The sequence below is a fragment of the Streptomyces sp. NPDC056144 genome (genome assembly GCF_042264145.1).
Classification (GTDB): Bacteria; Actinomycetota; Actinomycetes; order Streptomycetales; family Streptomycetaceae; genus Streptomyces.
In genome coordinates this window covers 114146-229488 of the sequence record NZ_JBHJVF010000005.1, presented here as the reverse complement: position 1 = coordinate 229488, position 115343 = coordinate 114146, and the positions used below count along the sequence as shown (strand labels likewise).

At 72.6% G+C, this 115343-nt stretch carries 87 protein-coding genes and 3 tRNA genes (1 of these 90 cut by a window edge); 41 read left to right on the top strand and 49 right to left on the bottom strand.

Annotated elements, in window-relative coordinates; all coding sequences use genetic code 11:
* From ACFC0Z_RS17705 to ACFC0Z_RS17690, 4 genes are all read right to left on the bottom strand, one after another.
* Positions 1-753: the start of a ribonuclease E/G gene (locus tag ACFC0Z_RS17705; RefSeq protein ID WP_376438369.1), read on the bottom strand. The gene continues 3090 nt to the left of window position 1, outside the view; only the first 753 of its 3843 coding nucleotides appear in the window; it begins with the start codon at positions 751-753; its stop codon lies beyond the left edge, outside the window.
* A gap of 232 nt (positions 754-985) precedes the next feature.
* On the bottom strand, positions 986-1777 hold the full coding sequence (locus tag ACFC0Z_RS17700; RefSeq protein ID WP_376438366.1) for a TIGR03936 family radical SAM-associated protein: 792 nt from the start codon (positions 1775-1777) through the stop codon (positions 986-988).
* A 255-nt stretch (positions 1778-2032) separates the two neighbouring features.
* The gene (locus ACFC0Z_RS17695) at positions 2033-2683 is read right to left on the bottom strand and encodes a hypothetical protein (protein WP_376438363.1); all 651 of its coding nucleotides are present in this window, start codon (positions 2681-2683) and stop codon (positions 2033-2035) included.
* Positions 2684-2889: 206 nt separating this feature from the next.
* Positions 2890-6483 carry a CDP-glycerol glycerophosphotransferase family protein gene (locus ACFC0Z_RS17690; protein WP_376438361.1) on the bottom strand — a complete coding sequence of 1198 codons (3594 nt, stop codon included), beginning with the start codon at positions 6481-6483 and terminating at the stop codon, positions 2890-2892.
* Positions 6484-6917: 434 nt separating this feature from the next.
* Between ACFC0Z_RS17690 and ACFC0Z_RS17685 the strand changes: the two genes are divergently transcribed.
* Positions 6918-9215 (top strand): CDP-glycerol glycerophosphotransferase family protein, encoded by a 2298-nt coding sequence (locus tag ACFC0Z_RS17685; RefSeq protein ID WP_376438358.1) that lies wholly within the window; start codon positions 6918-6920, stop codon positions 9213-9215.
* Positions 9216-9295: 80 nt separating this feature from the next.
* Here ACFC0Z_RS17685 and ACFC0Z_RS17680 read toward each other — a convergent pair whose 3' ends face one another.
* From ACFC0Z_RS17680 to ACFC0Z_RS17635, 10 genes are all read right to left on the bottom strand, one after another.
* Positions 9296-11224, bottom strand: coding sequence for a TIGR03960 family B12-binding radical SAM protein (locus ACFC0Z_RS17680; RefSeq protein WP_376438355.1), 1929 nt, complete (start codon positions 11222-11224; stop codon positions 9296-9298).
* A 52-nt stretch (positions 11225-11276) separates the two neighbouring features.
* Entirely contained in the window at positions 11277-12803 is a 1527-nt protein-coding gene (locus tag ACFC0Z_RS17675) for a CHAD domain-containing protein (RefSeq protein ID WP_376438352.1), read from the bottom strand.
* A 19-nt stretch (positions 12804-12822) separates the two neighbouring features.
* The gene (gene rodA, locus ACFC0Z_RS17670; RefSeq protein ID WP_376438350.1) at positions 12823-14019 is read right to left on the bottom strand and encodes a rod shape-determining protein RodA; all 1197 of its coding nucleotides are present in this window, start codon (positions 14017-14019) and stop codon (positions 12823-12825) included.
* 19 nt (positions 14020-14038) lie between these two features.
* A complete protein-coding gene (gene mrdA, locus ACFC0Z_RS17665; protein WP_376438347.1) occupies positions 14039-16228 on the bottom strand; it encodes a penicillin-binding protein 2 in 2190 nt (729 codons plus the stop codon).
* A 19-nt stretch (positions 16229-16247) separates the two neighbouring features.
* Positions 16248-16916, bottom strand: a complete 669-nt coding sequence (gene mreD / locus ACFC0Z_RS17660; RefSeq protein WP_376438344.1) for a rod shape-determining protein MreD — start codon at positions 16914-16916, stop codon at positions 16248-16250.
* On the bottom strand, positions 16913-17914 hold the full coding sequence (mreC, locus tag ACFC0Z_RS17655) for a rod shape-determining protein MreC (protein ID WP_376438341.1): 1002 nt from the start codon (positions 17912-17914) through the stop codon (positions 16913-16915). Before mreC ends, mreD begins: the two co-directional genes overlap by 4 nt.
* 113 nt (positions 17915-18027) lie before the next feature.
* Entirely contained in the window at positions 18028-19047 is a 1020-nt protein-coding gene (locus ACFC0Z_RS17650; RefSeq protein WP_046905593.1) for a rod shape-determining protein, read from the bottom strand.
* 224 nt (positions 19048-19271) lie between these two features.
* Positions 19272-19685 carry a nucleoside-diphosphate kinase gene (gene ndk / locus ACFC0Z_RS17645; RefSeq protein WP_376438338.1) on the bottom strand — a complete coding sequence of 138 codons (414 nt, stop codon included), beginning with the start codon at positions 19683-19685 and terminating at the stop codon, positions 19272-19274.
* A 103-nt stretch (positions 19686-19788) separates the two neighbouring features.
* Positions 19789-20160, bottom strand: coding sequence for a DUF4233 domain-containing protein (locus tag ACFC0Z_RS17640; protein WP_376438335.1), 372 nt, complete (start codon positions 20158-20160; stop codon positions 19789-19791).
* Between the two features lie 4 nt (positions 20161-20164).
* A complete protein-coding gene (locus ACFC0Z_RS17635; protein ID WP_376438333.1) occupies positions 20165-21685 on the bottom strand; it encodes a bifunctional folylpolyglutamate synthase/dihydrofolate synthase in 1521 nt (506 codons plus the stop codon).
* A 100-nt stretch (positions 21686-21785) separates the two neighbouring features.
* Between ACFC0Z_RS17635 and ACFC0Z_RS17630 the strand changes: the two genes are divergently transcribed.
* Positions 21786-22808, top strand: a complete 1023-nt coding sequence (locus ACFC0Z_RS17630) for a rod shape-determining protein (protein ID WP_376438330.1) — start codon at positions 21786-21788, stop codon at positions 22806-22808.
* A gap of 77 nt (positions 22809-22885) precedes the next feature.
* Here ACFC0Z_RS17630 and ACFC0Z_RS17625 read toward each other — a convergent pair whose 3' ends face one another.
* Positions 22886-24025, bottom strand: a complete 1140-nt coding sequence (locus tag ACFC0Z_RS17625) for a sensor histidine kinase (RefSeq protein WP_376438327.1) — start codon at positions 24023-24025, stop codon at positions 22886-22888.
* 102 nt (positions 24026-24127) lie between these two features.
* Between ACFC0Z_RS17625 and ACFC0Z_RS17620 the strand changes: the two genes are divergently transcribed.
* The 4 genes from ACFC0Z_RS17620 (at position 24128) to ACFC0Z_RS17605 (ending at position 28630) form a co-directional block, all read left to right on the top strand.
* A complete protein-coding gene (locus ACFC0Z_RS17620) occupies positions 24128-25312 on the top strand; it encodes an ATP-binding protein (protein ID WP_376438324.1) in 1185 nt (394 codons plus the stop codon).
* Positions 25309-26010, top strand: coding sequence for a response regulator transcription factor (locus ACFC0Z_RS17615; RefSeq protein WP_376438321.1), 702 nt, complete (start codon positions 25309-25311; stop codon positions 26008-26010). The genes ACFC0Z_RS17620 and ACFC0Z_RS17615 overlap by 4 nt, the downstream gene beginning before the upstream one ends.
* A 108-nt stretch (positions 26011-26118) precedes the next feature.
* Positions 26119-27264: a non-hydrolyzing UDP-N-acetylglucosamine 2-epimerase gene (wecB, locus tag ACFC0Z_RS17610; RefSeq protein ID WP_376438318.1), complete on the top strand. Its 1146-nt coding sequence runs from the start codon at positions 26119-26121 to the stop codon at positions 27262-27264.
* Positions 27265-27283: 19 nt separating this feature from the next.
* Entirely contained in the window at positions 27284-28630 is a 1347-nt protein-coding gene (locus ACFC0Z_RS17605) for a glycosyltransferase (protein ID WP_376438315.1), read from the top strand.
* 54 nt (positions 28631-28684) lie between these two features.
* On the opposite strand, the gene ACFC0Z_RS17600 is transcribed toward ACFC0Z_RS17605, so the two are convergent.
* Positions 28685-31312, bottom strand: a complete 2628-nt coding sequence (locus ACFC0Z_RS17600; protein WP_376438312.1) for a valine--tRNA ligase — start codon at positions 31310-31312, stop codon at positions 28685-28687.
* Positions 31313-31450: 138 nt separating this feature from the next.
* On the opposite strand from ACFC0Z_RS17600, the gene ACFC0Z_RS17595 reads away from it, so the two are divergent.
* Positions 31451-32413 (top strand): hypothetical protein, encoded by a 963-nt coding sequence (locus ACFC0Z_RS17595; RefSeq protein WP_376438309.1) that lies wholly within the window; start codon positions 31451-31453, stop codon positions 32411-32413.
* A gap of 77 nt (positions 32414-32490) precedes the next feature.
* Here the strand turns inward: ACFC0Z_RS17595 and clpX are convergent, their stop codons facing one another.
* The 5 genes from clpX to ACFC0Z_RS17570 all read right to left on the bottom strand — a co-directional run bounded on the left by clpX (position 32491) and on the right by ACFC0Z_RS17570 (position 37143).
* Entirely contained in the window at positions 32491-33774 is a 1284-nt protein-coding gene (gene clpX, locus ACFC0Z_RS17590) for an ATP-dependent Clp protease ATP-binding subunit ClpX (protein ID WP_015033605.1), read from the bottom strand.
* Positions 33775-33930: 156 nt separating this feature from the next.
* Complete coding sequence (locus tag ACFC0Z_RS17585) at positions 33931-34590, bottom strand: ATP-dependent Clp protease proteolytic subunit (RefSeq protein ID WP_376438305.1); 660 nt, start codon at positions 34588-34590, stop codon at positions 33931-33933.
* A gap of 62 nt (positions 34591-34652) precedes the next feature.
* Positions 34653-35270: an ATP-dependent Clp protease proteolytic subunit gene (locus ACFC0Z_RS17580; protein WP_360801450.1), complete on the bottom strand. Its 618-nt coding sequence runs from the start codon at positions 35268-35270 to the stop codon at positions 34653-34655.
* 238 nt (positions 35271-35508) lie between these two features.
* On the bottom strand, positions 35509-36894 hold the full coding sequence (gene tig / locus ACFC0Z_RS17575; protein ID WP_376438302.1) for a trigger factor: 1386 nt from the start codon (positions 36892-36894) through the stop codon (positions 35509-35511).
* Between the two features lie 172 nt (positions 36895-37066).
* Positions 37067-37143: transfer RNA gene (locus ACFC0Z_RS17570), tRNA-Pro, on the bottom strand.
* A 133-nt stretch (positions 37144-37276) separates the two neighbouring features.
* Between ACFC0Z_RS17570 and ACFC0Z_RS17565 the strand changes: the two genes are divergently transcribed.
* Positions 37277-37350 (top strand) — tRNA-Gly (locus ACFC0Z_RS17565).
* A gap of 124 nt (positions 37351-37474) precedes the next feature.
* Entirely contained in the window at positions 37475-37987 is a 513-nt protein-coding gene (locus ACFC0Z_RS17560; protein WP_376438299.1) for an amphi-Trp domain-containing protein, read from the top strand.
* 68 nt (positions 37988-38055) lie between these two features.
* Here the strand turns inward: ACFC0Z_RS17560 and ACFC0Z_RS17555 are convergent, their stop codons facing one another.
* Positions 38056-38250: a hypothetical protein gene (locus ACFC0Z_RS17555; RefSeq protein ID WP_360801388.1), complete on the bottom strand. Its 195-nt coding sequence runs from the start codon at positions 38248-38250 to the stop codon at positions 38056-38058.
* A gap of 178 nt (positions 38251-38428) precedes the next feature.
* Between ACFC0Z_RS17555 and ACFC0Z_RS17550 the strand changes: the two genes are divergently transcribed.
* A complete protein-coding gene (locus tag ACFC0Z_RS17550; RefSeq protein ID WP_376438296.1) occupies positions 38429-39508 on the top strand; it encodes an acyltransferase family protein in 1080 nt (359 codons plus the stop codon).
* Here ACFC0Z_RS17550 and ACFC0Z_RS17545 read toward each other — a convergent pair.
* Positions 39489-40634, bottom strand: coding sequence for a PP2C family protein-serine/threonine phosphatase (locus ACFC0Z_RS17545; protein ID WP_376438293.1), 1146 nt, complete (start codon positions 40632-40634; stop codon positions 39489-39491). The two genes, ACFC0Z_RS17550 and ACFC0Z_RS17545, sit on opposite strands and share 20 nt — an antisense overlap.
* Positions 40635-40740: 106 nt before the next feature.
* Between ACFC0Z_RS17545 and ACFC0Z_RS17540 the strand changes: the two genes are divergently transcribed.
* Positions 40741-41970: a GNAT family N-acetyltransferase gene (locus tag ACFC0Z_RS17540; RefSeq protein ID WP_376438290.1), complete on the top strand. Its 1230-nt coding sequence runs from the start codon at positions 40741-40743 to the stop codon at positions 41968-41970.
* 10 nt (positions 41971-41980) lie between these two features.
* On the opposite strand, the gene ACFC0Z_RS17535 is transcribed toward ACFC0Z_RS17540, so the two are convergent.
* Positions 41981-42790, bottom strand: a complete 810-nt coding sequence (locus tag ACFC0Z_RS17535) for an Fpg/Nei family DNA glycosylase (protein WP_376438288.1) — start codon at positions 42788-42790, stop codon at positions 41981-41983.
* Positions 42790-43284: a ribose-5-phosphate isomerase gene (locus tag ACFC0Z_RS17530; RefSeq protein ID WP_376438285.1), complete on the bottom strand. Its 495-nt coding sequence runs from the start codon at positions 43282-43284 to the stop codon at positions 42790-42792. Before ACFC0Z_RS17530 ends, ACFC0Z_RS17535 begins: the two co-directional genes overlap by 1 nt.
* A gap of 169 nt (positions 43285-43453) precedes the next feature.
* Here ACFC0Z_RS17530 and ACFC0Z_RS17525 point away from each other — a divergent pair, with 169 nt between their 5' ends.
* Positions 43454-44890, top strand: a complete 1437-nt coding sequence (locus ACFC0Z_RS17525; protein WP_376438282.1) for an amino acid permease — start codon at positions 43454-43456, stop codon at positions 44888-44890.
* Positions 44891-44964: 74 nt separating this feature from the next.
* Here ACFC0Z_RS17525 and ACFC0Z_RS17520 read toward each other — a convergent pair whose 3' ends face one another.
* Positions 44965-45558, bottom strand: coding sequence for a biotin transporter BioY (locus ACFC0Z_RS17520; protein WP_376438279.1), 594 nt, complete (start codon positions 45556-45558; stop codon positions 44965-44967).
* 255 nt (positions 45559-45813) lie between these two features.
* Between ACFC0Z_RS17520 and ACFC0Z_RS17515 the strand changes: the two genes are divergently transcribed.
* The 3 genes from ACFC0Z_RS17515 (at position 45814) to ACFC0Z_RS17505 (ending at position 49518) form a co-directional block, all read left to right on the top strand.
* Positions 45814-47202: an amino acid permease gene (locus ACFC0Z_RS17515; RefSeq protein ID WP_376438276.1), complete on the top strand. Its 1389-nt coding sequence runs from the start codon at positions 45814-45816 to the stop codon at positions 47200-47202.
* A 114-nt stretch (positions 47203-47316) separates the two neighbouring features.
* A complete protein-coding gene (locus ACFC0Z_RS17510) occupies positions 47317-48741 on the top strand; it encodes an amino acid permease (RefSeq protein ID WP_376438273.1) in 1425 nt (474 codons plus the stop codon).
* Between the two features lie 132 nt (positions 48742-48873).
* Positions 48874-49518, top strand: coding sequence for a superoxide dismutase (locus tag ACFC0Z_RS17505; RefSeq protein ID WP_376438271.1), 645 nt, complete (start codon positions 48874-48876; stop codon positions 49516-49518).
* A gap of 122 nt (positions 49519-49640) precedes the next feature.
* Here ACFC0Z_RS17505 and ACFC0Z_RS17500 read toward each other — a convergent pair whose 3' ends face one another.
* A complete protein-coding gene (locus ACFC0Z_RS17500) occupies positions 49641-50276 on the bottom strand; it encodes a DsbA family protein (protein ID WP_376438268.1) in 636 nt (211 codons plus the stop codon).
* A 143-nt stretch (positions 50277-50419) separates the two neighbouring features.
* Here ACFC0Z_RS17500 and pepN (ACFC0Z_RS17495) point away from each other — a divergent pair, with 143 nt between their 5' ends.
* Together pepN (ACFC0Z_RS17495) and ACFC0Z_RS17490 are read left to right on the top strand one after the other, a co-directional pair.
* The gene (gene pepN / locus ACFC0Z_RS17495; RefSeq protein WP_376438265.1) at positions 50420-52969 is read left to right on the top strand and encodes an aminopeptidase N; all 2550 of its coding nucleotides are present in this window, start codon (positions 50420-50422) and stop codon (positions 52967-52969) included.
* A gap of 231 nt (positions 52970-53200) precedes the next feature.
* Positions 53201-54205 carry a hypothetical protein gene (locus ACFC0Z_RS17490; RefSeq protein ID WP_376438262.1) on the top strand — a complete coding sequence of 335 codons (1005 nt, stop codon included), beginning with the start codon at positions 53201-53203 and terminating at the stop codon, positions 54203-54205.
* A 22-nt stretch (positions 54206-54227) separates the two neighbouring features.
* On the opposite strand, the gene ACFC0Z_RS17485 is transcribed toward ACFC0Z_RS17490, so the two are convergent.
* The 3 genes from ACFC0Z_RS17485 to ACFC0Z_RS17475 all read right to left on the bottom strand — a co-directional run bounded on the left by ACFC0Z_RS17485 (position 54228) and on the right by ACFC0Z_RS17475 (position 56568).
* Positions 54228-55394, bottom strand: a complete 1167-nt coding sequence (locus ACFC0Z_RS17485) for a serine hydrolase domain-containing protein (protein ID WP_376438259.1) — start codon at positions 55392-55394, stop codon at positions 54228-54230.
* A gap of 124 nt (positions 55395-55518) precedes the next feature.
* Positions 55519-55986, bottom strand: a complete 468-nt coding sequence (locus ACFC0Z_RS17480; protein WP_376438256.1) for an NUDIX hydrolase — start codon at positions 55984-55986, stop codon at positions 55519-55521.
* A gap of 9 nt (positions 55987-55995) precedes the next feature.
* The gene (locus ACFC0Z_RS17475; RefSeq protein WP_376438254.1) at positions 55996-56568 is read right to left on the bottom strand and encodes an HPP family protein; all 573 of its coding nucleotides are present in this window, start codon (positions 56566-56568) and stop codon (positions 55996-55998) included.
* A 311-nt stretch (positions 56569-56879) separates the two neighbouring features.
* Between ACFC0Z_RS17475 and ACFC0Z_RS17470 the strand changes: the two genes are divergently transcribed.
* The 3 genes from ACFC0Z_RS17470 to pepN (ACFC0Z_RS17460) all read left to right on the top strand — a co-directional run bounded on the left by ACFC0Z_RS17470 (position 56880) and on the right by pepN (ACFC0Z_RS17460) (position 64128).
* Positions 56880-60200 (top strand): S8 family serine peptidase, encoded by a 3321-nt coding sequence (locus tag ACFC0Z_RS17470; RefSeq protein WP_376438253.1) that lies wholly within the window; start codon positions 56880-56882, stop codon positions 60198-60200.
* 175 nt (positions 60201-60375) lie between these two features.
* Positions 60376-61392, top strand: a complete 1017-nt coding sequence (locus ACFC0Z_RS17465; protein WP_376438251.1) for an aspartate-semialdehyde dehydrogenase — start codon at positions 60376-60378, stop codon at positions 61390-61392.
* Between the two features lie 156 nt (positions 61393-61548).
* A complete protein-coding gene (gene pepN, locus ACFC0Z_RS17460) occupies positions 61549-64128 on the top strand; it encodes an aminopeptidase N (protein ID WP_376438249.1) in 2580 nt (859 codons plus the stop codon).
* Positions 64129-64195: 67 nt separating this feature from the next.
* Here the strand turns inward: pepN (ACFC0Z_RS17460) and alc are convergent, their stop codons facing one another.
* The 3 genes from alc to ACFC0Z_RS17445 all read right to left on the bottom strand — a co-directional run bounded on the left by alc (position 64196) and on the right by ACFC0Z_RS17445 (position 67298).
* Positions 64196-65320 (bottom strand): allantoicase, encoded by a 1125-nt coding sequence (gene alc, locus ACFC0Z_RS17455; RefSeq protein ID WP_376438247.1) that lies wholly within the window; start codon positions 65318-65320, stop codon positions 64196-64198.
* 66 nt (positions 65321-65386) lie between these two features.
* Positions 65387-66313, bottom strand: coding sequence for a LysR family transcriptional regulator (locus ACFC0Z_RS17450; RefSeq protein WP_376438245.1), 927 nt, complete (start codon positions 66311-66313; stop codon positions 65387-65389).
* A 10-nt stretch (positions 66314-66323) separates the two neighbouring features.
* On the bottom strand, positions 66324-67298 hold the full coding sequence (locus ACFC0Z_RS17445) for an EamA family transporter (protein ID WP_376438243.1): 975 nt from the start codon (positions 67296-67298) through the stop codon (positions 66324-66326).
* 136 nt (positions 67299-67434) lie between these two features.
* Between ACFC0Z_RS17445 and ACFC0Z_RS17440 the strand changes: the two genes are divergently transcribed.
* Positions 67435-67947 carry a MarR family winged helix-turn-helix transcriptional regulator gene (locus ACFC0Z_RS17440; protein ID WP_376438241.1) on the top strand — a complete coding sequence of 171 codons (513 nt, stop codon included), beginning with the start codon at positions 67435-67437 and terminating at the stop codon, positions 67945-67947.
* Between the two features lie 91 nt (positions 67948-68038).
* On the opposite strand, the gene ACFC0Z_RS17435 is transcribed toward ACFC0Z_RS17440, so the two are convergent.
* From ACFC0Z_RS17435 to ACFC0Z_RS17425, 3 genes are read right to left on the bottom strand one after another with little or no spacing between them, the layout of a single operon-like run.
* Complete coding sequence (locus ACFC0Z_RS17435) at positions 68039-68266, bottom strand: hypothetical protein (protein WP_376438239.1); 228 nt, start codon at positions 68264-68266, stop codon at positions 68039-68041.
* A gap of 20 nt (positions 68267-68286) precedes the next feature.
* Complete coding sequence (malQ, locus tag ACFC0Z_RS17430; protein ID WP_376438237.1) at positions 68287-70494, bottom strand: 4-alpha-glucanotransferase; 2208 nt, start codon at positions 70492-70494, stop codon at positions 68287-68289.
* Between the two features lies 1 nt (position 70495).
* Positions 70496-70792 (bottom strand): hypothetical protein, encoded by a 297-nt coding sequence (locus tag ACFC0Z_RS17425; RefSeq protein WP_376438235.1) that lies wholly within the window; start codon positions 70790-70792, stop codon positions 70496-70498.
* A gap of 143 nt (positions 70793-70935) precedes the next feature.
* Here ACFC0Z_RS17425 and ACFC0Z_RS17420 point away from each other — a divergent pair, with 143 nt between their 5' ends.
* Positions 70936-74097 carry a beta-N-acetylglucosaminidase domain-containing protein gene (locus ACFC0Z_RS17420; protein WP_376438233.1) on the top strand — a complete coding sequence of 1054 codons (3162 nt, stop codon included), beginning with the start codon at positions 70936-70938 and terminating at the stop codon, positions 74095-74097.
* A gap of 64 nt (positions 74098-74161) precedes the next feature.
* Here the strand turns inward: ACFC0Z_RS17420 and ACFC0Z_RS17415 are convergent, their stop codons facing one another.
* The gene (locus tag ACFC0Z_RS17415; protein ID WP_360801307.1) at positions 74162-74725 is read right to left on the bottom strand and encodes an HNH endonuclease; all 564 of its coding nucleotides are present in this window, start codon (positions 74723-74725) and stop codon (positions 74162-74164) included.
* A 273-nt stretch (positions 74726-74998) separates the two neighbouring features.
* On the opposite strand from ACFC0Z_RS17415, the gene ACFC0Z_RS17410 reads away from it, so the two are divergent.
* The 16 genes from ACFC0Z_RS17410 to ACFC0Z_RS17335 all read left to right on the top strand — a co-directional run bounded on the left by ACFC0Z_RS17410 (position 74999) and on the right by ACFC0Z_RS17335 (position 99379).
* Complete coding sequence (locus ACFC0Z_RS17410) at positions 74999-76060, top strand: mechanosensitive ion channel family protein (RefSeq protein ID WP_376438231.1); 1062 nt, start codon at positions 74999-75001, stop codon at positions 76058-76060.
* 159 nt (positions 76061-76219) lie between these two features.
* Positions 76220-77491, top strand: a complete 1272-nt coding sequence (locus ACFC0Z_RS17405) for an ROK family transcriptional regulator (RefSeq protein ID WP_376438230.1) — start codon at positions 76220-76222, stop codon at positions 77489-77491.
* 20 nt (positions 77492-77511) lie between these two features.
* On the top strand, positions 77512-78777 hold the full coding sequence (locus tag ACFC0Z_RS17400) for a 6-phospho-beta-glucosidase (RefSeq protein ID WP_376438228.1): 1266 nt from the start codon (positions 77512-77514) through the stop codon (positions 78775-78777).
* On the top strand, positions 78768-79757 hold the full coding sequence (locus ACFC0Z_RS17395) for an N-acetylglucosamine kinase (protein ID WP_376438226.1): 990 nt from the start codon (positions 78768-78770) through the stop codon (positions 79755-79757). The genes ACFC0Z_RS17400 and ACFC0Z_RS17395 overlap by 10 nt, the downstream gene beginning before the upstream one ends.
* Before the next feature lie 260 nt (positions 79758-80017).
* The gene (locus ACFC0Z_RS17390) at positions 80018-81448 is read left to right on the top strand and encodes a hypothetical protein (protein WP_376438224.1); all 1431 of its coding nucleotides are present in this window, start codon (positions 80018-80020) and stop codon (positions 81446-81448) included.
* Between the two features lie 11 nt (positions 81449-81459).
* Positions 81460-82581, top strand: coding sequence for a glutamate ABC transporter substrate-binding protein (locus ACFC0Z_RS17385; RefSeq protein ID WP_376438222.1), 1122 nt, complete (start codon positions 81460-81462; stop codon positions 82579-82581).
* Between the two features lie 34 nt (positions 82582-82615).
* Positions 82616-83893: a hypothetical protein gene (locus ACFC0Z_RS17380; protein WP_376438220.1), complete on the top strand. Its 1278-nt coding sequence runs from the start codon at positions 82616-82618 to the stop codon at positions 83891-83893.
* A 59-nt stretch (positions 83894-83952) separates the two neighbouring features.
* On the top strand, positions 83953-86451 hold the full coding sequence (locus ACFC0Z_RS17375) for a tetratricopeptide repeat protein (protein ID WP_376438218.1): 2499 nt from the start codon (positions 83953-83955) through the stop codon (positions 86449-86451).
* Between the two features lie 2 nt (positions 86452-86453).
* Positions 86454-87866, top strand: coding sequence for a PP2C family serine/threonine-protein phosphatase (locus ACFC0Z_RS17370; RefSeq protein ID WP_376438216.1), 1413 nt, complete (start codon positions 86454-86456; stop codon positions 87864-87866).
* Positions 87867-87931: 65 nt separating this feature from the next.
* A complete protein-coding gene (locus tag ACFC0Z_RS17365; protein WP_376438214.1) occupies positions 87932-89248 on the top strand; it encodes a VWA domain-containing protein in 1317 nt (438 codons plus the stop codon).
* A gap of 45 nt (positions 89249-89293) precedes the next feature.
* Positions 89294-90559 carry an FHA domain-containing protein gene (locus tag ACFC0Z_RS17360; protein WP_376438212.1) on the top strand — a complete coding sequence of 422 codons (1266 nt, stop codon included), beginning with the start codon at positions 89294-89296 and terminating at the stop codon, positions 90557-90559.
* Positions 90560-90641: 82 nt separating this feature from the next.
* Positions 90642-91046 (top strand): globin, encoded by a 405-nt coding sequence (locus tag ACFC0Z_RS17355; RefSeq protein ID WP_376438210.1) that lies wholly within the window; start codon positions 90642-90644, stop codon positions 91044-91046.
* A 173-nt stretch (positions 91047-91219) separates the two neighbouring features.
* Positions 91220-94549, top strand: coding sequence for an FtsX-like permease family protein (locus ACFC0Z_RS17350; protein ID WP_376438208.1), 3330 nt, complete (start codon positions 91220-91222; stop codon positions 94547-94549).
* Complete coding sequence (locus tag ACFC0Z_RS17345) at positions 94549-97608, top strand: FtsX-like permease family protein (protein ID WP_376438206.1); 3060 nt, start codon at positions 94549-94551, stop codon at positions 97606-97608. The genes ACFC0Z_RS17350 and ACFC0Z_RS17345 overlap by 1 nt, the downstream gene beginning before the upstream one ends.
* Complete coding sequence (locus tag ACFC0Z_RS17340; RefSeq protein ID WP_376438204.1) at positions 97605-98564, top strand: ABC transporter ATP-binding protein; 960 nt, start codon at positions 97605-97607, stop codon at positions 98562-98564. Before ACFC0Z_RS17345 ends, ACFC0Z_RS17340 begins: the two co-directional genes overlap by 4 nt.
* A 47-nt stretch (positions 98565-98611) precedes the next feature.
* Entirely contained in the window at positions 98612-99379 is a 768-nt protein-coding gene (locus ACFC0Z_RS17335; protein WP_376438202.1) for a hypothetical protein, read from the top strand.
* Here the strand turns inward: ACFC0Z_RS17335 and ACFC0Z_RS17330 are convergent.
* The 7 genes from ACFC0Z_RS17330 to ACFC0Z_RS17300 form a co-directional block, all read right to left on the bottom strand.
* Complete coding sequence (locus ACFC0Z_RS17330) at positions 99293-99952, bottom strand: hypothetical protein (protein ID WP_376438201.1); 660 nt, start codon at positions 99950-99952, stop codon at positions 99293-99295. The genes ACFC0Z_RS17335 and ACFC0Z_RS17330 overlap by 87 nt on opposite strands.
* Positions 99949-100383, bottom strand: coding sequence for an acyl-CoA thioesterase (locus ACFC0Z_RS17325; RefSeq protein ID WP_376438199.1), 435 nt, complete (start codon positions 100381-100383; stop codon positions 99949-99951). Before ACFC0Z_RS17325 ends, ACFC0Z_RS17330 begins: the two co-directional genes overlap by 4 nt.
* Before the next feature lie 7 nt (positions 100384-100390).
* The gene (ettA, locus tag ACFC0Z_RS17320) at positions 100391-102055 is read right to left on the bottom strand and encodes an energy-dependent translational throttle protein EttA (RefSeq protein ID WP_376438197.1); all 1665 of its coding nucleotides are present in this window, start codon (positions 102053-102055) and stop codon (positions 100391-100393) included.
* A 273-nt stretch (positions 102056-102328) separates the two neighbouring features.
* Positions 102329-103813 (bottom strand): LAETG motif-containing sortase-dependent surface protein, encoded by a 1485-nt coding sequence (locus ACFC0Z_RS17315; protein WP_376438195.1) that lies wholly within the window; start codon positions 103811-103813, stop codon positions 102329-102331.
* Positions 103814-104061: 248 nt separating this feature from the next.
* Positions 104062-104523, bottom strand: a complete 462-nt coding sequence (locus tag ACFC0Z_RS17310; protein WP_376438193.1) for a single-stranded DNA-binding protein — start codon at positions 104521-104523, stop codon at positions 104062-104064.
* 154 nt (positions 104524-104677) lie between these two features.
* The gene (locus tag ACFC0Z_RS17305; protein WP_376439135.1) at positions 104678-106360 is read right to left on the bottom strand and encodes a GTPase; all 1683 of its coding nucleotides are present in this window, start codon (positions 106358-106360) and stop codon (positions 104678-104680) included.
* 127 nt (positions 106361-106487) lie between these two features.
* Positions 106488-108194: a dynamin family protein gene (locus ACFC0Z_RS17300; protein ID WP_376438191.1), complete on the bottom strand. Its 1707-nt coding sequence runs from the start codon at positions 108192-108194 to the stop codon at positions 106488-106490.
* 303 nt (positions 108195-108497) lie between these two features.
* Between ACFC0Z_RS17300 and ACFC0Z_RS17295 the strand changes: the two genes are divergently transcribed.
* Positions 108498-108570, top strand: a tRNA-Arg gene (locus ACFC0Z_RS17295).
* A gap of 62 nt (positions 108571-108632) precedes the next feature.
* On the opposite strand, the gene ACFC0Z_RS17290 is transcribed toward ACFC0Z_RS17295, so the two are convergent.
* Complete coding sequence (locus ACFC0Z_RS17290; protein WP_376438189.1) at positions 108633-109589, bottom strand: DMT family transporter; 957 nt, start codon at positions 109587-109589, stop codon at positions 108633-108635.
* A gap of 80 nt (positions 109590-109669) precedes the next feature.
* Between ACFC0Z_RS17290 and ACFC0Z_RS17285 the strand changes: the two genes are divergently transcribed.
* Positions 109670-110518, top strand: a complete 849-nt coding sequence (locus ACFC0Z_RS17285) for an AraC family ligand binding domain-containing protein (RefSeq protein ID WP_376438187.1) — start codon at positions 109670-109672, stop codon at positions 110516-110518.
* 13 nt (positions 110519-110531) lie between these two features.
* On the opposite strand, the gene ACFC0Z_RS17280 is transcribed toward ACFC0Z_RS17285, so the two are convergent.
* Together ACFC0Z_RS17280 and ACFC0Z_RS17275 are read right to left on the bottom strand one after the other, a co-directional pair.
* Positions 110532-111878, bottom strand: coding sequence for an esterase-like activity of phytase family protein (locus tag ACFC0Z_RS17280; RefSeq protein WP_376438185.1), 1347 nt, complete (start codon positions 111876-111878; stop codon positions 110532-110534).
* A gap of 171 nt (positions 111879-112049) precedes the next feature.
* Entirely contained in the window at positions 112050-112928 is an 879-nt protein-coding gene (locus ACFC0Z_RS17275; protein ID WP_376438183.1) for a hypothetical protein, read from the bottom strand.
* Positions 112929-113077: 149 nt separating this feature from the next.
* Here ACFC0Z_RS17275 and ACFC0Z_RS17270 point away from each other — a divergent pair, with 149 nt between their 5' ends.
* Positions 113078-114238 carry a winged helix DNA-binding domain-containing protein gene (locus ACFC0Z_RS17270; protein WP_376438181.1) on the top strand — a complete coding sequence of 387 codons (1161 nt, stop codon included), beginning with the start codon at positions 113078-113080 and terminating at the stop codon, positions 114236-114238.
* 36 nt (positions 114239-114274) lie between these two features.
* On the opposite strand, the gene crcB (ACFC0Z_RS17265) is transcribed toward ACFC0Z_RS17270, so the two are convergent.
* Both crcB (ACFC0Z_RS17265) and crcB (ACFC0Z_RS17260) read right to left on the bottom strand, forming a co-directional pair.
* Positions 114275-114622 (bottom strand): fluoride efflux transporter CrcB, encoded by a 348-nt coding sequence (gene crcB, locus ACFC0Z_RS17265; protein ID WP_376438179.1) that lies wholly within the window; start codon positions 114620-114622, stop codon positions 114275-114277.
* A complete protein-coding gene (gene crcB / locus ACFC0Z_RS17260) occupies positions 114619-115053 on the bottom strand; it encodes a fluoride efflux transporter CrcB (RefSeq protein ID WP_376438177.1) in 435 nt (144 codons plus the stop codon). The genes crcB (ACFC0Z_RS17265) and crcB (ACFC0Z_RS17260) overlap by 4 nt, the downstream gene beginning before the upstream one ends.
* Between the last annotated feature and the right edge of the window lie 290 nt (positions 115054-115343).

Here is a 115343-nt window from a genome sequence, read left to right as displayed (position 1 = left end):
GGTGGCGCGGCGGCGGCCGCGGCCACGGGTGGCGGCGGTCTCGGCGGCGGTGACCTCGGCCTCGTCGGCGGCGATCTGCGCGACGGCGGCCTGGGGCGGCGTCTCGCCGGTGGCGGTCTCGGCGGCCTCGGGCGAGGTGGTCTTGCGGGTGGCGCGGCGGCGGGTGCGCGGCGCGGGGGCCTCGACGGCCTCCTCGACGACCGGCGCGGGCGCGGCCTCGACCTCGGCCTCGGGCGCCTCGGCAGCCGCCGTCGACGTCACCGGCGAGGTGGCCTTACGGGTCGCACGGCGACGTGCACGCGGCGCGGGGGCCTCCACGGCCTCCTCGACGACCGGCGCGGGCGCCGCCTCGACCTCGGCCTCGGGCGCCTCGGCAGCCGCCGTCGACGTCACCGGCGAGGTGGCCTTACGGGTCGCACGGCGACGCGTACGCGGCGCGGGGGCCTCCACGGCCTCCTCGACGACCGGCGCGGGCGCGGCCTCGACGACCGGCGCGGCGGTCTCGACGACCACGGCGGCCTCGGCGGCCGGGGCGGTGGCCTTGCGGGTGGCGCGGCGGCGGGTGCGCGGCGCGGGGGCGGCGTCGGTCTCGGCCGGGGCGGCCGGGGTCTCGACGACCGCGGGGGTCTCGGTGGCCGCGGCCTCGGCGGCCGCCGTCACCGGCGGGCCTGCGGGGCGGGAAGCGGCGCGGCGCCGACGGCGCGGCGGCAGCTTGTCACCGGGGGCGTTGGTGTCTTCGTTGGACTCGAGCATGCGGGGTTCTCCCGTCACGCTCCCGGGCGCCGCGCCTGGTTCCGGTCCGGCGGCACGGTCGCGCCTGTGGCGCGGTGCCGCCGTCCGGGGCGCGGGCGCCGCACGGGAGCTGATGTATGGCTCGCCGGTTCCGTACGCCCTGTGCGGACGGCCTGGCGAAAGTCTCCTGGTCTGTGCGCTGCCCGACCCAGGTGGCTCCCGAGTACGAGGGCTGCGCTACAACGACCGCTCCCTACGCGGTACCCGCACCCTGCGCCGTCGCTGAGGCGGTCGCGGCGGCCGTGGTAGAAGCGGCCTTGACTGCCTCGCGGTCGGGCGCGAGCGGGTCGGTCACCGTGCCGGACTCCTCGTCGAAGAGCCCCTGCGCCAGCCTGGTCACCGCTGCGGGGACCGGCGGCGCCAGGTCGGCCACAGCTCGGAGACCGGACAGGACGTCGTCGGGTCGCACGGCAGGTGTCAAATGCCGAACAACCAGCCGCAGTATCGCACAGGCGCTGTCCAGCGGCCTATCACCCTGGGGATCGCCCTGGGGACCGGACACCGTCAGCTCGGTGACCGCGGAACGGGCGTCGAAGGTGCGGATGCCGTTCTTGGTCTTGCGCTGTACTTCCACGGTCTCGGCGGCGAGAAACGTCTCGGCGGCCTTCGACGCGTCCTCGACGGTGACGCCTTCGAGCCGCAGCTCCCACACGGAGGCGGTGAGGCGGTCGGCGAGTCCCGAGGTGCGGGCCTCGACGGCGTCGGTGATGTCGAGCCCGGCGGGCAGGGACTCGTCGAGCAGGACGCGGAGCGTCTCGGGGTCGCGCGTCTGGGTGAGCGCGATCTCCAGGTACTCGGCCTCGGAGCCGGTGCCGGTCGGCGCGGCGTTGGCGTACGACACCTTGGGGTGCGGGGTGAAGCCGGCCGAGTACGCCATGGGCACCTCGGCTCGGCGCAGGGCGCGCTCGAAGGCGCGCTGGAAGTCGCGGTGGCTGGTGAACCGGAGGCGGCCGCGCTTGGTGTAGCGCAGTCGGATGCGCTGCACCGCCGGTGCGGGCGGCGGGCCTTCGGGCTGTCGCTTGCCCAGTGGTTCTTCTCCTCGGTGCGGGGCGGGCGCGGGGACGCGCCGCCCAAAAGCCTGGGGACCGTTCCTGGGGGGCCTGCCCGGATCACCCCCGCGTCCTGCGGGGAGATTCTCGGGGGCGGGCGCCACGCCGGGGACGTTCGTTGTACTACCCAGAGTACGCGCCCCGGCCACCTCGGGTTCCCGGGAGGCGCCCGGGTCCCCCTGGCGCACGGGTCAGCGGGGGCCGCCGAACAGGGCGGTCCGCACCTCGCGGGCGGCGGCGCGCACGGCGCGTCCGACGGCGGCGAGGGGGTCCCAGACCCAGGCGCGCAGCCAGTGGCCGAGCGGGGTGAGCAGGACGCGGTAGGTCCAGGCGAGGGGGCGGCCGACGAGGTTCCACAGCGTCCAGCGGAGCGCGCGGCCGACGGCGGCGGTGATCCGTCCGCCGATCCGCCAGGCCCAGGCGAGGGCCGCGCCGGCGACGCGGCAGACGGGGCCGAGCACGTACCGCCAGAGCCAGGTGAGCGGGGTGACGAGGAGGAGGTCGGCCACCCACCACAGGGCCTTGCAGACCGGGAGGAGCACCCACTCCCACAGCCACCGCACGGGGACGACCAGGAGGTAGTGGCCGAGCCAGGCGAGGGCTCGGCCGATCGGGGCGAGGACCCACTCCCCCAGCCACCGGAGCGGAATCACCAGGAGGTGGTGGGCGAGCCAGGCCAGGGCCCGGCCGACCGGGGCGAGGATCCAGCGCCAGAGCTGCCGGAGGCAGTAGGCCAGGGCGTCCCAGACGAGCCGGACGGGCAGGACGACGACGAGGGCGACGGCGCGCGCCGCTCCGGTGAGGCAGCCCGGGGCGTCCGCGCCCGGGTTTTCCGTGTTCATGCCCAGAACGACGCCCCGGGCGGACGGAGGGTTTCCGCCGCCCCGGTCCGTCACCAAGGCGTTACGCGGCCGGACGCGGGAGACGGGAAGGGCCCCGGCCCGCAGGGAGACCTGCGGGCCGGGGCCCTTCCTCGTGCGGCACGTACCGACTGGAGCGGCGCGGACCGACTGGAGCGGCGCGGACCGACTAGAGCGGCGCGGACCGACTAGAGCGGCGCGCCGTCCTCGGCCGTCTTGAACATCAGGTCGGCCAGACGCTCCGACGCGTGGCCGTCGTCCAGGTCGCAGAAGTTGTGGTGGAACCTGTCGTACTTCTCCTGGTACTCGACCGCCACCCGGTCCGAGTCGAGGATCGCCTGGATCAGCTCCTCGGAGGTCTCGATGAGCGGGCCCGGCGCGTCCTCCTCGAAGTCGAAGTAGAAGCCGCGCAGACGGTCGCGGTAGTGCTCCAGGTCGTACGTGAAGAACATCATCGGACGACGCAGGTGGGCGTAGTCGAACATGACCGACGAGTAGTCCGTGATCATGATGTCGGCCGCCAGGTACAGGTCCGCGATGTCCGGGTACTCGGAGACGTCGAAGACGAAGCCGTTCCCGGCACCGGGGACGAGGTCCACGATGTTCGAGTGGCGGCGCACGAGGAAGACGTGGTCGTCGCCGAGCTTGCGGCGGGCGTCCTCCAGGTCGACCCGGAGGTCGAACTTGAACTGGCCGCGGCTGTGCGACAGGTCGTCACGCCAGGTCGGCGCGTACAGCACGACCTTCTTGCCCTTCGGCAGGCCGAGCTTCTCCTTCACCGCCGCGGCCCGCTCGTCGCGGTCCTCGGCGTAGAGGTAGTCGTTGCGCGGGTAGCCGATCTCGGCGATCAGACCGTCGTAGCCCATGGCCCGCTTGAGGATGGGCGTGCTGAAACGGTTCGACGAGACGAGGATGTTCCAGCTCGCCGCCTCCTGGACCAGACGCTCGTGGTAGTTCGGGTCGAACTGCGGGGCGTCGATGTCCAGGCCGATCTTCTTCAGCATCGTGCCGTGCCAGGCCTGCACGATGACCTGGCCCTCGCGCCGCTTGATCCAGTGCGGCAGGTGGGCGTTGGTCACGATGTACTTGGCGCGGGCGAGCGCCTCGTACCAGTCGGCGCCCTGGAAGCGGACGGCCTTGAGCGTGTCGGGCAGCTCGACCTGACCGTCGCGGACCACCCAGAGATGCTCGACCTTCGAGCCGCGGCGCAGCAGCTCCTCGTGGAGCGCGCGCGGGCTGTCGGAGTACTGCTTGCCGTTGTAGCTGATGTACAGGACCTGGTCGCGGAGCGGCAGCTTGCGGCCGTCCTCGTACACCTTCTGGCGGAGCTCGTACTGGCGGTTGGCGCCGCGCTCCTGGTCGTTCAGGTCGGGCAGGCAGTTGAGCTGCGCCTGGTCCTGCCAGTGGACCTCGAGGCGGTAGTCGCGCCCGTCGGCCGAGCCCTCCAGCGGGAACGTGGCCACGGCGAGCCGGTCCGCGACGACCGTCAGCTGCGGGTCGGTCTCGTTCGCGCCGTCCAGGCGGAAGACCCAGCGGCCGGCCTTCAGCGGCAGGTTGCCGTTGGCGCCGGACATCCGGGAGGGGCGGAAGGTGGCCTCGAAGGTGCCGTCCGCGTGCACCGTCAGCGGGACCTTGCGCTCGTCGAAGCGGCTCTTGGCGCTGACGACCAGGTGGTAGCCGTCGAGGCCGATCGGGGCCGTACCGCGGATCGTGAACGCGCCGCCGTCCTCGGCGATGCCGGTGATCCGGCCGCGCAGCGGGCGACCCGAGAACTTCAGGTAGCCGTTGGTGCCGGAGAGGACCGCGACCTCGTTGAGGTCGGCGCCCTCGCCGAGGGAGGCGGGCAGGCGGACCTGGAGGTCGGCGAGACCGTCCTGGACGACGACCTTGACGTTGCGCGGCTTCTGCTCCGGCTCGTGGATGCGGATCTGGCTGCTCCAGTTGCGGCGCATGGCCTTCGCGGCGTCGGGGGTCGCGGCGTCCAGGTGCTCCGGGAGCAGCGCGATGTCGCGCAGCGGCACGCGGATGCGCAGCGGCTTGGCGGAGTCGCTGTCGTCGAGGACCTCCGCCGGGTAGAGGGAGGCCTCGCCGCTGCTCTGGTTGATGACGCGCAGGAAGAGCTCGGTGCCCTCGGCGACGGTCTCGCGGAAGGTGCCCTCGATGACGAGGTCCTCGCCGTCGGCGCGGAAGGAGGTGATGACGGTGGGGACCCGCTCGATGCGCAGCTTGAGCGCGGCCTTCCGCACCTCGGGGACGATGCGGTACTCCGCGTCGAGCCACTGGTAGGGCGGGTAGGAGAGGCGGTCGGAGCCGTACGCGTGCACGGAGCGGGAGCGCACGAGGCCACCGGACATGACGCGCATGCCGACGTGCCAGAGGCCTTCCTGCCACTGGTCGCCCTTGCGCAGGCGCGCCGGGTCGATGACCGTGTCCCAGCCGGCCCAGTCGAAGGTGTGGCCACGGCCCTTGTGCCCGGAGGCGGTGGTGGCCTCGGGGGCGAAGGTGTTGCCCAGCGGGATGAGGGTACGGCGCTGGGTGCCCTCCTTCTTCAGCTGGAGGACCTTGACCACGCTGCGCTTGCCGGTCTGGTCGACGCGGTCGATCCAGGCGTGGCCGGCCAGCTTCAGCTTGCCGTCCTCCCAGCTCAGCTCGGTCAGCGGGGAGCGCAGCTGGAGGTCCTTGTCGACCCGGAGGATCTTCTTGGGGACCAGGTTCGGCTGGGACTCCAGCGCGGGGTACTTGGCGTACTTGCGCAGGACGCCTTCGAGGAGGACCGGCTCGCCGAGGCGCTCGTCCTCGATGAAGGAGATGAGCTCCTTGACGGCGTGCTTGCGGACGAGCAGCCACTTGACGCGCAGGGCGGTCGCGAGGCCGTCGATCAGCGTGAAGTCGATGCCGTCGAGGAACTTGTTGGCCGAGCGCATGAACTCGGCGTGGTACTCGGCGTCGCCGTCGGGCATCACGTTGAGGAAGATGCGCAGGTCGCCGGTGAGGACGGTCCGGTCGTACTCCCGCTTGAGCGCCTCGGCGCCGGGGCCGGTCTGTCCGGCCAGGAAGCGGCTGACGGACTCGACGGCGGAGGCGCGGTCGCGGGCGGCCTTCGGCACGTTGCGGCGCTGGGTGATCGACGGGTTCGACACGCCGTCGCGCAGCCGCCAGTAGTACGTGGTCTGGCTGATGATGTCGACGGACTCGGCCAGGTACTGGGCCGGCACGATGACCGGGGTGTCCTCGTACAGGACGCCCTCGGGGAAGCGGAAGCCGTGCTGGTCCCAGAAGGAGCGGCGGAAGACCTTGTTGCACGCGATGCGGTCGGTGAGCAGGATCCGCTTCTTGCGGACGTGCGTCTTGCGGACCGCGCCGCGGGACAGGAACTTGTGCATGGGCGACTGCCACACGCGGGTCGAGTTGATGTGCTCGACGTTGCCCGTCGCGAACGAGGACTGGGTCTCGTCGAGGGTCTCGATCATGATCCGGTAGGCGTCCGGCGGGATCACGTCGTCGCTGTCGACGAAGGCGAGGTACTCGCTCTCCGGCGCCAGCTTCTCCAGACCGGTGTTGCGCGCGGCGCCCAGGCCGGCGTTCTCCTTGCGGATCAGCCGGAAGCGCTCGTCCTTCTCAGCGAACTCCGCCGCTATGGAGTTGGACTCGTCCGTCGAGCCGTCGTCGATCATGAGAACTTCCAGGTCCTGGAAGGTCTGCACGGCGAGCGAGTTGAGGCAGGCGGGTAGGTACTCCGCCACGTTGTAGATCGGGACGATGACGCTGAGCCGGGGTGCCATGAAGTTCTGCGTTCCTTTCCGTTTCAGACCCGCTCGACGTGCTCGAGCGCCTGAGGGGGTGACGGGGGCGTGCTTTCTGTTTCCGTCGGATCCCCGAGATCCGACGGACGACGTTCTGGGCCGCACACCCGCCGTCGAACTGCAGTACTTGTCCCGTACCCCGTTCGCAGCTTAGCTGCCGACACCTCCGCCCCCACCCGAGCTCAGGGTCCCGCGGGACCTCTCCGAACTCGTGCGGTGCCGTGGCCCCCCCGAGCGCCGCAGCACTCCAGAATAAACGATCCGTCTTTCCGGGGTTCTTTCGTCGTTGGCCCGGCTCTCATCCGCTCTTCACGGCGCCACGGTCGCGAACACCACACCCGTTGACCCTTAGGCCTTACTCACACGCCTGTCATACTGCGTTCGAGCGGGTTCGACTGAGGAGAAACACGAGCATGCCGGCTGCAGCTGCCCCCCGATTCAGCGTGATCATCCCGGTGTACGGGGTCGAGGGCTACATCCGCGAGTGCCTCACGTCCATAGCCACGCAGAGTTACGAGAACGTCGAGATCATCGCGGTCGACGACTGCTCCCGCGACAGCAGCGGAGCCATCATCGACGAGATGGCCGCCCGCGACCCCCGTATACGGGCGGTCCACCGCACCGAGAACGGCGGCATCGGCGCCGCCCGCAACACCGGTGTCGAGCACGCCCGCGGCGACTACCTCCTCTTCGTGGACGGCGACGACTCGATCCGTCCCGGCTCCCTCGAAGCCCTGGCGAACCGGCTCGCCGAGGCCCAGGACCCCGAGATCCTCCTCTTCGACCACGTCCGCACCCACGTGGACGGCTCCGTCGAGGCCAGCCGCAGCGGCGAGATACTCGCCGGCATCCGCGACGAGGTCGTGAACCCCGTCGAGCACCTCGAACTGCTCCGCCTCTTCGCGGTGGTCTGGAACCGCGCCTATCGCCGGGACTTCTTCACCGGCGAGGGCTACCGCTTCACCGACGGCCTCTACGAGGACGCGCTCATGGTCTACACGAGCATGGCCGCCGCCCGGCGCGTCGCGGGCCTGGAGCACGTGGTCGTCGAGTACCGCCAGCGCCGCGCCGGCAGCTCCATGCGCAGCAGCTCCCCGCGCAAGCACTTCGTCATCTTCGAGCAGTACCAGCGGGTCTTCGACTACCTCGACGGCCGCCCCGGCCTCGACGAGTACCGCAAGGTCGTCTTCGAGCGGATGGTCTCGCACTTCCTCTACACCTTCGCCCGCGGCTTCCGCATACCCAAGAGCCACCGGCGCGCCTACCTCAAGCAGGCCGGCAAGGCCTACCGCCGCAACGAGCCCAAGGGCTTCACCCCGCCGCCCGGCATGGCGGGCCGCAAGTTCAAGGTGCTGCGCTCCGGCTCGTACACCGCCTTCGAGAGCCTCAAGCTCGTCAACGGCACCCGCGAGACCGTCTTCGGCGCCCTCGGCCGGATGAAGCGCTGGGGCGGCCGCAAGGCCCTGAAGACCTACTACTCCCTGCAGCGGCGCCTCCCCGTCGACCCGAACCTCGTCGTGTACTCCGCGTACTGGGGCCGCACCCCCGGCTGCAACCCGCTCGCCGTCCACGAGGCCGCCAAGCGGCTCGCGCCGAAGCTGCGCGGCGTGTGGGTCGTGAACCGCGCCCACGCCTCCGGCGCGCCGGCCGACCTGACGAAGGTCGCGCCCGCCACCTTCGCCTACTGGAAGGCGATGGCCCGAGCGAAGTACCTCGTCAACAATGTCAACTTCCCCGACTCCGTGATCAAGCGGCCGGGTCAGGTCCACCTCCAGACCCACCACGGCACCCCGCTGAAGCGGATGGGTCTCGACCAGCAGTACTTCCCCGCCGTCCACAAGAGCATGGACTTCGGCAAGCTCCTGGAGCGCGTCGACCGCTGGGACTACAGCGTCTCGTCGAACCAGCACTCCACCGAGCACTGGGAGCGCGTCTACCCCGCCGCCTTCCGGTCCCTGAACACCGGCTACCCCCGCAACGACGTGTACTACCGCGCCACCGCCGCGGACGTCCGCCGCATCCGGGGCGAGCTCGGCATCCCGGCCGGCAAGAAGGCGCTCCTGTACGCCCCCACCGTGCGCGACCACCAGCGGAACGCGTTCGTCTCGCGGCTCGACCTGGCCCGCTTCGCCCGCGAGCTCGGCCCGGACTTCGTCCTCCTCGTCCGCGCCCACTACTTCTACGGCTCCGACCCGGAGCTGAAGGCCCTCGCCGACCGGGGCGCGCTCGTCGACGTGTCGCGGTACCCGTCGGTGGAGGAGCTCTGCCTCGCGTCGGACGCGCTGATCACGGACTACTCGTCGATCATGTTCGACTTCGCCAACCTCGACCGGCCGATCGTCACGTACGCCGACGACTGGGAGATGTACCGGACCTGCCGCGGGGTGACCTTCGACCTGCTCTCCGGCGAGCCCGGCGACACCCCCGGCGTCGTCGCGGCCACCGAGGACCAGCTGATCGAGGCCTTCCGCGGCGGCGCCTGGGACGGCGAGCCGGCCGCGGCCCTGCGGCAGGCGTTCCGCGAGCGGTTCTGCGCGTGGGACGACGGCTTCGCCGCCGAGCGGGTCGTCCGGCAGGCCTTCCTCGGCGAGGAGCGGACGCGCCCGGCCTTCGTCCCGCTCGCCGAGCGGACGCCGGCCCCGTCGCCGCGCGTCGCCGAGGCGGGGTTCTGGCGGGCGGCGGACCAGGACGAGCTGGCGACCACCCCGTAACCACGGCTTCGTCACCACGGCTTCCCACGAAGAAGGCGCCCGGACCATGCGGTCCGGGCGCCTTCTTCGTGAATTCGCTGTTACTTCTTCACCGAGAGCGGCAGCAGCTTCTTGCCCGTCGGGCCGACCTGGATCTCGGTCTGCATCGCGGGGCAGACACCGCAGTCGAAGCACGGCGTCCAGCGGCAGTCGTCGACCTCGGTCTCGTCGAGGGCGTCCTGCCAGTCCTCCCAGAGCCAGTCCTTGTCGAGACCGGAGTCCAGGTGGTCCCAGGGCAGGACCTCCTCGTACGTGCGCTCGCGGGTCGTGTACCAGGCGACGTCGACGCCGACGGACGGCAGCGTCTTCTCGGCGCAGGCCATCCAGCGGTCGTACGAGAAGTGCTCGCGCCAGCCGTCGAAGCGGCCGCCGTCCTCGTACACCGCGCGGATGACCGCGCCGATGCGGCGGTCGCCGCGGGAGAGGAGGCCCTCGACGATGCCGGGCTTGCCGTCGTGGTAGCGGAAGCCGATCGAGCGGCCGTACTTCTTGTCGCCGCGGATCTTGTCCCGGAGCTTCGCGAGGCGCTCGTCGGTCTCCTCGGCGGACAGCTGCGGGGCCCACTGGAACGGCGTGTGCGGCTTGGGCACGAAGCCACCGATGGAGACGGTGCAGCGGATGTCGTTCTGACCGGAGACCTTGCGGCCCTCGGCGATCACGTTCATCGCCATGTCGGCGATCTGGAGGACGTCCTCGTCGGTCTCCGTCGGCAGGCCGCACATGAAGTACAGCTTCACCTGGCGCCAGCCGTTGCCGTACGCGGTGGAGACGGTCCGGATCAGGTCCTCCTCCGAGACCATCTTGTTGATGACCTTGCGCATGCGCTCGGAGCCGCCCTCGGGGGCGAAGGTGAGGCCGGAACGGCGGCCGTTCCTCGTGAGCTCGTTGGCCAGGTCGACGTTGAACGCGTCGACGCGGGTCGAGGGGAGGGAGAGACCGATCTTGTCCTCGGTGTACCGGTCGGCGAGGCCCTTGGCGATGTCGCCGATCTCGGTGTGGTCCGCCGAGGACAGCGAGAGGAGGCCGACCTCCTCGAAGCCCGTCGCCTTGAGACCGCGGTCGACCATCTCGCCGATGCCGGTGATGCTTCGCTCCCGCACGGGGCGCGTGATCATGCCGGCCTGGCAGAAGCGGCAGCCGCGGGTGCAGCCGCGGAAGATCTCGACGGACATGCGCTCGTGGACGGTCTCCGCGAGCGGCACGAGGGGCTGCTTCGGGTACGGCCACTCGTCGAGGTCCATGACCGTGTGCTTCGACACGCGCCACGGCACGCCGGAGCGGTTCGGCACGACACGGCCGATGCGGCCGTCCGGCAGGTACTCGACGTCGTAGAACGCCGGGATGTAGACCGCGCCGGTCTTCGCAAGACGGAGGAGGACCTCCTCGCGGCCTCCCGGCCTGCCCTCGGCCTTCCAGGCGCGGATGATCTCGGTCATGTCGAGGACGGCCTGCTCGCCGTCGCCGATGATCGCCGCGTCGATGAAGTCCGCGATCGGCTCGGGGTTGAAGGCGGCGTGGCCGCCGGCGAGCACGATCGGGTGGTCGACGGTCCGGTCCTTGGCCTCCAGCGGGATGCCGGCGAGGTCGAGGGCCGTGAGCATGTTCGTGTAGCCCAGCTCGGTCGAGAAGCTGAGCCCGAAGACGTCGAAGGCGCCGACGGGACGGTGGCTGTCGACGGTGAACTGCGGAACCTTGTGCTCCCGCATGAGCTCCTCGAGGTCCGGCCACACGCTGTACGTGCGCTCGGCGAGGACGCGCTCGCGCTCGTTGAGCACCTCGTACAGGATCATGACGCCCTGGTTGGGCAGACCGACCTCGTACGCGTCCGGGTACATCAGCGCCCAGCGGACGTCGGCCTCTTCCCAGGGCTTGACCGTGGAGTTCAGCTCTCCACCGACGTACTGAATCGGCTTCTGCACGTGCGGGAGCAGAGCTTCGAGCTGCGGGAAGACAGACTCGGCAGCAGACATCTCGAACCTTCGTGAGCTGGCAGGGGGGCGACTCTCAAGCGTACCCCGGTGCTCAGGGGGTCAGCGCCGCCTTGGATTTCCGGGCCCTGGCCCGGGCCCAGACGCCGGGCAGGGCGCGGGCCGCCTCCGCCGCGGCGGCCTCCTCCCTGCCGTAGAGAAGTCCCCAGGTGAAGGCCGATTCGCCGGCTCCGTGGGCCTGGACCGCGAGCTCGCGGAGGGCGGCGCGGGCGACGACGGCGTCCTGGTGTTCTCCGAGGAGGGACTGGACGGCCTTCACGCGCTTCGCGAGCCGTTTCGCGGGCCGGCCGAGGGTGGGGCGGGCGGCGTCGGCGGCGTAGCGGGCGCGTTTGGCGGCCTTGCGGGCCTCGTGGAGGGCGAGGTCCCGCTCGGGGCCGGGGTCGAGGGCGAGCGCGCGTTCGACGCGGTCGGCGAGGCGGCGGTGGTCCTTGCGGACGGCGCGGGCGAGGACCTCGCCGGCCTCGCGGGCGGCGGCCGCGCGGAGCGGCGGGGCGTCGAGGAGCGCGTGGAGCCGGTCGAGCAGGTCGAGGTACCGCTCCGAGTCGAGCGCGTCGAGCACCTGGCGGCGGGAGCTCCGGGCGCGGGCGGCGTCCCGGCGCCGCAGCCGGGCCTTGACGGGCCCGAGGACGAGCTCCCGGGGCAGGTCCGCGACCCGCTTCCGCAGCCGCGCGTCGAGCACCTCCAGGTCCCGGGCCCGCCCGAGCTCCCCGGCGAGCCACGTGAGCTCGTCGCGGAGGGGATCGGTGGTGTCCCGGTCGAGGACGCGCCGGTACGTGGTGAACGCGCTCCGCAGCCTCCGGCAGGCGACCCGCAGCTGGTGCACGGCGTCGGGCAGGTCCCGCCGCACGGCGGGATCGAGGGTGACGAGCGCCTCGACCTGCGCCCGTACGTACTCCAGAACGGCGGCCCCGGCGGTGCCCGGGCCGGGGATCGGCGGGGTCTCCGTGGCGGCTGTCACGGCCGCGCCCGTCTCCTCCAGGGCCCTGGCCAGTTTCGACGCGGACGCGGCAGGGCGGATGCCCGCCTTCCTCAGGCGTTTCTCGATCCTGTCGAGGATCTCCGGGTCGGCGTCGTCCGCCAGTTCGGCCTCCAGCTCGGTCCAGGTGGCGGCCGGGCCGTCGGGGAGGCGGTGGGCCCGGACGCTGTCCAGGGCGAGTTCGGCGAGGAGGGTGCCGTCGGGGGCGAGGAGGTGGGTGACGGTACGGGAGGTGCGGAGGCGGACGACGGGAGCGAGGGACGCGTGGCGGACGCGGGAACGGACGAGCCCCGCCAGCTCGCCCGGAAGGGTGTCGGCCAGCGGGGCCCTGATCTCGTCGCGGACGTCCTCGGCGACGGGGAACTTGAGGTGCCAGCCCTCGTCGTGCCCGCCGGCGCGCCGCCGCAGCGTGACCGCGTCGGCGGCCAGCCGCAGGTCGGGGGTGTCGTAGTAGGTCGCGTCCAGGGTCGTGGTGCCCCGGTCCGCGGCCGAGGCGACCTCCCGGACGCGTGTGAGGTCCGGAAGGCGCGTCTCCGCGGTCGCCTCGTACTTCCGCTCGGTCTCGCGCTGCGTCTCCGACGTCATACGTCGAATCTAGGCGCATCTAGGCCGTTATGGGCCGCTGCACCCTGATCGACTGGAGCAGCCCGATCGCCACCCACACCGCGAACATCGACGAACCGCCGTACGAGACGAACGGCAGCGGCAGGCCCGCGACCGGCATGATGCCGAGGGTCATCCCGATGTTCTCGAAGGCCTGGAAGGCGAACCACGCGATGATGCCGGCCGCGACGATCGTGCCGTACAGCTCGGTGGTCTCGCGGGCGATCCGGCAGGCCCGCCAGAGGATGACGCCGAGCAGGACGAGGATCAGTCCCGCGCCGACGAAGCCGAGCTCCTCCCCCGCGACCGTGTAGATGAAGTCGGTCTGCTGTTCGGGGACGAACTGGCCGCTGGTCTGGTGGCCCTTGAAGAGGCCCTCGCCGAGCAGCCCGCCGGACCCGATCGCGATGCGCGCCTGGTTGGTGTTGTAGCCGACGCCCGAGGGGTCGAGGTCGGGGTTGGCGAAGGCGGCGAAGCGGTTGATCTGGTACTCGTCGAGCATGCCGAGCGCGGTGACGAGCACCGCCCCGCCGATGCCCGTGCCGATGAGTCCGAGGACCCAGCGGTTGGAGGCGCCGGAGGCGAGGAGCACGCCGAGGACGATCACGGCCATGACCATGACGGAGCCGAGGTCGGGCATCAGCATGACGATGCCCATGGGGAGCGCGGCGAGGAGCAGCGCCTTGGCGACGGTCCGGTGGTCGGGGTGGAGCTGGTCGCCCGCGTCGACCTTGGCCGCGAGCAGCATCGCCATGATCAGGATGATCGTGATCTTGACGAACTCGCTGGGCTGGAGGGAGAAGCCGCCGCCGACCACGATCCACGCGTGCGCGCCGTTGATGGTCGCGCCGAGCGGGGTGAGGACGGCGAGGATCAGCAGGATCGAGAAGGTGTAGAGGATCGGCACCGCCCCGCGCAGCGTCCGGTGGCCGAGCCAGACCGTGCCGATCATCAGGGCGACCCCGATGCCGGTGTTGAGCAGGTGGCGGAAGAGGAAGTAGTACGGGTCGCCGTTGTTGAGCTCGGTGCGCCCCCGGGTCGCGGACCAGACGAGCAGCGCGCCCAGGACGGAGAGGGCGAGGGCGGAGAGCAGGATCGGCCAGTCGAGCCGCCGCAGGACCGAGTCGCGGGCGGTGAGGCGCGCGACCGGACCGCGGTCGGGGGTGTAGCGGGAGACGGAGAAGGTACGGGTCGTCATCGTGTCGTTCCTCGGTCCCTCAGTCCCTCAGGTGGGCGGGCGGGCCCGCGACCGGCTTCGCCCCGCCGGCCGCCGCTTCGGGGTCGACGAGCTGGGACTTGGGGTCGTAGGCCTTGATGGAGGGGGCGTCGATGGTGCCGTCCGCGTTGATCTTCGGCAGGGACTTCTGCGGCCCCGGCAACAGGGCTCGCCCGAGGTCCTGGTTGCCGGCGTCGTCGAGGCCGTAGATGGCGTCGTAGATGTTGCGCACGGCGGGGCCGGAGGCGCCGGAGCCGGTGCCGCCCTGGGAGATCGTCATGACGATCGTGAAGTCCTTGGTGTACGTCGCCAGCCAGGACGTCGTCTGTTTGCCGTACACCTGGGCCGTACCCGTCTTGGCGTGCATCGGGATCTTGTCCTGCGGCCAGCCGCCGAACCGCCAGGCCGCCGTGCCGCCGGGCTCGACCACGGAGCGCAGGCCCTTGTCGAGGTCGCTGATGGTCTGGGCGTCGACGGGCAGCTTTCCGTGCGGCGTGGGCTTGATCTCCCGGACGGACTTGCCGTCGGGGCTGATGACGGCCTTGCCGACGGTGGGGTTGTAGAGCGTGCCGCCGTTGGAGATGGCGGCGTAGGCGGTGGCCATCTGGATGGGCGTGACGAGGACGTCACCCTGGCCGATGGCGAAGTTGATGCTGTCGTACGCCTTCAGCTGGTTGCCTTCGAGGCAGCTCTCGTACGCGATCTGCTCGACGTACGTGCCGCCCTTCTTGCCCTGCTTGCACCAGGCGTCCTTGTTCGCCGCCCAGAAGTCCTGCTTCCACTTCCGGTCGGGGATGCGGCCCTTGACCTCGTTCGGCAGGTCGACGCCGGTCTCGGAGCCGAGGCCGAAGTCGCGGGCGGTCGTGTAGAACCAGTCCTTGGCGTCCTTCTTGGGCTTTATCCCGCCGTCCTTCTGCCACTCCTGGTGGCCGAGGGCGTAGAAGACGGTGTTGCAGGAGAACTTGAGCGCCTCGCCGAGGGTGATGGGGCCGTGCCCCTTGGACTCGAAGTTGGCGAAGCTGCGGCTGCCGAGGCTGTACGAGCTGCTGCAGTTGTACTTGTCGTCGAACTTGTGACCGGCCCGCACGGCGGCGCTCGCGGAGACCACCTTGAAGATGGAGCCGGCCGCCGCCTGGCCCTGGATGGCCCGGTTGAGCAGCGGGTAGTTGGAGTCCTTGCTCGTCAGGGCCGCGTAGTCGTTCGCGGAGATGCCGCCGACCCAGGCGTTGGGGTCGTAGTCGGGCTGGGAGGCCATCGCGACGATCCGGCCGGTCCTGGACTCCATGACGACGACGGCGCCCGAGTCGGCCTCGTACTTCCGGCCGGTGATCTTGTCCGTCTCGTTCCTGACCGCCTTCATCGCCTCGTTGAGCTCGTACTCGGCGACTCCCTGGACGCGGGCGTCGATGCTCGTGACGAGGGTGGAACCGGCGACGCCGGGGTCGGACTTCGTCTGCCCCATCACGCGCCCGAGGTTGTCGACCTCGTACCGGGTCACCCCGGCCTTGCCGCGCAGCTCCTTGTCGTAGGTGCGCTCGATGCCGGAGCGGCCGACCTGGTCGGAGCGGAGGAACGGCGAGTCGCTGTCCTTGGCCTTCTCGATCTCGCCGTCGGTGACGGGCGAGAGGTAGCCGAGCACCTGGGCCGTACGGGCCTTGCCGGGCGCCGGGTAGCGGCGGACGGCGGTGGGCTCGGCGGTGATGCCGGGGAAGTCCTCGGAGGCCTCGCGGATGGTCAGCGCCTGCTGGGTGGTGGCCTCGTCGGTCACCGGGATCGGCTGGTAGGGCGAACCGTTCCAGCAGGGCTTCGGCGTCTTCGAGTCGCAGAGCCGGATCTTGTTGATGACGTCCTCGGGCTTCATCTCCAGGACGCCCGCGAGCCGCGTCAGGACCGCCTTGCCGCGGTCCTTCATCTTCATCATCTCGGTGCGGGAGGCGGAGACGACGAGCCGGGTCTCGTTGTCGGCGATCGGCACGCCGCGGGCGTCGAGGATCGAGCCGCGGACGGCCGGCTGGACGACCTGCTGGACGTGGTTGTTCTTCGCCTCGTCCGTGTACTCCTTGCCGTTGCGGATCTGGAGGTACCAGAGGCGGCCCCCCAGGGTCAGGAGCAGCGAGAAGACCAGGATCTGGATGATGACGAGCCGGATCTGGACCCGCGGGGTCCGCCCGGTCTCGGGGATGTTGCTCATGCTGCCAAGGCCCCCTCGGTCACAGTCGCTTGACTCCCTTGATGCGGCCGGCCCGCGTGGCGCGGCCGCGGGCCGCCTTCACCCGCAGGCCGCCGCGCTGCTCGCCGATGCGCAGGCCGGTGCCGGAGGAGAGCCAGCCGGAGGAGACGTCGGCGCCGTTGGCCCCGGTCGCGTCGGCGATCGGGTCGTTCTCGGCTCTGCGGGCCAGGGCCATGACGAGCGGGACGACGAAGGGCGCGAGGAGCAGGTCGTAGACGGCCGCGGTGAACAGCAGGAAGCCGAGGCCGACGTGGCGGGCGGCGGTGTCGCCGACGAGGGCGCCCACTCCCGCGTACAGGAGGGTGGAGCCGACCGCGGCGGCCACGACGACGGCCATGGGTCCGACGGCGGAGGTCAGCCGGCCGTTCTCGGGCCGGGCGAGGCCCACGAGGTAGCCGATGACGCAGAGCACGAGGGCGTAGCGGCCGGCGGCGTGGTCGGCGGGCGGGGCGAGGTCGGCGAGGAGACCGGCGGTGAAGCCGATGAGGGAGCCGCTCATCGGGCCGTAGACCAGGGCGAGGGCGACGACGGTGAGGAGGACCAGGTCGGGGACGGCGCCGGGGAGTTGCAGGCGGCCGAGGACGGAGACCTGGACGACGAGCGCGACGACGATCAGGGTCGCGGAGAGGAGGATGCGGTTGAACTTCACGGTGTCGCGTCCCCCTGGTTCTGGTTCTGGTTCTGGTCCTGCTGGTTGTTCTCGTTCTGGGCCTGCTGGTTGTTCTGGTTCGCCTGCTGCCCGTCCGCGGGCGGGGTCGGCGTGACCGTGACGGTCGGCGCGGGCTTCGGCTTCTGCGGGAGGACCATGTCGCGGGGGTCCGAGCGGGGGGCCTGGACGACGACGCCGACGATGTCGAGCCGGCTGAAGCCGACGTACGGACGGACGTAGACGTTACGGGTCAGGCCGCCGCCCGCCGGGTCGACGCGCACGATCTCGCCGACGGGGACGCCGGGCACGAAGGGCTTGTCGCCGGCCGAGCCGAAGGTGACGAGCCGGTCGCCCGGCTGGACCTTCGCCTTGCCGTTGAGCAGCTGGACGAGGAGCGGGCCGTTGCCCTGGCCGGTGGCGAAGCCGAGTTCGTCGGTCTTCTCCATGCGCGTGCCGACGGTGAAGTCGGGGTCGTTGGCCAGGAGGACGGTGGAGGTGGAGGGGCCGACGGTGGTGACGCGGCCGACGAGTCCGGAGCCGTTGAGCACGGTCATGTCCCGCTTGATGCCGTCGCGGGCGCCGACGTCGATGGTCACGGTCCAGGAGAAGCCCTGGGCCGCTCCTATGGCGACGACCTGGGCGCCCTTGATGCCGTACTGGCCGGCTCCGGCGGTCTTGAGCATGGTGTCGAGCTCGCGCAGCCGGTTGCGGTTGCGGTCGTCGCTGCCGAGCTCGGCCTTGAGCTCGGCGTTCTCCTTCTCCAGGGCGGCGATCCGGGTGTTGCGCTCCCCGGAGTCGCGTACCGCGCCTATGGCGTTGCCGATGGGGTCGACGGCGGCCGCCACACCGTTCTCGACAGGCCCGAAGACCGCCGCGGCGGCCTGTCGGGCACCGTCGACGGGTGACTCCTGGCCGCCGCGGATGTCCACCGTGATCAGTGCGAACGCGATGGCGATCAGCAGCACCAGGAGCAGCCGGCTCTCTCGTGTGTCCCTCACGTGCGGCGGCCGTGCCTTTCCTCGTGGTCCGGTGGTGCGGTCGTGCTGTGTACGGCTGTGCTGTTGTACGAAGTTCCCCGCTGTTCGCCCGAACGGGTGAGGGGGAGCTGCGTTTAGCGGCGCGGCTGGGCGTCGAGGACCTGCTGGAGGGCCTCGAACTCCTCCACGCACTTGCCGGATCCGAGCGCCACCGAGTCCAGCGGGTCCTCGGCGATGTGGATCGGCATGCCGGTCTCGCGGCGGAGTCGCTCGTCGAGGCCGCGCAGCAGGGCGCCGCCACCCGTGAGAACGATGCCGCGGTCCATGACGTCACCGGAGAGCTCCGGCGGGCACTTGTCGAGGGTCGTCTTGACGGCGTCGACGATCGCGTTGACCGGCTCCTCGATGGCCTTGCGGACCTCGGCGGCGGAGATGACGACCGTCTTCGGGAGGCCGGAGACGAGGTCGCGGCCGCGGATCTCGGTGTGCTCGTCCTGGTCGAGGTCGTAGGCGGAGCCGATGGTGATCTTGATCTGCTCGGCGGTCCGCTCACCGAGGAGGAGCGAGTACTCCTTCTTGATGTGCTGGATGATCGCGTTGTCCAGCTCGTCGCCGGCGACCCGGATCGACTGTGCCGTGACGATTCCGCCGAGGGAGATGACGGCGACCTCGGTGGTGCCGCCGCCGATGTCGACGACCATGTTGCCCGTGGCCTCGTGGACGGGGAGGCCCGAGCCGATGGCGGCCGCCATGGGCTCCTCGATGATGTGCACCTGGCGGGCGCCGGCCTGGGTCGACGCCTCGATGACGGCGCGGCGCTCGACCCCGGTGATGCCGGAGGGAACGCAGACGACGACGCGGGGGCGGGCCAGGTAACGCCGCTTGTGGATCTTCAGGATGAAGTAGCGGAGCATCCGCTCGGTGATCTCGAAGTCGGCGATCACGCCGTCCTTGAGCGGGCGGACGGCGACGATGTTGCCGGGCGTCCGGCCGATCATCTTCTTCGCCTCTGCGCCCACCGCGAGAATGCCGCCGGTGTTGGTGTTGATCGCGACGACGGACGGCTCGTTCAGCACGATGCCCCGTCCCCTGACGTACACCAGCGTGTTGGCGGTCCCGAGGTCGACAGCCATGTCACGGCCGATGAACGACATTGAGCTCCCCTTGATTTCCCATGGCGGAGGGTGGTGCGGCGTGGAGTTTTCCATCGTAGTGCCGCCCGCACGCATGCCGCGCGGTGGTCCACCTCATGTACAGGTGACGGCAGATCGCGGCGATCCGTTCCCGGGACTGGCGTTCATATGCCTGGGGGCGACCGAAATTCCTCCGGTCGCCCCACAGGGTTCGGCCGATCGGATGATCGGACCGTGTCACCGGGTCAGACGAGACCCGGGAAGAAGATCTTCAGCTCGCGCTCGGCCGACTCCTCGGAGTCCGAGGCGTGGATGAGGTTCTCGCGGACGATGGTGCCGAAGTCGCCCCGGATGGAACCCGGCTGGGCGGCGATCGGGTCGGTCGGGCCGGCCAGCTGACGGACGCCCTCGATGACCCGCTCGCCCTCGACGACGAGCGCGACGACCGGACCGGAGGACATGAAGCCCATCAGCGGCTCGTAGAAGGGCTTGCCCTTGTGCTCGCCGTAGTGCTGCTCCAGGGTCTCCTGGTCCAGCTCGCGCAGCTCCAGGGCCGCGAGGGTCCAGCCGGCCTTGCGCTCGATGCGACCGATGATCTCGCCGATCAGGCCACGGCGGACGGCGTCGGGCTTGAGCAGGACGAGCGTGCGCTGGCTCACGGGGGAACTCCTTCGGAAAAGCGGTGTGCGGGCCTCCGAGGCTACAGGGCCCGCCCGCCCTTCGATTACGCAGCGTCAAGCCCTGCCGTGGGCGAACCGGGCCTCAGGCGGGCTGCCCCGCCCCTTCCGGAGCCTCGGCGGCCGCCGCCTGCTCCGCCCAACGGGCCTTGATGCCGTCGACCTTGCGGCCGTAGTGCACGGAGCACCACCACAGGACGGCGAAGACCGCCCCGAGGGCGTACATCACCGGGACGAAGAAGCCGCTGGCGATCAGGCCGATCTGGAGCGCCCAGCCGAGCTGTACGCCACCGGGGCGGGTGACCATCCCGCAGAGCAGCACCGACAGGACCATCGCCGCGCCGCAGACCCACCAGACGGTGGAGGTCGACAGGCTGTCGTCCTTCATGGCGACGAGACCGGCGAAGCCGATCACGAAGAACTCGCCGATGAGAGTGGAGGAACAGAGCACGCGCATCGGTTCAGCCCCTTCGCCGCAGCAGCAGTCGGGCGTCGCCGACCGTGAAGATCGACCCGGTCACGAGGACACCCGCGCCGCCGTACTCGGCCTCTTCCTCCGCGAGGGTGATGGCCGCCTCCAGCGCGTCGGGCAGCCGCGGCTCCACGACGACCCGGTCCTCGCCGAAGACCTCGACCGCGACCGCGGCGAGCGCGTCGACGTCCGTGGCCCGCGGGGTGGAGTTCGCCGTGATCACGACCTCCGCGAAGATCGGCTCGAAGGCCTCGAGGAGACCCCGGGCGTCCTTGTCCCCGCTGGTGGAGACGACGCCGATGAGCCGCGAGAAGCCGAAGGCCTCGCTGACGCCCTCCGCCGTGGCGCGCGCGCCGTGCGGGTTGTGCGCGGCGTCGAGGATGACGGTCGGCGAGGAGCGGACGATCTCCAGGCGGCCGGGCGAGGCCACCTGGGCGAAGGCCCGGCGGACCGTGTCGATGTCCAGGGTCCTGGCGTGCTGCGCGCCGATGCCGAAGAAGGCCTCGACCGCGGCGAGCGCGACCGCCGCGTTGTGCGCCTGGTAGGCGCCGTGCAGCGGCAGGAAGAGCTCCTCGTACTCGCCGCCGAGACCACGCAGGGTGAGGAGCTGCCCGCCGACCGCGACCTCGCGGGAGACGACGCCGAACTCCATGCCCTCGCGGGCGACGGTGGCGTCCTCGCCGACGGCCTTCTTCAGCAGGACCTGGGCCGCGTCGACCGGCTGCTGGGCCAGGATGACGGTCGCGTCCCGCTTGATGATCCCGGACTTCTCGGCCGCGATCTCGCCCGTCGTCTCGCCGAGCCGGTCCGTGTGGTCCAGGTCGATCGGGGTGACGACGGCGACGGTCGCGTCGATGACGTTGGTCGCGTCCCAGGTGCCGCCCATGCCGACCTCGACGACGGCCACGTCGACCGGGGCGTCGGCGAAGGCCGCGTACGCCATGCCGGTGAGGACCTCGAAGAAGGAGAGGCGGTACTCCTCGCGGGCGTCGACCAGCTCCACGTACGGCTTGATGTCCTGGTACGTCTCGATGAACCGCTCGGCGGAGATCGGGGCGCCGTCCAGGCTGATCCGCTCGGTGATCGTCTGCACGTGCGGCGAGGTGTACCGCCCGGTGCGCAGCTCGAAGGCGCCGAGGAGGGCCTCGATCATGCGGGCCGTCGACGTCTTGCCGTTGGTGCCGGTGATGTGGATCGAGGGGTACGCCCGCTGGGGCTCGCCCAGGACGTCCATCAGGGCCGCGATCCGGGTGACCGAGGGCTCCAGCTTGGTCTCGCCCCAGCGGGTCGACAGCTCGGTCTCGACGTCCCGCAGCGCCTTGTCCAGCTCCGGGTCCTCGGGGCGGCTCGGCACGGGATCGCCCTGCGGCGCTCCGCCCTGCGTGCGCAGGGTGCGGCTGCCGGCCTCGATCACCGCCAGGTCGGGGTCACGGGTCGTCTCCGTGTCGACGATGTCGTCGAAGGCGTCGGGGGTCAGGGGCGCGTCGAACGGGTCGCGGGGCTCACTCACAGGGCCAGTCTACGGAGGGGTACCGACAGGACCATGGACCCACCCCATTCGGGACTTTCGGCCCGCCGTCCACCGGACCGGCCCGGCAAACTTGGCGATCATGGACATAGGGATCGACCTCGGCACGGCCAACACGCTCCTCTACGCGCGGGGGCAGGGCATCGTGCTCAACGAGCCGTCCGTGGTGGCGGTGCAGGAGGGCTCCCGGCAGGCGCTCGCGGTCGGCACCGAGGCGAAGGAGACGATCGGCCGGACGCCCGGTTCGATCAGCGCGATCCGTCCCCTGAAGGACGGCGTGATCAGTGACTACGAGGCGGCCGAGGAGATGATCCGGCACTTCGTGCGCAAGGCGGTGCCGGGCCGCCGCCGGCCGCGCACCCGCATGGTGGTCTGCGTGCCGAGCGGGGTGACCCCGGTCGAGCGGCGGGCGATCGTGCACGCCTCGCTCTCGGCCGGCGCGCGGGCCGTGCACCTCATCGAGGAGCCGATGGCGGCGGCGATCGGGGCGGGCCTGCCGGTCTCGGACCCGCGCGGCTCGATGGTCGTCGACATCGGCGGCGGCACGACCGAGGTGGCCGTCATCTCGCTCGGCGGGATCGTCACGGCCCAGTCGCTGCGGGTCGGCGGCGACCGGCTCGACGCGGCCATCACCGACTTCGTCCGCAAGGAGCACTCGCTCCTCATCGGCGAGCGGACCGCCGAGGACGTGAAGGTCGGCATCGGCTCCGCCTGGCCGGTCCCGGGCGACGAGGAGCTGGAGAAGCGCACCTTCACCGTGCGCGGGCGGGAGAAGGTCAGCGGTCTCCCCCGGACCGTCGAGCTGACCGTGCCGGAGGTGCGGGAGGCGCTCGACGAGCCGGTGGAGGCGATCATCGCGGCGGTGCGGGCGACCCTGGAGGAGTGCCCGCCGGAGCTCTCCGGCGACGTGATGGAGCACGGGATCGTGCTGACCGGCGGCGGCGCGCTGCTGCCCGGTCTCGATCTGCGGCTCTCCTCGGCGACGGAGATCCCGGTCTTCGTCGCGGACAGCCCGCTGGACTGCGTGGCGCTGGGCTCGGGCCGGTGCGTGGAGGACTTCGACAGCCTCCAGCGCGTCATGGGGAAGGCGGAGCGGGGGCGTTAGGCCGTACGGGGGGGGGGAGGGGCGCGCGCCTTCCGGCCGTACGGGTGAGGGAGGGCGCCCCCGGAGCCGTACGGCTCTCAGCGGTTCAGGCCCGTCGGCAGGAGCGCCGTCACCACGTACTCCCCGTCCGCCTCGCCGGCCTTCAGCGTCCCGCCCATGCTCGTGACGCGTTCCTCCATGGAGAGCAGCCCGGTCCCGGTCGAGACGGGCGAGGGCTCCGGCGGCGTCTTCGGCAGCGGGTTGCGCACCTCGATGCGCAGGTCGGGCCCCTCGACGGTGATCGCGACCGTCACCGGCAGTCCGGGCGCGTGCTTGGCCGCGTTGGTCAGGCACTCCTGGACGACCCGGTGGACGGCCGCCTGCCGCAGCGGCGACAGCGCGCGGGCCTCGGCCGCGACGGTCAGGTCGACCGGCCCGCCCATCCGCTCGCTCTCCTCGGCGAGCGCGGCGAGCCCTTCGAGGCCGGGCGTGGCGCCCTCCCGGTCGACGCGGCGCACGATCGTCTCGTTCAGCATGAGGTGGGCCCTGCGGGCGGTGTCCGCGAGCTCCTCGAAGTCCTTCTGGCGCGCGTCCCCCCTGGCCCGTACGGCGAGGACCTCGGCCCGCACCGCGAGGACGGTCAGCTCGCGCCCGACCAGGTCGTGGACGTCACGGCCGACGGAGATCCGCTCCTCCTGCACGGCCTGCCGCGCGGCGGCGTCCCGGCGCTGGTCCTCCAGGGCCCGGACGAGGTCCTGCCGGTAGGCGGCGATGCCGACGCCGGCCGCGAGGACGCCGATCGGGACGACGACGCCGAGGAAGTCGATCAGGGTGTCGCCGTGCTTGGTCGACCAGCCGGGCGTGAGGAAGAAGCCGCAGGCCACGGCGATGTAGAGCAGGGTCGCGGCGACGGCGGCCACCCGTCCCCGGAAGCGGCCGATCGAGTACAGCGCGAACTGGATCATCGTCAGCTCGTGGATCCAGCCCATCAGTCCGAGCGCCACGAGGTACGGGACCCAGGGCGCCCGGCGCCTGAGGACCAGCGTGGACGCGCCCGCCGCGAGGACGAGGGTCGCGGTGACCCCGGTCAGGGAGTTGTCGGCGCGGGCGAGCCCCGGCACGTCGAGGACCATGAGCGCGAAGGCGCTCAGCGCGGTGACGACGTCGAGGGCGCGGGGCGTGCCGGCCCACCGGTCCACGCGTCGGCGGAGCGCGGGGACGGTGGGGAGGCGGAGCATGCTGTCCATCATCCAGGGTCTTTCGGCCCGGAGCCGTGGACCCGAAGTCCCGTTCGGTGTGAGATCGGGCACTTCGCCCACATTGCTGTTTGACTCAGAAATGTGCACGAAGCATCCCCGGAGCAGCTCTCCTTCGCCGCCGCCCTCCTCGACGCCCTCCCCCAGGCGGCCCTCCTGCTCGACCGCGACCTGCGGGTCGTCAAGGTCAACCGGCGGCTCACCGCGCTCCTGCGGCTGACCGGCGGCATCGAGCTCGCCCCCGGCACGACCCGGGACGAGGTCGTCGACCTGCTCGCCGCGCTCCTCGACCGTCCGGAGGAGCGCGAGCGGCTCCGGAAGGAGAGCCGGACGTACGGCCCCGTCACCCGGACGACCGACTACCACCTGAAGGACGGCCGGGTCCTGCGCCGCCGCCGCTCCCCGATCCGCAAGGACGCCACCGACGAGCACCACGGCCACCACGAGGGGGACGACGGCGTCTACGGCCACCTGTGGCTGGTCGAGGACATCACCCGCCAGTGCGAGGCCGAGGACGGCCTCTACGAGCAGGTGCGGAGGCTGGCGGCGCTCGCCGACGAACGGGCCGCCTTCGCCGGCCGCACCCTGCACGAGCTGCGCACCCCGCTCGCCACCGTCCAGAGCTTCTCCGAACTGCTCCTCGACCCGGTCGGCGGCCCGCTCAGCGCCGAGCAGACCTCGTACGTGGAAGCCATCCACCGCAACGCGCTGCGGATGCGGTCGGTCGCCGAGAACCTGCCGAGGGCCGCCGCCGGGCAGCCGGCCGAGGGGCCGAGACTCGGCCGGGTGTACGTCCACGAGCTCGTCGAACGGGTGATCCTCGAAGCGCTCCAGCGCTCCGAGGGCCGGGGCCCGTACCTCTCGGCCGAGTGCCCGGTCGACGGCCCGCCGCTCGTCGCCGACGGCGGGATGCTCACCGGCGCCCTGGAGGAGCTCCTCGGCAACGCGGTGCGCTTCACCCCCGAGGACGGCCGGGTCGACATCGTCGGCATCCCCTTCCCCGACCACTGGATCATCCAGGTCAGGGACACCGGCATCGGCGTCCCGCTGGAGTACCAGGACGAGATCTTCACGCCGTTCGTCCGCGCCCCCAACGCCCGCCGCCAGGGCTTCCCCGGCACCGGCCTCGGCCTGGCGGGCGCCCTGGACGCCGTACGGCTCCACGGCGGGACCATCGAGGTCCGCGACCGGCAGGGGCAGCCGGGCGCGGTCTTCACCGTACGACTGCCGCTCACCGGCCGCCGCGCGCCGAACGGGGCCGACGCGTGACCCGGCTCCTCGTCGTCGAGGACGACCCGGACCTGGGCCTCGCCCTGCGGGTCCTCCTCACCCGGCGCGGGTACGAGGTGTCGGTCGCCGCCGACGGCCGCGAGGGACTCCGGCTGCTCTTCGCCGAACGCCCGGCCCTCGTCGTCCTCGACCTGCTCCTGCCCGAGCTCGACGGCTGGGAGGTCCTCGACCGCACCCGGGACATGAGCGACGTGCCCGTCCTCGTCCTCTCCGGGCTCGGGGCCGTCGACGACCGGGTGCGCGGGCTGCGCTCCGGCGCCGACGACTACCTCGTCAAACCCTTCGCCCACCCGGAGCTCCTGGCCCGCGTCGAGGCCCTGCTCCGCAGATCGGGCCCCGGGCACTTCGCCGGCGAGGCCGTCGAGGAGGACCTGCGGCTCGTCCCGGAGCGGCGCGCCGCGCTCTGGCACGGCGGCGAGATCCGGCTCAGCGACATCGAGTACCGGCTGCTCCAGCTCCTCGTCCGCAACCGGGGCCGGGTCGTCACCACCGAGCAGCTCCTCGACCAGGTCTGGGACGACACCACGGCCGTCGGCCGGGACCGGGTGAAGTTCGCCGTCCTGCGCCTGCGCCGCAAGCTCCGCGCCGCCGGCGGCCCGACCGCCCCCGACCCGCTGGAGGCCGTACGGGGCCTGGGCTACCGCTACGAGACCGGCACCGCCCGCACCGCCTCCTGACCAAGGTCCCGGGACTTTGGTCCCGACCCCGCCCGCCCCCGGCAACGGCTACCGTCGGGCAACCGAACGCCACCGGACCGCGCGACCGTGCCTTGTCACGGTCGACGCATGCCCACGAACGCACTCCCCGCCCGCAGCGTCGCCGTCGTCCTCGGTACCCGTCCCGAGCTGGTCAAACTCGCCGAGCTGATCCGCGCCCTCGGCCCGGCCGCCCGGGTCGTCCACACCGGCCAGCACTACGACGACGCGCTCTCCGGCGACTTCCTCGACGAGCTCGGCCTTCCCGAGCCCGAGTACCTCACCGGGGTCGGCGGGCAGCCCAGGGCCGTCCAGGTCGCCGCCGCGCTCGCCGCACTCGACGAGCGCTTCACGGCCGACCCGCCCCTCGCGGTCGTCGTCCAGGGCGACACCAACGCCGCGCTCTCCGGCGCCCTCGCCGCCAACGCCCGCTCCCTCCCGCTCGTCCACGTCGAGGCCGGGCTGCGCAGCCACGACCGGGCCATGCCCGAGGAGCACAACCGGGTCCTCATCGACCGGCTCGCCGACGTCCTGTGCGCCGCCACCCCCGAGAACCGCGAGCTCCTCCTCGCCGAGGGCATAGCCGACGCGCGCATCGCCGTCACCGGCAACACCGTCGTCGAGGCCGTCCAGGACCACCTGCCCCCGGCCGAGGAGCGGGCCAGGCTGCTCGCCGTCAGCGGCCTCGCCCCCGACGGCTACGTCCTCGCGACCGTCCACCGCCCGGAGAACACCGACGACCCGGCGGCCCTCGCCGCCGTCCTGGAGGAGCTCGCCGCGCTCGCCCGCGACCTCCCCGTCGTCCTCCCCCTGCACCCCCGCACCCGCGCCCGGATCGAGGCGGCGGGCCTCCTGCCGCTCCTCGACGGCCTCACGGTCCTGCCCCCGGCCGGATACGGCACCTTCCTGGCCCTCGCCCGGCACGCGGCCCTGATCGTCTCCGACTCCGGCGGCATCCAGGAGGAGACGACCGTCCTCGGCCGCCCCCTGGTCGTCGTCCGCCGCTCCACCGAGCGCCCCGAGGCCCTCGCCGACTTCGCCGACCTCGTCCCGCCCGGCCCCGGCATCGGCGAGGCCGCCCGCCGCCGCCTCGCCGAGGGCGCCCCCGGCCTGCGCCGCCTCGCGACGCTCCCCAGCCCGTACGGCGACGGGACCGCGTCCCACCGCATCGCGGAGCTCCTGCGGGACCTGGTCGCGGACCGCGACCCCCGCGCCGCCCTCACGACCGCCGCCTGAGAACACCCCCGGAGCCCCGATGAGCCTCCAGCTCCTCCTCTACGTCTTCCCCTTCCTCCTGCTCGGCGGATTCCTCGTCTACTGGGCGGGCGCCCGCCACGCCTACGCCCGCCGCCGCCCCTCAGAGCCCGGCGACCCGGCCGCGTACGACTGGCACTTCTTCGTCCCCTGCCGTGACGAGGAGGCCGTCATCGCGACGACGGTCACCCGTCTCCGTACCGACTTCGCCGGCGCGCACGTCTGGGTCATCGACGACGCCAGCGACGACCTCACCGCCCCGATCGTCACCGCCCTCGCCGGCCGCGACCCGGGCGTCCACCTCGTCTCCCGCCACCGCCCCGACGCCCGCGTCGGCAAGGGCGCCGCGCTCAACGCCGCCTACGCGGCCCTGAACGCGCACCTCGACCCGGCCGCCGACCGCGCCCGCGTGATCGTCTGCGTCGTCGACGCCGACGGCCAGGTCTCCCCCGACGCCCTCGCGCACGTCAGCGGCCCGGACGCCTTCGGCGACCCGGACATGGGCGGGGTGCAGATCGGCGTCCGGATGCGGAACGTCGAGGACGAGCGCCCGCTCCCCGACCGGGGCCGGCTCGCCAACGCGTACGCCCGCCTCCTCATCCGCATGCAGGACGTCGAGTTCGCCGTCTCCAACACCGGCATGCAGCTGCTCCGCCGCCGCACCGGCTCGGTCGGCCTCGGCGGCAACGGCCAGTTCACCCGGCTCACCGCCCTCGACCGGATCGCGGCGGCCGAGCGCCGCCCGTGGCAGCACGACGCGCTCCTGGAGGACTACGAGCTCGGCCTGCACATGCGCCTCGCCGGGTACCAGGTCACGCACGTCGCCGACACGTGGGTGAGCCAGGAGGCCCTGCCGTACACCCGCCGCTTCCTCACCCAGCGGACCCGCTGGGCGCAGGGCAACATCACCTGCGTGCGGTACGCCAACCGGATCATCGGCTCCCGCCACTACAAGGCCCGGGGCGTCCTGGAGTCGCTGTACACGTTCTTCCAGCCGATCGCGCACCTGGCCACGCTCGTCCTGACCGTGGTCATGACGGCGGCCCTGGTCCTCGGCGGCACCACCGCCGACGTCGTCCTCGCCGCGTGGCCGCTGGCGCTCGCCCTGGGGATCGTCTCGGTCGTCCCGTTCCTGCTCTGGGGCCCGGTCTACCGCCGCGACTTCGCCCCCGACCGCTCCCGTCTCAAGGGCCTGCTGTGGGGCCTCGCGCTCTGGCTGTACGCGTACCACCTGTTCGTCGTCTCGGCCCGAGGCTTCGTCCGGCTCCTCCGCGGCCGCACGGGCTGGGCGAAGACCCGCAGGAACGCCGAGACGGCGGGGGTGGGCCCGGTCGCGACGGAGGCGTAGCCCGTACGACGAAGGGCCCGGAACCGATGACGGTTCCGGGCCCCTTGTCCGTGGCTACGCCTGCGGGAGGCTCGCCAGCTGGTTCTGGATGCGGGCGATGTCCTCGTCCGCCTTGGCCAGACGGCCCTTGATCTTGTCCACGACGTTGTCGGGCGCCTTGGCGAGGAAGGCCTCGTTGCCGAGCTTGGCCTCGGCCTGCGCCTTCTCCTTCTCGGCGGCCGCGAGGTCCTTCGCGAGACGCTTCCGCTCGGCGGCCACGTCGATCGTGCCCGACAGGTCGAGCGCGACGGTCGCGCCGACGATCGGCAGCGAGGCGGTGGCCGAGAAGCCCTCGCCCTCCGGCTGGAGGCGCAGGATCTGGCGGATGGCCGCCTCGTGCGCGACGAGCGCGGTGCCGTCGAGCGTCAGACGGGCCGGGACCTTCTGGGCGTCCTGGAGACCCTGCTCCTTGCGGAAACGGCGGACCTCGGTGACGACCCGCTGGACCAGCTCGATCTCCTGCTCCGCGGCCTTGTCACGGAAGCCCGAGTCCTTCGGCCAGTCGGCGATGACGAGGGACTCGCCACCGGTCAGCGTGGTCCACAGGGTGTCGGTGACGAACGGGACGATCGGGTGCAGCAGACGCAGCATGACGTCCAGGACCTCGCCGAGGACACGGCCGGAGACCTTGGCGCCCTCGCCGCCGGCGAAGAACGTGGTCTTCGACAGCTCGACGTACCAGGCGAAGACCTCGTCCCACGCGAAGTGGTAGAGCGCCTCGCTCAGCTTCGCGAACTGGAAGTCCTCGTAGTACGCGTCGACCTGGGCGACCGTCTCGTTGAGGCGGGACAGGATCCAGCGGTCGGTCGCCGACATCTCGGAGGCGTCCGGCAGCGGACCCTCGATGGTGGCGCCGTTCATCATCGCGAAGCGGGTCGCGTTCCAGATCTTGTTGGCGAAGTTCCGGGACGCCTGGACCCAGTCCTCGCCGATCGGGACGTCCGCGCCCGGGTTGGCGCCCTTGGCCAGGGTGAAGCGGACGGCGTCGGAGCCGTACGCGTCCATCCAGTCCAGCGGGTCGACCGCGTTCGGGTTGGACTTCGACATCTTCTTGCCGAACTCGTCGCGGACGAGACCGGTGAGGGCGACGGTCTTGAAGGGGACCTCGCCGTCCATCGCGTACAGGCCGAACATCATCATCCGGGCGACCCAGAAGAAGATGATGTCGTGGCCGGTGAGCAGGACGTCGGTCGAGTAGAACTTCGCGAGGTCCGGGGTCTTCTCCGGCCAGCCGAGCGTGGAGAACGGCCACAGGCCGGAGGAGAACCAGGTGTCCAGGACGTCGGGGTCCTGGGTCCAGCCCTCTGCCTCGGTGCCGGGCGGCTCCTCGTCCGGTCCGACGCAGACGACCTGGCCCTCGGGGCCGTACCAGATCGGGATGCGGTGGCCCCACCACAGCTGGCGCGAGATGCACCAGTCGTGCATGTTGTCGACCCAGTCGAAGTAGCGCTTGGAGAGCTCCTTCGGGTGGATCTCGACGGAGCCGTCGCGGACGGCGTCGCCGGCGGCCTGGGCGAGCGGGCCGACCTTGACCCACCACTGCATCGACAGGCGCGGCTCGACGGTCGTCTTGCAGCGCGAGCAGTGGCCGACGGAGTGCATGTAGGGGCGCTTCTCGGCGACGATCCGGCCCTGCTCCTTGAGCGCGCCGACGATCGCCGAGCGGGCCTCGAAGCGGTCCAGGCCGAGGAAGGGGCCGTGGACGGTGATGATGCCGTGCTCGTCCATGACCGTCAGGGACGGCAGGTCGTGGCGGCGGCCGATCTCGAAGTCGTTCGGGTCGTGCGCCGGGGTCACCTTGACGGCGCCGGTGCCGAACTCGGGGTCGACGTGGGTGTCGGCGACGACCGGGATGGTGCGGTCGGTCAGCGGCAGCTTGATCTGCTTGCCGACCAGGTGCTTGTACCGCTCGTCGTCGGGGTGGACGGCGACGGCGGTGTCGCCGAGCATCGTCTCGGCGCGGGTCGTGGCGACGACCAGGGAGTCGTCACCCTCGCCGTAGCGGATGGAGACGAGCTCGCCGGCGTCGTCCTGGTACTCGACCTCGATGTCGGAGATGGCCGTCAGACAGCGCGGGCACCAGTTGATGATGCGCTCGGCGCGGTAGATCAGCTCGTCCTCGTAGAGGTCCTTGAAGATCTTCTGGACGGCCTTGGAGAGGCCCTCGTCCATGGTGAAGCGCTCACGGGACCAGTCGAGGCCGGCGCCGAGGCGGCGCAGCTGGCCGAGGATGCGGCCGCCGTACTCGTCCTTCCACTGCCAGACGCGCTCGACGAACTCGTCACGGCCGAGGTCGTGGCGGGACTTGCCCTCCTCGGCGAGCTGCTGCTCGACCTTGTTCTGGGTCGCGATGCCGGCGTGGTCCATGCCGGGCAGCCAGAGCGTCTCGAAGCCCTGCATGCGCTTGCGGCGGGTCAGGGCGTCCATGAGCGTCACCTGGAAGGCGTGGCCCAGGTGCAGGGCGCCGGTGACGTTCGGCGGCGGGATGACGATGGTGTACGGCGGCTTCTCGGACGACGCGTCGGCGGTGAAGTACCCCCGGTCTACCCAGCGCTCGTACAACGCCCCCTCTACCTCGGCCGGCGCGTACGTCGTCGGCAGTTCGGTGGTGGGCGCTGTCTGCTGCTGAGTGTTCTCGGTCACGGGCCCAGTTTAGGGGTGTCCTCGCCTTGTCCTGAAACGCTTTGGTTCGGTAACGGTGTGGGCCCCGCCGCACTCCATGGTCATCGCTTCCGCCAGGATGTTCGGCAGGCATAAACATCCTGTGAGGGGAACCTGTCGATGAGCTACAACCAGCCCGGCCCGTACGGCGGCCAGCAGCCCGGTCCGTACGGTCAGCAGCCCGGCCCGTACGGCCAGCCGCAGCAGCCGAACCCGTACGGCCAGCCGCAGGCCCCGCAGCCGGGTTACGGGTACCCCCAGCAGGCCCCGCAGGGCGTGCCGCCGCAGCAGCCGCCGTACGGCTACCCGCAGCAGCCCCAGCAGCCGAACCCGTACGGCCAGCAGCCCCCCTACGGCGCCCCGCAGCACCCGGGCGGCTACGTCCCGCACCCGCCGGCCCCGAAGAAGTCCAAGGCCGGCATCGTGATCGGCGCGATCGCGGTCGTGGCGGCGCTCGGCGTCGGCGCGTACTTCCTGCTCGGCGGAGGGGGCGGGAACGGCGCTGTCGCCGACGACACCAAGGGGTACAAGATCACCCCGGCGGCCACGGTCGGCGAGTTCAAGAAGGAGGGCGCCGACAAGACCTCCATGACCGACAAGCAGAAGGCCAGCGCGGCGGCCATGGGGATCACGAACGCGAAGTCGGTCGCGGCCTCCTACAAGGGCGGCGACTCGACCGACCCGCTCAAGGGCAAGTCCATGAGCATCAACGGCATGTACGGCGAGATCGCCGACCCGGAGAAGGCGATCGACACCGCCTTCGCGAACTACCAGAAGGACCAGGCCGGCGAGGAGGACCTCAAGATCACGCCGATCGGCAGCCCGGAGGAGAAGACGCCGGCCGGTTTCGAGGGGGCGCTGATGAAGTGCCAGAAGATCACCCTCGAAAGCACCAAGCAGAGCACGACCCCCGGCCCGAAGGCCTTCACGGTGCCCACCTGCATCTGGGCGGACTACAGCACCCTCGGCGCCGTCAACGCCATGGACCTGTCCACGATGATGACCGGCGGCGAGGGCATGACCCTGGACCAGGTCGCCGAGCTGACGGCCCAGCAGTACAAGGCCTCCCGCAGCAAGGCCTGATGCCTGACGCGAAAGGGGCGCCCCGCCGGTCTCGGCGGGGCGCCCCTTTCACATGTCCGTACGGCTACGGCTACGGCTCAGGCGGACTTCTCGTGCCTGCCGTCGTTCTTGACGATCCGCGGGACCAGCGTCGGGTTGACGTTGTTGCGGACGACGTCGGCCGTGATGACGACCCGGGCCACGTCCTTGCGGGACGGGACCTCGTACATCACCGACTGGAGGACCTCCTCCATGATGGCCCGCAGGCCACGCGCGCCGGTGCCGCGCAGGATCGCCTGGTCGGCGATGGCCTCCAGGGCCGGGCGGTCGAAGTCCAGCTCCACGCCGTCGAGTTCGAAGAGGCGCTGGTACTGCTTCACCAGCGCGTTGCGCGGCTCGACGAGGATCTGGAGGAGCGCCTCGCGGTCCAGGTTGTGGACCGAGGTGAGGACGGGGAGACGGCCGATGAACTCCGGGATCATCCCGAACTTCACCAGGTCCTCCGGCATGACCTCCTGGAACTGGTCGCTCGCCTCGATCTCGCGCTTGGAGCGGATGGTCGCCCCGAAGCCGATGCCCTTGGCGCCCGCCCGCGACTCGATGATCTTCTCCAGGCCGGCGAAGGCGCCGCCCACGATGAAGAGCACGTTCGTCGTGTCGATCTGGATGAACTCCTGGTGGGGGTGCTTCCGTCCGCCCTGCGGGGGAACCGAGGCCGTCGTCCCTTCCAGGATCTTCAGGAGGGCCTGCTGGACGCCCTCTCCGCTCACGTCGCGCGTGATCGACGGGTTTTCGCTCTTACGGGCGACCTTGTCGATCTCGTCGATGTAGATGATCCCGGTCTCGGCCTTCTTGACGTCGTAGTCGGCCGCCTGGATCAGCTTGAGCAGGATGTTCTCGACGTCCTCGCCGACATAGCCGGCCTCCGTCAGCGCCGTCGCGTCGGCGATGGCGAACGGGACGTTGAGCATGCGGGCCAGGGTCTGCGCGAGCAGCGTCTTCCCGGAGCCCGTGGGGCCGAGCAGCAGAATGTTGGACTTCGCCAGCTCGATGGCGTCGTCCCGGCCCTGCGCGCCGCCGTTCTCGCCGGCCTGGACGCGCTTGTAGTGGTTGTACACCGCGACGGAGAGGGCCTTCTTGGCCGGCTCCTGACCGACGACGTAACCCTCGAGGAACTCGTAGATCTCGCGGGGCTTGGGGAGTTCCTCCCAGCGCACCTCGCTCGTCTCCGCGAGTTCTTCCTCGATGATCTCGTTGCAGAGGTCGATGCACTCGTCGCAGATGTACACACCGGGTCCCGCGATGAGCTTCTTCACCTGCTTCTGGCTCTTTCCGCAGAACGAGCACTTGAGCAGGTCGCCGCCATCACCGATGCGTGCCACGAGGTGCTTCCCCTTCGCCTGGGAGTGCTTGGTTCAGCTACTCCTGGTGCCTCATATTCGACGGTACCTTGCCGGGCCCCCAGTTCGGGCCCCCCTTGGCACGGTTCACATGGACGGGAATGCGCCATGTGCCCCGTGCCGAGGGAAGGTCGGGCGTCAGTGTGCCGCGGCGTTGCTCTTGCGGGTCGACACGATCTGGTCGACCAGGCCGTACGCGAGCGCGTCCTCGGCGGTCAGGATCTTGTCACGCTCGATGTCCTCGCGGATCTTCTCGATCGGCGTCGAGGAGTGCTTCGCGAGCATGTCCTCGAGCTGACCGCGCATGCGCAGGATCTCGTTGGCCGCGATCTCCAGGTCGGAGAGCTGCTCACGGCCGGTGCCGCCGGAGGGCTGGTGGATCAGCACACGGGCGTTGGGCAGGGCCATGCGCTTGCCGGGCGTACCGGCGGCGAGCAGCACGGCGGCGGCGGACGCGGCCTGGCCCATGCAGACCGTCTGGATGTCCGGCTTCACGAACTGCATCGTGTCGTAGATCGCCGTCAGCGCGGTGAAGGAGCCACCGGGGCTGTTGATGTAGATCGAGATGTCGCGGTCCGGGTCCATCGACTCCAGGCACAGCAGCTGCGCCATGACGTCGTTGGCGGAGGCGTCGTCGATCTGCACGCCGAGGAAGATCACGCGCTCCTCGAAGAGCTTCGCGTACGGGTCGTACTCGCGGACGCCCTGCGAGGTGCGCTCGACGAAGCGGGGCACGACGTAGCGGCTGTCCATCGGAGCGCCGGTGTAGAGGCCGCTCGCGGAGAGGTTGTTCTGCATCTGGGTGTTCACCGTCCTGGTGGCGTTCGGTGGGCTGGGGCTCTTGAGCGGACTGCCGGGGCTCAGGCGCCCGTGCCGCCGCCGCCGGGAACGCCCGAAGCGGCAGAGATGATCTCGTCGATGAGGCCGTACTCCTTGGCCTCCTCGGCGGTGTACCAGCGGTCGCGGTCGCCGTCGCGGATGATCGCCTCGACGGTCTGGCCGGAGTGGCGGGCGGTGATCTCGGCCATGCGCTTCTTCGTGCGAAGGAGGTACTCGGCCTGGATCTTGATGTCCGAGGCGGTGCCACCGATACCGGCGGAGCCCTGGTGCATCAGGATGTCGGTGTTCGGCAGCGCGAAGCGCTTGCCGGGGGCACCGGCGGTGAGGAGGAACTGGCCCATGGAGGCCGCCATGCCCATACCGATGGTGACGACGTCGTTCGGGATGAACTGCATCGTGTCGTAGATGGCCATGCCGGCCGTCACCGAGCCGCCGGGGCTGTTGATGTAGAGGTAGATGTCCTTGTCCGGGTCGGCGGCCAGGAGGAGCATCTGCGCGGTGATCTTGTTGGCGATCTCGTCGTCGACCTGCTGGCCGAGGAAGACGATGCGCTCGCCGAGCAGCCGGTTGTAGACATGGTCGCCGAGGCCGCCACCGATGGACGGCTCACCCGCGGCGTAAGGCTTCAGATTCGTCACGTATCCACCTGCTCGTCTCCGACGGCCAAGGCCGTCTCAGCGTCTCGTTCCGAGGGCACTGCCCTCGTATTCATGGACCCTAACGCGCAGGTAGGACAACGCCATCCCGGTTCCCGAACTGTTCGCTGGGAGCGCAAGGTCCGAGGGGGCCGTGAGACGCCCACGGGCCCGGGACGCACAGGGGTGCGTTCCGGGCCCGTGGGGCTGCCTGCCTGGGACTTGTCCGTCCCCGGAGGGCTTACTTGTCCTCGGAGACCTCGGCCTCGCCGGTGACGGCCTCGACGGCCTCGGCGGCGGTCTCGACCTCGTCCTCGTCGTCGGAGAGGTCGACGACCTCGCCGTTGGTGTCGACGACCTTGGCGGCCTCGACGACGACCGCGAGGGCCTTGCCGCGGGCGACCTCACCGACGAGCATCGGGACCTGGCCCTGCTGCGCGACGGCCTGGGCGAACTGGTCGGGGCTCATGCCGGAGGAGGCGGCACGGCGGAACAGGTGCTCGGTGAGCTCCTCGCGGGAGACGTCGAGCTTCTCCTTGTTGACGAGCTCATCGAGGATGAACTGCGTCTTGATGCCCTTCTCGGCCTGCTCCTGGGTCTCCGCCAGGAACTCTTCCTCGGTCTTGCCCTGGATCTCCAGGTACTTGGCGAGGTCGAGGCCCATCTGGCCGAGCTGGTGGTGCTCCAGGTTGTGCTTCCGGGTGTTGATCTCGTCCTCGAGGAGCTTCTCGGGCATCGGGACATCGATCAGCTTGAGGAGCTCGTCGAGGACGCGCTCCTGCGCCTGGGTGGCCTGGTCGAACTGCTTCATGTTCTCGAGGCGCTTGCGGCTGTCGGCCTTGAGCTCGTCGAGGGTGTCGAACTCCGAGGCGAGCTGCGCGAACTCGTCGTCCAGCGCGGGGAGCTCACGGGCGGAGACGGCGGTGACCTTGACGGTGACCTCCGCGTCCTTGCCCTCGGCGGAGCCGCCCTTCAGCTGCGAGGTGAAGGTGGCCTCGCCGCCGGCCTCGAGGCCCTTGACGGCCTCGTCGATGCCGTCGAGGAGCTCGCCGGAACCGATGGTGTACGACACGTCGCTGGCGACACCGTCGGGCAGGACCTCGCCGTCGACCTTGGCCTCGAGGTCGATCGTGACGACGTCGCCGTCCTGGGCGGCGCGCTCGACGGCGGAGGTCGAGGCGAAGCGCTCGCGGAGCTGCTCCACGGACTTCTCGACGTCCTCGTCGGTGACCTCGACCGCGTCGACGGTGACCTCGATGCCGGAGTAGTCCGGGATCTCGATCGTCGGGCGGATGTCGACCTCGGCGGTGAAGGCCAGCAGCTCGCCGTCCTTCAGCTCCGTGATGTCGACCTCGGGCTGACCCAGCGGGTTGACCTCGGCCTCGTTGACGGCCTCGGTGTAGAACTTCGGGAGCGCGTCGTTGACGGCCTCTTCCAGCACGGCGCCGCGGCCGAACCGCTGGTCGATCACGCGAGCCGGGATCTTGCCCTTACGGAAGCCCTTGACCGTGACCTGCTGGTTGATCTTCTTGTACGCCGCGTCGAGGCTGTCCTTGAGCTCCTCGAAGGGCACCTCGACAGTGAGCCGAACCCGGGTCGGGTTCAGGGTCTCCACGGCGCTCTTCACGGTTCGGTCTCCTTGTGGCTGATTCCTGGAAATCCGCCGGCACCACTTCACGCGGCTCCGGCGGCTCGGCCCGGTCAGAAAGACACACGGGCACGCAGCTTGCATAGTAACCGCAAGCGGGGAGACGGCCACAACGTGATCAAGAAGGCGGCCGGTGACCGCGTGATCATCCTGGTCGGGGTGGCGGGATTTGAACCCACGGCCTTCCGCTCCCAAAGCGGACGCGCTACCAAGCTGCGCCACACCCCGTCGGTGCGACACGTAGGGTACATGGGCGGGGACACTGCGGCGCCCCCGTTTCAAGGGGTGTGCGAGAAGGTCCCCGGACCGGCTACCATGCTCTTCGTGTCCGCGGTCCTCGTGACCTGCGGCGCGATGCTGTGCGGGTGTAGCTCAATGGTAGAGCACTAGTCTTCCAAACTAGCTACGCGGGTTCGATTCCCGTCACCCGCTCCACGACCTCAGGGCCTGGTCGGAGACACGTCTCCGACCAGGCCCTGAGGCGTTTCCGGAGATGCCGGTTCCGGTGGCCGGCCGCAGACTGGGGGTGATCCACTCCCCCGCGGCATCGGAGGCATCGATGAAGGACCTGAAGTTCGAGCGGAAGCGCGCGCTGACCCGGCTGGAGGCGGCCGACCAGCTGACGGCGCTCGCGGACGCCCTGCGGAAGGGCGGGGAGGCCGAGCTGGAGCTGGGGTCCGGGACGCTGAGTCTGCGCATTCCCGAGAAGCTGGAGTACGAGGTCGAGTTCGAGGTCGAGGAAGGCGAGATCGAGCTGGAACTCGAGTTCAAGTGGGCGACGGGCCGCCCGAAGGAGAAGGAGCCGAAGAAGAAGGAGCCGGAGACGAAGGTTCCGGCTCCGAAGAAGGAGGCCCCGAAGAAGGAGGCCCCCAAGAAGCCCGCTCCGAAGGCGGCCGAGCCGGCGACGAAGCCCGCCTCGAAGCCCGCCTCGAAGGCTGCCCCGAAGAAGCCCGCCTCGAAGCCCGTCTCGAAGAAGTCCGCCCCGAAGAAGCCCGCACCGAAGGCCTCGGGGCCCGTCAAGGCGGCCAAGGCGGCCCCGGTGAAGGGCAAGCCGGTCGCGAAGAAGGGCTGAGGTCGCGGCGGTTGCGGGCGGCGGTGCGGCGGTGACGCCGGCCGCCGCCCGTGCGCGTACCCCGCCGGTCAGAACTTGATGGACGCGACCGTCTGCGTTATCGAGTCCAGGAAGCGCTGGATGTCGTCGGCCATGCCGGTGGAGGCGAGGAAGAAGCCGAAGAGCACGGCGATCACGGCCGGTCCGCCCTTGAGGTTCCCCCCGCGGATCAACACCACCAGGATGATTGCCAGGAGCAACACCACAGACAGTGAAATGGCCATAACTGATCACACCTTCGGTCGGTCCCGCCTTGCCCGCCGGAGGCGCACGCCTGTGGACACCCCCGGCCTCCATCGTGCCATCAACCTCCCTGCCCTCGCGGGTAGGTGACGAATCATGTCGTGGACAGACGGAAGCGGGACGTGACGGGCGGAGAAGGCGCGGATAGCGTCGACGACCATGTCGTCCCTCCTCCGTCCGGGCCCCGCCGCCACGGTCCCTGTCGCGCCCGGCGTCACCCGCCGCGATCCGTACTTCGACAACGTGAAGTACCTGGCGATGCTGTTGGTGGTGCTGGGGCACGCGCTGACCGTCCTGCTGGACGGCAGCCGGACGGCCCGGACCCTCTACACGTTCCTGTACGTCTTCCACATGCCGGTCTTCGTGCTGATCTCCGGCCATCTCTCGCGGAGCTACACGGGCCGGCCCGCCCAGCTCCGGCGGCTGCTCACCGGGGTCGCGCTGCCGTATCTCCTCTTCGAGGCCGCGTACACGCTGCTGACCCGCTGGGGAAGGGAGCCCGAGCGGCCGTTCAGCCTGCTGCACCCCACGTACGTGATGTGGTTCCTGCTCGCCCTGTTCGTGTGGCGGGTGACGGCGCCCTTCTGGGCGGTCGTCCGGTGGCCGGTGGCCGTGTCCGTCGGCATCGCGGCGCTGGCCTGGGTCACGCCCGGTCTGGGCGGTGTCCTGGGCGTCCCCCGGATCCTGCAGTTCCTGCCGTTCTTCGTCATCGGACTGCGCATGCGGCCGGAGCACTTCCGGTTCCTGCGGCGCCGCCCGGCGCGGGTGGCGGCCGTGGTGGCCTTCGTCGTCGCGCTGCCGGTCGCCTACGGGGCGACCGCCCGTGACTTCCCGCCCTCCTTCTACCGGGACATGGCGTGGATCTTCCGGACCATGAGCGTCCAGGAGCTGGGGGAGGACCTCCCCACCGGACTCTTCAAGGCGGCGGCCCTCTTCGTCTGCGCGGCCCTCCTGACGGCGGCCTTCCTGGCGCTGGTCCCCGGCCGCGAGCTCTGGTTCACGGTCCTGGGCTCCGGGACCATCTGCGCCTATCTGCTGCACGGGTTCCTGATCCAGGGCGGCAAGGACAGCGGCTTCTTCGACCTGTTCCCGTGGCTGCGCACGGCGGGCGGCCTGGTGTTCTTCGCCTTGGTGACCCTCGCCGTGACGACCGCGCTCTGCACCCCGCCGGTGCGCGGGCTCCTGAAGCCCGTGACGGAGCCGGAGATGTCCTGGGCGTTCAGGCGCGACGCGAGATGAGCAGGAGGGCCCGGTCGTCGTTGACGTCCTTGGCGACGGCTTCGATGAGGTGGTACGTGACGCCCTCGAAGCCTTCGGCGACGCAGCGGTCGGCCTCGCCGGTGAGGCGGTCGATTCCCTCCGAGATGTCCCGGTCCGCGGCCTCCACGAGGCCGTCGGTGAAGAGCATGAGGACGTCGCCGGGGTGCAACGAGCCCTTCACGGGGTGGAATTCGGCGCCGTCGTAGACGCCGAGGAGCGGGCCGTCGCCGGCCTTCTCCTCCCAGCGTCCGCTGCCGGCGTGGAGTTGGAGCGCGGGCAGGTGGCCGGCGGAGTAGAGCTCGTAGTCCCCGGACTCCAGGTCGAGGACGAGGTGGATCGAGGTGGCGAAGCCCTCGTCCCAGTTCTGCCGGAGCAGGTAGCCGTTGGCCGCGGAGAGGAAGCCGTGCGGCGGGAGCGAGCCGAGGAGGCCGCCGAAGGCTCCGGAGAGGAGGAGGGAGCGGGAGGCGGCGTCCATGCCCTTGCCGGAGACGTCGGTGAGGACGACCTCCAGGGTGCGGCCCCCGTGGGTGCGGGCGGCGACGACGAAGTCGCCGGAGAAGGACTGGCCGCCGGCCGGGCGGAGCGCCATCTCTCGGTGCCAGCCCTGCGGGAGGCGGGGCAGGGCGCTCTGGACGCGGATGCGTTCGCGCAGGTCGAAGAGCATCGTGCCGCCGCGCCGCCAGGGGACGCCGACGCGGGCTCTGAACTGGGCGATGAGGAGGCCGAAGAGGCCGCAGGCGGCGACGACCAGGACGGTGCCGGGGGTCACGCGCGCGGGGCCCTGGGTGTACGGGCCGAGGACGACGGACTCGACGATGAGGGCGCCGGCGGCCGCCGCGTACAGCCCGAGGAGGCTGGCGGGTCGCAGCAGCAGCCCGCCGGCCACGATGGGCAGGACGAGCGCGGCGGGCGCGCACCAGACGGGGTCGTAGAGCGTGCCGCAGGCGATGGCCGGGATCATGAGGAGGAGCCCGGCGAAGGCGAGCTTGTCGGAGCCGTCGCCGCGGAAGTAGTCGACCCCGGACTTGCGCAGCGCGATGCGGGCCCGGCGGACGCGTCTGCGCGCGCGGGCCGCGTACGTGTTCACTCCGGCGCGGTGTCCCATTGGCCTGGACCCTATCCACACGGTCCGACATCGCGCAGGGGTACCCCGGTGACAATGTGCGTGAAATCGGGTCGCCTCGGGCGCGCGCCGCTGATATCGATGGCATATGACGACTGAGCTGCGGGTTCTGGACCCGACTGAGTGGGACCGCTGGTTCGCGGTGCTGGAGCTGGCGTTCGGCGGAGTGCCGGAGGCTCCGGAGGAGAAGGAGCTGTGGCGCGATCTCACCGAGTTCGGCCGGTTCCTCGCGGTGTGGGACGGCGATCTGTGCGTGGGGACGGCGGGGGCGTTCTCGTTCCGGGTGACGGTGCCGGGCGGGGCGTCGGTGCGGGCCGGCGGGGTGACGATGGTGAGCGTGGCCGGGACGCACCGGCGGCGCGGGATCCTGACCTCGATGATGCGGCGGCAGCTGGACGACCTGCGGGCCGCCGGGGAGCCGCTCGCGGTGCTGACGGCCTCGGAGCCGGAGATCTACGGGCGGTTCGGGTACGGCATCGCCGCGTACTCGGCGCGGGCGACGATCGACACGACCCGGGTGCGGCTCTCGGTGCCCGAGGGCACGGACGGGGTCTCGCTGCGGCTGGCGGACCCGACGGAGTCCTCCGCGGTCTGCGAGGAGCTGTACGCGAAGCTCGTGCCGGCGCGGCCGGGGATGATCGCGCGGCTGCCCGGGTGGGAGCGGCAGCCGCTGCTCGACCCGGAACAGCATCGCGAGGGCGCCTCGCCGAAGCTCTGTGTGCTCGCGGAGCGGGACGGTGAGCTCGTGGGCTTCGCGCACTACGCGGTGAAGCCGGACTGGAGCTTCGCGGGGGCCGACGGCTCGGTCCAGCTGCACCAGCTGATGGGGCTCGACCCGGTGGCGGAGGCGGCGCTGTGGCGGTACCTCTGCTCGGTGGACCTGACCGCGCGGGTACGGATGTACGGGCGTCCGGTCGACGAGGGCTGGCAGCACCTGGTGAGCGACGTGCGGCGGTGCGAGCCGACGCTGCGGGACGCGCTGCACGTGCGGCTGGTGGAGGTGGGCGCGGCGCTGGAGGCCCGGACGTACCAGGCCCCGGTGGACGTGGTGTTCGAGGTCGCGGACGCGTTCTGTCCGTGGAACGAGGGGCGTTGGCGCCTGACGGGCGACGCGAAGGGGGCGACCTGCGTCCGGACCTCGGACGCGGCGGATCTGGAGCTGTCCGTACGGGAGTTGGGCGCGGCCTATCTGGGCGGGATCCCGCTGACCTCGCTGGCCTCGGCCGGGCGGGTGCGGGAGCTGCGCGAGGGGGCGCTCGTGGAGGCGTCGGTGGCCTTCGGGTCGCCGGTGGCGCCGTGGCTGCCGCACGGCTTCTGAGCGGGCCGTCTCAGCGGGTCTGGCAGCCCGGGCACCAGAAGAGGTTGCGGGCGGCCAGGTCCGCCGTGCGGATCTCGCTGCCGCAGATGTGGCAGGGGAGGTTCGCCCGGCGGTAGACGTACACCTCGCCGCCGTGGTCGTCGACGCGCGGCGGGCGGCCCATCGCCTCGGGGGTGTGCTCGGGGCGGACGGTGTCGATGCGGTTGAGGCGGACGCCCTCGCGCATGAGCTCCCCGAGGTCGGTCCAGAGGGCGTCCCACTCCCCCGCCGTGAGGTCCTTGCCCGCGCGGTAGGGGTCGATGCCGTGCCGGAAGAGGACCTCGGCGCGGTAGACGTTGCCGACGCCCGCGACGACCTTCTGGTCCATGAGGAGGGCGGCGATCGTCGTCCGGCTGCGGGAGATCCGGCGCCAGGCGGGGGCGGGGTCGTCGTCGGCCCGGAGCGGGTCGGGGCCGAGGCGGTCGTGTATCGCCCGCTTCTCGGCGTCCGTGACGAGCGCGCACGTGGTGGGGCCGCGGAGGTCGACGTACCCCTCGGGGTTCGCGAGGCGGAGGCGGACCGTGTCGGTGGGCGGGGGCGCGGGGGCGTCCCCGAAGTTCACCTTGCCGAAGAGGCCGAGGTGGATGTGGATCCAGTCCTCGCCGGGGAAGCCGAGGAAGAGGTGCTTGCCGTGGGCCTCGGCGGTCTCCAGGGTCGCCCCGTCGAGCAGCGCCGCCGAGGCGGCGAACTTGCCCTGGGGGCTGGAGACGCGCACGGGCCGGCCGCCGAACCGCTCGCGGTGGTCGGCGGCCAGCCGGTGGATGGTGTGCCCTTCGGGCATCAGGCGGTCGGGCCCTCGGGGTGGTGGGCCGGGATCGGGGGGAGCTCGCCGGTCGTCTCGTAGCGGGAGAGCATCTCGATGCGGCGGGTGTGGCGCTCGTCACCCGAGTACGGGGTGCTCAGGAAGATCTCGACGAACTTGGTCGCCTCTTCCTGGGTGTGCATGCGGCCGCCGACGGAGATCACGTTGGCGTTGTTGTGCTCGCGGCCGAGGGCGGCGGTCTGCTCGCTCCAGGCGAGGGCGGCACGGACGCCCTTGACCTTGTTCGCGGCGATCTGCTCGCCGTTGCCGGAGCCGCCGATGACGATGCCGAGGCTCTCCGGGTCCGCGGCCGTCTTCTCGGCGGCGCGGAGGCAGAACGGCGGGTAGTCGTCGAGGGCGTCGTAGATGTGCGGACCGCAGTCGACGGGCTCGTGGCCGTGGGCGGTGAGCCACTCGACGAGGTGGTTCTTGAGTTCGTATCCGGCGTGGTCGGAACCGATGTAGACGCGCATGGGACCGAGTGTGGCACGGCGGGGCCGCCGCGACGGTCAGCGGGGTCGCCGTCGTCTTTACGTGGAACTCACAACAATCCGGAATGAGGTCTTCCGATCACGCCTGACCTCGGTGTTCAATGCTCGGGCTCGCGTTTCGAGCACCCTCCCCCACACCGAGGAAGCGTTGATGAACACGCAACCGACCCTGACGACGGACGACGGGAAGACCGGCACCCCCGGTACCCCTGGCTCCCCCGACGGCCTCAAGGCCGGACTCAAGAACCGCCACCTCTCGATGATCGCCATCGGCGGTGTCATCGGCGCCGGGCTCTTCGTCGGCTCCGGCACCGGCATCGCCGCCGCGGGACCCGCGATCCTCCTCTCGTACGCACTCGTCGGCGCCATGGTCGTCTTCGTGATGCGGATGCTCGGCGAGATGGCCGCCGCCCGCCCGTCCTCCGGCTCCTTCTCCGCCTACGCCGACCAGGCGCTCGGGCGCTGGGCCGGATTCAGCATCGGCTGGCTGTACTGGTTCTTCTGGGTCGTCGTCCTCGCCGTCGAGGCCACCGCGGGCGCCAAGATCCTGGAGAGCTGGATCCCGGCCGTGCCGCAGTGGGGCTGGGCGCTCATCGTGATGGTGGTCCTCACCGCCACCAACCTCGGCTCCGTCGCCTCGTACGGCGAGTTCGAGTTCTGGTTCGCCGGGATCAAGGTCGTCGCCATCGGCGCCTTCGTCGTCGTCGGCCTGCTCGCCGTCTTCGGCGTGCTGCCCGGCTCGGACAACCCGGGCGCCGGGTTCGCGCACCTCACCGACACCGGGGGCTTCTTCCCGATGGGCGCGGGCGCGGTCCTCACCGGTGTGCTGATGGTCGTCTTCTCCTTCATGGGCAGCGAGATCGTCACGCTCGCCGCCGGCGAGTCCGAGGACCCGCAGCGGGCCGTCACCAAGGCCACCAACAGCGTGATCTGGCGCATCGGCGTCTTCTACCTGGGCTCGATCTTCGTCGTCCTGACGCTGCTGCCCTGGAACGACCCGTCGATCGTCGAGAAGGGCTCGTACGTCGCCGCCCTCGACTCCATCGGCATCCCGCACGCCGGCCAGGTCATGAACGTGATCGTCCTGACCGCCGTCCTGTCCTGCCTGAACTCGGGCCTCTACACCGCCTCCCGCATGGCCTTCTCGCTCGGGCAGCGCGGCGACGCGCCCAAGGCGTTCGCCAAGGTCAACAAGCGGGGCGTGCCGACGGCGGCGATCCTCGGCTCGGTCGTCTTCGGCTTCGTCGCGGTCTTCTTCAACTACAAGTGGCCCGACACCGTCTTCGCCTTCCTCCTGAACTCCTCCGGCGCGGTCGCGCTCTTCGTCTGGCTGGTCATCTGCGTGACCCAGCTGAAGATGCGCGGGATCATCCTCCGCGAGTCCCCGGAGAAGCTCGTCGTGAAGATGTGGCTGTTCCCGTACCTGACCTGGGCGACGATCGCCATGATCACCTTCGTCCTCGGCTACATGCTGTACGAGGGCGGCAGCGCCCGCGAGCAGGTCGTGCTGTCGCTGCTGGTGGCCGCGCTGGTGATCGCCATCGCGCTGGTCCGGCAGAAGGTGGCGAAGGCCGCCGACCGCGTGTAGGCCTCCTCGCCGGTACGTGAAAGGGCCCGCCGTTCCTTCCGGAGCGGCGGGCCCTTCGCGTACGGGCGCGGGGCTCAGCCCTTGCGGCGGACGAGCTTCCAGGCGGCCGGGAGGGCGCCCATGGCGAGCGCGGCCTTGAGGGCATCGCCGATGAGGAACGGGGTGAGGCCGGCGGCGACGGCCGCGCCGAAGCTCATGCCGGTCGCGAGCGCCAGGTAGGGCACGCCGACCGCGTAGATGATCGCGGAGCCGAGCGCCATCGCGCCGGCCGTGCGGAGCACCGAGCGGTCCGCGCCGCGGCGGGCGAGGGCGCCGACGACGGTCGAGGCGAGGAGCATGCCGAGGATGTAGCCGAAGGAGGGCATCCCGTACCCGGAGGTGCCCTGGGCGAACCACGGCATGCCGGCCATGCCCGCGACGGCGTAGAGCGCGAGGGCGAGGAAGCCGCGGCGGGCGCCGAGGGCGGTGCCGACGAGCAGGGCGGCGAAGGTCTGGCCGGAGACGGGGACCGGGGAGCCGGGGACCGGGACGGAGATCTGCGCGGCGAGGCCGGTGAGGGCGGCGCCGCCGACGACCAGGGCGATGTCGCGGGCGCGGCTCGCCGGGATCAGGTCGGCGAGGACGGTGCCGGCACGGAGGGTGCGGGCGGGGGCGACTGCGGTGCTCATCGGTACTCCGCGAGGGTGAGGGTGGGTGGGACAGGTTGACGGTATGCCAGGGGTGAACGACCGATCACCGTCTGCCGCCGACAAAGCCGGAGCCGAGGGGTTCATGGACTTCCGACAAAGAGCGGAGTTCATGCCGGGCGCCACGTGACCCTGGTCACTGGGAACTCGCCACGAGACGTCCTTTTTGCGCCAGAAGCGGGCCAGCGGAGAGACTGTGGAGTCTCCATAAACCGCCAGAGAGCACGAGCCCCCCACATGCGCGACCCCCTGTCCGAACCCGAGCCCCTGTCCGAACCCGAGCCCCTCTCGCACGGCCTGAAGCAGCGTCACCTGACGATGCTGGGGCTCGGCGGGGTGATCGGTGCCGGTCTCTTCGTCGGCTCGGGCGCCGGCATCGCCGTCGCCGGGCCCGGCATCGTCGTCTCCTACCTGATCGCGGGCGCGCTCGCGATGCTGGTCATGCGGATGCTCGGCGAGATGTCGGCGGCGATGCCCGCCTCCGGCGCGTTCTCGGTCCACGCCGAGCGGGCGCTCGGCCGCTGGGCGGGCTTCTCGGTGGGCTGGCTGTACTGGTTCCTGCTCGTCGTCGTCCTCGCCGTGGAGGCGACGGGCGCGGCGCAGATCGCGAACGGCTGGGCGCCGGGGGTCCCGCAGTGGGGCTGGGTGCTGATCTTCATGGTCGTCTTCACCTTCGCCAACCTGGCGGCGGTGAAGAACTTCGGCGAGTTCGAGTTCTGGTTCGCCGCCCTGAAGGTCGGCGCGATCGTCCTCTTCCTGGTGCTCGGCGTCCTCGCGATCGTCGGCTGGCTGCCCGACACCGACCCGGTGGGGATGGCCAACCTGACCGGCCAGGGCGGCTTCCTGCCGAACGGCTGGGAAGGGGTCGTCTCCGGCGTCCTCGCCGTCGTCTTCGCCTTCGGGGGCCTGGAGGTCGTCACGATCGCGGCGGCCGAGTCGGCCGACCCGGCGCGGAACGTGGCGCGCGCCGTGCGCAGCGCGGTCTGGCGGATCCTGCTCTTCTACGTGGGCTCGATGCTGGTCATCGTGACGCTGCTGCCGTGGACGTCGATCAAGCCGGGCGAGTCCCCGTACGTGGCCGTGCTCGACGCGATCGGGGTGCCGGGGGCCGGGCAGATCATGAACGTGGTCGTCTTCGTGGCGCTGCTCTCGGCGCTCAACGCGAACCTGTACGGCTCGTCGCGGATGGTGTTCTCGCTCGCCGAGCGCGGGGAGGCGCCGAAGGGGCTGCTCAAGGTGTCCGGCGGCGGTGTGCCGCGCCGGGCGGTGCTCGCCTCGGTGGCCTTCGGCTTCGTCTCCGTCCTCCTCAATCTGAAGTGGCCGGACTCCGTCTTCCTCTACATGCTCAACGCGGTCGGCGCGGTGCTGCTCTTCGTCTGGGCCCTCATCGCGGTCTCGGAGCTGCGGCTGCGGCGGCGGATCGAGCGGGAGGCGCCCGAGACGCTGACGCTGCGGATGTGGGGCTTCCCGTGGCTGACCTGGGTGGCGCTCGCGGCGATGGCGGCGGTGTTCCTGCTGATGCTGTTCGACGACGGGGCGCGGCCGCAGCTGCTGTGGTCGTCGGCGGCCACCGGGGCCGTACTCCTGGTGGCGTGGGTGCGGGAGCTGCGCACGAAGCGAGCATGACTCTTCACTTTGTGTGAAAGTCGTGACCGTATAGCGGACGCGTGTTCCCTCTGAGCGGTGCACCGGCTCAGACTGTGGGCTCTCCCCGTCTCACCTAGTGAACAGAGCCCGCCCATGTCCCGGACCACCGCGCCCGCGCCGGCCGACCGCGAGGACGGCGCGACCGGTGCGAACGCGCCCGCAGAGGGCCTCTCGCACGGCCTCAAGCAGCGCCACCTCTCGATGATCGCCCTCGGCGGCGTCATCGGCGCCGGACTCTTCGTCGGCTCCGGCGCCGGCATCGCCGCCGCCGGACCCTCGATCGTGATCGCCTACGCCCTCTCCGGCGTCCTCGTCATGCTCGTGATGCGCATGCTCGGCGAGATGTCGGCGGCGAACCCGGCCTCGGGCTCGTTCTCCGTCCACGCCGAGCGCGCCTTCGGCTCCTGGGCCGGGTTCACCTCGGGCTGGGCCTTCTGGTTCCTGCTCTGCGTCGCCGTCGGCCTGGAGGGCATCGGCGCGGCGAAGATCATGACCGGCTGGTTCCCCGGCAGCCCCGAGTGGGCCTGGGTCGCGCTCTTCATGCTGGTCTTCACCGTCACCAACCTGGCGGCCGTGAAGAACTTCGGCGAGTTCGAGTTCTGGTTCGCCGCGCTCAAGGTCGGCGCGATCGTCCTCTTCCTCGGCATCGGCGTGCTCGCCATCGCCGGCGTCCTGCCCGGCACGGACGCCCCCGGCACCACGAACCTCACCGGTGACGGCGGCTTCTTCCCGCACGGTTCCGAGGGCCTGATCGTCGGCCTGCTCGCCTCCGTCTTCGCGTACGGCGGCCTGGAGACGGTCACCATCGCCGCGGCCGAGTCGGAGCACCCGGTGCAGGGTGTCGCCAAGGCCGTCCGTACGGCGATGTGGCGCATCGCGCTCTTCTACGTCGGCTCGATGGCGGTCGTCGTCACCCTCGTCCCGTGGGACGACAAGGCGATCGTCGAGAAGGGCCCGTACGTCGCCACCCTCGACTACCTGGACATCCCGGCCGCCGGCCAGATCATGAACGTGGTCGTGCTCGCCGCGCTGCTCTCGGCGATGAACGCCAACATCTACGGCGCCTCCCGCATGGCCGGTTCGCTCGTCGCCCGCGGCCAGGGCCCGAAGGCGCTCGGACGGCTCTCCGGCGGGGTCCCGCGCCCGGCCGTGCTCGTCTCCTCCGTCTTCGGCTTCGGCTGCGTCCTGCTGAGCTACTGGTCCCCCGACAAGGCGTTCATCTGGCTGCTCAACACCATCGGCGCGATCATCCTCGTCGTCTGGTTCTTCATCGCCGCCTCCCAGCTCGCCCTGCGCCGCCGCACCGAGCGCGAGTCGCCCGAGAAGCTGGTCGTGAAGATGTGGGCCTTCCCGTTCCTGACCTGGGTGGCGCTCGCCGGCATGGCGGCGATCTTCGTCCTGATGGCCCGCGAGGAGGGCACGCGGGTGCAGCTGTACTTCACGGGCGGCCTGACGCTGCTGCTCGCGGCGGTCGGCTACGTCCGCCAGAAGGCGGCGGCGGGCGACCGGACCGTCTGACCCGGCACCGTCCCTCACGAACCCCCGGACCGTTCTCGGTCCGGGGGTTTCTTGATCACCCCATCACGCAACTGCTGCTAGCCTGCACTTGCGAACAACTTGCAATAAGACGTCGAAGGGGTGGGCAGGGCAATGGCGATCTACACACTTCCGGAGCTGCCGTACGACTACGCGGCGCTGGAGCCGGTGATCAACCCGGAGATCATCGAGCTGCACCACGACAAGCACCACGCCGCGTACGTGAAGGGTGCGAACGACACCCTGGAGCAGCTGGAAGAGGCGCGCGACAAGGACCAGTGGGGCGCGATCAACGGCCTGGAGAAGAACCTCGCGTTCCACCTCTCCGGCCACATCCTGCACTCCATCTACTGGAACAACATGAACAGCCCGAAGGACGGGGGCGGCGGCGAGCCGCTGGCCGCCGACGGCGTCGGCGACCTCGCGGACGCGATCACCGAGTCCTTCGGCTCCTTCGCGAAGTTCAAGGCCCAGCTGACCAAGGCCTCCGCGACCACCCAGGGCTCCGGCTGGGGCGTCCTCGCGTACGAGCCGGTCAGCGGCCGGCTGATCGTCGAGCAGGTCTACGACCACCAGGGCAACGTCGGCGTGGGCTCCGTGCCGGTCCTGGTCTTCGACGCCTGGGAGCACGCCTTCTACCTCCAGTACAAGAACCAGAAGGTCGACTTCATCGAGGCGATGTGGGCGGTCGTCAACTGGCAGGACGTGAGCAAGCGGTACGCGGCCGCCAAGGCCTCCGTGCCGCTGATCTCCTTCTGACCCCACGCTCCTGCTCGTGATCGTCTTCTCAACCTTCACGTTGCAGGCGGACAAGAGGACGGCCCCCGCGATGACGTGAATCGCGGGGGCCGTCTGCTGTGCGGACTACTCGAAGCCGTGGACTACTCGAAGCTGGGAGCCGCCGTGCGGGTGCGCTTGATCTCGTAGAAGCCGGGCGTCGACGCCACGAGCAGCGTGCCGTCCCACAGCCGGGCCGCCGCCTCGCCGCGCGGGGTCGGGGTGACGACCGGGCCGAAGAAGGCGACCTCGTCGCCGTCCGGGCCGGGCACCGCGATGACCGGGGTGCCGACGTCCTGGCCGACCTTGTTGATGCCCTCCGCGTGGGAGGCGCGCAGCTCGGTGTCGTAGGTGTCCTTGTCGGCGTAGTCGATCAGGTCCTCGGGCAGACCGGCGTCCTTGAGGGCCCCGGCGATCGCCTCGCGGCCGACCTCCTCGCCGTTGTTGTGGAAGCGGGTGCCGAGCGCCGTGTAGAGCTTGCCGACGACCTCGTCGCCGTGCAGCTGCTGGGCCGCGACGACGACGCGGACCGGGCCCCAGGCCTTGGTCTCCAGGAGCTCGCGGTACTGCTCCGGGAGCTCGTCGATCTTGTCTTCGTTGAGCACGGCCAGGCTCATGACCTTCCACCGGACGTCGACCGGACGCACCTGCTCGACCTCCAGCATCCAGCGTGAGGTCATCCAGGCCCAGGGGCACAGCGGGTCGAAGTAGAAGTCGGCGGTCGTCCTCGTCTCGGACATGTCACTCCTCGGAACGTCTTCAAGGTCGGTGGGTGCGCTTCGGACAGCAACACCACCCCCACCCGGCGGCATTCCCGTGTCCCGGGTGTCAGCAACACATGGGAGGATCGGTGCTGTTTCGAACGTGCCACGAAGGAGTGACCGTGCCTGGTGAGAATCTGTCCCGCGACGAGGCCCGGGAGCGGGCCGAGCTGCTGTCCGTCGACGGGTACGAGGTCGAACTCGACCTCCGCTCGGCCGTCGGCGACTCGACGGAGGCGGTGCGCACCTTCCGTTCGGTGACGACGATCCGCTTCCGCCGTACCGGTTCCGGCGACGCGACCTTCGTCGACCTCATCGCCCCCTCGGTGAACGCGGTGACGCTCAACGGCCGCCCGCTCGACCCGGCGGTCGTCTTCGACGGCGCGCGGATCGCGATCGACGGTCTCGCCGACGAGAACGTCCTCGTGGTGGACGCGCAGTGCGCCTACAGCCGTACCGGCGAGGGCATGCACCGCTTCGTCGACCCGGAGGACGGCGAGGTCTACCTCTACACGCAGTACGAGCCGGCCGACGCCCGCCGGGTGTACGCCAACTTCGAGCAGCCCGACCTCAAGGCCCCGTACCGCTTCGCGGTGACCGCGCCCGAGGCGTGGACGGTCTGGTCGAACGGCGCGGGCGAGCGGGACGCCGAGGGGGTGTGGCGGTTCGCGGAGACGGCGCCGATCTCCACGTACATCACGTGCGTCGTGGCGGGCCCGTACCACTACGTGACCGACAGCTACAGCCGCGGCGACCTGACGATCCCGCTCGGCGCGATGTGCCGCAAGTCGCTCGCGAAGTACTTCGACGCGGACGACATCTTCCTGATCACCAAGCAGGGCTTCGACTTCTTCCACGACAACTTCGACTACCCGTACCCCTTCGGGAAGTACGACCAGGCCTTCGTCCCCGAGTACAACCTCGGCGCGATGGAGAACCCGGGCATGGTGACCTTCCGCGAGGAGTACATCTACCGGGGCAAGGTCACCCAGGCGGCGTACGAGAGCCGGGCCAACGTCATCAACCACGAGATGGCGCACATGTGGTTCGGCGACCTGGTCACCATGGTGTGGTGGGACGACCTGTGGCTGAAGGAGTCCTTCGCGGACTTCATGGGCTCCTTCGCGAACGTGGAGGCGACCCGCTTCACCAACAGCTGGGTCACCTTCGCCAACAGCCGCAAGGCCTGGGCGTACCGCGCCGACCAGCTGCCGTCCACGCACCCGATCACGGCCGACATCCGTGACCTGGAGGACGCCAAGCTCAACTTCGACGGCATCACGTACGCCAAGGGCGCCTCGGTGCTCAAGCAGCTCGTGGCGTACGCGGGCCGGGACGCGTTCCTGGAGGGCGCGCGCCGCTACTTCAAGCGCCACGCGTACGGGAACACCCGCCTGAACGACCTCCTCACGATCCTGGAGGAGACCTCGGGCCGCGACATGAAGGCCTGGGCGAAGTCCTGGCTCCAGACCTCCGGCGTCAACACGCTGACCCCGGCCGTCACCTACGACGCGGAGGGCCGGATCACCGAGCTCGCCGTCGTCCAGGAGGGCGACGAGCTGCGTCCGCACCGGGCGGCCGTCGGCCTCTACCGGCTGTCGGCGGACGGCGAGCTCGTCCGGTACGCGCGCGTGGAGACCGACATCACCGGCGCCCGGACGGTCGTCGGGGAGCTCGCCGGCGAGGAGAGGCCCGACCTGGTCCTCGTCAACGACGACGACCTCACCTACTGCAAGGTCCGCTTCGACGAGAACTCGCTCGCGACGCTGCGCGCGCACCTCGGCTCCGTCACGGACCCGCTGGCCCGCGCCCTGTGCTGGTCGGCGCTGTGGAACCTGACCCGTGACGGGCTCATGCCCGCCCGGGACTTCGTCGCCGTCGCGCTCGCCTTCGCGGGCCGCGAGACCGACATCGGCGTCCTCCAGATGGTGCACGCCTGGACGAAGTCCGCCGTCACGCTCTACGCGGCCCCCGAGTGGCGCGAGGAGGGCGGGCGACTGCTCGCCGAGGGCGGCCTGCGCGAGCTGCGGCTCGCGGAGCCGGGCAGCGAGCACCAGCTGACCTGGGCGCGGTTCTTCGCCGCGACGGCCGCCTCCGAGGCCGACTTCCAGCTCCTGGAGGGGCTCCTCGACGGTACGGCGAAGGTCGACGGCCTCGACGTCGACCAGGAGCTGCGCTGGGCCCTGCTCTCGCCGCTGGCCTCGCACGGCCGGGCGGACGAGGGCCGGATCGGCGAGGAGCTGGCCCGCGACGACACGGCGACGGGCAAGCGCCACCAGATCCGGCTGCTCGCCTCGCGGCCCTCGGCCGAGGTCAAGGCGCAGGCCTGGGCGCAGGTCGTCGAGTCGGACACGCTGTCGAACGCTCTGGTGGAGGCCGTCATCGCCGGCTTCGTGCAGCCCTCGCAGCGCGAGCTGATCGCCCCGTACACGGAGAAGTACTTCGCGGCGATCGAGCGGCTGTGGGACGAGCGGTCGATCCAGATCGGCATCGACGTCGTGCGGGGCCTGTACCCGGGCCTCCAGGACAACGAGGAGACGCTCGCGGCCACGGACGCCTGGCTGACGGAGCACGCCTCGGCGCCTCCGGCGCTGCGGCGCCTGGTCCTGGAGTCGCGGGACGACCTGGCGCGCGTGCTGCGCGGCCAGGCCTGCGACCGCCTGGCGGCATAGGACTGTTCCCTCCCGGCGGGGGTCGTGCGCTTCGGGCGCGCGGCCCCCGTCGGGCTCTGCGGAGACCTCTGCGGGGACGTCTGCGGAGACCTCTGCGGAGAGCTTCACCGCCTTCCGGGGCGACCCCTCATCGGCAGTCGAACGCGCGTACTTTAGGGCGGTGTTGTCCCGGAATGTCGACGAGCGTGTAACAGGGGTTAGGGCCGCCTCCGGGCGCGGAAGACCCCCGGCATGAACCACAACACCCCCATCACCCCCCGCCCCCTCCCCCTCGCCTCCCGCACCGGCCGGCCCCAACGCATCGCCTCCACCGACCAGTTGAGGGCCCAGGGCATCCCCGCCGGCGAGGTCGCCGCGCGCTGCCGCCCCGGCGGCTGGCAGCAGCTCCTGCCCGGCGTCTTCCTCCTCCAGCCCGGCCCGCCCACCAGCGAGGACCGGCTCGGCGCCGCCCTCCTGTACGCCCGCAGGGCCGGAGCCCTCCCCGTCCAGGGCCCCGACGCGATGATCACCGGACTCGCCGCCCTGACCCTGCACCGCTTCACCTCCGCGCCGCCGCTCACCGCCCTCGACCGGATCGACGTCCTCGTCCCGCGCACCCGGCGGCTCCGCTCGACCGGCTGGGTGCGGGTGGTCCGGGCCCCCGAGAGCCCGGAGCCCGTGGAGCTGACGGGACTGCCGGTCGCCCCGGTCGCCCGCGCCGTCGCCGACGCCGTCTCGGGCCTCTCGGACGCGGAGACCGTACGCCGGCTGCTCACCGAGGCGGTCCGCGGCGGCCACTGCGAACCGGCCGTGATCGTGCGGGAGTTGAGCCGGGCGCGACTGCTCACCCGGCCCCACGTGGTGGACGCGGTGGACACGCTGCTCGTGGAGGGCCGCTCGCTCTCCGAGGACCGGCTGTACGAGATGGTGCGCGAGTTCGGACTCCCGGACCCGCTGTGGAACGTGGACCTGCGCCTGCCGGGCGGCCCGCACCTGGGCGGCGTGGACGCCTACTGGCCGGACCAGGCGGTCGCCGTCGAGCTGGACACCCGGGCGCCCCGGCAGGACGACGACGCGCTGTGGTCGGAGTACACCCGCAAGCGCGAGCACCTGGAGCGGCTCGGCATCACGGTCGTCCACCTGACCCCGCGCAAGCTGCGCGAGGCCCTCGACCAGCAGGCCACGGTGGTCCGTACGGCCCTGATGGCGGCGCCGGACCGGATGCCGTCGGCGTACGTCGTCGTCCTGCCCCGGTGATCCGGGCGGAGCGGGGCGGAGGTCAGCCGCAGAACTCGGCCTCCAGGACGGCCTGGGTGTCGCCCGTCCAGTCCGCGTTGAGGTTCAGGGCGAGGGAGTGGCGGCCGTCCTTGGTGGTCACGGCCTCGGAGGAGGAGCCGTGAATGCCGCCGCCGTGGCCCCAGACCTCCGTGCCGCAGCTCAGCTTCTGCTTCATGAGCCCGAGTCCGTACCCCAGGTCGGGGCGGTCGTCGGAGAGCGGGATCGTGTCGGTCATCTCCTTCAGTTCGGCCTTCGGGAGGAGCCGGCCCGTGAGCAGGGCGCGGTAGAAGGTCTGGAGGTCGCGGGAGTCCGAGATCATCTCGCCGGCCGCGGAGGCGATGGTCGGGCTCAGCCGGCTGACGTCGTGGACGGGGGCGGCCGGGTCGTCGGCGGTGAGCTTGGAGTAGGCGGGGGAGCTCGGCCTCGGCATGGAGACGTCGGTGCCGGGGACGCTGGTGGCGCGGAGCTTCAACGGCTTGATGACGCGGTTCTCGACCGCCTTGCCGTACGGGCGGCCGGTCACCGCCTCGATCACCATGCCGGCCAGGACGTAGTTGGTGTTGGAGTAGTTCCAGCCCGTGCCGGGGGCGAAGTCGGGGGCGTGGGTCATCGCTATGCCGACGAGCTGCCGGGGGGTCCAGCGGTCGTAGCGGTGCTCCAGGAAGCCGGGGCCGAACACCTTCTCCTGGAAGGCGGGGTCGGAGGTGACGCTGTAGACGCCGCTGGTGTGGTTGAGCAGCTGGCGGACGGTGATCTTGCGGCCGTCGTGGCCGTTGCCCCGGACGACTCCGGGGAGCCACTTCTCGACCGGGTCGTCGAGGTCGAGGCGGCCCTCGGCCTGGAGCTGGAGGAGGACGGTGGCGACGAAGGTCTTGGTGATGGAGCCGACGCGGTAGCGGTCGTTCCCCTTGCGCGCGCCCGCCGTGCCGGTCCAGCGGTCGTTCCCGTCACGGGCCTGGGCGACGGCACCGGGGACTCCGGCGTCGGCCGCCGCCTGGAGGGCCCGCTGGGTGGCGGCGTGGTCCCGCCCGCCCGTCGGCGCCGCGAGGGCGGGCGCGGCGAGCGCGGTGGCGGCGAGGCCGGCCACGAGCGTGGCGGCGACGAGCGTGCGCGTCGTACGTACGGTGCGGGTCGTGCGTGCGCTGCGGGTCGTGCGTGCGGCTGACATGCGGGCTCCCCTGAAACGCTGCCGTGCGGTGTGCGCGGCGGTCGCAAGGGAGGACCACGGGGTCGGCGGGACGGTTGAGCGGGGTTGCGGGGGTTGGGCGTCTTTCAGCCGTTTGGCGGACGTGTCAGCTGCCGGACGGGTCGGTGAGCGCGGAGCGGCCCACCGCGGGCCGGTTGCGCCAGAGATCGATGCCGATGTCGACGAGCGAGACGCGGGGCAGGTCGGGGACGCTGTCGAGAGGGTGCCAGGCGGCGAGGTCCGTGGAGCCGCCGGTCTCCGGGCGGAGGGCGCCGCCGGTGACGCGGGCCTCGTAGATGATCCGCAGGCCCTGCCAGTCCCCGGGCGCGCCGAGCCGGCGCAGCCAGCCTCGCCGGATGGAGTCGATGCCGAGGAGAGCGGTGGGCTCGGTGACGTACCCGGTCTCCTCCTCGACCTCGCGGACGACGGTGTCGACGGGCTCCTCGCCGTGGTCCATGCCGCCACCCGGCAGGGTCCACCGCTTGTTGCCGTCACTCGGTACCCAGCGGGCGAGAAGGATCTCGCCCTCACGGACGCACACGGCGTAGGACGCCACCCGCAACTCCGTTTTCATGCGCCGAGGTTAGTACCAGTACGTGGGATAGGCCCGGCCCGTGGCGCGGGCGCCGACGAGACCGACGGCGACGAGGAGGAGGGCGGCCAGCGCCAACAGGCCGAGGAAGAGCCAGAAGGGCGGGCCCTGGAGCGCGACGATCACGGCCGTGGCGGCGGCGGGCGAGTGCGGCGTGCGGGCGCACATCATCACGCCGAGGGCGAGACCGCCGGCGACGGCGGCGCCCCAGAGGCCGGGTCCGGCGACCGCGAGGACGGCGAACCCGGTGAGCGCGGAGAGCAGTTGGCCGCCGACCACCGATCGCGGCTGGGAGAGCGGCAGGTCGGGGGCGCCGGCCACGAGCGCCATGCTCGCCGCGAGGGGCGGTATCAGGAGGGGCTGGTGCAGCAGGGTCCCGAGGGCGACCAGGAGGGTCAGCGCGAGGACGGAGGTGGCGGTGCCGAGGAGCAGGACCCGGGGGCGGGGCCGGGCGGGCGGTCGGGCCCGTACGGGGGTCGGCGCGGACGAGGGGGTGGTGGCGGGTGCGGATTCGGTCGCGGTCGCGTTCGCGGATGCGGTTTCGGGAGCCTGGGCGGGCGGCACGGTGATCCTCTGCTCGTCGCGGGGCGGGGACGTGGTGGGCGGGGACGTGGTGGGCGGGGACGTGGTGGGGCGGCACTCGTCCGCGTAACCCCGTCGGCTCCCCGTCCCATTCCGCCCGCGCGTGGAACCGCCGACTCACCCCCCTTGGGGAGGTTTCGTCCTCTGTGGCGTATCGGCGACGCTGGCGGGTTTGCGCCGCGACGCCAACCCAGACCCGGGTAACCCTCCACAAAACCCGGTCACTTACGAAAGGCTGAGCGGTCATCCGGCACCTATTACCGGACTCTGTCCTTTCACCCACAGGGATATAAATGACCGCCCCCGAAACTCGGAGCTCCATACCCGGAGGCTCGACGGCAGGGCACAGGCGCGCGGCGCGCATCGCCGCCGCCGCCGGGCTCGTCGCCGCGCTCGTCGCGACCGGTGCCGCTCCCGTGCTCGCCACCGAGGCCCCGGCCACCACTCCCCCGGTCAAGACCGCGGACCCGGCCGACAAGCTCGGCCCGACCGACGCCCAGCGCCTGAGCGAGGCCGAGGCGAGCGGCGAGCGCACCGTCACGATCCTCGTCGCCACCGCCCCCGGTGCGACCGAACAGGTCGCGGGCCAGCTCGACGCGGTCCCCGGCGCCTCCGTCGGCAAGCAGCAGGACGCGCTCGGCTACGTCCGCGCGACCCTGCCGACCGCCAAGGCCGAGGCCGCCATCGCGGCCGCCGTGAAGCTCTCCTCCGTCCAGGCGGTCGACCTCCAGGCCGAGATCGCCCTGGACGACCCGACGCCGGCCGCCGACACGGCGAAGGGTGCCGTCGAGGGGACCACCGTCACCACGACGTACCCGGCGCCGAGCGCGAAGACCCCGGCGAAGAACCCGTACAACCCGTCGCACGAGACGGGCGCGGTCGAGTTCGTCGAGGACCACCCGAAGGCCGACGGCCGCGGCGTGACCATCGGCATCCTGGACTCCGGCGTCGACCTGGGCCACCCGGCCCTGCAGAAGACGACGACGGGCGAGCGGAAGATCGTCGACTGGGTGACGGCGACGGACCCGATCACCGAGAGCGACGCCACCTGGCGCGTGCAGAACGCCCCGGTCGCGGGCCCGGTCTTCACCGGCGCCTCGCAGAGCTGGAAGGCCCCCGAGGGCTCCTTCCAGTTCAGCCGCTTCGCCGAGTCCGTCACCGCGGGCGGCGACCCGGCCGGTGACATCAACCGCGACGGCGACACGACCGACGTCTTCGGCCTGCTGTACGACCCGGCCGCCGGCACCGTCCGCGTGGACACCGACCAGAACAACGACTTCACGGACAACGCGCCGCTGAAGCCGTACAAGGACGGGTTCGGGGTCGGCTACTTCGGCACCGACAACCCGGCCACCGAGGTCGTCGAGAAGACCCCGTTCGTCGTGGAGATCCGCAAGGACGTCCCCATGGACCCGTACGGCGGTCCCTGGGTCGGCCAGAAGCGCGACTTCGTCAACATCGGCCTCGTCGAGTCCTCCCACGGCACGCACGTCGCCGGCATCACCGCCGCCAACAGCCTCTTCGGCGGCCGGGCGAACGGCGCCGCTCCCGGCGCGAAGATCGTCTCCTCGCGCGCGTGCACCTGGACCGGCGGCTGCACCAACACCGCCCTCACCGAGGGCATGACGGACCTCGTCGTCAACCGCGGCGTCGACATCGTCAACATGTCGATCGGCGGCCTGCCGCAGCAGAACGACGGCGACAACGTCCGCGCCCGGCTCTACACCCGCCTGATCGACACCTACGGTGTCCAGCTGGTCATCTCGGCCGGCAACTCGGGCCCCGGCATCAACACCATCGGCGACCCCGGCCTGGCCGACAAGGTCCTCTCGGTCGGCGCGGCCGTCTCCCAGGCGACCTGGGCCGCCAACTACGGCTCGGCCGTCGAGAAGAAGTACGCCATGTTCCCGTTCTCCTCGCGCGGCCCGCGTGAGGACGGCGGCTTCACGCCGACGGTCACCGCGCCCGGCTCCGCCGTGAACACCATCCCGACCTGGCTGCCCGGCGCGGGCGTGGCCGAGTCCGGTTACACGCTGCCCGCCGGTTACGGCATGCTCAACGGCACCTCGATGTCCTCGCCGCAGGCGGCGGGCGCGAGCGCGCTGCTGCTGTCGGCCGCGAAGCAGAAGGGCATCGCCCTCTCCCCGCTGACCCTGCGGACCGCGCTGACCTCCACCGCGAAGCGCATCCCCGGTGTCGCCGCCCACGAGCAGGGCGCCGGCCGCATCGACATCGTCGAGGCCTGGGAGTCGATCAAGGACGGCGCGACCGCCCACGACTACAAGGTGCAGGCCCCGGTCGACACCAAGATCTTCCCGGCCCCGCGCACCGGCACCGGTGTGTACGACCGCGAGGGCGACCTCAAGGTCGGCCAGAAGAAGGTCTACGACGTCACCATCACGCGCACGAGCGGCCCGGCCGGTCCGATCGAGCACGAGCTGGAGCTGAAGAACAACGACGGCACCTTCCGTCTCCTCGGCGACGACGAGATCGACCTGCCGCTGAACACGCCGGTCACCGTCAAGCTCCAGGCCCGTCCCACCACGGCCGGCGCCCACAGCGTCATCCTGGAGGCCGACGACGAGGACACCGAGGGCGTAGACAAGCAGATCCTCAACACCGTCGTCGTCGCGAGCGACCTGGTCGCCCCGGGCTACGGCTTCTCCGCCTCCGGCTCGGTGCAGCGCAACAGCACCAAGTCGTACTTCGTCACCGTGCCCGAGGGCGCCAAGACCCTCGAGGTCGCCATCGGCGGGCTGAAGGAGAAGAGCCAGACCCGCTTCATCGCGATCCACCCGTACGGCGTCCCGGTCGACCCGACCGCCACCACGGGCTGCTACCCGCACTACAACCCGGCGAACACCTGCCGCCCGGACCTGCGGTCCTACCCGAACCCGACGCCCGGCGTCTGGGAGGTCGAGGTCGAGGCCCGTCGCACGTCGCCGGACCTGGACAACCCGTACACCCTGAACGTCGCCGCCCTCGGCGTCGACTTCGACCCCGCCGTGCAGAACCTCGCCGAGGCGAAGATCGGCACCCCCGCCCCGGTCCAGTGGACGGTCACGAACCGCTTCGCCGGCATCGAGGGCAAGCTGAAGGGCGGCTCGCTCGGCTCGCAGAAGGCCGAGACGCCGACCATCCAGCACCACGAGAAGCAGACGAAGACCGTCACCATCGGCGAGGGCGTCGAGCGCCTCGACATCGCCATCGGCAACACCTCCGACAAGGCCGCCGACCTCGACCTCACGGTCACGCTGAACGGCAAGCAGGTCGGCCAGTCGGCGGACGGCGACTCGGAGGAGTCCGTCTCCCTCGTGAAGCCGGCGGCTGGTACGTACACGGTCACCATCGACGGCTACTCGGTCGTCGCCGCGGGCGGCACCACGTACGACTACAAGGACCGTTACGTCTCCGCCTCGCTCGGCACCGTCCAGGTGGGCAGCGCGGCGGCGGTCCCGCTGGCCAACGGCGCCTCGGCCCCGTTCTCGGCCGAGGTCGTCGTCGCCGGCGCGGCCCCCGAGGGACGCCAGTTCTTCGGTGAGGTCCAGCTGGTCAACGCGCGCGGCACCGTCGCGGGCACCGGCAGCGTCCTGATCGGCGCCGTCACCCCGTAACACCGCACGAAGGAGGGGGCGGGCGCCGGATCCGGTGCCCGCCCCCTTCGCGTGCGCGGACGCGTCCAGGGCCCGTCCCGTTCCTTGGACAATGGATTGGACAAGGCGCCCCCGGACGCACGCATCATGGACGGGCAGCACCCTGCACACACGTACGGAGTACGGAGGAGTCCCCGTGAAGGTCGGAATCGTCGGAGCCACCGGTCAGGTCGGCACAGTCATGCGCAGCATCCTGGCCGAGCGGAACTTCCCTGTCACCGAGCTGCGGCTCTTCGCGTCCGCCCGCTCCGCCGGCACCGTCGTCGACGGGGTCACGGTCGAGGACGCCTCCACCGCCGACTACACCGGCCTGGACATCGTGCTCTTCTCCGCCGGTGGCGCCACCTCCAAGGCCCTCGCCGAGAAGGTCGCCTCCCAGGGCGCCGTCGTGATCGACAACTCCTCCGCCTGGCGCCGCGACCCCGAGGTCCCGCTCGTCGTGTCCGAGGTCAACCCGCACGCGATCAAGGACCGCCCCAAGGGCATCATCGCCAACCCGAACTGCACCACGATGGCCGCCATGCCGGTCCTCAAGCCGCTCCACCAGGAGGCCGGCCTCACCGCGCTGATCGCCACCACCTACCAGGCCGTCTCCGGCTCGGGCGTGGCCGGTGTCGCCGAGCTGCGCACCCAGGCCTGTGCCGTCGCCGAGAACGCCGACCAGCTGGCCTTCGACGGCGAGGCCGTCGAGTTCCCCGAGCCCGCCGTCTACAAGCGCCCGATCGCGTTCAACGTGGTCCCGCTGGCCGGCTCGATCGTCGAGGACGGCTCCTTCGAGACCGACGAGGAGCAGAAGCTCCGCAACGAGTCCCGCAAGATCCTGGAGATCCCGGAGCTCAAGGTCTCCGGCACCTGCGTGCGCGTCCCGGTCTTCTCCGGCCACTCGCTCCAGGTCAACGCCCGCTTCGACCGCCCGATCAGCGTCGAGCGCGCCTACGAGCTCCTCAAGGACGCCGAGGGCGTGATCCTCTCCGAGATCCCGACCCCGCTCCAGGCCGCCGGCAAGGACGCCTCGTACGTGGGCCGCATCCGCGTCGACGAGACCGTCGAGAACGGCCTCGCGCTGTTCCTCTCCAACGACAACCTCCGCAAGGGCGCGGCGCTGAACGCCGTGCAGATCGCGGAGCTGGTCGCGGCCGAGCTCCAGGGCTGATCGACAGAGGTTCATCGACAGAGGTTCTCCGAAGGGGTGGTACCGGAATCCGGTACCACCCCTTCGCCGTGCCCGCGCCGTGGAAATGTACGGTGCGCCTCCCCCGCACCCCGTGGAAAGATGGGCCAAACGTCACGAAACCTAGGAGTTGACCGGGTGCCTGGTACGAACCTGACCCGTGAAGAGGCCCAGCAGAGGGCGGCGCTGCTGAGCGTGGACGCGTACGAGGTCGAACTGGACCTCACCGGTGCGCAGGAGGGCGGCACCTACCGGTCCGTCACCACCGTCCGCTTCGATTCCGCGGAGGAGGGCGCCGAGACCTTCATCGACCTCGTCGCCCCCGCCGTCCACGAGGCCGTCCTCAACGGCAAGTCGCTGGACGTCGCCGCCGTCTTCCGGGACTCCCGGATCGCCCTGCCCCACCTGAAGGCCGGGCGCAACGAGCTCAAGGTCGTCGCCGACTGCGCGTACACGAACACCGGTGAGGGTCTGCACCGCTTCGTCGACCCGGTCGACGACCAGGCCTACCTGTACACCCAGTTCGAGGTGCCGGACGCGCGGCGGGTCTTCGCCTCGTTCGAGCAGCCCGACCTGAAGGCGACCTTCCAGTTCACCGTGAAGGCGCCGACGGGCTGGACGGTCATCTCCAACTCGCCGACCCCGGAGACGCCGAAGGACGACATCTGGGTCTTCGAGCCGACGCCCCGGATCTCCACGTACATCACGGCGCTCGTCGTCGGCCCGTACCACGCGGTCCACTCCTCGTACGAGAAGGACGGCCGGACCGTCCCGCTGGGCATCTACTGCCGCCCGTCGCTCGCCGAGTTCCTCGACGCGGACCACATCTTCGACGTGACCCGCCAGGGCTTCGACTGGTTCCAGGAGAAGTTCGCGTACGACTACCCGTTCGCCAAGTACGACCAGCTCTTCGTGCCGGAGTTCAACGCGGGCGCGATGGAGAACGCGGGCGCGGTCACCATCCGCGACCAGTACGTCTTCCGCTCGAAGGTGACGGACGCGGCGTACGAGCGGCGTGCCGAGACGATCCTGCACGAGCTCGCCCACATGTGGTTCGGCGACCTCGTCACCATGGAGTGGTGGAACGACCTCTGGCTGAACGAGTCGTTCGCGACCTTCACCTCGGTCGCCTGCCAGGCCTCGGTGCCGGGCACCCGCTGGCCGAACGCCTGGACGACCTTCGCCAACTCGGAGAAGACCTGGGCCTACCGCCAGGACCAGCTGCCGTCGACGCACCCGATCATGGCGGACATCAACGACCTGGAGGACGTGCTCGTCAACTTCGACGGGATCACGTACGCCAAGGGCGCCTCCGTCCTCAAGCAGCTCGTCGCCTACGTCGGCGAGGACGAGTTCTTCAAGGGCGTGCAGGCGTACTTCCAGGCGCACGCCTTCGGGAACACGCGCCTGTCCGACCTCCTCGGCGCGCTGGAGGAGACCTCCGGGCGCGACCTCAAGACCTGGTCGAAGGCGTGGCTGGAGACGGCCGGCATCAACATCCTCCGCCCGGAGATCGAGACCGACGAGAACGGCGCGATCACCTCCTTCGCCGTCCGCCAGGAGGCCCCCGCGCTGCCCGCCGGCGCCAAGGGCGAGGCCGTCCTGCGTCCGCACCGGATCGCGATCGGCTTCTACGACCTCGACGCGGCCGGCAAGCTGGTCCGCACCGAGCGCCTGGAGCTCGACATCGAGGCCGCCGAGCTGACCGCCGTGCCGCAGCTGGCCGGCAAGTCCCGCCCGGCCGTCGTCCTGCTCAACGACGACGACCTGTCGTACGCGAAGGTCCGCCTCGACGAGGTGTCCCTGACCAACGTCACCGCGCACCTCGGCGACTTCGCCGAGTCCCTGCCGCGCGCCCTGTGCTGGGCCTCCGCCTGGGACATGACCCGGGACGGCGAGCTGGCCACCCGCGACTACCTGGAGCTCGTGCTCTCCGGTGTCGCCAAGGAGACCGACATCGGCGTCGTCCAGTCGCTCCAGGGCCAGGTCAGGGCCGCTCTGGAGCAGTACGCGGCGCCGGAGTGGCGGGCCGAGGGCCTGGCGCGCTGGGGCGCCTACGCGCAGGAGCAGCTGCGGGCCGCCGAGGCCGGCAGCGACCACCAGCTGGCGTGGGCGCGCGCCTTCGCGGCGACCGCCCGTACGGACGCGGAGCTCGACGTCCTCGCGGGGCTGCTCGACGGCTCCGTGGTCGTCGAGGGCCTGGCCGTCGACGCCGAGCTGCGCTGGGCGTTCGTCCAGCGGCTCGCGGCCACCGGCCGCTTCGACGAGGCGGAGATCGCCGCCGAGCTGGAGCGCGACCGCACGGCGGCGGGCGAGCGTCACGCGGCGACCGCCCGCGCGGCCCGTCCGACGGAGGCCGCGAAGGCCGAGGCGTGGGCCTCGGTCGTCGAGGACGACACGCTGGCCAACGCGGTGACGGAGGCCGTCATCGGCGGCTTCGTCCAGTACGACCAGCGCGAGCTGCTCGCCCCGTACGCGGCGAAGTACTTCGCGGCGATCAAGGGCGTCTCGGAGACCCGCAGCCACGAGATCGTCCAGCAGATCGTGGTCGGTCTCTACCCGTCGCTCCAGGTCTCGCAGGAGACCCTCGACGCGACCGACGCGTGGATCGCCGAGCACCAGCCGGTCCCGGCGCTGCGCCGTCTGGTCACGGAGTGCCGCGCGGGCGTCGAGCGCGCGCTGAAGGCGCGTGCGGCTGACGCGGCGGCCGCCGAGTAGCACCTTCTGGTACGGAGATGGGGCGCCCTCCCCCGGAGGGCGCCCCATCGTCATGTCACCGTGCGGGTCAGCCGGTCAGCGCCGCGTACCGGGCGCGCAGGACGGCCGCTCCCTCCGCGGTGAACGAGCCGTGGAGCCGCATCCGGGCCACGCCGCCGTCGGGGAAGGCGTCGAGGCGGACGTGGGTGACGACCGCCTGGGCGTCGAGCCGGAAGCGGTGGAGGGTGTCGGGCTGGAGCCGGGTGCGCGGGATGATCTCGAACCACTCCCCCGTGTCGCCGTTGCGGCCCTGGAGGGCGATCCACCCCGCCGAGTTCCCCTTGAGGTAGGCGGTGTCGATCTCGACCGCGCGGACCGCGCCCTGGGCGGGGAGCCGGAAGCGGACCCAGTCGTTCGTGTCGCGCACGCGGCGGCGGCGGTTCTCCCAGCCGTCGTCCATCTTGCGGGAGGTGCCGGGCAGGATGATCTGCGTCGGCGAGGAGTAGAAGCGGTCCGAGGCGTCCTCGTACGACCCGCCGTTGAGTACGGAGATCAGGTCGACGGTCCCGAGGAGCTCCAGCCACTCGGGGTCGGGCACGACCTCGCCGTGGACGCGGAGACGGGCGATGCCGCCGTCCGGGTGCTGGCAGAGGCGCAGATGGGTGAAGCGTCGCTCGGCGTCGATCGCGAAGCCGTTGGCGGCGTGGCCGCGCACGGGGGTGGGCGGGACGAGCTCCTCCCACTTCGCGTCGAGGAGTTCGGCGGGGCTGGGCGAGCCCTCGACGGCGGTGGCCTGGACGCTGACCTTCTGCGGGTAGTTGCCGCGGAAGTGGGCGGTGTCGACGACGATCCCGCGGATGACGCCGGGGGCGCCGAGGCGGACGATCGCCCAGTCGTGGTCGTCGGGCGCGGGGAAGACGTGGTCGGCGTCGGCGCCCCGGCGGCGGCGGGTCTCCCAGCCGTCCATGATCTTGCCCTTGTGGCCGAAGTGCTCCGGGTCGAAGACGGCGCGCTCACGGACGAGGAGGTTCTCGCGCTCGGCGAAGAACTCGTCGTTGGCGGCGACGACTCCGGCGCCGAGGCGGCGGTCGGCGAGGTCGACGAGCTCGGTGAAGGGGAAGTCCCCGGAGCGGTAGTCGGCGTACGGGTCCCCGCCGGAGTAGGGGGCGGCGTCGTTGGCGTGCGGGTCCTGGTCTTCGAAGGTCGTCGTCATGTCCTCCACTCTGCGGGGGACGAACCCTTGCGGTCCATCGAATGTTTTCGACGATGCCGTTCAGTTCTACTGAACGGTTTCGCGTGCCGCCGCCGCCTGCCGGAGCGCGGCGAGCACCCGGGCCACCGCCGGACCCTCCTCCGCCCCGCTCCGTACGGCCGCGACCACGTGACGGCGCGGCTGGTCGGCGGAGAGGACCCGCATGACGACCCCGGCCCCGGTGCCGGTCCCGCGGTCGGCGGAGGCCATGCGGGGGACGAGCGCGACACCCATCCCCGCCTCGACCATGGCGAGGATCGCGGACCACCCGGAGGCGCTGTGGGCCTGCTCGGGGACGAAGCCGGCGGCCTCGCAGGCTGCGGTGGTGATCTCGGACCAGGGCCCCGAGCCGCCGAAGATCCAGGGCTCGGCGGCGAGGTCGGCGAGCCGCAGACCGGGCGCGTCGGCAAGACGGTGGCCGACCGGGAGGGCGACGTCGAGCGGGTCGGCGAGCAGGGGCGTACGGCTGAACTTGGGGTCGCGCGCGGAGGGCGCGTGGGCGGCGAGCGAGAGCGCCAGGTCCACCTCGCCGGCGCCGAGGAGCTCGTACGCCTCCGCCGCCTCGGCCTCGCGGATCCGGATGTCGAGCCCGGGGTGGGCGGTGCGCAGCTGCCGCACGGCGGGGACGACGAGGGCGGGCACGGCGGTCGAGAAGGCGGCGACGCGCAGCCGGCCCGCCTCGCCCCGCAGATATCCGTCGAGTTCGGCGTCGGCGCGCTCCAGTTGTGCGAAGACCGCCTCGGCGTGCCGCAGGACCAGGTGGGCGGCGTCGGTGAGCCGGACGCGGCGGCCCTGGGCCTCCAGGAGCCGGACGCCCAGCTGTTTCGAGAGGTTGGTGAGCTGCTGGGAGACGGCCGAGGGGGTCATGCGCAGAGCCTCCGCGGTCGCGGTGACGGTGCCGCGATCACGGAGGCCCCGGAGGATCTGGAGCTTCTTGATGTCCCACTCGGTCATGGGGCGCAATCTACCTGCGGGCCGCCAGGGTCTTCGGGCCGGTCGACGCTTCCACGCCCTTCCCTTCAGTCGGAGCGAACGGTTCGGCAGGCTTGGCGGTGGTGGGCTTGGCGGCGGCGGGCTCGGGGGCCTTGCGCGGTCCCAGCTGGCCGACGAGCGTCGCGCCGAACGCGATGACCATGCCGACGACCTGCACCGGGCCGAGCGCCTGGCCGAGGGCCGCCCAGCCGACGATGGCGGCGGTGATCGGCGAGAGCGGGCCGAGGAGGGTCACCGAGGAGGCATTGAGGCGCTCGATGCCGCGGAACCAGAGGAAGTACGAGATCGCGGTGTTGCCGAAGGCGAGGTAGGCGTAACCGGCCAGGTTGGTGCCGCTGAGGGCCGGCGGGGCGCCTTCGACGAGGAAGGCGATCGGGAGGATGACCAGGCCGCCGGCGGTGAGCTGCCAGCCGGTGAGCGCGAGGGCGCCGACGCCCTCGGGGCGGCCCCAGCGCTTGGTGAGGACGACGCCGGCCGACATGGAGAGCGCGGAGAGCAGTCCGGCGACGACCCCGACGAGGTCGAGCGCGGCTCCGGCCTTGAGGACGACGAGGCTGACGCCGAAGGCGGCGGCGACGGCGGTGACCAGGGACCTCGCGGTGGGCCTGTCGCCGAGGAAGAGGGCGGCGAGGCCGACGACGAAGAGCGGGCCGACGGAGCCGACGACGGCGGCGACGCCGCCGGGGAGGCGGTACGCGGCGAGGAAGAGCAGCGGGAAGAAGGCGCCGATGTTGAGCGCGCCGAGGACGAGGGACTTCCCCCACCAGGCCCCCCGCGGGAGCTTGCGGGTGAGCGCCAGGAGCAGGAGCCCGGCGGGCAGGGCCCGCATGAGGCCGGTGAAGAGGGGCCGGTCGGGCGGCAGGAACTCCGTGGTGACGAAGTAGGTGGTGCCCCAGGAGACGGGGGCGAGGGCGGTGAGGGCGACGACGGCGGCCTTGCGGGACATGGTGGTTCCCCCTGACACGGAGTTCCGGTGGCTGCGGACCGCCGGATCGGCTTGGCGGTAATTAACTTAGCACTAAGCTACTTACTTGCAAGTGGCTTTCTTGCCATCGAGGCGAAGGGAGGGGAACACTGCACCCATGACCACGCAGAACCCCGGCCCCGCGCACGACGCCGTCGACGCCATCGCCGACCAGTGGGCGGCCGTCCGCCCCGACCTGGACACCGTGCCGATGGCCGTCTTCGGGCGGATCTACCGGCTCGCCAACGCCATGCGCGGCAGGGTGGACAAGGCGTACGCGCCCTACGGCATGGCGCTCGGGGAGTTCGACGTGCTCGCGACGCTGCGCAGGTCCGGAGAGCCGTACACGCTCTCGCCGCGCGAGCTGACCGCCACGCTGATGATCACCACCGGCGGGATGACCGGCCGGCTCGACAAGCTGGAGAAGGCCGGGCTGCTCACCCGCAGCCCCGACCCGAACGACCGGCGCGGGCTGCGCGTGACCCTCAGCGAGCACGGCAGGGAGCTGGTGGACCGGGCCGTCGAGGCCGGTCTCGCCCAGCAGCGGGCGGCCCTTGAGGCGGCCCTCACGGAGGCGGAGGCGGAGCAGCTGACGGGCCTGCTCCGGAAGTTGCTCGCGACGACCTCGTGAGCGGTCGTCGCGGTGCCTGAACGCACGCGAGGGCGCCGCGCGGTACCTCGTACCGTGCGGCGCCCTCGACGGGAAGGATCAGGAGAGGCGGTTACGCCTTCTTGGACTTGTCGAGCACCATCACCAGGCCCGCGATGACCAGGAACAGCACCAGCGGGGCGACCACGAACAGGCCGAGGGTCTCGATGACCTCCAGCTTGGGGGCCGGGTCGTCACCGTCGTCGCGGGTGAGCGCGAGCGCGGGGGACGACATGAGCAGCATCATCAGCGTCGTACCGGCCGCGAGAGCACCGGCGCGCAGGGCGTTCTTCTTGTCCACCGCTCCAAAGTAGCGAACACCTAAACGAGCCGCGCGCCCGGGGGTGCCGTACGGGCGTGCAGCTCCCGCAGGAGCGCGTGCGCGCGGGGCGATGCGGCCAGCCGCTCCAGGGTGAGCGGCTGCCCGTCGGGCCCCGCGAGCGGCAGCCGCCAGTTGGGGTACTCGTCCCAGGTGCCCGGCAGGTTCTGGGGTCTGCGGTCCCCCACCGTGTCCGGCAGCCACACCCCCACCATCCGCGCGGGGGTGGCGAGCAGGAAGCGGTGGACGGCCTTGATCTCGGCCTCCTCGGCCCCCGGGGACCCCGGTGCCCCCGGCGTTCCCGGAGTCCCCGGGCCCTCCGGGAGCAGCCCGAGCCGCTCGAAGAGCCCCAGCCACTCGGCGGTGCCGGCCGCGTCCGCCGCGCGCTCGCGCTCCAGGTCGCCGTCGAGCAGCCCGAGCCGGTGCCGCAGGGTGACGTGCTCGCCGGAGAGCCGGGCGGCCGTGGACGGCAGGTCGTGGGTGGTGGCGGTGGCCAGGCACTCCGCGCGCCAGGCGTCGGCCGGCACCGGGCGCCCGTCGCCCGCCCAGTCCCGCTCGAACCAGAGCACGGAGGTCCCGAACACCCCCCGGGCGGCGAGCTCCTCCCGTACGCCCGGCTCGACCGTGCCGAGGTCCTCGCCGATGACGAGGGCCCCCGCGCGGTGCGCCTCCAGGGCCAGGACGGCGAGCATCGCCTCGGCGTCGTACCGGACGTACGTCCCCTCCGTCGGCGCCTGCCCCTCCGGCACCCACCAGAGCCGGAACAGGCCCATCACGTGGTCGATGCGCAACGCGCCCGCGTGGCGCAGGATCTCGCGCAGGAGACCGCGGTACGGGGCATAGCCCGAGGCGGCCAGGGCATCGGGGCGCCAGGGCGGAAGGCCCCAGTCCTGGCCGCGGGCGTTGAACGCGTCGGGCGGGGCGCCGACCGACATGCCGGCCGCGAGGGCCTCCTGCTGGGCCCAGGCGTCCGAGCCCTCCGGGTGGACGCCGACCGCCAGGTCGTGGACGATCCCGACCGCCATCCCCGCCTCGCGAGCCGCGTCGGCGGCCTCGGCGAGCTGCCGGTCCGTCAGCCAGGCGAGCCGGCAGTGGAAGTCGACACGGGCGGCGAGCTCGTCGTCGGAGCGCACGACCGCCTCCGCCGAGCGCGGGGCGCGCAGCTCCTCGGGCCAGCTCCGCCAGTGGGGCCCGTGGCGCTCGGCGAGCGCCTGGTAGGTGGCGTGGTCCTCCAGGGCGCGGCCCCGCTCGGCGAGGAAGGCGTGGTAGTCGGCGCGGCGCCCGGGGCTCAGCTCCACTCCCCCGACGACGAGTTCGAGGGCCCGTCGCTTGAGCTCCCAGACGGCGTCCCGGTCGATCAGGGCGCCCTTCGCGAGCACCTGCTCGCGCAGTTCGGCGGCGTCGGCGAGGATCCGGTCGAGCTCCTCGCGCGGGCCGGAGTCCGTCCCCCCGAAACCGCCGGTGCACGCGTACGCGTACTCGGGGATCGCCTCGATCCGCAGGTGGACCGGGTCGGGGAAGCGGCGCGAGGAGGGGCGGTACGGGGACGGGTCGCTCGGCGCGCCGGGCACGCCCGCGTGCAGCGGGTTCACCTGGACGAACCCGGCGCCGTGCGTGCGGCCCGCCCAGGCGGCGAGCTCGCGGAGGTCGCCGAGGTCGCCCATGCCCCAGGAGCGGGTGGAGAGCAGCGAGTAGAGCTGGACGAGCAGCCCGTACGTGCGGCGGTCGGGGGCCGGCACGCGCGCGGGGCTCACGACGAGGGTGGCGGTGGCGGAACGCCCGTCGGGGGCCTGCGCCTCGACGGTGTGGACGCCGAGGGGCAGCCGGGACCAGTCGCTCGCGGCCTCGCCGCCGAGGGTGCCCCCGGTGAGGGGCTCCCCTGCGAGGGCCTCACCGGTGAGGGCCTCCCCGGTGAGCGTCTCTCCCTCCTCGGTGGTGACGCGGAGCCGCGTACCGGGCGGGAGGCCGGCCGGGGGCCGCACCGGCCCTTCCCCGGCCCGCACGACGAGGGTGGGCGGCAACAGGCGCTCACGCCCGGCCCGTTCCGCCTCCTCCAGGGCGGCGGCGACCGCCTCGGGGGTCGTCGCGTCGACGCCCAGGGCGCCGAGGACGGCCACCACGGCGGTCTCCGGCACGACGACGGTGACGCCCGCGCTGGGGCTGTACTCGGTGGCGACGCCGTGACGGGCGGCGAGACGGGCCAGGGTCACTTCACACTCCAGGGGGCTCCGCGCTGCCGCGGGCGGTGGGTTCGCTGGTGAGCGGGGCCGCCCCGGTCAGGGGCGGCTCGCTGGTCAGGGGGGCCGCGTCGGGCAGCGGCGGCTCGCTGGTCAGGGGCGCGTCGGCGCGGGCCTGCTGACGGGGGATCGGTATCCGTCCGAGGTGGTGGGCGGAGGTCGCGGTCACGGGGGTCTCCCGGTGGTCTTCCGGAGCGGGAACTGACGGCGCCTTAGCCCTACCCACCCCACCCCGCTTTCCCACCGGCGGAGCGTGGCGAAGTGACGTCATCTCCGTGACGGCGCGCCGGGCAAAGCCGACAGATCGACCACCCGCATTGACACCCCCGTGCGACGGGTGGTGGGGTCGTGACCCACTCGTGACCGACCGGCATCGTGGCCGATCGGGCCGCCGTCCGGCCGAAGGGAGTTCCCGTGCACCTCGGGCGCAGGAAGCGGACGGCGACGGCGGTCGCCGCGGCCGTCATCGGCGGACTCCTCGGCGGCGCGGCCCCGGGCGCGGTGCACGCCTCGCCGGTCCCGCCCGCCGCCGACGCAGCGGCGGCCTCCCGGGTGACACCGGCGGCCACGCGCGCGTCGACTCCCCCGGCGGCCACCCGGACGACACCGGCCGCCACGCGCGCGTCGACTCCGCCGGCCACCACGCGCGCGCCGGCGCCCGAGGCCTCCTCCGCTCCCCCGCCCGCCGTCTGGCCGCGCCCGCAGTCGGCGGCCGGGCGCGGTCCCTCCGTACGCCTCGGGGACGAGGTCACGCTGGTCACGGACGAGGACACCGACCCGTACGCCCTGGACGCGCTCCGCGGGCTGCTCGCGGCCGCCGGGGTGCGGACCGTCCACGAGGGGCTTCCCGGCGCGGGTCCGGTGATCCGGGCGGCCGGGCCGCACGGCGAGGCCGCCGAGGAGGCGCTGACGGCCCTCGGGGTGCCCGGGCGGGCCGATCTCCCGCGCGGTGGCTACCGGCTCGTGACGGGCCGATTCCAGGACCGTGACACGGTCGTCCTGGACGGCGTCGGCGAGGACGGCCTCTTCCACGCCGTCCAGACCCTGCGTCAGCTCGTCGGCGACGGCCGCGAGGTCCCCGGCGTCGTCGTCCGCGACTGGCCCGGCACGGCCGAGCGCGGCCTCGTGGAGGGCTTCTACGGCAGCCCCTGGACCCACGAGCAGCGGCTCGCGCAGGTCGACTTCCTGGGCCGCACCAAGCAGAACCGCTACCTGTACGCGCCCGGCGACGACCCGTACCGGCAGGCGCAGTGGCGCGATCCCTACCCGGCCGCGCAGCGGGAGGAGTTCCGGGCGCTCGCCGCGCGGGCCGCCGCCAACCACGTGACGCTCGGCTGGGCCGTGGCGCCCGCCCAGTCCATGTGCCTGGCCTCGGACAAGGACGTGGCCGCGCTGGCCCGGAAGCTGGACGCGATGTGGGAGCTCGGCGTGCGCGCCTTCCAGCTCCAGTTCCAGGACGCCTCGTACGACGAGTGGCACTGCGACAAGGACGCCGACACCTTCGGCAGCGGCCCGGAGGCGGCGGCCACCGCACACGCGCGCGTGACGAACGCCGTCTCCCGCCGGCTGGCCGAGGCGCACCCGGACGCCGAGCCGCTGACGGTGCTGCCGACGGAGTACTACCAGGACGGCGCCACCGACTACCGCGCCAAGCTCGCCGAGGCGCTCGACTCCGACGTGCGGGTGGCCTGGACGGGCGTCGGGGCCGTCCCGCGCACGATCACCGGCGGCGAACTGGCCGGGGCGCGCGAGGCCCTGGGCCGGCGGCCGCTGGTCACCATGGACAACTACCCCGTCAACGACTACGCGCAGGACCGGCTCTTCCTCGGCCCCTCCACCGGCCGCGACCCGGCGGTGGCCGCCGGTTCCGCCGCCTTCCTCGCCCACGCCATGGAACAGCCCGCCGCCTCCCGCGTGCCGCTCTTCACCGCCGCCGACTACGCCTGGAACCCGAAGGGCTACCGCCCCCAGGAGTCCTGGCGGGCCGCCGTCGACGACCTCGCGGGGCCCGACCCGGCCGCCCGCGAGGCACTGTGGGCGCTCGCGGCGAACGACGCCTCCTCGATCCTCGACCCGAAGGGCGAGTCGGCCTACCTGAAGCCGCTCATGGCCGCCTTCTGGTCCTCCCGCGCCGCCCGCGACGCGGCGGTACGGGACAGGGCGGCGCGGGAGCTGCGGGCGGCGTTCACGGTGATGCGCGAGGCCCCCGGGCGGCTCTCCGGAACCGCGGGCGGCACGCTCGACGACGAGACCGGCCCCTGGCTCGACCAGCTCTCCCGGTACGGCCTCGCCGGCGAGACGGCGGTCGACATGCTGACCGCCCAGGCGCGCGGCGACGGCGCGGCGGCCTGGCGGGCGCAACTGCGCCTGGAGGACCTCCGGAAGGAGCTGGAGGCGAGCCCGGTGACGGTCGGCGCCGGGGTCCTCGACCCGTTCCTCACGCGCGCGGTGACCGAGTCCGCGGCGTGGACCGGCGCCGACAGGACCCCGCCGAGCCGCACGGACCGCGCCCCCGACTCGTACACCGTCCGCCTCGACCGGACGCGGTCGGTGGAGGCCCTGACCGTGATGACCGAGCCGGGCGACGGGAACGGCGGGCGGGGCCCGGCGACACCCGCGCGCGTGGAGGCGTACGTCCCCGGGGAGGGCTGGCGGCCGCTCGGCCCCCTGTCGGCCTCCGGCTGGACGCAGACGACCGCGCCGAAGGGCCTGCGCGCGGACGCGCTGCGGGTCGTGTGGAGCGGCGACGGACCCGCCCCCGAGGTGCGTTCCCTGGTGCCGTGGTTCGCGGACGGGCCGCGCGCCGGGGTCGGCCTGGCCCGGACGGAGACGGACGCGGAGATCGGCGGGCCCGCCCAGCGGGTGGACGTCGAGCTGACGGGCCTGCGGGCGGGCGAGGTGCGCGGGCCGCTGACGGCGAAGCCCCCGAAGGGGATCGCGGTCCGGCTCCCGAAGCAGGCCGTCGTCGCGCGCGGCGCGCGGACGGCCGTCCCGCTGGAGGTCTCGGTGGGCGCGGCCGTGCCGACGGGCTCGTACCGCGTTCCGGTCTCCTTCGCGGGCGAGGAGCGGGTCCTGACCGTGCGGGCCTTCCCCCGGACCGCCGGTCCCGACCTCGCGCTCGGGGCGACGGCCTCCTCCTCGGGCGACGAGACGGCGGACTTCCCCGCCGCCTCGGCCGTGGACGGGGACCCGGCGACCCGGTGGTCCTCGCCCGCGGAGGACGGGGCCTGGTGGCAGATGGAGCTGGCCGAGCCCGCGCGGATAGGCCAGGTGGTGCTGCACTGGCAGGACGCGTACGCCTCCCGCTACCGCGTCCAGGTCTCGGCCGACGGCCGCGTCTGGCGCACGGCGGCGACCGTCGCGGACGGGCGGGGCGGCCGCGAGTCGGTCCGCATGGACGCGGCGGACACGCGCTTCCTGCGGGTGCAGGGGGAGGCGCGGGCGACGCGGTTCGGCTACTCGCTCTGGTCGGTGGAGACGTACGCGGTGGCACCGGAGAAGCGAGTGCCCGAGGCGGGCGCGCCGAAGACGAGCGCGCCGGAGACGAGCGCGCCGGAGAAGCCGGGCACCCCCTGAGGGACGCCCGGCTCCGTACCTCCCGAGACCTCGCCAGACCCTCCGGGTACGCGAAAGGCCCGGCTCAACCCGTCGTCAGCGCCCCCACAGGGGCGTCCGCGACGGAGTCGATCCGGGCCATCACGTCCTCGGCACCGTACGGCTGGAGGTAGGGCAGCCAGCGGGGGTCCCGGTGTCCGGTCCCGATGATCCGCCAGGCCAGGCCGGTCGGCGGGGCCGGTTGGTGCCGCAGCCGCCAGCCGATCTCGCGCAGGTGCCGGTCCGCCTTGACGTGGTTGCAGCGGCGGCAGGCCGCCACCACGTTGTCCCAGGCGTGCGTACCCCCGCGGCTGCGCGGGACGACGTGGTCGACGCTGGTCGCGACGGCCCCGCAGTAGGCGCAGCGCCCGCCGTCTCGGGCGAAGAGGGCTCTGCGGGTCAAGGGAACGGGCCCCCGGTAGGGGACCCGCACGAAGCGCTTCAGTCGCACCACGCTGGGCGCGGGGACGACTTGGGTCTCGCTGTGCAGGAAGGCGCCGGATTCCTCGATGCAGAGAGCCTTGTTCTCCAGAACGAGGACGAGTGCGCGGCGGAGCGGTACGACGCCGAGCGGCTCGTACGACGCGTTGAGGACCAGGACATGCGGCACGGATGCCTCCAATGGCGCCGGCGGCGCGTGGCTCGCGCCGGGACGAACTGCTCTCAGTCTCTCCTCATGCCCGGTCGGCGCGCCACCACGTTCCGCGATCGGGGTGAAGGGTCACGGGGTGTTCTCGACCACACGGGCATCTCCATCTCTCCCTGTACTTGCCCAGGTGGGACCGGTCTCTCCCTCGAACACGGCTGCGGGAGCGCGCCCGGGGCCCGTCCGACGCCCCGTTAGTGTGGATGGCCTGCGTACGCGATGCCTGGAGGTTTCCCCGTGTCCTGGACCGCTCTGGCGGCTGCCACCGATCCCGACCAAATTCCGGTGACCCTGGACGAGGCCGCGGAACAGGCCGGCAACGCGGCCAGCTGGGTGGAACAGAACTGGTCCACCTGGCTGAACACCGGCCTGCGCATCCTGCTGATCATCGTCGTGGCGCTCGTGCTTCGCTGGGCCGTCCGCCGCGCCCTGACCAAGCTGATCGACCGGATGAACCGCTCGGCGCAGGCGGTGGAGGGGACGGCCCTCGGCGGTCTCCTGGTCAACGCCGAGCGGCGGCGGCAGCGCTCCGAGGCCATCGGCTCGGTGCTCAGGTCCGTGACGTCCTTCCTGATCCTGGGCACGGCCGGGCTGATGATCCTCGGCGCGTTCAAGATCGACCTGGCGCCGCTGCTCGCCTCGGCCGGTGTGGCCGGTGTCGCGATCGGCTTCGGCGCCCGGAACCTCGTCACGGACTTCCTGTCCGGCGTCTTCATGATCCTGGAGGACCAGTACGGCGTCGGTGACTCGGTCGACGCGGGCGTGGCCTCCGGCGAGGTCATCGAGGTGGGTCTGCGCGTGACGAAGCTGCGGGGCATCGACGGAGAGATCTGGTACGTCCGCAACGGCGAGATCAAGCGCATAGGGAACCTCAGCCAGGGCTGGGCGACGGCCGGCGTGGACGTGACGGTCCGGCCGACGGAGGACCTGGAGCAGGTGCGGGCGGTGATCGCCGAGGCGGGCGAGGCCATGGCGAAGGACGAGCCGTGGAACGAGCGCCTGTGGGGTCCGGTGGAGGTGCTCGGCCTGAGCGAGGTGCTCCTCGACTCGATGACCGTCCGGGTCTCGGCGAAGACGATGCCGGGCAAGAAGCTGGGCGTGGAGCGCGAGCTGCGCTGGCGGATCAAGCGCGGTCTGGACGAGGCCGGCATCCGGATCGTGGGCGGGCTCCCGGCGCAGGCCGAGGAGTCGCCGGCCGACCCGACGGCGGGCATGGCGGCGCCTTCGGTGTTCAGCTCGGCGACCTCGCCGCAGTCGGCGGCGGCGACGCCGCTGCCGAGGACGGACCTGTCGAAGTAGTCCCCCCTCTTTTCGCTTCCTCCGCGGACGCCCCCGATGCTCGTCGTCGGGGGCGTTCGGCGTCTCCGGGATCTCCGGGATCTCCGGGGTCTCCGGGGTCTTGACCTCGCCTCCGAACCAATAGGAAACTTTCCTTACAGTCACGAAGGCAGGTGCACCATGTCGATTCCCGGCACCCCGCGCGTGCTGCGGGCCATGAACGACCGCGCCGCACTGGATCTCCTCCTCGCCCACGGGCCGCTCTCGCGGACCCGCGTCGGCGAGCTCACCGGCCTCTCCAAGCCGACCGCCTCCCAGCTCCTCGCCCGCCTCGAAGCCGCCGGGCTGGTCGTCGCGAGCGGGACCTCGGCGGGCGGGCCGGGGCCGAACGCCCGGCTGTACGAGGTGAACGGGCGGGCCGCGTACGCCGCCGGGCTCGACGTGAACCAGCACCGCGTCCTCGCCGCCGTCGCCGACGTCACGGGCACGATCGTGGGCGAGTACGAGCTCCGCACCGCCGCGTCCGGTCCCGATGCGGTCCGGCAGGTGACCGAGGCCCTGGGCGGCGCCGCGAAGACCGCCGGGATCGCCCTCGGAGACGTACGCCATCTGGTGATCGCCACCCCCGGCGCGTTCGACCCGGCGACCGGGCGGCTGCGGTACGCCGCCCACCTGCCCGGCTGGCACTCCCCCACCCTCCGGGAGGAGCTGGCGGCCGCGCTGCCGATGCCCTTCGCGTACGAGAACGACGTCAACCTCGCCGCCGTCGCGGAGCAGCGCGTGGGGGCCGCGCGGGGGCACGAGGACTTCGCGCTGCTGTGGAACGAGGAGGGCATCGGCGCCGCGCTCGTCCTCGGTGGACGGCTGCACCGGGGCTTCACCGGCGGCGCGGGCGAGGTCGGCTTCCTGCCCGTTCCCGGCACGCCCCTGGCCCGCAGGGTCACCGAGGCCAACTCCGGCGGCTACCAGGAACTGGCCGGCGTCCAGGCCGTACCGGCACTCGCGCGAGCGGCGGGGATCGTGACGGCCGACGAGCCGCGCGGCGGCTCCGGCGGGATGCGCCACGGGGTGGACGGCGGCGCGGCCCAGGTCGCTGCCGTTGAGCCGTGTGTGGCGGTGGCGGCCGGGATTCTCGCCGCGGCGGCCGAGCGGCACGCGGACGACGCCCGGTACGCCGAGCTGCTCGACCGGTACGCCGAGCGGGTCGCGACCGGGCTCGCCTCGCTCGTCGCCGTGCTCGACCCCGAGCTGATCGTCCTCGCCGGGGACGTCCTCCTCGCCGGGGGCGAGCCGCTCCGCGCGCGCGTGCGTGCGGAACTCGCCGACCTCGCGGCCTCCACACCGGAGCTCGTGCTCTCCGCCGTTCCCCGGCGGCCCGTTCTGCGGGGCGCTCTCGAAAGCGCCCTCACCCGTACTCGCGACGAGGTCTTCGACACCTCGCGCCGAACCTGAGAGAAGGGCTGGCACGCGTCATGAAGCTCACCGTCGTCGGGGGCGGATCCACCTACACCCCCGAGCTGATCGACGGGTTCGCGCGGCTGCGCGACACCCTGCCCGTCACCGAACTCGTCCTCGTCGACCCGGACGCCGAGCGGCTCGACCTGGTCGGCGGGCTCGCCCGGCGGATCTTCGCCAAGCAGGGCCACGACGGCCGGATCGTCACCACGAGCGATCTGGACGCCGGGGTCGAGGGCGCCGATGCGGTGCTGCTGCAGCTGCGGGTGGGCGGGCAGGCGGCCCGGAACCAGGACGAGAGCTGGCCGCTCGAGTGCGGCTGCGTCGGCCAGGAGACCACCGGCGCCGGCGGCCTGGCCAAGGCGCTGCGCACGGTCCCCGTCGTCCTGGACATCGCCGAGCGGGTCCGCCGTACCAACCCGGACGCCTGGATCATCGACTTCACCAACCCCGTCGGCATCGTCACGCGCGCCCTGCTCAAGGCCGGGCACAAGGCCGTGGGCCTGTGCAACGTGGCCATCGGCTTCCAACGGAAGTTCGCCAAGCTCCTCGACGTCACCCCCTCCGAGATCCACCTCGACCACATCGGCCTCAACCACCTGACCTGGGAGACGGGCGTCCGCCTCGGCGGGCCCGAGGGCGAGGACGTGCTGCCGCGGCTGCTCGCCGAACACGGCGACACGATCGCGAACGACCTCCACCTGCCGCGCCTGGTCATGGACCGCTTCGGCGTCGTCCCCTCGTACTACCTGCGGTACTACTACGCGCACGACGAGGTGGTGCGCGAGCTCGGCAGCAAGCCCTCGCGGGCCGCCGAGGTCGCGGCGATGGAACGCGAACTCCTGGAGATGTACGGGGACCCGGCGCTCGACGAGAAGCCCGCGCTGCTCGGCAAGCGGGGCGGGGCGTTCTACTCGGAGGCGGCGGTGGACCTGGCGGCCGCCCTGCTGGGCGGGGGCGGATCTCCGTACCAGGTGGTGAACACGTACAACAACGGCACGCTGCCCTTCCTGCCGGACGACGCCGTCATCGAGACGCAGGCGGCGGTGGGCCCGGAGGGCGCGGCGCCGCTGCCGGTGGCGCCGGTCGATCCCCTGTACGCGGGGCTGATCGCGAACGTCACCGCGTACGAGGACCTGGCGCTGGACGCGGCGCTGCGCGGCGGCCGGGACCGGGTGTTCAAGGCGCTGCTCGCGCACCCGCTGGTCGGGCAGTACGCGTACGCCGAGGGGCTCACGGACCGGCTGATCGCGCACAACCGGGACCACCTGGCGTGGGCGTGAACCTGAACGGGGCGCTCCTCGCGATCGACGCGGGGAACAGCAAGACCGATGCCGTGGTGCTCTCCCGGGACGGGGCCGTCCTCGGGTCGGCCCGGGGCGGCGGTTTCCAGCCGCCGGTGGTGGGAGTCGAGGCGGCGGTCGACGTGCTCGCGGAGGTCGTCGGGCGGGCGTGGGCGGCGGCCGGGGGTGATGACCGCGCCCCCGCCTTCGCCCACGTCACGGCCTGCCTCGCCAACGCCGATCTGCCGGTGGAGGAACTCCGTCTGGAGCAGGCCCTGTACGCACGACATCTGACCCGTTCCGCCCGCGTGCACAACGACACCGTCGCGCTGCTGCGGGCCGGGCTCGACGAGCCGCGCGGGGTCGCGGTGGTGTGCGGGGCCGGGATCAACTGCGCCGGGATGACCCCGGACGGGCGGACCGCGCGGTTCGCGGCGCTCGGGAAGATCTCCGGGGACTGGGGCGGGGGCGGCGGGCTCTCCGAGGAGGCGCTCTGGCACGCGGCGCGGGCCGAGGACGGGCGCGGCGACCCGACGGAGCTCGCGCGGGCGCTGCCCGCGCACTTCGGCCTGGTGACGATGGCCGAGCTGATCGAGGCACTGCACCTGGGACGGATCGCGCACGGGCGGCGGTACGAGCTGGCGCCGGTGCTGTTCCGGGTGGCGGCGGCCGGCGACCCGGTCGCGCTCGGGCTCGTGCACCGGCTCGCGGAGGAGGTCGTCGCGCTGGCGTCCGTGGCGCTCGGACGGCTGGGGCTGCTCGGCGAGGAGGCGCCGGTGGTGCTCGGCGGGAGCGTCCTCGCGGCCCGGCACCCGGAGTTGGAGGGGCGGATCGTCGAACTCCTCGGCGTCCGGGCGCCGAAGGCGACGGTCCGGTTCGTCACGGCACCGCCGGTGCTGGGGGCGGGGCTGCTCGCCCTGGACGAGGCGGGCGCCCCGGCCGAGGCGGGGGCGCGGCTGCGGGAGCAGTACGAAGGCTGAGGGGGCGGTACGAGGGCGGAGAGGGCAGCACGAGGGCTGCGGGGGTCTCTCCCGCTATGTTCACCTGTTCGAGCGACCCCCGGGAAGGAACCGGCGTCGGCCGGGGGACGTATTCATGGTGAGGGGGATCGCCCGCGGAAGTGCCGGGGGCATGAGGCACGATAGGGACAAGATCGCGTCATTTTCGGTGTGCGGCAGGGCCCCTGGCGGCCATACTGCTCGCCGGACGGACCGACGTCAGCGACCCAGGGGGAGGTCACGTGACACACCCGCCGAACGCGTCCGCCGCACCGGCGGCGCCGCAGGCCACGGCACCCGCGCCGGCCCACCCGGGCCAGGTGCCGGCGCAGCCGTCCGCCGCGCCCGCCGGTGGCCCACCCGCGGGGGGCGGGGCCTGGGCCGTGGGCCGGGAGCGGCTCAAGGAGGCCGCGACGACGGAGCCGGGACGGCTCCGGATCCTCGGTGCCGTCCTGGCGCTGCTGGTCGTCGCGTTCGGGGCCGTCACCGCCTTCGAGGTGTCCGGGCGCGAGTCCGCCGCCGACGACGTCGTGAACCGGAGCCAGCCGCTGAGCGCCGACGCCGCCGCGGTCTACCGCTCGCTCGCCGACGCGGACACGACCGCCGCGAGCGGCTTCCTCGCGGGCACGCTGGAGCCCGAGGAGTCCCGCGAGCGGTATCAGAAGGACATCGCGACCGCGGCCCGCCTGCTGGTCAAGGCCGCGGCCAACACGGACGGTTCGAGCGAGTCGGCCCGCGAGATCGCCACGCTCAACGAACAGCTGCCGCGCTACACGGGCCTGATAGAGCGCGCCCGGGCCGCGAACCGGCAGGGGCTGCCGCTCGGCGGCGCCTACCTGCGGTACGCGAACCAGACGATGACCGCCGAGCTGCTGCCGGCCGCCGAGCGGCTGTACGCGGCGGAGACCGCGCGCCTCCACGAGGACGACGACTCCGCCCGCGCCTGGCCCTTCCTGTCGCTCGCGCTCGGGGTGCTCGCGCTCGGGGTGCTGGTGTGGGCGCAGCGCCGCAACTACGCCCGGACACACCGGGTGTTCAACAAGGGGCTGCTGGCGGCCACGGCCGCGTCGCTCGCGGTCCTGGTCTGGCTGCTCGCCGCGCACAGCCTCGCGCGGGCGGAGCTGAGCACGGCACGGGAGGACGGGCAGAACTCGCTCCAGGTCCTCAACCAGGCCCGGATCAGCTCGCTCACGGCTCGTGCCAACGAGAACCTCACCCTGGTCGCCCGGGGCGCGGTCCTCACCGAGGACGGCAAGAGCGACAGGTACGAGGCCGAGTACACCGCGAGCATGAAGGCCCTGACGTCGGCGCTCGCGACGGCGCGGGAGTACGCCGACGACGACGCCGGGCGCAGCCCGGTGGACGAGGCGGCGGCGCGGACCGGCGAGTGGCAGAAGCGCCACAAGGCGGCCCGTGGCGAGGACGAGGCGGGCAACTTCGAGGGCGCGCTGGGCCGGGTCATCGGCTCGAAGGAGTCGACGGGCCAGTCCTTCGACCAGGTCGACGCGGCGCTCGAGCGGGCGCTCGCCCACGAGCAGACCGAGTTCACCCGGTCCGCGGGGGACGCGAGGGACGCGCTGGCGGCGCTGCCGCTGGGGGCGGCGGCGCTCGGGATCCTGGGCGCCGCGGGAGCCGTGCTCGGCATCAACCGCAGACTGTCGGAGTACCGGTGAAGGGGGGCGGGATGCCGGAGCACGCGGAGAACGCGGAGAACGCAGGGCGCATGGGGCACGCGGAGATCACTGAGAGCGCGGGGAACGCGGAGCTCACCGGGCGCGCGGAGCACCCGGACCCGCTGGTCCGGCGGGCCGCGCGGCGGCTGCGGGGCTGGGGCGGGGTCGCGGCCATGGCCGTGGCCTGCGGGCTCACCGCCTCCTTCGCCCTGCTGCCCCTCGGGCCGGACGGGGACGGTGCCGGCGCGGCCCCGGCCGGTGTCGGCGGCAAAGTCCAGGTCGGGACCGACGCGAAGGCCGACACCTGCGAGAAGCCGGAGGCTTCCCTCCAGCCCTCGTCGGCCGACGGTCCCTCGATCGCGGCGATCAAGGCCCGGGGGAAGCTGGTCGTCGGCGTCGACCAGTCCAGCTACCGCTGGGGCTACCGGAACCCGGAGAAGGGCACCCTCGAAGGGTTCGACATCGACCTGGCCCGGGCCATCGCGCGGGACATCCTGGGCGACTCCGACGCCGTGATCTTCCGGGCGATCCCGACGAACCAGCGGATCGCCGCCCTGAACAGCGGCAAGGTCGACCTCGTCGTGCGCACGATGACGATCAACTGCAAGCGGATCCAGCAGGTCGCCTTCTCCACGGCCTACTTCCAGGCCGGTCAGCAGGTCCTGGCGCCCAAGCGGTCCGAAGCGATCACGGGGTACGACTCCTCGCTGAGCGGCAAGCGGGTCTGCACGGCCGAGGGGTCCACGGCGTACGAGGCGCTGGAGGAGAACTCGTTCGGCGCGGTCTTCAAGGACGAGGCCGACGGCACGAAGGCGGACAAGGACCTGCTGACCGTGCCCAACCAGCTGGACTGCCTGGTCAGACTCCAGCTCGGCGAGGTCGACGCGGTCGTCACGGACAACGCGCTGGCGGCGGGCCAGGCGGCGCAGGACCCGGCGGTCGAGCTCAAGGGCAGACCGTTCACCACGGAGTACTACGGCGTGGCCGCCAAGCTCGGCAACGACGACCTGGTCCGCCGGGTCAACAAGGTCCTGGTGGACTACCGGAACGGTCCCTGGCAGGCCGCGTACCAGCGCTGGCTCCAGAAGGACCTGCCCGGGATATCCGGTCCGCCGGCTCCCCTCTACAAGTGAGCAGTCCCTGTACACGCGGCGGAAGAGGTGATCGATGGGCGTCACGGGACCTCCTGATCCGGTGATGGACCGGGACGAGGTGGACCGTGCGCTGGCGCGGCTCGACGCCGAGCACAAGGCGGTCGAGGACTCGCTCCTCGCGCTCCAGGACCACGCGGGCCGCCGGCTGCTCGAAGGGGCCGCGCTGACCGGTGTCACCCGGGACCGCTGGGCGACGGCCGAGCGGACCATCACCGTGCTCTGGACCTGCTTCGACCTCTACACGGACGCGCTGCGCGAGGCCCGTGAGGTGCGGGCGCGGCGCCGCTGGCCCGGCCGGGACGAGCTCGTGGAGCTGACCGAGCGGCTGCGCGGCGAGAGCGTCGTCGTCGCGGGCGGGGCGGGCGAACAGGGGCTGCTCTCCGAGCGGTTCACCCTGGAGGGCCTGGTGCGGCGGATGAACGAGCTGTACGCGTCCTCGCTCGACGTGGTCGTCACGGCCGACGGCGTCTGGTCGGCGCTGCCGGCCCGGATAGACCTGCTCGCGGCCGAGCTCGGCCGGACCCGGACGCTGGCCCACGCGGTCGGCGTGCGGCCCGGGGAGCACCCGGCCGGGGACGAGCTGGAGGAGATCGCGGCCGAGCTGGCTTCGCTGCGCTCCCAGGTGGTGAGCGACCCGCTCGCCTTCTGGCAGCCGGCGGTGGGCAGTTCCGCGCCCGGCGGCGGTCGGCCCGACACCGCGCGGTACGACCGGGCGGCGCTCGCCCTGGAGGACATCCGGCGCGAGATCGAGGCCGTCCTCGCGGTCCGGCAGGACTCCGAGGACCGGCTGCTGCGGGTGCGTGACGTGCTGGTCAGGGCGGACCGGACGCTCGCCGAGGCGCGGTCCGCGCGCGGCGAGGTCCTGGCGAAGATCGCCGCGTCCGAGGTGCCGGCGGTGAGCGGTCCGCCGACCGCGCTGCACGAGCGCCTGGCGGCCGCCGCCGAATACCGCAGACACGCGCGGTGGCACCGCCTCTCCCCGCTCCTGGACTCCCTGGAGCGGGAGGCGGAGGACGAGTTGGCGCGGGCCAGGGAGTCGCTGACGGCGGTCACGGCGCCGCTGGCGGTCCGGGCCGAGCTGCGCGGCCGGCTCGACGCGTACAAGGCGAAGGTCGCGCGGCTGGGGGCGGCGGAGGACCCGCTGCTCATCGAGCGGTACGACACCGCGCGCCGGATGCTGTGGAGCGCGCCCTGCGACCTGCGGGCCGCCGAGCAGGCCGTGCTGCGCTACCAGCGGGCCGCGGCGGACGTATTGTCCGGCCCGAGAGATGCCGGAGGACGACAGTGGTGAGCGGGGAGACGGGCGTGGGGAGCTGTCAGCGGCCTTCGTGCGAGGGATCGTACGAGGACATGGGAGGCGGCGAGCTGTACTGCGACACCTGCGGGCTCGCCCCGGTCGTCGCGCCCGGCGGGCTGATCGGCGCGACGCGCACGGGCGTGGCCGTGCCCGGGAAGAACACGGGGACGGACTCCGGGCTCGGGTCCGGGCTCGGGTCCGGGCTCGGGACCGGGGGGCGGGATTCGAGTTCCGCGCGGAGCTCTTCGCGGGCCTCGTCGCGGGCTTCGTCGCGCTCCTCCTCGTCCCGGCGTTCGGTCTCGGGGCGGCTCTCGCGTTCGCTCTCCGGGCGCACGGGGGCCCGGTCGGTGTCGGTGCGCAGCTCGGGCTCCTCGTCCGGGCAGTCGGCGCGCAACCGGCTGGGCGCCGGTCTGGTGACGATTCCGGAGGTTCCCCGTCCGGATCCGCGCGGCGCGGTGATGAAGAACCCCGAGGTCCCCGAGCGGAAGCGTTTCTGCTCCCGCTCCGACTGCGGGGCGCCGGTCGGCCGTTCGCGCGGTGACCGGCCGGGGCGCACCGAGGGCTTCTGCACCTCGTGCGGGCACCCGTACTCCTTCGTGCCGAAGCTGCGCGGCGGGGACATCGTCCACGGCCAGTACGAGGTCGCGGGCTGTCTCGCCCACGGCGGTCTCGGCTGGGTCTACCTCGCCGTCGACCGGGCCGTCTCCGACCGGTGGGTGGTGCTCAAGGGCCTGCTCGACACCGGCGACCAGGACGCCATGGCCGCGGCCATCTCCGAGCGCCGCTTCCTCGCCGAGATCGAGCACTCGAACATCGTCCGGATCTACAACTTCGTCGAGCACCTCGACCAGCGCACCGGCTCCATGGACGGCTACATCGTCATGGAGTACGTCGGCGGCAAGTCGCTCAAGGAGATCGCCAACGAGCGGCGCACCCCCGACGGCCGGCGCGACCCGCTGCCGGTCGAGCAGGCCTGCGCGTACGGGATCGAGGCCCTGGAGGCGCTCGGCCACCTGCACAGCAGGAACCTGCTGTACTGCGACTTCAAGGTCGACAACGCCATACAGACCGAGGACCAGCTGAAGCTCATCGACATGGGCGCGGTCCGGCGGATGGACGACGAGGAGTCGGCCATCTACGGCACCGTCGGCTACCAGGCGCCCGAGGTGGCCGAGGTCGGCCCGTCGGTCGCCAGCGACCTGTACACGGTGGCGCGGACGCTCGCGGTGATGACCTTCGACTTCCAGGGCTACACGAACGTCTTCGTGGACTCGCTGCCCGAGCCGGAGCACATCGAGGTCCTGCGGACGTACGAGTCGTTCTACCGCTTCCTGGTCCGTGCCACGGACCCGGACCCGGCGCGGCGGTTCGCCTCCGCGCAGGAGATGGCGGAGCAGCTGACGGGCGTGCTGCGGGAGGTCGTGGCGCTCCAGTCGGGGCGGCCGCGGCCCGCGCTCTCGACGCTCTTCGGCACCGAGGTCCGGGTGACGGACACCGCGCTCTTCGCCGAGCTGACCGAGGACGTGTCGCTGCTCGGCGCCCGGAGGGACCGGCGGAAGGGCCGGGCCGCGCTCCCGTCGGCGGCCCTGCCTCCGCAGGGGCTCGGACACGGCCTCGGGTGGCTGCTCGCGCCGCTCGACGTGCCCGCCACCGCGCTCGCGCTGCCCGTGCCGCGCGTCGACGCGGCCGACCCCAACGCCGGTTTCCTCGCCGGTCTCCTCGCCGCGGCGCCCTCCGAGCTGCTCGGCGCCCTCGCCGCCGCGCCCGCGCCCTCGGCCGAGCTGCGGCTCGCCACCCTGCGGGCCCACCTGGAGCTGGGCGACCTGCCCACAGCCGTGGCGACGCTCGCCTCCCTGGAGGAGCGGGACCCGGACGACTGGCGGGTGGTCTGGTACCGGGGCGTCGCCTCCCTGGTGACCGGGGACCACGAGCAGGCGGCCCTGGCCTTCGACGCGATCTACGACGCCTTCCCCGGCGAGCCCGCGCCGAAGCTGGCGCTCGGCGTCTGCGCCGAGGTCCTCGGCCAGCTGGACAACGCGGCGGAGTACTACCGCCTGGTGTGGGCGACCGACCCGAGCTTCGTCAGCGCGGCCTTCGGGCTGGCCCGGGTGCAGCTCGCGACGGGCGACCGCGCCGGAGCCGTACGGACCCTGGAGTCCGTGCCGGAGGCCTCGATCCACTACACGGCGGCACGGGTCGCGGCCGTGCGCGCGCGGCTGCGACGGCGCCCGGCGAGCGAGCCGCTCGGCGCGGAGCTGACCGCCGCCGCCGCGCAGGTGTCCGCGCTCCAGGGCTTCGGGCTCGACGCGGTCCGCCGTGAGCAGTTGTCCACGGAGGTCCTCGGGACGGCGCTCGACTGGGTACTCTCCGGGAGTCCCGGCGCTGCGCCGGGCGGCGGCACGCTGCTGCTCGGGAGCGGACTGGACGAGCGCGGACTGCGCTTCGGCCTCGAACGCTCGTACCGGGTGCTCGCCCGGCTCGCGCAGCGGGGCGAGGAGAGGATCGAACTGGTGGAGCGGGCCAACCGCTTCCGTCCCCGGACGTGGGTGTGAGGATGTCCCAAGACCCCAGGAACCACCCGCTGCCGACGCCGTCGCACGGTTTCGCCGCCTGCCCCGGCTGCGCGGAGCCCGTGGACTCGGGTGACCGTTTCTGCGGGGCGTGCGGCCACGACCTGTCGGCCTCCCCGGCGGAGGCCGGGACGGACCGCCCGACCGTGCCGATCGCCACCCCCGTGGTCTGGCCGGACGCCCCGGCCAGGGAGCCGGGTTCGCTGTCGACGGCGACCCAGCACCCCGGCGATCTGCCGGGCACCGACTCGGGCGGCCGCGACCTGCCGACGATGGCGGTCCGTACGGACGGCCAGGCCGCCCGTGCGCCCGGCGCCCCCGGTGGCGCGTCCTCCGGTGGCGCGTCCTCCGGTGGTACGTCCTCCGGCGGTACGTCCTCCGGTGACTTCGAGCTGGCCGCGCCCGATCCGCGTACGGCGGTACAGGCGGAACCGGCACCGGCGCCCGCGGCGGGACCGGGCCCCGGCACCGCCCCCGGCAGCGCCCTGTGCGTGGCCTGCCGGGCCGGGCGGGTCGACACCGACGGCTACTGCGAGAACTGCGGGCACGCGCAGCCCCGCGAGCGGGACCACATGGAGCGGGAGCTCGACGCGGTCGCCGCCGTGAGCGACCGGGGCCTGCGCCACCACCGGAACGAGGACGCGTTCGCCGTCTCGGCGACCACGCTCCCCGACGGCTCCCCCGCCGCCCTCGCGATCGTCTGCGACGGCGTCTCCTCGGCGACCCGCCCCGACGAGGCCTCCGCCGCCGCCGCGCGGGCGGCCGGCGACGCGCTGCTCGCCGCGCTGCCCCGTGGCATCCACCCGCAGCAGGCGATGCACGAGGCGATCGTCGCCGCGTCCGAGGCCGTCAACTCCCTCGCCGAGGAGCCCGGCCGGGACGGCGCCGAGCACGACCCGCACCGCAACTCCCCGGCCTGCACCATCGTCGGCTCGGTCGTCGCCGACGGCCTGCTCGTCGTCGGCTGGGTCGGCGACAGCCGCGTCTACTGGGTCCCCGACGACCGCTCCGCCCGGCCGGCCCGGCTCACCGAGGACGACTCGTGGGCGGCCCAGATGGTCGCCGCGGGACTGATGAACGAGGCCGAGGCGTACGCGGACGAGCGCGCCCACGCGATCACCGGCTGGCTCGGCGCCGACGCGTACGAACTCGACCCGCACACCGCCTCGTTCAAGCCCGACCACTCCGGCGTCGTCGTGGTCTGCACCGACGGCCTCTGGAACTACGCCGAGAGCGCCGAGGACATGGCCGGGGTCGTCCCGCCCGACGCGGCGGACCGCCCGCTGCACGGCGCCCAGGTCCTCGTCGGCCACGCCCTGGACGGCGGAGGCCACGACAACGTCACGGTCGCGCTGCTGCCGTTCACCTTCACCCCCGAAGGGGCAGGCTCCGCCTGAGAGCGGTCGCCGATCCCCCCTTCCCTTCCCCGTTTGCCGCACTGCCGCCCGAGGAGCCGAAACAGATGGCGAACTTCTCCAAGCCGACCGTGCCGCGGTTCTCCGTGGACGTGTACCAGAACGAGTTCCTGCCCGAGGGCGGCCGGGACGTCAGCGCGATCGTCACGGTCACGTCCACCGGGGGCGGGACCACGGGCGCCGTCACGGGCAGTGCCGCCGGTGTCGTGCTCATGGTCGACTGCTCCGGCTCGATGGACTACCCGGCCACCAAGATGCGCGGCGCGCGCGAGGCGACCGCCGCCGCCGTCGACACCCTTCGCGACGGCACCCACTTCGCCGTCGTCGCCGGCACGCACGTGGCGCGCGAGGTCTACCCGGGCAACGGCCGTCTCGCCGTCGCCGACGAGCGGACCAGGGCCCAGGCCAAGGAGGCGCTGCGCGGGCTGAGCGCGGGCGGCGGCACGGCGATCGGCACCTGGCTGCGGCTCGCCGACCGGCTGCTCTCCTCCGCCGACCTCGCCATCCGGCACGGCGTCCTGCTCACCGACGGGCGCAACGAGCACGAGACGCCGGAGGAGCTGCGGGCCGCGCTCGACGCCTGCGCCGGCCGGTTCACCTGCGACGCGCGCGGGGTCGGCACCGACTGGGAGGTCAAGGAGGTCACCGGGATCGCCTCGGCGCTCCTCGGCACCGCCGACATCGTCGCCGACCCGTCCGGGCTCGCCGCCGACTTCACGGCGATGATGGAGCGCACGATGGGCAAGGGCGTGGCGGACGTCATGCTGCGCCTGTGGACGCCGGTCGGGGTGGAGATCGGCTTCGTGAAGCAGGTCGCGCCGACCGTCGAGGACCTGACGGACCGGCGCGCCGAGGCCGGGCCGCGCGCCGGCGACTACCCGACGGGTTCGTGGGGCGACGAGTCCCGCGACTACCACGTGAGCGTGCGCGTCCCGCAGGCCTCGCTCGGGCAGGAGATGCTCGCCGCCCGGGTCTCCCTGCTCGCCCCCGACCCGGCGGGCGGCGATCCCCGGCCGCTGTCCCAGGGACTGGTACGGGCGGTGTGGACGGACGACCTCGCGATGTCGACCTCGATCAACCCGCAGGTCGCGCACTACACGGGGCAGGCGGAGCTCGCGGACGTCATCCAGCAGGGCCTGGACGCCCGCAAATCGGGCGACCGGGACGGCGCGACGGCCAAACTGGGCCGCGCGGTGCAGCTCGCGGCGGCCTCCGGCAACGCGGATACGGCGAAACTCCTTTCGAAGGTGGTCGACGTCGTCGACGCGGCGACGGGTACTGTGCGTTTGAAGGCGAAGGTCGCGGAAGCGGACGAGATGACACTCGAAACCCGCTCCACCAAGACCGTTCGCGTCAAGAGGTAGCCCGGCCCGCCGGGCCGGAAAACGACGAGAGGGGGAAGCACCGACATGCCGACCTGCCCGAACGGACACCAGTCGGTCTCCGACGACTGGTGCGAGGTCTGCGGCCATCGCATGGCCGGGGCGGGCGCGCCTGCGGGTGCCGTGCCGCCGCCTCCCCCGCCGCCGCCCGCGTACGGATACCCGGGGCCCGGCCCCGGTGGTCCCGGCGCTCCCGGTGGCTTCGGTCCCGGTGGGGACCCGAACGCGACCGCGCAGGCGGAGCTCTGCCCGCAGTGCCGTACGCCGCGCGAGCACATGGCGCCGTTCTGCGAGGAGTGCCGCTGGAACTTCCTCACGAACACGGCGACCTCGTACACGCCGCTGGCCCCGCAGCCGCAGCAGTCCGGCCCGCCGCCGGGCCTGAACCTGCCGCCCGGCTTCCAGTCCCCGCCGCCGCCCCCGGCGCCTCCGGCGCAGCAGCCCGACCCCTTCGGGTACCAGGGCTCGCGGCCCTCACAGGTGAACCGTCCGGCCGAGCCGCTGGGCGCCGAGCCGACGCACCACCAGGCCCCGCCGCAGCGTCCGCCGATGCAGCAGCCGCCGGCCCCGCCCGTACAGCAGCCGCCGGTCCAGCAGCCTCCCGTGCAGCAGCCGCCGGTGCACCAGCCGCCGCAGCCGCCGATGCACCAGCCGCCGTCGGCTCCGCCCGCGTTCCTCCAGGCGCCGCCGCAGGCCGCCCCGGTCCAGGCCCCGCAGCCGCCCGCGCCGCCGCGGCCCGAGCCGCGGGCGGACGACGACTGGGTGCTGTCGCCGCCCTCGCAGCCGCAGCCCCCGCAGCCGCCGCCGCACCAGGCACCGCCTCACCAGGCGCCCCCGCCGCACCAGCAGCACCAGGCGCCTCCGCCGTTCCAGAGCCCTGCCCCGCCGCAGGGCTGGACCGCGGTGATCGCTCCCGACCGGGAGTACTTCATGGCGATGATGCACCGCAGCGGGCCCGAGGCCTCGGGCCTCAACCTGCCCGCGTACTCGCCGGCGAAGCACCTGCCGCTCCAGGGCACGCAGGTCTCCATCGGCCGTCGCCGGCACTCCACCGGCGAGTCCCCCGACATCGACCTGTCGGTGCCGCCGGAGGACCCGGGCGTCTCGCACCAGCACGCCGTGCTCGTGCGGCAGCCGGACGGTTCGTGGGCGGTGGTGGACCAGAACTCCACCAACGGCACCACGATCAACGGCGGCGAGGAGCCGATCCAGCCGTACGTCCCCGTCCAGCTCCAGGAGGGCGACCGGGTGCACGTCGGCGCCTGGACGACGATCACGGTCCACCGCGGATGACCCCAGGACCGCCCGCCTCTGCCCAGGGGCGGACGGTCCTAAGTCTCCGGTCCTCGGTCAGGTCATCTGAGACGATGGAACGGTGAACGAGATTCCCGGGGAAACGGTGCAGGAGCAGACCTTCTACGAGCAGGTCGGCGGCGAGGAGACGTTCCGCCGCCTGGTCCGGCGCTTCTACGAGGGCGTCGCGGAGGACCCGCTGCTGCGTCCCATGTACCCCGAGGAGGACCTCGGCCCGGCGGAGGAACGGTTCGCCCTCTTCCTCATGCAGTACTGGGGCGGCCCCCACACCTACAGCGATCACCGCGGCCACCCGCGCCTGCGGATGCGCCACGCGCCGTTCGCCGTGGACCAGGCGGCGCACGACGCCTGGCTGCGTCACATGCGGGTCGCGCTCGACGAGCTCGGGCTCGCTCCCGAGCACGAGGCGGAGCTGTGGCGGTATCTGACGTACGCGGCGGCCTCGATGGTGAACACCGCGGGCTGACGCACGCCTGCTGACGCGCGCCGCACACCCTCCGCCGGTCATGGACCGGCAGATTCCGGAGCCTGAACGCCGAATAACGGTCACGATCCCATCAAGGTCGGTCCGCAAGCGGTTTCCAGCACCCCGTGCCCTCTGAAAGCATCCAAGGAACTTTCGGGGTTTCAGGGGGATGGGTGACGGGGTTCGTATTCCTGCGCGTCAGGGCGCACCGGCTGCTGCTCGCCGCCGCGCTGCTCGCCGTCCTGCTGACGACGACCGTGCTGGCCACGCTCGCCGCCTTCTCGACGTCCATCGGGGACGCGGCGCTCCAGGCCGTGCTCCAGGGCCGTTCCTCGGCCGCCGCCTCCCTCGTGGTGTCCGGCCAGGTGGACGCCGAGAAGCGGGCGAGCGCCGACAAGGCCGTCCGCGAGGGGGCGGCCAAGGCCTTCGACGGGCTGCCCGTGGCCGTCTGGCGCGTGGAGCGCTCGGGGCCGTACGCACTGCCCCGGAGTCTCCAGCCGCCCGCCGCCCGCAAGGGCGACCCCGACCTGACGCACTTCGCCGTGCTCGACCGCGCCCGGCTCTCGCTCGTCAAGGGCGCGTGGCCCTCGGCGGCGCGGCCCGGGGGCGTGGTGGAGTCCGCGATCCCCGAGGAGGCCGCCCGGCGCCTGAGGATCGCGCCGGGGACCGTCCTCACCCTCGACGACCGGCTCGCCGACGGGCAGGTACGGACCCGGATCACCGGCGTCTACCGGCCCCGCGACACCGGTGACCCGTACTGGCGGCTCGACCCGGCGGGCGGCCGCGGCATCAGGACCGTCGCCTTCACCACGTACGGCCCGCTCCTCGTCGACCCGGCCGTCCCCGCCGCGAAGGCGCTGAGCTCCGGCACCACCGCGTGGCTCGCCGACCCCGACTTCGGCGGCGTCACGACCGACCGGATGGACGCCCTGCGCGCCTCGTCCACCGAGGTACCGAAGGCGCTCGCCGAGAACACCGCCCCGTTCGGGACGACGGTCACCGCCGACACCGCGCTCCCGACCGTCCTCGACGAGACCGGGCGGGCGCTGGTCGTCTCCCGGTCCACCGTCCTCATCGTCGCCGTGCAGCTGGTGCTGCTCGCCGCGTACGCGCTGCTGCTCGTCGCCCGGCTGCTCAGCACCGAACGCTCCGGCGAGACGGCGCTGCTGCGGGCCCGCGGCGGTTCGCGCCGCCGGATCACCGGGCTCGCCGCCGTCGAGGCGCTGCTCCTCGCGCTGCCCGCCGCGCTCGTCGCCCCGCTCCTGACCGGCCCGCTGACCCGGCTCTTCGCCGAGCGGTCCGCGCTCTCCTCCCTCGGCGTACGGCTCGACACGAGCCCCTCGCTCCAGGTGTGGCTGGTCGCCGCCACCGTGGCGCTGTGCTGTGCCGCCGCCGTCGTGGCTCCCGCGCTGGCCGCCGGGGACGGTTCCGTCGTCTCGCTGCGCAAGGCCCGCTCGGGAACGCTGCCCGCGCCCGTGCGCGCCGGGGCCGACCTCGGTCTCCTGGTCATCGCGGGCGTCGCGTTCTGGCAGCTCCAGCGGCCGTCCGCGACCGGCGCCGCGCTCGGCGGGGACTCCGTGGACCCGGTGCTCGTCGCCGCGCCCGCCCTTGCCCTGCTCGCCGGGACCGTCCTGACGCTGCGGCTGCTGCCGCCCGCCGCCAAGCTGGCCGAGCGGCGCGCCTCGCGTGGCCGCGGCCTGTCCGCCGCCCTCGCCGGCTGGCAGTTCAGCCGCAGGCCGCTGCGCGGCGCGGGCCCCGTCCTCCTCCTCGTCCTCGCCGTGGCGATGGGCATGCTGGCCATCGCGCAGAGCACCTCGTGGGAACGCTCGCAGCGCGACCAGGCCGACTTCCGGGCCGGTGCGGACGTCCGCGTCCTCGCCGCCGGGCCCGGCGAGCCGACCGAGACGGAACGCCTCGCGGCCGTCCCCGGCGTCACGAGCGTGGCCCCGGTGCACCGGGCCTCGCTGGATGTCGGCGGGAAGACCGCGTCCGTCCTCGCCGTCGACACCCGCGAGGCATCCGGCGGGCTGCTGCTCCGCCCCGACCTGGCGGGCGCCGCCTCCCCGTCCGAGCTGTTCGCCCCGCTCCGGCCGAAGGCCGTCACCCGCCCGGGTCTCCCGCTGCCCGCCGGAACCCGGTCCCTCGCCGTCGACCTGCGCACCGACGCGCCGGCCCGCACCCCCGAGGCCCGGGTGACCGCCCTCATGGAGGACCCGGACGGCATCCCCTACCGGCAGACCCTGGGGGCCCTGCCCTCGGACCGCCGCACTCACCGGCTGACGCTCGACCTGGCCGCCCTGACCGGCGGTACGGGCTCCGGCGGCCTGCTGACGCTCACCGGTCTGGAGATCATCGGCTCGGTCGACGACGGCACCACGCACCAGCACACCCTCCACGTCGAGCGGTTCACCACCGTCGCCGCGAACGGCACCGAGCGGGTCCACGCCCCCGGGGAGGTCCTCGCCACCTGGTCCCGCGTCGCCGACCAGACCCTGAACGAGGAGCCCGAGGTCGCCATCACCACGATCGGCGGTCCTGGCTCCGCGGGGCCCGGCGGGCGCCCGGCGCCGTACTCCGTCTCGTACGAGGTCGTCGGCAGGCTCACGGGCGACAAGCTCTGGGGCCCCGAGGAGTACACGCTCCGGCTGATCGCCCCGGGGCCGAGGGCGCCCGCGCGGCTGCCCGCCGTCGTCACCGAGGCCTATCTCGCGGCGACCGGCGCCAAGGCCGGAGACAGTCTGGAGATCAGCCTCGGCGGCAAGTCCGTCGGCATCACCGTCGCGCGCGTGGTCAAGGAGCTGCCGACCACCGGTCCCGGCGCCCTGTCCGCCACCGCCGCCACGACCGTCTCCGCCCCCGAGACCGGCGGCGCGGTCCTCGTCGACCTCACCTCGGCCAATCGTTTCCTCGCGGCCGACGAGACCGCGAGCGTCCCCGCCACCGAGTGGTGGCTGACCGTCGCGCCCGGCAGGTCCGACGAGGTCGCCGCGGCCCTGCGGGCCCGCCCGAACGCCGACCCGACGCAGGTCCTCGTCCGCGACGAGACCGCCGCCGAGCTGCTCGGCGACCCGCTCGGCGCGGGGCCGAACGCCGCCCTGATGGCGGTCGCGGCCGCCGCCGCGGCGCTCGCCGCCGTCGGCTTCGCCGTCGGCTCGGCGGGCGCGATGCGGGAACGTTCCGCCGAGTTCGGGGTGCTGCGCGCACTCGGCACCCCGCAGCGCCGCCTCGCCCGGCTGATCGCCGCCGAGCAGGGCATCCTCATCGCCGTCGGCCTGCTCGTCGGCGTCGGCCTCGGCACGGTCCTGGCCCGGGCCGTCGTCCCGCTCGTCGTCCTCACCGGCCAGGCCGCCAGGCCCGTACCGCCGGTTCTCGTGGAACTGCCGCCCGTCCAGGTGGCGCTGCTGCTCGCCGGGGTCGCGACACTGCCGCTCGCCATCGTCGCGGTGATCGCGCTGCGCCGGACCGACCCGGTCGTGACCCTGCGCCACCAGGGGGAGCACTGATGACCGCCGAGCGCCCCGAAGTCCCCAGGGAGAGCACCGACATGCCCCGGACCCCGTCCGACAAGCCCGCCCGGCCGTCCGACGGCACCCCGTCCGACAAGCCCGCCCGGCCGTCCGACGGCACCCCGTCCGACAAGCCCCGGCCGTCCGACGGCGGCGCGCCCGACAAGCCCCGGCCGTCCGGCGGCGGCGCGCCCGCGAAGCACGCCCGCACCGTCGCGCCCTGGGTGCGGACCCGGCTGCGGACCGCGCCCTGGGCCGCGGTCTCCCTGGCGCTCCTCGTCCTCGTCACCTCCTACCTCGCCGCCGCCCTGCCCCGGGTCGTCGACGCGTACGAGACGGAGGGCCTGCGCCACGAGATCACGACCGCCGCACCCCGCCTCACCGTCCTCGACCTCACCGTCTCGCTGCGCATCAACGAGCCGCGCGAGAACCTCACCCCCGCCGCCCTCCAGGCGAAGCGCGACAAACTGCGCGCCCTCTTCCCCGAGCCGCTGCGGACCGACCCGGAACAGACCGTCCACGGCATCCGCACGGTCACCCGCGTCGCCGGCCTCGACCGCTGGCTGCCCCGGCCCGACGGCATCAGCCCCGAGTTCGTCCTCTCCTCGCCGTCCGACCTGACCGCCCACGCGACCGTGCGCCAGGGCCGCCTGCCCGCCGGAACGGCCGACGCCCCGGAGGCGGCGGTCACCGCCGCGACCGCGAAGTCCCTCGGCATCAAGCCCGGTTCCGTCGTGCACGTACCCGGCAAGTTCAGCTCCGAGCCGCTCGCCGTGACCGTCACCGGGATCGTCGAGCCGCGCGGCCCCGAGTCCGCGTACTGGGCCGTCGAACCGCTCCTGGGGACGCCCGCGCTCGCGCCGCTCGTCGGCGACGAGGTGAAGTACTACTGGCAGGGGGCGCTGCTCCTCTCCCCCGCCTCCGCGCCGGTCCTGCCCGCGACCGCCGGCGAGCCCGAGCTCTTCTGGCGCTTCATGCCGACCGCCGACCACCTGACCGCGCGCGACGTCGACCGGCTCGCCACCGCCCTCGACGCGGTCGGCGCCGGAGCCGACCTGGTGGAGATGCGCCAGGTCATGGGAGTGACCGGCGGCGTCGCCACCGAACTCGACACCCTCGTGGGCAACTTCCGCTCGATGCGCGAGGCGATCGACCCGGTCGTCGCCGTCGCCGTCTTCGGGATCGGCGCGGTCGCCGCCGTCGTCCTCGCCATGACCGGCGGGCTCTTCGCCGCCCGCCGCGACAGCGAACTCTCCCTCCTCCGCTCGCGCGGCGCCTCGCTCACCGGCATCGGCCTGCGGCTCCTCGGCGAGACCTCGGCGGTGACGGTCCCGGCCGCGGCCCTGGGCCTGGTCCTGGCCGTGGTGACGGTACGGCCCCCGGAGACCGTCGGCGGCGGCGCGGGCGGCGGTCTCCCGCTCACGCCCTCCGTCCTCGCCGCCGCCTGCGTCGCGCTCCTCGCCATGCTCGTGCTTCCGCTCCGCGCGGTCGTCCTGCACCGCCGCCCCCGCCTCCACGGCGGCCGCGACGACCTCCTCGACGCCCGGCCGTCCCGCCGCCGCACCGTCGCCGAACTCACCCTGCTCGTCCTCGCCGTGGGCGCGATCGCCTCCATGCGGCTGCGCGGCGGATCCGCGGCTTCGGACGGCTCCCGGTCGGGCCCCGGCCAGGGCGCCGGCGGCTCCGGGGCGGTCACGGACGGCGGCTCGGCGGACCTCCTCCTGAGTGCCGCGCCGGTCCTCGTCGGGATGATCTCCGCGCTCGTCCTCGTACGCCTCTATCCCCTGCCCCTGCGGTGGCTCGCCCGGCCCGCCCGGCGGCTGCGCGGGGCCGTCGGGCCACTGGCCCTCGCCAGGGCCGGGCGCTCCTCGTCCACCGGCGCGCTCCCGCTGCTCGCGCTCGTCCTCGCGCTGACCACCGCCGCGTTCGGCGGCTCCGTCCTCGGCGGCGTCGCCGAGGCCCGCGACCGGGCCGCGCTCCTCGCGACCGGCGCGGACGCCCGGATCGAGGGCTCCGTCGAGTTCACCCCGGTCCCCGACGGGCTCGCCGAGGCCGTACGCGGCACGGCGGGCGTCCGGGACGTCGCCGCCGTGCAGATCGAGTACGGCGTCGCCCTCCCCTCCCACCTGGGCACCACCGCCCCGGCCATGAGCGCCCCCCTCGTCGGCGTCGAACCCGGCTCGTACGCGCGCCTCGCCGCACGCACCGACTTCGGCCCGTTCCCCGCCTCGCTCCTCGCCTCCACCGGCAAGGGCGGCGAGGACGCCGTCGGCGACACCGAGCGCGTCCTGCCCGCCATCGCCTCCCCCTCCGTCGCCGAGCGGCTCGGCACCGAACCGCTGGAGATCATCGCCGCGGCCGGCGTCTTCCGCGTGAAGGTCGTCGCCGTCCGGTCCACCACCCCGGCCCTGACCGGCGACGACTTCCTCCTCGTCAACGCCGCCGACCTCACCCACCCGCAGCCCACCGCGCTGCTCGTCACCGGCGCCGCCGCCAAGGGCTCCGCCCTGCGCGCCGCCGTCGCCGCCAAGTCCGCCGAGTCCGGCGACTTCGCCGTCACCCTGCGCGGCGAACTCCGCTCCACCTACGTGGACTCGCCGCTCCAGACCGGCGCCGAGCGGATCTACGCGGCGGCCATCGGCGCGGGAGCCGGATTCGCCGCCGTCGCCGTCCTGCTCTCCCTCATGCAGAGCGCGCCGGAGCGCACCAAGCTCCTCGCACGGCTGCGGACCATGGGCCTCACCCGCCGTCAGGGCCGTCGCCTCCTCGGTCTCGAAGCCCTCCCGCAGGCGGTCCTCGCCGCCCTCGGCGGCATGCTCGCCGGCTGGGCGACCGTCCCGCTGCTCGCCCCCGGCATCGACCTCTTCCGGCTGGCCCTCGCCACCACCCCGGGCCTCTCGGCGCTCGACAGCGCCCCACTGCGGGCGGACCCCTGGTCCCTGGCCGTGCCCGCGCTCGGCGTCGTCCTCCTCACGGGGGCGGCGGCGCTGGGGCAGGCGTGGTGGGCGGTACGCAGGGGCTCGATCCAGGAACTCAGGGCAGGAGACGCACGATGACGCAGACCGACACGACCGCTCCCGGCACGACGCTGGAGGAGCTGGAGCGGCGGGCGAACGCGCACCGCGACCGGCCCTCGTACGGCCACGACGCCCTCATCGCCTGCGACCGGCTCGTCCGGATCTTCACCACCGACGGGGTGGAGGTGCAGGCCCTCCAGGGCCTCGACCTCCTGGTGAAGGAGGGCGAGTTGATGGCCCTCGTCGGCGCCTCCGGCTCCGGCAAGTCGACCCTGATGAACATCCTCGCCGGCCTCGACGTCCCCACCGCGGGCGCGGCCCGCGTCGCCGGTTCCGACCTGCTCGCCATGGACGGCAAGGCCCGCCTCCGCTACCGCCGCGAGGTCGTCGGCTTCGTCTGGCAGCAGACCGCCCGCAACCTCCTGCCCTACCTGACCGCCGCTCAGAACGTCGCCCTGCCCATGCAGTTGCGGGGCCGGGCGAAGCACAAGGCCGAGCGCGCCGAGGAACTCCTCGCCATGCTCGGCATCTCCGAGATCCGCGACCGGCGGCCCCACCAGCTCTCCGGTGGCCAGCAGCAGCGGGTGGCCATCGCCGTCGCCCTCGCCAACAACCCGGCCGTCCTCCTGGCCGACGAGCCCACCGGCGAGCTCGACTCGGCCACCGGCGAGCAGGTCTTCGCGGCCTTCCGCCGCGCCAACGAGGAGCTCGGCACGACCATCGTCATCGTCACCCACGACCAGGCCGTCGCCTCCGAGGTCCGCCGCACGGTCGCCATCCGCGACGGCCGCACCTCCTCGGAGGTGCTGCGGCGTACGGAGGTCGACGAGCAGGGCCTGGAGTCGCTGGTGGCACGGGAGTACGCGATGCTCGACCGCGCCGGACGGCTCCAGCTCCCGGCGGAGTACACGAAGACGCTCGGGATGGAGCACCGGGTCGCGCTGGAGCTGGAGCAGGACCACATCGGGGTGTGGCCGGACGACGTGGAGCACTGAGGCAACCGGTACCGGCCGGCGGGCGTCCCTGTGTCGGGGTGATGCTCATGCCAACGAGATCCACGTCAGCGGACGCCCGATCCGCACCGGGCTCGCAGTCTGCCCGCCGCGCCCGATCCGCCCGTCGGGCCCGCTCCGCCGTCTACCTGCCCGCGTCCTCCGCCGCCCTCCTCGCCGCCTGGGCGGTCTGGTGCTTCGGAGGCGCGTCGGCCCCGTCCACGACCGTCGCCGTCTCCGTCGGCGGCGGCTTCGTCCTCGCCTCGGTGGTGGCCTACTTCCTCCTGGTCACCGGCAACCTCGGCTTCTTCGGCGCGTTGGCGCTGGCCGCCGGACTGCTCCTCACGGGCTCGGCGGCCGACCGGGCCGCCGGCCGGTCCGAGGTCGCCGAGTGCGTCGTCGAGAAGGTGTGGGCGGAGGAGATCGAGGGGAAGTTCGACGGCGAGCTCGACACGACGATCCACCACCACGTCCTGCGCTGCCCGGGCGGCTATCCGACGGCCATGACCCACGACCGCCGCCTCGCCCCGCAGGGCGGGACGGTCCGGGTGGCCTACGACCCGCGACGGCGGGTGAGTCCGGTGGTGGAGGGCGAGGCCTCGCCGTGGCTTCCGGGGCTCCTCGCGGTACTGGCGCTGGGCGCGGCCACGGCGGGCGCGCGCCACGTGGCCGTCACGGAGCGCCGCCCGGCCGCCTCCGAGCCGTACGGGAGAAGGCGCGGGCGACGGCCGTCAGCGGGGCGCGACGCCCAGCGAGAGGGGAACGGTACGGAGGGCGACGGAGCCGTACGGCGTACGGAGCCGGAGCCACGGACCTGAGGCGAAGAGCGCCGCCTCGTACGGACCTGGCGGCAGGAAGCCGAGCGACTGCGCGGCGTGGACCGCCCGCAGCGGGAGCCCGGTGGCGCCGAGGGTCCGGGTCCAGATCGCGCGCCCGAGGGCGTCGCGTTCGGCCCTGGTACGCCGCTCCTCGGGCAACTCCTCGTCGCGCGCCCGGAATTCGGCGACGGCGGCCGCGACGGCGGCGCGCATGTCGGCGACGCCGGGCAGCCCGGCGACGGGCGCCCAGCCGGAGCGGGGCGGCAGCACGCCGGTCCACGGCGGGCCGGTGACGGCACCGGGGACGACGGCCTTGCCGCCGGACTCCTCGATGCCTTCGAGGAGTTCACCGGCGGAGACGGTGACGTCCAGGTCGACGGGGTCGGCGAGCCGGGCCGTACGGATCGCGAGGACCTCGAAGGACGGCGGCCGGCCGAAGACGGCCAGCGCCCCGCCGCCCGCCTGGAGGCGGACGGCGGCCGCCCGGTCGTAGTGGACCAGGCGGGTCAGGAAGGCGGCGAGGGCCGCCGCCTCCCTGGGGTCGGCGAAGTGGAGCGGCGCAAGCACGGTCATGCGGCGGAGGTCATCCCGTCGTCCACGTACTCCTGCAGGAAGTGGCGCTCCTCGTCGGTGATCCGCCGGGGACGCTGCGACTCCAGGTCGAAGGGCACGACGACCGTGGACGCGCGCACGTACACGACGTCCGAGTGCTCGGTGTCCTTGATCTCGTACGCGATCGTCAGGGACGCCGCGCCTATCTTCGTCACCCACGACTCGATGGTCACCGGCTCGTGCCGGTGGACCAGCGGTCGCTTGTAGTCGATCTCGTGCCGGGCCACGACGGACCCGCCGGAGAACGAGGGGGAGCCGTCCCCCGGCGCGAGCCGGAACATGAAGTCGATCCGCGCCTCTTCCAGGTACCGCAGGAAGACGACGTTGTTGACGTGCCCGAAGGCGTCCATGTCCGACCAGCGCAGGGGGCAGCTGTAGATGTGCCGAGCCATGAGGTGATCAGCCTCGGGTCAGCTTCTTGTAGGTGGCGCGGTGCGGACGGGCCGCGTCCGGGCCGAGGCGCTCGATCTTGTTCTTCTCGTACGACTCGAAGTTGCCCTCGAACCAGAACCACTTGGAGTCGCCCTCGTACGCCAGGATGTGCGTGGCGACCCGGTCCAGGAACCAGCGGTCGTGGGAGATGACCACGGCCGCACCCGGGAACTCCAGGAGCGCGTTCTCGAGCGAGGACAGGGTCTCGACGTCGAGGTCGTTGGTCGGCTCGTCGAGGAGCAGCAGGTTGCCGCCCTGCTTGAGGGTGAGCGCGAGGTTGAGGCGGTTGCGCTCACCGCCGGAGAGCACGCCGGCCGGCTTCTGCTGGTCCGGGCCCTTGAAGCCGAACGCGGAGACGTAGGCGCGGGAGGGCATCTCGACGTGGCCGACGTTGATGTAGTCGAGCTCGTCGGAGACGACGGCCCACAGCGTCTTCTTCGGGTCGATGTTGGCGCGGCTCTGGTCGACGTACGAGATCTTGACGGTCTCGCCGACCTTGACGCTGCCGGAGTCCGGGGTCTCCAGACCCTGGAGCATCTTGAAGAGCGTGGTCTTGCCGGCGCCGTTCGGGCCGATGACGCCGACGATGCCGTTACGGGGCAGGGTGAAGCTCAGGTCGTCGATGAGGACCTTGTCGCCGAAGGCCTTCGAGAGGTTCTCGACCTCGACGACGATGGAGCCCAGGCGCGGGCCCGGCGGGATCTGGATCTCCTCGAAGTCCAGCTTCCGCATCTTGTCGGCCTCGGCCGCCATCTCCTCGTAGCGGGCGAGACGGGCCTTCGACTTGGCCTGACGGCCCTTGGCGTTGGACCGGACCCACTCGAGCTCTTCCCTGAGCCGCTTGGCGCGCTTGGCGTCCTTCTGGCCCTCGACCTTGAGCCGCTCGGACTTCTTGGTCAGGTAGGTGGAGTAGTTGCCCTCGTACGGGTGGGCGCGGCCGCGGTCGAGCTCGAGGATCCACTCGGCGACGTTGTCGAGGAAGTACCGGTCGTGGGTGATGGCCACGACGGTGCCCTTGTACTGCGCGAGGTGCTGCTCCAGCCAGTTCACCGACTCGGCGTCGAGGTGGTTGGTGGGCTCGTCGAGGAGCAGCAGGTCGGGGGCCTCGAGGAGGAGCTTGCAGAGCGCGACGCGGCGCTTCTCGCCACCGGAGAGGTTGGTGACGGGCCAGTCGCCGGGCGGGCAGCCCAGGGCGTCCATGGCCTGCTCCAGCTGGGTGTCGAGGTCCCAGGCGTTGGCGTGGTCCAGGTCCTCCTGGAGCTTGCCCATCTCGTCCAGGAGCGCGTCGGAGTAGTCCGTCGCCATGAGCTCCGCGACCTCGTTGAAGCGCTTCAGCTTCCCCATGGTCTCGGCGGCGCCCATCTGGACGTTCTCGAGGACGGTCTTGGTCTCGTCGAGCTTCGGCTCCTGCATGAGGATGCCGACGGAGAACCCGGGCGACAGGAACGCGTCACCGTTGGACGGCTGCTCCAGGCCCGCCATGATCTTGAGAACGGTGGACTTACCGGCACCGTTCGGGCCGACCACACCGATCTTCGCGCCCGGCAGGAAGCTCAGCGTCACGTCATCGAGGATGACCTTGTCGCCGTGCGCCTTGCGCGCCTTGCGCATCGTGTAGATGTACTCAGCCAAGAGAAACCGTCCGGCAAAGAGTGAGTGGGCAGATACACCCCATCTTGCCTGACCGCCAGCCCCATGCGGAAACCGCGGGGGTGGAGCGGGGGCGTGCTCGGGGGCGTGTCCGGGGCGTGGGCGGGGCGTGGGCGGGCCCTTCCGGGGGTGCGGCGGGGCCCGGACGTGCGACGACCCCGGGCGCGGGCGCGCTCCGGGGTCGTCCGGGGGTCACCGGGGGCACACGGGGTGACGCGGATCACTCACTCCCTGTGCCCCGGAACCCGGGGTGCCTTACTGGCCGGCGGCCTTCTTCTTGCGGAGGAAGAACACCGCGCCGCCGCCGACGGCGACGAGCGCCACGGCGATGCCGGCGATCATCGGGGTGGCGTTGGAGCTACCGGTCTCGGCGAGGTCGCCGCCGCCCGTGGTGCCGGTCGTGCCCGTGGTGCCGGTGGAGCCGCCCGCGGTGCCCGCCTCGGTGCTGGTGGAGGCCGACGGGGTGGGCTCGGTCGTCGCCGGGGTGGAGGCCGACGTGGAGGGGGTCACCGACGGGGTGGCCGTCGAGGGCTCCGTGGAGGGGGTCTCCGAGGGCTGCGGGACGGGCGGGGCCGTCTCGCAGTCCAGGACGCCCTCGAAGGTCTCCTCGAAGCCGTTCGGGCCGGTGATCGTGAACTTGTACGCCTCGTCCTCGGCGACCGGGACCGCGATGGTCTTCGTCTCGCCCGGGGCGACCGTGTGCGAGGCGCCCTTCAGGTCGAAGGTCCAGGGCTCGGTGCCCTCGTTGGTGGCGACGACCTCGAGGCCACCCTTGGCGCAGTCCTTCGCGACCGTCACGGCCGGGACCGCGCCCGACTTCGCCCAGCTGGCGACGGCCTTGGCGTTGACGGTCGACTTGCTGGAGCCGGCGAGGATCAGAGTCTGCGACGCGCCTTCGGTGGAGACGAACGCGCGGCCCAGCGGGACCTCGGTGGTGGCCTCGGCGGTCAGGTCGGCGCTGCCGTCGGCGGTGCCGGCGGGCACGTCGAGGAAGAGCTCGGTCTTGCCGCTCTTGACCTGACTGACGGGCTTGCCGTCCTTGTCGACGAGCGTGACGCCCGCCGGGGAGCCGGCGGCGAGGGCGACGTCGGCGGTCTCGGCGTTGGTGTCGACGACGACCGGGCCGATCTTCTCGCCGGGCCGGCCCGCGACGGACGCCGGGGACAGGCTCAGCGAGGCCTTGGGCTCGGCGAGGTTGGCGGCGTTCTTCAGGAGGTACTCGGTGAGCTTCTGGGCGTCCGGGGCCTTCGGCGTCACGGACTTGACGTCGTCGGAGAGCGTCCAGATCGCGGCCTGCGTGCCGGCCGCGGCCTCCTTCTTGTCGAGCTCGACGCCCAGCGTCGCGCCGAGGGCCTCGGCGGAGAGCTTCGGGTAGCCGTTCTCCAGGATCCAGAGGATCTTGCCCGCGTCGTTGTTGTCGTGGAGGGAGGACTCGCTCCAGCCGACTTCCTTGTAGCTGTAGTCGTGGTGCGCCGGCGTGTGGAGGTCGATGCAGTACGTGGAGAGGGTGCCCCCGCCGTCGACCTCCATCGTGAACAGGCCGCCCCTGACCGTCCAGTCGTTGCCGTCGTTCTCGACGATGTCGACCTCGCCGGAGTCCTCCGTCAGCGAGCCGAGCTTCGCCGTGACGCCACCGCTGCCGGCGGCGTCATCGGCGGCGAGCGCCGGAGCGGCGGTCGCTATGGAGCCGAACGCGACGAGGCCGGAGACCAGCGCCGCGGCGGCCAGACGGGCGGACACACCACGCCCACGAACTGAAGACATTGTTTTCCCCTCCGGGCGAGTCGCTCCGCGAACATGGTCGGTTCACGTGGGGGGAGCACCCGCCTGCACACTCACAGACTCAATGGGCTCAGATGCCTCATGAGTACCCGGGAATCCTAGGGATGCGGAACCCCCAGGTGACCGGTCATGCGATCAGATAACCATTCCGTCTCGAAATCGTTATCCACTCGGCGCGTTGGTCGACAAATCCCCACAACACATGGTCAGGGAGCGGTTACGAGCTGCGCCGTAGCGGTCATCCACGGATCGGATTCCCGCTCGCGGCCGCCCGTCAGTTCGGCTGTCGCGAGCGCGGGTTGGGGGTCGGCCCTGCCCACCCGCCGGAAGGCCGCCGTCCCGCGCGAGAGGTCGTGTCCCACGGCCACCGCCACCACGTCGACGAAGGTCTTGCGCTGCCCGTCGCGCTCGTCCTCGCGCACCCTCAACCGCCCGTGCACCACGAGTGGTTCCCCGACCGTCACCGACGCCGCCAGATTCGACCCGAGCGCCTTCCAGGCCGACACCGTGTAGAAGCTGGTGCTCCCGTCGGTCCAGAGCGCGCGCTCGCGGTCCCAGCGGCGCGAGGTCACCGCGAAGCGGAACCGCGCCACCCCGCCCGCCGCCGTCTCGCGGTACTCCACCGCCGTCGCCACGTTGCCGACGAGCGTCACGGTCGTCTCGTTCATGATTCCGCCCCCACCTGTGCCGTTTTCTCCTGGTCGGCACCATGGTGGGGGCGGGGCGGAAATCTCGCTGCGGCCTGTGGACAACCGCTCGTTTGTGGACAACTCCGTCACTCGAAAGGGGCGATGACGGCTCTTCTCCTCGTCTCTCTTCTCGCTACTTGGCCCGCGCCCTCGTCGCGCCCATCCGCGTCCCGCCCGACCGGCCCCCGCCCGACCGGCTCCCGCCGACCACCCGCGCCGAGGGCCGCGTCCCGGCCACCGTCGCGTACTGCTCGCGGACCTCCCGGTAGCGCATCAGCTCGGCCGACACCGGGTCGAGGACCCGGGCCCGGCCGCAGGCCGCGGCCGCCTCCCGCAGGGCGCGCTCGGCCTCCTGCCCGTACCGCCTCGCCGGCCCCTTCACCGCGCCCTCGCAGGCCCATTCGACGAGCGGCCCGCCGATGATGCCCCCGACCATCACGAGCACCGGCGGCAGCAGCCCCGGCTGGACGACGCCGACGATCTGGCCGACCAGCCACAGGGCGCCGAAGACCTGGAGGAGCGTCATGACGGCCTGGAGCAGGACGGCCGCCGGCCACCAGGCCGGCCGGGGCGGGCGCGCGGCCGGGTCGCCCATGCTCACCGTCAGTTCGTCGAGCGCCTCGGGAAGCCCGTCGGCCCCGCGCGCGGCGGCCTCGCGGACCGCCTGCGCCCAGGGGGCGGGCAGCCCGCGCGAGGCCTCGTCGGCGACGATCCGTACCGCCTGCTCGACGCGTTGGCGGGCCGTCAGCTCGTCCTCGACCGGGGATTCCAGGTGCGGGTCGGTGGAGCCGTGCGCGCGCAGTCGCCCGTACCAGCGGTAGAGCCGCAGCCAGGGCGTCCCGCAGGCGCGGATGGCGCCGCGCCGCCAGACCCGCTCGGCGGCCTCGCCCGCCGCCTGGGCGCCGACGGCGACCGCGAGCCGGTCCGTGAAGTCCTCCCGCGCGCGCTCGTCGAGGCCGGGGCGGCCATCGGCCACGTACGAGGAGCGCAGCCGTCCGGCGGCGGCGTCGATGTCGGCGGCGATCCGGCGCTCGGGTGCGGTCCGTTCCTGGACGAAACGGCCGACGAGCTCGCGCAGTTCGGTTACGCCGTCGCCGGTCAGCGCGGAGACGGCGAGGACGGTGGCGCCGGGCTCGCCGTGCTCGCCGAGCGCGACGCCGTCCTCGTCGAGGAGGCGGCGGAGGTCGTCGAGGACGAGGTCGGCGGCCTCGACGCCGAGGCGGTCGATCTGGTTGAGGACGACGAAGGTGACCTCGGCGTGCCCGGCGAGCGGGCGGAGGTAGCGCTCGTGGAGGGCGGCGTCGGCGTACTTCTCGGGGTCGACGACCCAGATGACGGCGTCGACCAGGTCGAGGACCCGGTCGACCTGGTCGCGGTGGGCGGTGACCGCCGAGTCGTGGTCGGGCAGGTCGATCAGGACGAGGCCCTGGAGTTCGGCGTCGGCCTGGCCGCCCGCGAGGGGGCGGCGGCGCAGGCGGCCGGGGACGGCGAGCCGGTCGAGGAGTCCGGCGGCGCCCTCGGACCAGCTGAGCGCGATGGGCGCGGAGGTGGTGGGGCGGCGCAGGCCGGTCTCGGAGACGGGGACGCCGGCGAGGGCGTTGAAGAGCGTGGACTTGCCGCTGCCGGTGGCACCGGCGATGGCGATCACGGTGTGCCGGGAGGAGAGGCGCTGGCGGGCGGCGGCCTCGTCGAGGACGCGCCCGGCCTCGGCGAGGGCGTCGCCCTCCACGCGCGCGCGTGAGAGGCCGACGAGCTCGTGGAGGGCGTCGAGGCGGGTACGGAGGGGGCCGCCGTAACTCCCGCCGAGGGGCGGCATCGCGTCCTCCTCCGGCGTCGGGTCCGCGGGCTCCTCCTCCTTGAGGGCGACCCGCTCGCTCGCGCGGCGCGCGATCAGCCCGTCGTCCCAGCGCGCGCTCCCGTCACGCGTGTCGTCGTCCACCACGTCACTTCTCCTTCTGCAGTACGGAGAGCGCGGCGATGAGCTCCGCCTGCGGCTCGGGGGTCACGTCAAGCCCGTCGAGGGGCGCGAGGCGCCGGTCGCGCTCGGCGTGCAGGACGCGGTCGACGTACGAGAGGACCAGCTCGCCGCCCCTGTCGCGCAGGCGCAGGGCGGCCTGGGCGCCGAGCAGTTCGGCGAGCCGGTCGCCGGCGGCCCGCGCGCGCCGCCCGCCGAGCAGGGAGGCGCCGAGCAGCGCGGCGACGGTGTCGGCCTCGGGGAGGCCCGTACGGGAGGCGCGGGCGGCACGGGAGGGGCGGACACGCTTCTTGACGGCGACACCCTCGCCGGAGGTCGCACCTGAGGTCCCGGCGGACGCACCACGGGCTTCCCCGCGAGCCTCCCCACGGGCCTCCCCCACCTCCTCCTCGGCGATCTCCTCCAGGACGCGCCGCCAGCGCCGTACCTCGACGCCGATCCGCTCCCCCGCGTCCCGCTCGCCCCCGGCCCGTACGGGTCCCAGGGCGGCGGAGGCGGGGTCGCGGTGCCAGGCGTCCCGTACGCGCTCCTCGGCGGCGGCCGCCGCGCAGTGGAGGAGGGCGGCGAAGGACTCGGCGAGGGCGTCGAGGAGTTCGTCGGCGGTGGAGTCGCGGGGGTAGCCGCGCCAACGGGTGCGGGCGTCGCCGGCGAGGACGGCGCCGCGGGTGAGCTGCTGCCGTACGCGCATGCCCTGCTCGCGGTAGGCGGCCTCGACGACGCCGCCGAGGCGGACGGCGGAGGCGTACTGGGCGGCGACGGCTCCGGCGAGCTCGGGGAGGCGGGTGTCGAGGGAGTTGATGACGCCGGTGGCGGTCCGGTCGAGGGCCTGTTGGCGGGCGGCGGGGTCCTCGGCGCAGTGGGCGAGCCAGCCGCGCAGCGGGGCGACGGCGGACTCGGGGAGCAGTCCGCTGCCGCCGCCGGCGGACTCGGGGAGTTCGGGAATGGTGAAGCGGGGCACGTCGCCGAGCCCGGCCTTGTCGAGCAGCGCCTCGTACTGCCGCGAGACCTCCCCGATGACCTGGTGCGGGACGCGGTCGAGGACGGTCACGAGGGTGGCGTCGTACTCCTTGGCGGTACGGAGCAGGTGCCAGGGCACGGCGTCGGCGTACCGGGAGGCGGTGGTGACCATCACCCAGATGTCGGCGGCGCAGATCAACTCGGCGGCGAGGAGCCGGTTCTCGACGACGAGGGAGTCGATGTCGGGCGCGTCGAGCAGGGCGACGCCGCGGGGCAGGGAGGCGGCGGTCTCGACCCGCAGGGCGTTCTCCTCCGGGGGTTCCTCGACCGGGTTCTCCTCGTCGGCCTGGGGCAGCCAGACGCGGGTGAGCTGCGGGAGGACGCGCATGCCGGCGAACCAGTGGTGGTCCTCGGGGTGGCAGACGAGGACGGGGGTACGGGTGGTGGGCCTGAGCACCCCGGCCTCGCTGACGCGCCGCCCGACAAGGGAGTTGACGAGCGTGGACTTCCCGGCACCCGTCGAACCGCCGACGACGGCGAGGAGCGGGGCGTCGGGGTCCTTCAGACGGGGCACCAGGTAGTCGTCGAGCTGCGCGAGGAGCTCGGCTCTGGTCTGGCGGGCGCGCGAGGCACCGGGGAGGGGCAGTGGGAGACGCACGGCGGCGACACGGTCGCGCAGGGCGGAGAGTGCGTCGATCAGCTGAGGCCGTTCGTCCAAGGTCACCACATGCGAAGAATGCCCAATTTATGAGTGTTTTTGAAGCGTATAAGCGCCCTGCGCGCCGAGAGAAAGGACGGGCGGGCGGCCACGGAGGCATAACGAGTGCACAACACCCGCCCCCAGTGGCGTGAAAAGCGCTGCGCGAATCGCACCTGCCTGCGATTATCGTTCCGCTTCACCGAACCTCCACATCGGGCCACGCAGGTGAAGCAACCGGGCCAAGGCGATCGGAGCCCTATCCTTGTCCCGGCAGGTCCCACCCCACCCACCAGGGCCTCCAGGCCCCACGGCCACCATCCGGCCCCCGTAGCTCAGTGGATAGAGCAGGTGCCTTCTAAGCACTTGGCCGCAGGTTCGAGTCCTGCCGGGGGCGCACAGTGAGACCCCTCCTTCGGGAGGGGTCTTTTTGCTGGGTGGATGGCGGGATCTTGTTGGTCACGGTCGGGGGGAGACCGGACTCGGTCGCGGCCTGCCTCGCGTCACCGCGAGTACCGCGCCCGTGAGCAGGATCAGGGCTCCCGCGCCTTGGAGTGCGCCGAAGGACTCGCCCAGGAGGAGGGTCGCGCACAGGGTGTTGACGACCGGGACCGTGAACATCATCAGGGAGGCCTTTGCCGGGCCCACGGCGCCGACGCCCCGGTAGTAGAGGAGGTTCGCCACCGCTGTCGCGCCTATCGCCAGGAAGGCCGTGTTCAGCCAGACGCCGGGCGGCAGCTCGCTCCACGCCACGGTGGTCGCGTCCGGGGCCGCGAGGGCGCCGAGGAGGACCGCGCCCGCGCAGGTCGCGTACGTCGTGGCCCTCAGGGGTTCGATGCCCGCGAGGACGCGGGGGCCGACCAGGGTGTACGCGGCCCAGCAGACCGCGCTGAGGAGGAAGAGGGCGTCCCCGAGGAGGCGGTGGGGGCCGTCTTCCCCTCCCCCGCCCGCGCCCACGAAGAAGACGGCCGCGCCCACGAGGCCGAGCGTCAGGCCCGCGAGCCGTGCTCGGCTCGCCTTCTCCCTTCCTGTCGCCAGCAGGAACACGCTCGTCAGGACCGGGCTCATCACCGGGATCAGGATGCCCGCGTCCAGGGCGGGGGCCAGGGAAAGGCCCCAGAAGAAGAAGCCGTTGTACGCGAAGACGCCCAGGACCCCGGCGCCCGCCGCCGGCCATCCGCCCCTGGCCGGCGCCCTCTTTCCCGTACGGCCTCCGGAGACCGCCACCGCCAGCAGCAGCGCCACCGCGCCGAAGCCGAAGCGCAGGAAGGCGCCCACGGTCGGCGGGACGTGTGCCACCACCGACTTCGACGCGGCGAAGGCGCTTCCCCAGAGCACCATCGTGATCGTCAGGAGGAGGTAGGGGTTGGGGGTTCGGGGGGTTCCGGTGGTTCGGGGGGTTCCTGTTGTCGCCATGGGGCGAGATTCGCCGGTGCCCGTGCCTCTTGAATTGAACGCTCGTGCGGGGGCCTCGTTCAGGCCGTCAGAATGTCGTCATGCGTCACGCAGACAGCTGGGTCCGGTACTGGCGGGACGACGTCCGCCCCCTGGAGGCCATGCACGCGCACTTCCACGACCACGTGTACGCGCCCCACAGCCATGACGCCTACTCCTTCGGCATCACCGACCTCGGCGCGCAGTCCTTCCGCTGCCGCGGCGGCCGGCACACCAGCGGGGCCGGGATGGTGATGGCGCTCAACCCGGACGAGGTGCACGACGGGCGGGCCGCCGCCGAACTCGGTTACCAGTACCGGATCGTGCACATCGGGCCGTCCGTCGTCCGGGACATCCTCGGGGACGCGGCGGGAAGCGGAGACGGAGACGGCGGCCCCGGCGCCATGCCGCTCTTCGTCCAGCCCGTCCTCACCGATCCCGTCCTCACCGGCGCCCTCGCCCGGCTCCACGCGGCCCTGGTCGGCGGGGCCGAGGGCCTCGCGCGCGAGGAGCTGCTCACCGGCGCGGTCCTCGCGCTCGCGGAGCGGGGCGCGACCCGGGCGCCGGTCCGCCGGACGCTGGAGGGCGCGGCCGGGCGCGGGGCGGCCCGCCGGGTCCACGCGCTCCTGGCCGAGGCCTTCCTCGAACCGCTGACCGCCGACGACCTGGCCTCGGCCGCCGGATGCAGCCGCTTCGCCCTCTACCGGGCCTTCCGCGCCGAGTTCGGCATGGCCCCGAGCGACTACCAGCGGCTGCTGCGGCTGCGCCGGGCCCGCCTCCTGCTGACGCGGGGGCTTCCACCGGCGGACGCGGCCGCGTCCGCCGGCTTCGCCGACCAGGCCCATTTCCACCGGTGGTTCAAGCGGGTGTACGGCATCACGCCCGCCGTCTACCGGCACGCGGCGGCGTGACGGATCAGGTGCCTCAGCGCACCGGGTGCGCCAGCCTGACCCGTACCAGCGTCGTCTCCACACCGCTGTCGACCAGACGGCCGGCCGCGTCGAAGGCCGCGGGGCCGTCCGTCATGCCGAAGTCGTTGTCGTTGAGGAGGACGAGGGTCGAGGAGCCTTCGAGGGCGATGCCCTCGATCTTGCCGGGGACGCCGGGGACCGTGTTCAGGTCGACGACGAGCTCCTTGGCGAGGACCGGGACGTCGGCCGAGGCCGTGTCGTCGAGCTGCTCCAGGGTCGGGGCGGCCGGGGTGTCCCAGCCGGAGCCGAGGATGTCGGTGCCGCGCCGCAGGTTCACCTCGTACACGCGGGCGGACTTGTCGGTGCGCTCCTGGACGAGGAGGCGCTGGCCGCCGAGGGCGACGAGGGCGGAGATCTTGAGCTCGGAGGTCTTGGTCTGGCCGGGCTCGACGACCTCGACCGGGTCGAAGCGGTACGCGTACTCGCCTGTGACGCGGTCCTCGCGGGGCGAGAAGCGCAGCAGGCGCGTGGTGCGGGAGTTCTCCCCCGACACCTTGTCGGGGTTGAGGAGCGGGCTCTGGAGCGCCATCACCAGGTCGCCGTTGGGGAGCTGCGTGAGGCCCTCGAAGCCGCGGTTGATCTTGCGGCTGAGGTAGATCGACGGGAGGGACTCGATCACCGGGTAGTCGGCGCCGGTGAGGCCGAGGCCCTTCGGCACGTGCCGGGCGAGGACGCGGCCCCGCGCGGAGACGTGCACGAGCGAGGGCCCGTACTCGTCGACCAGCCAGAAGCTGCCGTCCCGGTCCCGGACGAGGCCCTCGGTGTCGAGGCCGTTGGGGTTGTACGCGAGCGGGGTGGAGGCGTCGTACGTGTACGGGGCCTCGTCGCGGCCCGGCTGGTTCGGCAGGCCGGTCACCGGGGCGCCGGACGCGGTGGTCAGCGGGATCGCCTTCAGGACCCGGATGTCGTCGCCGACGGCGCGGATCTTCACGATGGCCGGGTCGAAGCCGGGCACGGGGAAGGTGCGGCGCTTGTCCTTGCCGACGGCTATCTGGCCGTTGGGGCCCCGGTCGGTGACGGTCCAGTACTCGCCGGGCCGCTCGGCCGGGAAGAGGTCGCTGCCGATGCCGCCGAGGTCGACGTTCCGGTCGTCGGCGACGCTGCCGGGCAGCAGGCCGTTGCTGAAGGCGGCGAGCGGGATGTCGGGCAGGGTCGCGGTGGAGACGACCCGGTCGGCGGGCCGGTGCCCGTCGTGGTGCGCCGGGGTGGCGTCGGCCGTCCCGACGACCACCGAGAGCGCGAGCGCGGCGGAGAGGGGAAGGGCCACGAAGGCGGACCGGCGCAGAAGGCGCGGATTCATCTGATGAACTCCCTGGAGACCATGGAAAGCCGCCGGTGAGGGCGGCCCGAGGTCGCCGGCGAGGGCGGCCTCATGGCCCAGATGGTCCAGTCCTCCGCGCAACGCGGGGCGACGCGTTCACGACATCGGGGCGAGCCCTGGGTGAACGCGAGGCCCCGCGATCAGTGGCCTCTAGTAACGGTCGAGGATGAGCTGCGTCTTGAGGATGTCCCCGTGGTACAGCCAGCCGTTGGCCTCGGCGACCGCGATGGCGTCGTCGTGGAGGGCGGACGCGTCTGCGTACGAGTCCGTCTTGAAGGACAGCTCGACGACGTACTCCGTGCCGGTCCCGCCCGCGCCGACGACCGGCAGCACCTCGACGCTCGCGTCGTCGGAGGGGCCCCAGGCGCCGCCGTACACCTGGGCGGTGACGGGTCCGTGGGCGCGGGAGGCCTGGAGGGTGGTCTTGCCCCAGCCGGAGCTGCCCCAGTTCTCCAGCTTGCCGGGGATGTCGTTGACGAGCCAGGTGCGGCCGGTCGTGCTCGTCGGCATCGCGGTGCCCGAGTAGCCGCTCGCGCTGCGGGACTTCTCGTTGGAGAAGCTGAGGGTCTGCTTGGCGTAGCCCCAGTCGACCTCGGCCTTGTAGTTGGTGTCGGCGCTGCTGAAGCCGGCCGCGTTCGCCGCCGTGAGCGCCGCGTTGATGTCGCCGTTCGTGACGGGGAACCGCTTCTTGTACGTCTCCTCGAACGACGAGCCGCTCTTGTGGCGGAGGCGGACGCTCCAGCCCTGGGCGTCGAGTGCGAGGGCGTCGGTGTCGTAGTAGCTGTACGAGCGGACCTTGGCGGAGCCGGTGATCCCGAACGCCGACCGGACCGCCGCGCTCGGCGCGTGGTTCGCGTCGAGGGCCGCCGTCGTGAGGTTGATCTTCACCTCGTACGTCGGTACGGCGTTGGAGGCGGCGTACGCCGGCGAGGTCGGGGCGAGCAGGGCGGCGGCGACGGCGAGCGCGACGGCCGAACCGGCGGCGGCCGGGCGGAGGGCGCGGGGAAGGGCGAGAGCACGGGTGGTCATGCGGCGATGGTCACGAGCGCGGGTGAGGAGCGCGTGAGGGGCGCGTGACGTGCGGAGGTGACCTCGGTGAACCGGCGGCGACGGAAGACTCCCGGCCCCCGCACCCGGCCCCCGCACCCATCTCCCGCCCCGGTGGGGACAATCAGGTCATGACGATCATCACCGAGCGCGTCCTCAACCGTTCCACCCTCGCCCGCCAGTTGCTCCTGGAGCGGGCGCCGGTCGACGTCGAGGAGGCGCTGCGGCGGGTGGTCGCGCTCCAGGCGCAGCAGCCGGGTTCGCCGTACATCGCGCTCTGGAACCGGGTCGCGGGCTTCGACGCGGGGAAGCTCGACACGGCCGTGGAGGGCTACCGCGCCGTGCGGTCGACGCTGATGCGCCTCACGCTGCACCTGGTGCACGCCGAGGACTACCGGGCGTTCCGTGCGGGGATGGAGCCGACGCTGCGCGGCTCGCGCCTCGGCGACCACCGGTTCAGGGCGGCGGGGTTCACGCCGGCCGACGCCGACGCGCTGATCCCCGGGCTCCTCGCGTACGCCGGGGAGCCGAGGACGGGTGCCGAGATGCTGGCCCGGATCGAGGAGGAGCGGGGCGGGCCCGTGGAGTCGGTGGCCTGGCGGATGATCCGGCAGTACGCGCCGCTGTGGCACGCGCCGAAGGGGCCGCCGTGGCAGTTCGGCCCGGCGCAGTCCTTCGTCGCGGCGGACGGGGAGGCCCTGCCGGAGAGCACCGGTCCTGACGCGGTGGCCGCTGGTCTCGCCACGCTCGTCCTGCGCTATCTGGAGGGCTTCGGTCCGGCGTCGGTGGCGGACGTGGCGCAGTTCTCGATGACGCAACGGGGCCGGGTGCGCAAGGCCTTGGCGGCGCTCGGCGGCCTGGTCACCGAGCTCGAAGGCCCTGAGGGAACGGTTCTGTACGACGTGGTGGGCGCCGCCCCGCTGCCCGACGCGGACACGCCCGCGCCGCCCCGCCTGATGGCGATGTGGGACAGCGTCTTCCTGGCCTACGCCGACCGGGGGCGGGTGATCCCGCCCGCGTACCGGAAGGCGGTGATCCGGGTGAACGGGGACGTCCTGCCGACCCTGCTCGTCGACGGGTACGTGGCCGGGGTCTGGCGGCCGGTCGAGGGCGGGATCGAGGTGTCGGCCTTCCACGAGCTCCCGGCGCACGTCCTGGCGGAGCTCGGCGCGGAGGCGGAGGCGATGGGACGCTTCCTCGCGGGACGGGATCCGCTGGTCTACCGGCGGTACGACCACTGGTGGGCGAAGGGGCTGCCGATCGTCGCGTCGACGGTGTTCCCGGCGCCCTGAGCCGGGCGGGCGCGCGACCGAGCACCCCGAGCCGCGTCAGCGCGCGAGCGCGACCCCCAGCCACACGGCCCCGAGCCCGGCGGCCAGGCTCCCCAGGACGTTGAGGACGGCGGGCCCCTTCGCCCCTTCCTCGTACAGCTTCAGCGTCTCGAACGAGAAGGTGGAGTACGTGGTGAGGGCGCCGCACAGGCCGGTGGCGAGGAGCAGGTGGAGCCGCTCCGACGAGACGCCGGTGAGCAGGCCGAGGAGGAAGGAGCCGACGACGTTCACGGCGAAGGTGCCCCAGGGCAGGGCGGCCCCGAGGCGGGCCTTCGCGAACCGGTCGGTGAGGTAGCGCAGGGGCGCGCCGACGGCGCCGCCGGCCACGACGAGGAGCCAGTTCACGCGGGCGTCACCCTGCCCCGTACGACCGCGCGGGTGGCGGCCACCCCGGCCCAGACGGCGGCGAGGGCGGTCACGAGGGTCCCCGCCAGATAGAGGAGGCCGCGGGTGGTGTCACCCGCGGCGAGAAGGCCCTGGGCGTCGAGGGCGTACGTCGAGAAGGTGGTGAACCCGCCGCAGAACCCGATGCCGAGGAACGGCCGGAGCAGCGGGTGCGGGGCGCCGCGGAGGCGGCTCTCGGTGAGCAGCACCATGAGGACGCCGATCAGGACGCAGCCCGCCGCGTTCACGGTCAGGGTGGTCCAGGGGAAGGCGTGCGCCGGGGTGGGCCAGAGGAGCGAGGCGCCGTAGCGGGCCGCCGCGCCGAGACCGCCGCCCGCGGCGACGGCCCCGACGACCGGCAGCTCTCCGCGCCGTCCCAGTCCCGTGCCCATACCGCCAAGGTTACGGGGCACGGGGTGCGCGGGAGATCGAAGCGGGCCGCACGGGAAGGCGGGTCCCCGGCCTGGGGCATTAACCGGGGGCCTTCCCGTGCGGCCTCGCTCTGCGATGGTCCGGCCACGGTGCGCGACGGGTCAAAGCGCGGTCCGCGAGTCTGTCAGATCCCTTTCCCGTGGCCGGTGTTGCCCCCTTGCGCTTCCCCTGGCAAGCCCTTTCGCCGGCGTGTCGCGCCCCCGGCGGAACGGTGCCGAGGCCCCTCCCGGTGCCCCTCGCCACCCCCGCG

Excerpts from the sequence above, each read along its gene's own strand:
- ACFC0Z_RS17695 (WP_376438363.1), bottom strand. The coding sequence starts at position 2,683 with ATGAACACGGAAAACCCGGGCGCGGACGCCCCGGGCTGCCTCACCGGA.
- ACFC0Z_RS17690 (WP_376438361.1), bottom strand. The coding sequence starts at position 6,483 with ATGGCACCCCGGCTCAGCGTCATCGTCCCGATCTACAACGTGGCGGAG.
- ACFC0Z_RS17685 (WP_376438358.1), top strand. The coding sequence starts at position 6,918 with ATGCCGGCTGCAGCTGCCCCCCGATTCAGCGTGATCATCCCGGTGTAC.
- ACFC0Z_RS17680 (WP_376438355.1), bottom strand. The coding sequence starts at position 11,224 with ATGTCTGCTGCCGAGTCTGTCTTCCCGCAGCTCGAAGCTCTGCTCCCG.
- ACFC0Z_RS17675 (WP_376438352.1), bottom strand. The coding sequence starts at position 12,803 with ATGACGTCGGAGACGCAGCGCGAGACCGAGCGGAAGTACGAGGCGACC.
- rodA (WP_376438350.1), bottom strand. The coding sequence starts at position 14,019 with ATGACGACCCGTACCTTCTCCGTCTCCCGCTACACCCCCGACCGCGGT.
- mrdA (WP_376438347.1), bottom strand. The coding sequence starts at position 16,228 with ATGAGCAACATCCCCGAGACCGGGCGGACCCCGCGGGTCCAGATCCGG.
- ACFC0Z_RS17650 (WP_046905593.1), bottom strand. The coding sequence starts at position 19,047 with ATGTCGTTCATCGGCCGTGACATGGCTGTCGACCTCGGGACCGCCAAC.
- ACFC0Z_RS17640 (WP_376438335.1), bottom strand. The coding sequence starts at position 20,160 with ATGCGCGTGCTCTGTTCCTCCACTCTCATCGGCGAGTTCTTCGTGATC.
- ACFC0Z_RS17630 (WP_376438330.1), top strand. The coding sequence starts at position 21,786 with ATGGACATAGGGATCGACCTCGGCACGGCCAACACGCTCCTCTACGCG.
- ACFC0Z_RS17625 (WP_376438327.1), bottom strand. The coding sequence starts at position 24,025 with ATGCTCCGCCTCCCCACCGTCCCCGCGCTCCGCCGACGCGTGGACCGG.
- wecB (WP_376438318.1), top strand. The coding sequence starts at position 26,119 with ATGCCCACGAACGCACTCCCCGCCCGCAGCGTCGCCGTCGTCCTCGGT.
- ACFC0Z_RS17605 (WP_376438315.1), top strand. The coding sequence starts at position 27,284 with ATGAGCCTCCAGCTCCTCCTCTACGTCTTCCCCTTCCTCCTGCTCGGC.
- ACFC0Z_RS17595 (WP_376438309.1), top strand. The coding sequence starts at position 31,451 with ATGAGCTACAACCAGCCCGGCCCGTACGGCGGCCAGCAGCCCGGTCCG.
- ACFC0Z_RS17585 (WP_376438305.1), bottom strand. The coding sequence starts at position 34,590 with ATGCAGAACAACCTCTCCGCGAGCGGCCTCTACACCGGCGCTCCGATG.
- ACFC0Z_RS17560 (WP_376438299.1), top strand. The coding sequence starts at position 37,475 with ATGAAGGACCTGAAGTTCGAGCGGAAGCGCGCGCTGACCCGGCTGGAG.
- ACFC0Z_RS17555 (WP_360801388.1), bottom strand. The coding sequence starts at position 38,250 with ATGGCCATTTCACTGTCTGTGGTGTTGCTCCTGGCAATCATCCTGGTG.
- ACFC0Z_RS17550 (WP_376438296.1), top strand. The coding sequence starts at position 38,429 with ATGTCGTCCCTCCTCCGTCCGGGCCCCGCCGCCACGGTCCCTGTCGCG.
- ACFC0Z_RS17545 (WP_376438293.1), bottom strand. The coding sequence starts at position 40,634 with ATGGGACACCGCGCCGGAGTGAACACGTACGCGGCCCGCGCGCGCAGA.
- ACFC0Z_RS17540 (WP_376438290.1), top strand. The coding sequence starts at position 40,741 with ATGACGACTGAGCTGCGGGTTCTGGACCCGACTGAGTGGGACCGCTGG.
- ACFC0Z_RS17535 (WP_376438288.1), bottom strand. The coding sequence starts at position 42,790 with ATGCCCGAAGGGCACACCATCCACCGGCTGGCCGCCGACCACCGCGAG.
- ACFC0Z_RS17530 (WP_376438285.1), bottom strand. The coding sequence starts at position 43,284 with ATGCGCGTCTACATCGGTTCCGACCACGCCGGATACGAACTCAAGAAC.
- ACFC0Z_RS17525 (WP_376438282.1), top strand. The coding sequence starts at position 43,454 with ATGAACACGCAACCGACCCTGACGACGGACGACGGGAAGACCGGCACC.
- ACFC0Z_RS17520 (WP_376438279.1), bottom strand. The coding sequence starts at position 45,558 with ATGAGCACCGCAGTCGCCCCCGCCCGCACCCTCCGTGCCGGCACCGTC.
- ACFC0Z_RS17515 (WP_376438276.1), top strand. The coding sequence starts at position 45,814 with ATGCGCGACCCCCTGTCCGAACCCGAGCCCCTGTCCGAACCCGAGCCC.
- ACFC0Z_RS17510 (WP_376438273.1), top strand. The coding sequence starts at position 47,317 with ATGTCCCGGACCACCGCGCCCGCGCCGGCCGACCGCGAGGACGGCGCG.
- ACFC0Z_RS17505 (WP_376438271.1), top strand. The coding sequence starts at position 48,874 with ATGGCGATCTACACACTTCCGGAGCTGCCGTACGACTACGCGGCGCTG.
- ACFC0Z_RS17500 (WP_376438268.1), bottom strand. The coding sequence starts at position 50,276 with ATGTCCGAGACGAGGACGACCGCCGACTTCTACTTCGACCCGCTGTGC.
- ACFC0Z_RS17490 (WP_376438262.1), top strand. The coding sequence starts at position 53,201 with ATGAACCACAACACCCCCATCACCCCCCGCCCCCTCCCCCTCGCCTCC.
- ACFC0Z_RS17485 (WP_376438259.1), bottom strand. The coding sequence starts at position 55,394 with ATGTCAGCCGCACGCACGACCCGCAGCGCACGCACGACCCGCACCGTA.
- ACFC0Z_RS17480 (WP_376438256.1), bottom strand. The coding sequence starts at position 55,986 with ATGAAAACGGAGTTGCGGGTGGCGTCCTACGCCGTGTGCGTCCGTGAG.
- ACFC0Z_RS17470 (WP_376438253.1), top strand. The coding sequence starts at position 56,880 with ATGACCGCCCCCGAAACTCGGAGCTCCATACCCGGAGGCTCGACGGCA.
- alc (WP_376438247.1), bottom strand. The coding sequence starts at position 65,320 with ATGACGACGACCTTCGAAGACCAGGACCCGCACGCCAACGACGCCGCC.
- ACFC0Z_RS17450 (WP_376438245.1), bottom strand. The coding sequence starts at position 66,313 with ATGACCGAGTGGGACATCAAGAAGCTCCAGATCCTCCGGGGCCTCCGT.
- ACFC0Z_RS17445 (WP_376438243.1), bottom strand. The coding sequence starts at position 67,298 with ATGTCCCGCAAGGCCGCCGTCGTCGCCCTCACCGCCCTCGCCCCCGTC.
- ACFC0Z_RS17440 (WP_376438241.1), top strand. The coding sequence starts at position 67,435 with ATGACCACGCAGAACCCCGGCCCCGCGCACGACGCCGTCGACGCCATC.
- ACFC0Z_RS17425 (WP_376438235.1), bottom strand. The coding sequence starts at position 70,792 with ATGACGTCACTTCGCCACGCTCCGCCGGTGGGAAAGCGGGGTGGGGTG.
- ACFC0Z_RS17405 (WP_376438230.1), top strand. The coding sequence starts at position 76,220 with ATGTCGATTCCCGGCACCCCGCGCGTGCTGCGGGCCATGAACGACCGC.
- ACFC0Z_RS17400 (WP_376438228.1), top strand. The coding sequence starts at position 77,512 with ATGAAGCTCACCGTCGTCGGGGGCGGATCCACCTACACCCCCGAGCTG.
- ACFC0Z_RS17385 (WP_376438222.1), top strand. The coding sequence starts at position 81,460 with ATGCCGGAGCACGCGGAGAACGCGGAGAACGCAGGGCGCATGGGGCAC.
- ACFC0Z_RS17380 (WP_376438220.1), top strand. The coding sequence starts at position 82,616 with ATGGGCGTCACGGGACCTCCTGATCCGGTGATGGACCGGGACGAGGTG.
- ACFC0Z_RS17375 (WP_376438218.1), top strand. The coding sequence starts at position 83,953 with ATGGGAGGCGGCGAGCTGTACTGCGACACCTGCGGGCTCGCCCCGGTC.
- ACFC0Z_RS17370 (WP_376438216.1), top strand. The coding sequence starts at position 86,454 with ATGTCCCAAGACCCCAGGAACCACCCGCTGCCGACGCCGTCGCACGGT.
- ACFC0Z_RS17365 (WP_376438214.1), top strand. The coding sequence starts at position 87,932 with ATGGCGAACTTCTCCAAGCCGACCGTGCCGCGGTTCTCCGTGGACGTG.
- ACFC0Z_RS17360 (WP_376438212.1), top strand. The coding sequence starts at position 89,294 with ATGCCGACCTGCCCGAACGGACACCAGTCGGTCTCCGACGACTGGTGC.
- ACFC0Z_RS17345 (WP_376438206.1), top strand. The coding sequence starts at position 94,549 with ATGACCGCCGAGCGCCCCGAAGTCCCCAGGGAGAGCACCGACATGCCC.
- ACFC0Z_RS17340 (WP_376438204.1), top strand. The coding sequence starts at position 97,605 with ATGACGCAGACCGACACGACCGCTCCCGGCACGACGCTGGAGGAGCTG.
- ACFC0Z_RS17335 (WP_376438202.1), top strand. The coding sequence starts at position 98,612 with ATGCCAACGAGATCCACGTCAGCGGACGCCCGATCCGCACCGGGCTCG.
- ACFC0Z_RS17330 (WP_376438201.1), bottom strand. The coding sequence starts at position 99,952 with ATGACCGTGCTTGCGCCGCTCCACTTCGCCGACCCCAGGGAGGCGGCG.
- ACFC0Z_RS17325 (WP_376438199.1), bottom strand. The coding sequence starts at position 100,383 with ATGGCTCGGCACATCTACAGCTGCCCCCTGCGCTGGTCGGACATGGAC.
- ACFC0Z_RS17310 (WP_376438193.1), bottom strand. The coding sequence starts at position 104,523 with ATGAACGAGACGACCGTGACGCTCGTCGGCAACGTGGCGACGGCGGTG.
- ACFC0Z_RS17305 (WP_376439135.1), bottom strand. The coding sequence starts at position 106,360 with ATGCCGCCCCTCGGCGGGAGTTACGGCGGCCCCCTCCGTACCCGCCTC.
- ACFC0Z_RS17290 (WP_376438189.1), bottom strand. The coding sequence starts at position 109,589 with ATGGCGACAACAGGAACCCCCCGAACCACCGGAACCCCCCGAACCCCC.
- ACFC0Z_RS17285 (WP_376438187.1), top strand. The coding sequence starts at position 109,670 with ATGCGTCACGCAGACAGCTGGGTCCGGTACTGGCGGGACGACGTCCGC.
- ACFC0Z_RS17280 (WP_376438185.1), bottom strand. The coding sequence starts at position 111,878 with ATGAATCCGCGCCTTCTGCGCCGGTCCGCCTTCGTGGCCCTTCCCCTC.
- ACFC0Z_RS17275 (WP_376438183.1), bottom strand. The coding sequence starts at position 112,928 with ATGACCACCCGTGCTCTCGCCCTTCCCCGCGCCCTCCGCCCGGCCGCC.
- ACFC0Z_RS17270 (WP_376438181.1), top strand. The coding sequence starts at position 113,078 with ATGACGATCATCACCGAGCGCGTCCTCAACCGTTCCACCCTCGCCCGC.
- crcB (WP_376438177.1), bottom strand. The coding sequence starts at position 115,053 with ATGGGCACGGGACTGGGACGGCGCGGAGAGCTGCCGGTCGTCGGGGCC.